81 protein-coding genes, 1 tRNA gene and 1 pseudogene (2 of these 83 cut by a window edge) are annotated in these 115,343 nt (G+C 55.8%); 38 read left to right on the plus strand and 45 right to left on the minus strand.

From position 1 onward, the window contains the following. The 6 genes from mglA to FY046_RS03195 form a co-directional block, all read right to left on the minus strand. Nucleotides 1–990, minus strand: partial view of a galactose/methyl galactoside ABC transporter ATP-binding protein MglA gene (mglA, locus tag FY046_RS03170; RefSeq protein ID WP_133841482.1) — the 5' portion only. It extends 531 nt beyond the left edge of the window; the window shows 990 of its 1,521 coding nt (coding positions 1–990); its start codon is at nt 988–990; the stop codon falls past the left edge of the window. 77 nt (nt 991–1,067) lie between these two features. Continuing rightward, complete coding sequence (gene mglB / locus FY046_RS03175) at nt 1,068–2,063, minus strand: galactose/glucose ABC transporter substrate-binding protein MglB (RefSeq protein ID WP_133841481.1); 996 nt, start codon at nt 2,061–2,063, stop codon at nt 1,068–1,070. A gap of 319 nt (nt 2,064–2,382) precedes the next feature. Continuing rightward, a complete protein-coding gene (gene galS / locus FY046_RS03180; protein ID WP_133841480.1) occupies nt 2,383–3,423 on the minus strand; it encodes an HTH-type transcriptional regulator GalS in 1,041 nt (346 codons plus the stop codon). A 135-nt stretch (nt 3,424–3,558) separates the two neighbouring features. Further along, nucleotides 3,559–4,728, minus strand: a complete 1,170-nt coding sequence (gene yeiB, locus FY046_RS03185) for a DUF418 domain-containing protein YeiB (RefSeq protein WP_133841479.1) — start codon at nt 4,726–4,728, stop codon at nt 3,559–3,561. Nucleotides 4,729–4,770: 42 nt separating this feature from the next. Then, on the minus strand, nt 4,771–5,436 hold the full coding sequence (gene folE, locus FY046_RS03190; RefSeq protein WP_133841478.1) for a GTP cyclohydrolase I FolE: 666 nt from the start codon (nt 5,434–5,436) through the stop codon (nt 4,771–4,773). Between the two features lie 233 nt (nt 5,437–5,669). Next, nucleotides 5,670–6,803 (minus strand): YbfB/YjiJ family MFS transporter, encoded by a 1,134-nt coding sequence (locus FY046_RS03195; RefSeq protein WP_133841477.1) that lies wholly within the window; start codon nt 6,801–6,803, stop codon nt 5,670–5,672. Between the two features lie 102 nt (nt 6,804–6,905). On the opposite strand from FY046_RS03195, the gene ptrR reads away from it, so the two are divergent. The 3 genes from ptrR (at nt 6,906) to fghA (ending at nt 9,831) form a co-directional block, all read left to right on the plus strand. Next, nucleotides 6,906–7,784, plus strand: a complete 879-nt coding sequence (ptrR, locus tag FY046_RS03200; RefSeq protein ID WP_446185743.1) for a putrescine utilization regulator PtrR — start codon at nt 6,906–6,908, stop codon at nt 7,782–7,784. A 65-nt stretch (nt 7,785–7,849) separates the two neighbouring features. Then, on the plus strand, nt 7,850–8,977 hold the full coding sequence (locus FY046_RS03205; protein ID WP_446185744.1) for an S-(hydroxymethyl)glutathione dehydrogenase/class III alcohol dehydrogenase: 1,128 nt from the start codon (nt 7,850–7,852) through the stop codon (nt 8,975–8,977). Nucleotides 8,978–8,988: 11 nt separating this feature from the next. Next, the gene (gene fghA / locus FY046_RS03210; RefSeq protein WP_133841474.1) at nt 8,989–9,831 is read left to right on the plus strand and encodes an S-formylglutathione hydrolase; all 843 of its coding nucleotides are present in this window, start codon (nt 8,989–8,991) and stop codon (nt 9,829–9,831) included. 211 nt (nt 9,832–10,042) lie between these two features. On the opposite strand, the gene FY046_RS03215 is transcribed toward fghA, so the two are convergent. The 4 genes from FY046_RS03215 to yieE all read right to left on the minus strand — a co-directional run bounded on the left by FY046_RS03215 (nt 10,043) and on the right by yieE (nt 14,586). Beyond that, the gene (locus tag FY046_RS03215) at nt 10,043–10,828 is read right to left on the minus strand and encodes an ABC transporter ATP-binding protein (RefSeq protein ID WP_166653681.1); all 786 of its coding nucleotides are present in this window, start codon (nt 10,826–10,828) and stop codon (nt 10,043–10,045) included. Beyond that, complete coding sequence (locus tag FY046_RS03220) at nt 10,828–11,910, minus strand: FecCD family ABC transporter permease (RefSeq protein WP_133841472.1); 1,083 nt, start codon at nt 11,908–11,910, stop codon at nt 10,828–10,830. The genes FY046_RS03215 and FY046_RS03220 overlap by 1 nt, the downstream gene beginning before the upstream one ends. Nucleotides 11,911–12,062: 152 nt before the next feature. Continuing rightward, nucleotides 12,063–13,529 carry an amino acid permease gene (locus tag FY046_RS03225; RefSeq protein ID WP_133841471.1) on the minus strand — a complete coding sequence of 489 codons (1,467 nt, stop codon included), beginning with the start codon at nt 13,527–13,529 and terminating at the stop codon, nt 12,063–12,065. 190 nt (nt 13,530–13,719) lie between these two features. Next, the gene (gene yieE, locus FY046_RS03230; RefSeq protein WP_133841470.1) at nt 13,720–14,586 is read right to left on the minus strand and encodes a DNA-binding transcriptional regulator YeiE; all 867 of its coding nucleotides are present in this window, start codon (nt 14,584–14,586) and stop codon (nt 13,720–13,722) included. A 139-nt stretch (nt 14,587–14,725) separates the two neighbouring features. Between yieE and FY046_RS03235 the strand changes: the two genes are divergently transcribed. Beyond that, nucleotides 14,726–15,787, plus strand: a complete 1,062-nt coding sequence (locus FY046_RS03235; RefSeq protein WP_446185745.1) for a YeiH family putative sulfate export transporter — start codon at nt 14,726–14,728, stop codon at nt 15,785–15,787. A gap of 65 nt (nt 15,788–15,852) precedes the next feature. Continuing rightward, nucleotides 15,853–16,695, plus strand: coding sequence for a deoxyribonuclease IV (nfo, locus tag FY046_RS03240; RefSeq protein ID WP_133841468.1), 843 nt, complete (start codon nt 15,853–15,855; stop codon nt 16,693–16,695). Between the two features lie 71 nt (nt 16,696–16,766). Here nfo and fruA read toward each other — a convergent pair whose 3' ends face one another. From fruA to fruB, 3 genes are read right to left on the minus strand one after another with little or no spacing between them, the layout of a single operon-like run. Further along, a complete protein-coding gene (gene fruA / locus FY046_RS03245) occupies nt 16,767–18,455 on the minus strand; it encodes a PTS fructose transporter subunit IIBC (RefSeq protein WP_133841467.1) in 1,689 nt (562 codons plus the stop codon). Nucleotides 18,456–18,471: 16 nt separating this feature from the next. Next, nucleotides 18,472–19,413 (minus strand): 1-phosphofructokinase, encoded by a 942-nt coding sequence (gene fruK / locus FY046_RS03250; protein ID WP_133841466.1) that lies wholly within the window; start codon nt 19,411–19,413, stop codon nt 18,472–18,474. After that, nucleotides 19,410–20,543: a fused PTS fructose transporter subunit IIA/HPr protein gene (gene fruB, locus FY046_RS03255; protein ID WP_133841465.1), complete on the minus strand. Its 1,134-nt coding sequence runs from the start codon at nt 20,541–20,543 to the stop codon at nt 19,410–19,412. The genes fruK and fruB overlap by 4 nt, the downstream gene beginning before the upstream one ends. Nucleotides 20,544–20,915: 372 nt before the next feature. Here fruB and FY046_RS03260 point away from each other — a divergent pair, with 372 nt between their 5' ends. After that, the gene (locus tag FY046_RS03260; protein ID WP_446185746.1) at nt 20,916–22,130 is read left to right on the plus strand and encodes a sugar efflux transporter; all 1,215 of its coding nucleotides are present in this window, start codon (nt 20,916–20,918) and stop codon (nt 22,128–22,130) included. A gap of 1 nt (nt 22,131) precedes the next feature. On the opposite strand, the gene FY046_RS03265 is transcribed toward FY046_RS03260, so the two are convergent. Next, the gene (locus tag FY046_RS03265) at nt 22,132–22,386 is read right to left on the minus strand and encodes a YkgJ family cysteine cluster protein (protein ID WP_133841463.1); all 255 of its coding nucleotides are present in this window, start codon (nt 22,384–22,386) and stop codon (nt 22,132–22,134) included. A 215-nt stretch (nt 22,387–22,601) separates the two neighbouring features. On the opposite strand from FY046_RS03265, the gene yeiP reads away from it, so the two are divergent. Beyond that, the gene (gene yeiP / locus FY046_RS03270) at nt 22,602–23,174 is read left to right on the plus strand and encodes an elongation factor P-like protein YeiP (RefSeq protein WP_133841462.1); all 573 of its coding nucleotides are present in this window, start codon (nt 22,602–22,604) and stop codon (nt 23,172–23,174) included. A gap of 64 nt (nt 23,175–23,238) precedes the next feature. Here the strand turns inward: yeiP and FY046_RS03275 are convergent, their stop codons facing one another. Next, entirely contained in the window at nt 23,239–23,598 is a 360-nt protein-coding gene (locus FY046_RS03275) for a hypothetical protein (protein ID WP_159336304.1), read from the minus strand. A 77-nt stretch (nt 23,599–23,675) separates the two neighbouring features. Here FY046_RS03275 and FY046_RS03280 point away from each other — a divergent pair, with 77 nt between their 5' ends. From FY046_RS03280 to yejF, 8 genes are all read left to right on the plus strand, one after another. Next, nucleotides 23,676–24,650, plus strand: a complete 975-nt coding sequence (locus FY046_RS03280) for a CobW family GTP-binding protein (protein ID WP_446185747.1) — start codon at nt 23,676–23,678, stop codon at nt 24,648–24,650. Nucleotides 24,651–24,702: 52 nt separating this feature from the next. Then, on the plus strand, nt 24,703–25,410 hold the full coding sequence (locus FY046_RS03285) for a phosphatase PAP2 family protein (protein ID WP_133841459.1): 708 nt from the start codon (nt 24,703–24,705) through the stop codon (nt 25,408–25,410). 507 nt (nt 25,411–25,917) lie between these two features. Continuing rightward, entirely contained in the window at nt 25,918–26,490 is a 573-nt protein-coding gene (gene mepS / locus FY046_RS03290) for a bifunctional murein DD-endopeptidase/murein LD-carboxypeptidase (RefSeq protein WP_133841458.1), read from the plus strand. A gap of 310 nt (nt 26,491–26,800) precedes the next feature. Beyond that, nucleotides 26,801–28,393: a cyclic di-GMP phosphodiesterase gene (locus FY046_RS03295; RefSeq protein WP_446185748.1), complete on the plus strand. Its 1,593-nt coding sequence runs from the start codon at nt 26,801–26,803 to the stop codon at nt 28,391–28,393. A 109-nt stretch (nt 28,394–28,502) separates the two neighbouring features. Then, nucleotides 28,503–30,311, plus strand: a complete 1,809-nt coding sequence (locus tag FY046_RS03300) for an extracellular solute-binding protein (protein ID WP_446185749.1) — start codon at nt 28,503–28,505, stop codon at nt 30,309–30,311. A gap of 11 nt (nt 30,312–30,322) precedes the next feature. Next, on the plus strand, nt 30,323–31,414 hold the full coding sequence (locus tag FY046_RS03305; protein WP_133841455.1) for a microcin C ABC transporter permease YejB: 1,092 nt from the start codon (nt 30,323–30,325) through the stop codon (nt 31,412–31,414). Further along, entirely contained in the window at nt 31,414–32,439 is a 1,026-nt protein-coding gene (locus tag FY046_RS03310) for a microcin C ABC transporter permease (protein WP_446185750.1), read from the plus strand. The genes FY046_RS03305 and FY046_RS03310 overlap by 1 nt, the downstream gene beginning before the upstream one ends. Nucleotide 32,440: 1 nt before the next feature. Beyond that, the gene (gene yejF, locus FY046_RS03315) at nt 32,441–34,024 is read left to right on the plus strand and encodes a microcin C ABC transporter ATP-binding protein YejF (protein ID WP_446185751.1); all 1,584 of its coding nucleotides are present in this window, start codon (nt 32,441–32,443) and stop codon (nt 34,022–34,024) included. Between the two features lie 13 nt (nt 34,025–34,037). Here yejF and FY046_RS03320 read toward each other — a convergent pair whose 3' ends face one another. The 3 genes from FY046_RS03320 to rsuA all read right to left on the minus strand — a co-directional run bounded on the left by FY046_RS03320 (nt 34,038) and on the right by rsuA (nt 36,723). Further along, entirely contained in the window at nt 34,038–34,382 is a 345-nt protein-coding gene (locus tag FY046_RS03320; protein WP_374760141.1) for a YejG family protein, read from the minus strand. Nucleotides 34,383–34,785: 403 nt separating this feature from the next. Beyond that, nucleotides 34,786–35,988: a Bcr/CflA family multidrug efflux MFS transporter gene (locus FY046_RS03325; protein ID WP_133841451.1), complete on the minus strand. Its 1,203-nt coding sequence runs from the start codon at nt 35,986–35,988 to the stop codon at nt 34,786–34,788. 30 nt (nt 35,989–36,018) lie between these two features. Next, the gene (rsuA, locus tag FY046_RS03330; RefSeq protein WP_133841450.1) at nt 36,019–36,723 is read right to left on the minus strand and encodes a 16S rRNA pseudouridine(516) synthase RsuA; all 705 of its coding nucleotides are present in this window, start codon (nt 36,721–36,723) and stop codon (nt 36,019–36,021) included. A gap of 189 nt (nt 36,724–36,912) precedes the next feature. On the opposite strand from rsuA, the gene FY046_RS03335 reads away from it, so the two are divergent. Beyond that, a complete protein-coding gene (locus FY046_RS03335) occupies nt 36,913–38,667 on the plus strand; it encodes a DEAD/DEAH box helicase (protein WP_446185752.1) in 1,755 nt (584 codons plus the stop codon). Between the two features lie 170 nt (nt 38,668–38,837). Next, on the plus strand, nt 38,838–39,122 hold the full coding sequence (rplY, locus tag FY046_RS03340) for a 50S ribosomal protein L25 (protein WP_133841448.1): 285 nt from the start codon (nt 38,838–38,840) through the stop codon (nt 39,120–39,122). A gap of 57 nt (nt 39,123–39,179) precedes the next feature. On the opposite strand, the gene yejK is transcribed toward rplY, so the two are convergent. Continuing rightward, complete coding sequence (gene yejK, locus FY046_RS03345) at nt 39,180–40,184, minus strand: nucleoid-associated protein YejK (protein ID WP_133841447.1); 1,005 nt, start codon at nt 40,182–40,184, stop codon at nt 39,180–39,182. A 169-nt stretch (nt 40,185–40,353) separates the two neighbouring features. Between yejK and FY046_RS03350 the strand changes: the two genes are divergently transcribed. The 5 genes from FY046_RS03350 (at nt 40,354) to FY046_RS03370 (ending at nt 43,909) form a co-directional block, all read left to right on the plus strand. Then, complete coding sequence (locus FY046_RS03350; protein WP_133841446.1) at nt 40,354–40,581, plus strand: YejL family protein; 228 nt, start codon at nt 40,354–40,356, stop codon at nt 40,579–40,581. A 21-nt stretch (nt 40,582–40,602) separates the two neighbouring features. Beyond that, nucleotides 40,603–42,354 (plus strand): LPS biosynthesis-modulating metalloenzyme YejM, encoded by a 1,752-nt coding sequence (yejM, locus tag FY046_RS03355; RefSeq protein ID WP_446185753.1) that lies wholly within the window; start codon nt 40,603–40,605, stop codon nt 42,352–42,354. A gap of 75 nt (nt 42,355–42,429) precedes the next feature. After that, nucleotides 42,430–42,506: transfer RNA gene (locus tag FY046_RS03360), tRNA-Pro, on the plus strand. A 388-nt stretch (nt 42,507–42,894) separates the two neighbouring features. Beyond that, nucleotides 42,895–43,101, plus strand: coding sequence for a hypothetical protein (locus FY046_RS03365; protein WP_133841443.1), 207 nt, complete (start codon nt 42,895–42,897; stop codon nt 43,099–43,101). 73 nt (nt 43,102–43,174) lie between these two features. After that, nucleotides 43,175–43,909: a 4'-phosphopantetheinyl transferase family protein gene (locus FY046_RS03370; RefSeq protein ID WP_212813071.1), complete on the plus strand. Its 735-nt coding sequence runs from the start codon at nt 43,175–43,177 to the stop codon at nt 43,907–43,909. On the opposite strand, the gene FY046_RS03375 is transcribed toward FY046_RS03370, so the two are convergent. Continuing rightward, entirely contained in the window at nt 43,906–44,079 is a 174-nt protein-coding gene (locus FY046_RS03375; protein WP_159336299.1) for a hypothetical protein, read from the minus strand. The genes FY046_RS03370 and FY046_RS03375 overlap by 4 nt on opposite strands. A gap of 222 nt (nt 44,080–44,301) precedes the next feature. On the opposite strand from FY046_RS03375, the gene FY046_RS03380 reads away from it, so the two are divergent. The 6 genes and pseudogenes from FY046_RS03380 to FY046_RS03405 all read left to right on the plus strand — a co-directional run bounded on the left by FY046_RS03380 (nt 44,302) and on the right by FY046_RS03405 (nt 49,659). Then, nucleotides 44,302–45,300, plus strand: coding sequence for an LLM class flavin-dependent oxidoreductase (locus FY046_RS03380; RefSeq protein WP_159336298.1), 999 nt, complete (start codon nt 44,302–44,304; stop codon nt 45,298–45,300). An 11-nt stretch (nt 45,301–45,311) separates the two neighbouring features. Continuing rightward, nucleotides 45,312–46,442: a M20 peptidase aminoacylase family protein gene (locus FY046_RS03385; RefSeq protein WP_159336297.1), complete on the plus strand. Its 1,131-nt coding sequence runs from the start codon at nt 45,312–45,314 to the stop codon at nt 46,440–46,442. Between the two features lie 44 nt (nt 46,443–46,486). Beyond that, nucleotides 46,487–47,440: pseudogene (locus FY046_RS03390) on the plus strand (ABC transporter substrate-binding protein); the annotation flags it as partial. Nucleotides 47,441–47,451: 11 nt separating this feature from the next. Next, nucleotides 47,452–47,976 (plus strand): GNAT family N-acetyltransferase, encoded by a 525-nt coding sequence (locus FY046_RS03395; protein ID WP_171149107.1) that lies wholly within the window; start codon nt 47,452–47,454, stop codon nt 47,974–47,976. Continuing rightward, a complete protein-coding gene (locus FY046_RS03400) occupies nt 47,963–48,862 on the plus strand; it encodes an amino acid ABC transporter permease (RefSeq protein ID WP_133841437.1) in 900 nt (299 codons plus the stop codon). The genes FY046_RS03395 and FY046_RS03400 overlap by 14 nt, the downstream gene beginning before the upstream one ends. A gap of 2 nt (nt 48,863–48,864) precedes the next feature. Continuing rightward, complete coding sequence (locus FY046_RS03405) at nt 48,865–49,659, plus strand: amino acid ABC transporter ATP-binding protein (RefSeq protein WP_133841436.1); 795 nt, start codon at nt 48,865–48,867, stop codon at nt 49,657–49,659. A gap of 178 nt (nt 49,660–49,837) precedes the next feature. Here FY046_RS03405 and FY046_RS03410 read toward each other — a convergent pair whose 3' ends face one another. The 3 genes from FY046_RS03410 to apbE form a co-directional block, all read right to left on the minus strand. Next, nucleotides 49,838–51,490: a multidrug ABC transporter permease/ATP-binding protein gene (locus FY046_RS03410; protein WP_133841435.1), complete on the minus strand. Its 1,653-nt coding sequence runs from the start codon at nt 51,488–51,490 to the stop codon at nt 49,838–49,840. 94 nt (nt 51,491–51,584) lie between these two features. Beyond that, complete coding sequence (gene alkB / locus FY046_RS03415; protein WP_133841434.1) at nt 51,585–52,226, minus strand: DNA oxidative demethylase AlkB; 642 nt, start codon at nt 52,224–52,226, stop codon at nt 51,585–51,587. 17 nt (nt 52,227–52,243) lie between these two features. Continuing rightward, on the minus strand, nt 52,244–53,293 hold the full coding sequence (gene apbE / locus FY046_RS03420) for an FAD:protein FMN transferase ApbE (protein ID WP_446185754.1): 1,050 nt from the start codon (nt 53,291–53,293) through the stop codon (nt 52,244–52,246). Between the two features lie 452 nt (nt 53,294–53,745). On the opposite strand from apbE, the gene FY046_RS03425 reads away from it, so the two are divergent. Continuing rightward, on the plus strand, nt 53,746–53,910 hold the full coding sequence (locus tag FY046_RS03425) for a hypothetical protein (protein ID WP_159336293.1): 165 nt from the start codon (nt 53,746–53,748) through the stop codon (nt 53,908–53,910). A gap of 107 nt (nt 53,911–54,017) precedes the next feature. On the opposite strand, the gene ompC is transcribed toward FY046_RS03425, so the two are convergent. The 6 genes from ompC to FY046_RS03455 all read right to left on the minus strand — a co-directional run bounded on the left by ompC (nt 54,018) and on the right by FY046_RS03455 (nt 81,491). Continuing rightward, a complete protein-coding gene (ompC, locus tag FY046_RS03430; RefSeq protein ID WP_133841432.1) occupies nt 54,018–55,124 on the minus strand; it encodes a porin OmpC in 1,107 nt (368 codons plus the stop codon). Between the two features lie 473 nt (nt 55,125–55,597). Continuing rightward, entirely contained in the window at nt 55,598–56,767 is a 1,170-nt protein-coding gene (locus FY046_RS03435; RefSeq protein WP_133841431.1) for an HlyD family efflux transporter periplasmic adaptor subunit, read from the minus strand. Then, nucleotides 56,764–58,929 (minus strand): type I secretion system permease/ATPase, encoded by a 2,166-nt coding sequence (locus tag FY046_RS03440; RefSeq protein ID WP_446185755.1) that lies wholly within the window; start codon nt 58,927–58,929, stop codon nt 56,764–56,766. Before FY046_RS03440 ends, FY046_RS03435 begins: the two co-directional genes overlap by 4 nt. A gap of 38 nt (nt 58,930–58,967) precedes the next feature. Next, a complete protein-coding gene (locus FY046_RS03445; protein WP_200642972.1) occupies nt 58,968–60,317 on the minus strand; it encodes a TolC family outer membrane protein in 1,350 nt (449 codons plus the stop codon). 66 nt (nt 60,318–60,383) lie between these two features. Next, the gene (locus FY046_RS03450; protein ID WP_446185756.1) at nt 60,384–62,771 is read right to left on the minus strand and encodes a BapA prefix-like domain-containing protein; all 2,388 of its coding nucleotides are present in this window, start codon (nt 62,769–62,771) and stop codon (nt 60,384–60,386) included. A gap of 447 nt (nt 62,772–63,218) precedes the next feature. Beyond that, nucleotides 63,219–81,491 (minus strand): Ig-like domain-containing protein, encoded by an 18,273-nt coding sequence (locus FY046_RS03455; protein WP_446185757.1) that lies wholly within the window; start codon nt 81,489–81,491, stop codon nt 63,219–63,221. A gap of 798 nt (nt 81,492–82,289) precedes the next feature. Between FY046_RS03455 and FY046_RS03460 the strand changes: the two genes are divergently transcribed. From FY046_RS03460 to rcsB, 3 genes are read left to right on the plus strand one after another with little or no spacing between them, the layout of a single operon-like run. Next, nucleotides 82,290–83,444 (plus strand): MFS transporter, encoded by a 1,155-nt coding sequence (locus FY046_RS03460; RefSeq protein ID WP_133841426.1) that lies wholly within the window; start codon nt 82,290–82,292, stop codon nt 83,442–83,444. A gap of 15 nt (nt 83,445–83,459) precedes the next feature. Next, nucleotides 83,460–86,120, plus strand: a complete 2,661-nt coding sequence (gene rcsD, locus FY046_RS03465; RefSeq protein ID WP_446185758.1) for a phosphotransferase RcsD — start codon at nt 83,460–83,462, stop codon at nt 86,118–86,120. Between the two features lies 1 nt (nt 86,121). Further along, nucleotides 86,122–86,769, plus strand: a complete 648-nt coding sequence (gene rcsB, locus FY046_RS03470) for a response regulator transcription factor RcsB (RefSeq protein WP_062742930.1) — start codon at nt 86,122–86,124, stop codon at nt 86,767–86,769. A gap of 84 nt (nt 86,770–86,853) precedes the next feature. Here rcsB and rcsC read toward each other — a convergent pair whose 3' ends face one another. Next, nucleotides 86,854–89,706 (minus strand): two-component system sensor histidine kinase RcsC, encoded by a 2,853-nt coding sequence (gene rcsC / locus FY046_RS03475; protein ID WP_133841424.1) that lies wholly within the window; start codon nt 89,704–89,706, stop codon nt 86,854–86,856. Between the two features lie 105 nt (nt 89,707–89,811). After that, a complete protein-coding gene (locus FY046_RS03480) occupies nt 89,812–90,795 on the minus strand; it encodes a helix-turn-helix domain-containing protein (RefSeq protein WP_133841423.1) in 984 nt (327 codons plus the stop codon). Nucleotides 90,796–90,871: 76 nt separating this feature from the next. Between FY046_RS03480 and FY046_RS03485 the strand changes: the two genes are divergently transcribed. Further along, nucleotides 90,872–91,888 (plus strand): alpha/beta hydrolase family protein, encoded by a 1,017-nt coding sequence (locus FY046_RS03485; protein ID WP_242462118.1) that lies wholly within the window; start codon nt 90,872–90,874, stop codon nt 91,886–91,888. A gap of 67 nt (nt 91,889–91,955) precedes the next feature. Here FY046_RS03485 and gyrA read toward each other — a convergent pair whose 3' ends face one another. After that, nucleotides 91,956–94,592, minus strand: coding sequence for a DNA topoisomerase (ATP-hydrolyzing) subunit A (gene gyrA, locus FY046_RS03490; RefSeq protein WP_133841422.1), 2,637 nt, complete (start codon nt 94,590–94,592; stop codon nt 91,956–91,958). A gap of 191 nt (nt 94,593–94,783) precedes the next feature. On the opposite strand from gyrA, the gene ubiG reads away from it, so the two are divergent. The 4 genes from ubiG (at nt 94,784) to yfaE (ending at nt 99,773) form a co-directional block, all read left to right on the plus strand. Then, nucleotides 94,784–95,518 carry a bifunctional 2-polyprenyl-6-hydroxyphenol methylase/3-demethylubiquinol 3-O-methyltransferase UbiG gene (gene ubiG / locus FY046_RS03495; protein WP_446185759.1) on the plus strand — a complete coding sequence of 245 codons (735 nt, stop codon included), beginning with the start codon at nt 94,784–94,786 and terminating at the stop codon, nt 95,516–95,518. A 492-nt stretch (nt 95,519–96,010) separates the two neighbouring features. Next, nucleotides 96,011–98,296, plus strand: a complete 2,286-nt coding sequence (nrdA, locus tag FY046_RS03500) for a class 1a ribonucleoside-diphosphate reductase subunit alpha (protein ID WP_446185760.1) — start codon at nt 96,011–96,013, stop codon at nt 98,294–98,296. Between the two features lie 90 nt (nt 98,297–98,386). Next, nucleotides 98,387–99,517, plus strand: a complete 1,131-nt coding sequence (gene nrdB / locus FY046_RS03505) for a class Ia ribonucleoside-diphosphate reductase subunit beta (protein WP_200642952.1) — start codon at nt 98,387–98,389, stop codon at nt 99,515–99,517. A gap of 1 nt (nt 99,518) precedes the next feature. Then, complete coding sequence (yfaE, locus tag FY046_RS03510; RefSeq protein WP_133841418.1) at nt 99,519–99,773, plus strand: class I ribonucleotide reductase maintenance protein YfaE; 255 nt, start codon at nt 99,519–99,521, stop codon at nt 99,771–99,773. A 240-nt stretch (nt 99,774–100,013) separates the two neighbouring features. Here yfaE and FY046_RS03515 read toward each other — a convergent pair whose 3' ends face one another. From FY046_RS03515 to elaB, 9 genes are all read right to left on the minus strand, one after another. Beyond that, nucleotides 100,014–100,136, minus strand: a complete 123-nt coding sequence (locus tag FY046_RS03515; RefSeq protein WP_277395215.1) for a hypothetical protein — start codon at nt 100,134–100,136, stop codon at nt 100,014–100,016. Between the two features lie 366 nt (nt 100,137–100,502). Then, a complete protein-coding gene (locus tag FY046_RS03520; RefSeq protein WP_133841417.1) occupies nt 100,503–101,693 on the minus strand; it encodes a nicotinamide mononucleotide deamidase-related protein YfaY in 1,191 nt (396 codons plus the stop codon). Between the two features lie 85 nt (nt 101,694–101,778). Beyond that, a complete protein-coding gene (menE, locus tag FY046_RS03525) occupies nt 101,779–103,164 on the minus strand; it encodes an o-succinylbenzoate--CoA ligase (protein WP_212813088.1) in 1,386 nt (461 codons plus the stop codon). Next, entirely contained in the window at nt 103,146–104,114 is a 969-nt protein-coding gene (menC, locus tag FY046_RS03530; protein ID WP_159336286.1) for an o-succinylbenzoate synthase, read from the minus strand. Before menC ends, menE begins: the two co-directional genes overlap by 19 nt. Then, complete coding sequence (gene menB / locus FY046_RS03535) at nt 104,114–104,971, minus strand: 1,4-dihydroxy-2-naphthoyl-CoA synthase (protein WP_133841414.1); 858 nt, start codon at nt 104,969–104,971, stop codon at nt 104,114–104,116. Before menB ends, menC begins: the two co-directional genes overlap by 1 nt. A gap of 9 nt (nt 104,972–104,980) precedes the next feature. Beyond that, nucleotides 104,981–105,748, minus strand: a complete 768-nt coding sequence (gene menH, locus FY046_RS03540; protein ID WP_166653679.1) for a 2-succinyl-6-hydroxy-2,4-cyclohexadiene-1-carboxylate synthase — start codon at nt 105,746–105,748, stop codon at nt 104,981–104,983. Continuing rightward, nucleotides 105,745–107,412, minus strand: a complete 1,668-nt coding sequence (menD, locus tag FY046_RS03545; protein WP_133842110.1) for a 2-succinyl-5-enolpyruvyl-6-hydroxy-3-cyclohexene-1-carboxylic-acid synthase — start codon at nt 107,410–107,412, stop codon at nt 105,745–105,747. The genes menH and menD overlap by 4 nt, the downstream gene beginning before the upstream one ends. A gap of 85 nt (nt 107,413–107,497) precedes the next feature. Next, nucleotides 107,498–108,754 (minus strand): isochorismate synthase, encoded by a 1,257-nt coding sequence (locus tag FY046_RS03550; RefSeq protein WP_167863596.1) that lies wholly within the window; start codon nt 108,752–108,754, stop codon nt 107,498–107,500. Nucleotides 108,755–108,899: 145 nt separating this feature from the next. Further along, nucleotides 108,900–109,211 (minus strand): stress response protein ElaB, encoded by a 312-nt coding sequence (elaB, locus tag FY046_RS03555; protein ID WP_133841412.1) that lies wholly within the window; start codon nt 109,209–109,211, stop codon nt 108,900–108,902. A gap of 334 nt (nt 109,212–109,545) precedes the next feature. Here elaB and FY046_RS03560 point away from each other — a divergent pair, with 334 nt between their 5' ends. Continuing rightward, nucleotides 109,546–111,204, plus strand: a complete 1,659-nt coding sequence (locus FY046_RS03560; RefSeq protein ID WP_133841411.1) for a glucan biosynthesis protein D — start codon at nt 109,546–109,548, stop codon at nt 111,202–111,204. 111 nt (nt 111,205–111,315) lie between these two features. Here FY046_RS03560 and FY046_RS03565 read toward each other — a convergent pair whose 3' ends face one another. The 4 genes from FY046_RS03565 to nuoL form a co-directional block, all read right to left on the minus strand. After that, the gene (locus tag FY046_RS03565; RefSeq protein WP_133841410.1) at nt 111,316–111,774 is read right to left on the minus strand and encodes a GNAT family N-acetyltransferase; all 459 of its coding nucleotides are present in this window, start codon (nt 111,772–111,774) and stop codon (nt 111,316–111,318) included. Nucleotides 111,775–111,848: 74 nt separating this feature from the next. Next, nucleotides 111,849–113,306: an NADH-quinone oxidoreductase subunit NuoN gene (gene nuoN, locus FY046_RS03570; protein WP_133841409.1), complete on the minus strand. Its 1,458-nt coding sequence runs from the start codon at nt 113,304–113,306 to the stop codon at nt 111,849–111,851. 6 nt (nt 113,307–113,312) lie between these two features. After that, nucleotides 113,313–114,833, minus strand: coding sequence for an NADH-quinone oxidoreductase subunit M (gene nuoM / locus FY046_RS03575; RefSeq protein ID WP_167863594.1), 1,521 nt, complete (start codon nt 114,831–114,833; stop codon nt 113,313–113,315). Nucleotides 114,834–114,904: 71 nt separating this feature from the next. Beyond that, nucleotides 114,905–115,343, minus strand: the 3' portion of a protein-coding gene (nuoL, locus tag FY046_RS03580) for an NADH-quinone oxidoreductase subunit L (protein WP_167863593.1). It continues 1,400 nt past the right edge of the window; only the last 439 of its 1,839 coding nucleotides appear in the window; its start codon lies beyond the right edge, outside the window; the stop codon is at nt 114,905–114,907.

The following is a 115,343-nucleotide window of genomic DNA, read 5'->3' on the forward strand; positions in this document are numbered from 1 at the left end:
GTTGTTATTAATGGCCTTACCATGCAGCTTAATCGTACCGCCTGATTTTTCGCGAATACCAAACAGTGTTTCAACAATGTCAGTACGTTTCGCGCCGACCAGACCGGCAATCCCGAGGATCTCCCCTTTACGCAAATCAAAGGAGATGTCGCGAATCGACGGCTGACGCAGTGAGGTCAGATTACGCACTTCCAGGATGGTTTCACCCGGCACGTTGGTCTTATCCGGGAAGCGCTGATTCAGCGACCGCCCAACCATCATGGCAATAATCTTATCCATATCCAGCCCTTCCAGCGGCTGAGTGGCAATCCACTGTCCGTCGCGCAGGATGGTAATTTCATCACACAGCTGGAAGATCTCTTCCATCTTGTGAGAGATATAGATAATGCCGCAGCCACGATCTTTCAGCTTACGAATAATCGTAAACAGGTGATTAACTTCTTTTTCCGTCAACGATGAGGTGGGCTCATCCATAATGACGATTTTTGCGTTATAGGAAAATGCTTTCGCAATCTCAATCATCTGCATTTGAGAAACAGACAGTGAAACCACTTTGTCACGCGGGTCAATATCAATATCCAGCTCGTCGAAAATCGCTTTGGTATCGCGATACATTTTATCCTGATCGACGAAAAAGCCTTTTTTTGGATAACGACCCAGCCACATGTTATCCATAACCGTACGTTGCAGAACCAGGTTTAATTCCTGATGCACCATCGACACGCCATTTTCCAGCGCCTCTTTGGAGCTTTTGTAATTAATTTCCTCGCCCTGAAAAAGAATGCTCCCCGTATCTTTACTGTAAATACCAAAAAGGCATTTTAAGAGTGTTGACTTACCGGCACCATTCTCCCCCATCAAGGCGTGAATCGAATGTGGACGGACTTTTAAATTAACATTATCGAGCGCTTTAACACCGGGGAATGACTTACTGACGTCAGTCATCTCCAGTAAAAACTCGCGCTGTGTTTGCACGTTATCGCTGCCCATATTTCTACCCGGCTGAAGGTTTTTTATTCAACGCCTGAAAAACGGATGCTGGAACCAGCATCCGTATCAGATTGTACTTATTTAGGCAGGTCGGCCAGGTTGTCTTTGTCGACCGGGACATAGGCAACACGAACCACTTTGCCATCCAGTTTGTAATCAGTACCTTCGGTGGCAGGTTTACCCGCCGCCAGGTTAATCGCCATATCAATGGTCGCTTTCGCCTGGTTTTTCGCATCATTCAGCACGGTGCCGGCCATTGCGCCAGATTTCACCATCGCCAGAGCTTCTGGCAGCGCATCCACACCAAAGACCGGTACAGAGGACTTGTTGTGCGCTTTCAGTGCTTCTACTGCACCCATTGCCATCGCATCGTTATTGGCGATAACCACTTCAATTTTGTTGCCGTTCGGGCCAGACAACCACGCATCCATCTTATCTTTCGCCTGTGCGGTATCCCACATCGCGGTGTCCAGATGCAGCTGCTGCGTTTTCACGCCATCTTTGTTCAGCGTATCGATCACGTATTTGGTACGGGCTTCCGCATCCGGGTGACCTGGCTCGCCTTTTAACAGCACGAACTGAATCTGACCATCTTTGTTCAGATCCCAGTTGGCATTCGCTTTCCAGTGTTTCTCAATCAGCTCACCCTGCTTCACGCCAGACTCTTTAGAGTCAGTACCGACGTAGTAAGCTTTGTCATAGCTGGCCAGTGCTTTCGCGGTCGGTTCTTTATTGAAGAACACAACCGGGATATCGTTAGCTTTTGCTTTGCTGATCACAACGGCAGCAGCAGCCGGGTCAACCAGGTTAATGGCCAGCGCTTTTACGCCCTTAGCAACCAGTACGTCAACCTGATCGTTCTGAGTAGACTGGCTGTTCTGCGAGTCATTCATCAGCAGCTGCACGCCCGGGTTGAGCTTGGCTTCTTTCTCAATATCCTTGCGCACGACGGACATAAAGTTGTCGTCGTATTTATAAATGGTGACGCCAATACGGGTATCTGCTGCCTGAGCAGTTGCGCCAAACAGCATGGTGGCCACCAGGGCGCTGAGAGTGAAAACCTTCTTATTCATGGTATCTCCGGTTTTTGTAGGGTAGTACTCAACGCCACGTGCCAGTCAATGATGAGGCACGGGGCGATCAGTTTGTTGGCGGCGGCGCGAAATGTTACATCTACGATCTGCGGCACCGACATATTGCTAACATCAAACCCGACTTCCCTGTACGGAATGCTTCCTGAATGCTGTGTGTGAAACTGTTTCGCAGGGAGGGCAAATGAGCGTCACAAGGGGACGTTCTGCCGTTACATAATGTTTCAAACCCTGCAGGACGCTGCCATCATAGAGAAGGCCTTGTTAATTAACTGTGAATTTACTCACAGATTGGAAACGGTTACATCGTAGATTCGCCTGAGTTAGTGACGGCCGCCACATTTTGTCGTGTTGCCACTGAATGGCGTCGCACCAGGGTCGGCATAAAGCAGTGCTGGGCGCTGCTGTCCAGCTCCCCGGCGGCGCCTTTGAGCGCCAGCTCAGTGGCCAGTTTTGCCATAGAAACAATCGGGTAGCGCACGGTACTGAGCTGCGGATCGGTGTAACGCGAGATGGGAATATCATCGAACCCGACGACAGAAAGCTGCTGCGGCACCGCAATACCGTTATCTTTCAGGGCGGCCAGCGCCCCGGCAGCCATACTGTCGTTGTAGGCAAACACTGCCGTCAGCTGCAGGTTACGCCCCAGCAGCTCCACCATCGCCGCCTCACCGCCCTGTAAATCAGGCTCACCGCTGGCACACCAGCTTTCAACGGGCGTCACGCCCTGCTCGCTCAGCGCCTGAGACCAGCCCTCACGGCGCTGATCGTTGTCTTCAATCGGATGTACGGAACCTAAGTAGCCAATGCGCTGGTGACCGTGCTGTTGCAGCATACGCATCGCCATCAGCGCCCCGCTGACGTTGTCGAGGCAAACGCAGCGATGGGCAAAACCGGGGACAATGCGGTTGACCAGAACCATGCCCGGCACCTGCTGCATCAGAGAGGCAAGCTCGGCGTCTGGTAAGGCTTTCGCATGGACGATCAAGGCGTTACAGCGCTGGCGAATCAATACTTCAATCGCGTGACGCTCTTTATCTGCCTGATGATAGGAGTTGTTGATTAACACATGTTTGTGCAGACGCTGGGCAACGGTATCAACCGCTTTCACCAGCGCGCCAAAGAAAGGATCGGACACGTCCATCACCACCACACCAATGGTGTCGCTGACCTGCGTGGCCAGCGCCTGGGCGTTCGCATTGGGACGATAACCGAGGCGTGCAACCGTTTTCAGCACCACCTCGCGGGTGTCTCCGGTCACCGCCGCACTGTTATTCAGCACCCGGGAGACCGTAGCGACCGAAACGCCCGCCTCGCGGGCAACATCACGTATGGTAATCATGAGCGATTACCACTGAAGCCTGTTATTTGCATAGCTCTTCCTGACCCAGACGCATTCTGACGTCTATTCTGTCAGGTGAAAGACCCGGGCTACGTGAAATCCGTCACAGGCTTGAAAACGGTTACATACAATTTTTTAACCTTTGTGATGAACATCATCTTCCAACGGTTTTTTCTCTAGCCCCACCCCGGTCAGCTGGCGCCATAACCACTCGACGGGGCCCTGACGGAATATCCGCAGCCAAAAGTGGGAAAACAACAGGTTAACGACCCAGACCAGCGGAACAATCAGCAGCAACTGCAGGCGGTCGAAGTGATTGAACAATGCAAAGTGGTTAAACAGCGTGGTACAAATCAGCGTCTGTAACAGATAATTGGAGAGTGCCATTCTGCCCACCGCACTCACCATCAGCGTCAGGCGAAAACGCTGGAGCTGCGGCCACCAGCCAAAGCACAGCGCGGCGTAGCCCAGCGACTGCAAGGGGGCACTGATTTCACGCGGCACCTGCAGGAAGAAGCCCGCCCAGCGAAACTCCCATTTGACGTGCCATTGTAACGCAATCGACAGTGCTTCAATCAGCATGCCGGCCAGCACCAGCATCGCGCCCGTACGGCGATAATGTTTCAGGCTCCAGGTGCCGCGCAGCCAGCCGCTGCGCATCAATGCGGCACCCACCATCATCAGGCCCGCCAGCTGCCAGCCATACTGCGCCGCCAGCGCCATCAGCGCCGACCCCAGCATATCCAGGCGATTGACCATCGCCTCCCAGCCACCCTGCGTACGCCAGAAGGTTTCATACTGCACGTCGGCCGCGCCTGCCAGCCATGAACTGTTCGGATTTGGCCCGGATGCCATGCCGAGCACCACCAGCACCGCACTGCCAATCAGATAAAGCATTAACCCGGTATTGAACAGCTGCTTTGTACCGGGGACATCGCGGATCATGCGCCAGGTCACCAGCCCGGTCAGCCCGTAAGCCAGCAGGATATCGCCCTCCCACAGCAGTAAGGCGTGCAGGAAACCGAAGATCACCAGCCAGGAGAGGCGTGACTGTATCCAGCGCTTACCGCGCGGCAACAGCAGTTGTAGACCGGCACCGAACAGGATGGCAAATAGCGTGAGGAATTTTGCCTGGGCAAACAGATCCATCGCCGCCCATACCAGAAAATCGCGGGTCGATGGCAATCCTTGCCAGGCTGGATTCAGATAAGCCGCCTTCGGCAAACCAAAGGCGGTGATATTCAGCAGAAGAATGCCAAGAATGGCCAGTCCACGAATAAAATCGAGAGGAAGAATACGGGACATGGAGGCAATCCTGTAGGGGCCAGGCATGCCTGGCCCTGAACATTAGCGATGGCGTACCGAGCGCAGGAACTCCTGGCGCGTGTTCTGGCTGGACTTGAACAGCCCACCCAACGAGGTCGTTGTGGTGGCGCTGGTGGCATCGCGAATACCGCGCGCTTTCACACAATAGTGCACGGCATCAATGGACACCGCGACGTTGCTGGTGCCCAGCAGTGTTTGCAGTGCGACCAGAATCTGCTGCGTCAACCGTTCCTGCACCTGCGGCCGCGAGGAGAAGAACTGCACGATACGGTTGATTTTCGACAGACCAATCACCTTCTCTTTCGGGATATAGGCCACGGTCGCCTGACCATCGATAATCACAAAGTGATGTTCACAGGTGCTGGTCAGCGTAATATCACGCACGGTCACCATTTCATCCACTTTCATCTTGTTTTCGATAACGGTGATTTTCGGGAAGTTGGCATAGTCCAGGCCGGAGAACACTTCATTAACGTACATTTTGGCAATACGCTGCGGTGTTTCAGCCAGGCTGTCATCTTCCAGATCAAGATTGAGCAACTGCATAATTTCGGTCATATGACCGGCGATCAGCTGCTTACGCGTATCGTCATCCATTTCACGCACAGGTGAACGCAGCGGGGTTTCCAGGCCGCGGGCAACCAGCGCCTCATGAACCAGTGTGGCTTCCTGACTTAACGTCGCCATTTGTCTCTTTTCTCCAGCAGGTCTGACAAAATCCAATCCTCAATAGATTTCATGATGCAGGAAGGCAGCAACCGAACGAATCCCCGGGAGCTTACAACAAGTAAGTGACCGGGGTGAGTAAGGGCAGACAACGCACCTGCAGCGTGAAAGATGAAGAGGATTTCTGAGGCGCTATTTTGGAACACATTTGGAGTCTGATCCAGTGAATCAATTTAATTGTCGATGAAACAGTTTCATTCAGCTGCCGCCTCGCGATGCCACACCAGCACTCCCGCCACCAGCAGCGCCGCCCCGGCCACATACAACGCGGGTTCAAGACGGTGCGTCAGCGCCGTAGAGATGGCCGATAACATCGGCCCCACCAGTTGCCCGACTGCGTAACCGGTGGTCAGTAATCCGGCGAGATAGCGCGTGTGCAGCGGGGCCAGTTCACGGGCATATTGCAGAGAAAGCTGTACTACACAGAGAAAGCCGCCACCAATCAGCGCCGATCCCAGCGCCAATCCGCCCAATCCGGGGATCAGATCCGCTGCAAAAACCCCCAGCGCCTGCACCCACAGCACCAGCGCCAGGCGACGGTTACTGTCACCCAGGTGACGGGTCAGAATACCGATAGCGATCCCCACCACGGCAGCCCCACCAAACACCGGCCAGACAAACTGGCTGATCAGGCCGGGAAAACGTGTGGTCGCCATCTGTGACAGAAAGGTTGCGGGCAGAATATAGCCAAATCCGGCCAGGCTGTAGCTCCATACCAGCCGCTTCAGCCCAGGTGTCAGGCGCAGCGGCTCCGGGGCGGTTTCCGGGCGATGCAACTGACCGGTACGCGGTAAGGTGCGGGCAATCAGCGCCACCAGGGCCAGCGCCAGCACGCCATAAGCGCCCCAGGCCCAGGCCGCGCTGACCTGCTGGCTGTGCAGCCACACCGCCAGCAGTCCGCTGATCAAAATCCCGGTTCCCGGCCCGGCGAACACGGCGGCACTCAGCCCCGGACGCTGATAACGGTGCAACTGCTCATTGCTCCAGGCTGCAATCAGCACCATGGCCCAGCCGCTGGCCCAGCCAATCAGGAAGCGCACCACGCCGTGCTGCCACGGGCCGGAAACCAGGGCGGAAATCAGCGTCAGCACGACGGCTCCCCAGACCCCCGCCTGTAAGCGCCATTCCACGCGCCGCGTAGCACGCATGGCATCAAACGAACCGCACAGATACCCCAGATAGTTCAGCGCCGCCACCACCGCCGCACTCGTCAGCGATAGCTGATTTTCGCCTATCATTAAAGGCACCTGTGGGGTAAAGGCAAAGCGCCCTATCCCCATCGCCACCACCAACGTCAGAAAAGCACATAGCGCAACACGTACTGCCATTTTTGACTCCCGAGCCGATTTTCAGTTGCCATCAGCATGAGTGATGGTTAAAATCACGAAAAGTGAATAATACTAACTAAGTTGCTGACGATAAGAGAACGAATGGACCTGACCCAACTTAAAATGTTCTGCGCGGTGGCTGACAGCGGTTCCGTCGTGCGGGCAGCGGAGCAGTTACATCGGGTGCCGTCAAACCTCACTACGCGCCTGCGCCAGCTGGAAGAAGAGCTGGGCACCGACCTGTTTATCCGCGAGAAGCAGCGCCTGCGCCTGTCGCCGATGGGCCATAACTTCCTCTGTTATGCTCAGCGTATCCTTGCGCTGAGCGAAGAGGCGCTGAACATGGCTCACGGTGGCAAACCGGCGGGCAATTTTGCCCTCGGATCGATGGAGAGCACGGCCGCGACGCGGCTGCCCTCACTGCTGGCAGAGTTTCATCAGCGTTATCCCGCCGTAAACCTGGCGCTGAGTACCGGTACCTCTTCTGAGATTATCGAAAAAGTGCGCGTTGGCACTCTGGCCGCCGCGCTGGCGGATAGCCCGGTCAATGCGGATGAACTCAACAGCTGTGTGGCATTTCCCGAGCAGATGGTGCTGATTTCCAGTCTGGATCATGCCGGGATCATAACGCCCGCCGATGCCGCAGGCAGCACGCTGTTTGCCTTTCGTCCGGGCTGCTCCTATCGCATTCGCTTAGAGAACTGGTTCCGCGATGCTGGCGTCCAGCCGGGCAATGTGATGGAGATTCAGTCGTATCACGCGATGCTGGCCTGCGTTGCCAGCGGCGGCGGGCTGGCATTGCTGCCTGCCGCCGTGCTGGCGCAGATGCCGGGCCACGAACGCGTGCGCCAGCACCCGCTGCCACCTGAAATGCGCGAAACCGAGACCCGACTGGTGTGGCGCCGTGATGCCTTCACGCCCAACGTTGAGGCGCTGAAGTATCTGATTATTGAACAATTTGATGAGAAGTCCAGCGATTAACCGCTGTTTCCTTCAACTCTGGTTACGCTTATTACACCCCTTTGAAAGAAAGACAGGAGCAACATATGCAGATGATTAAAACGCGTGCCGCCGTAGCATGGGCCGCCGGTGAACCACTGAAAATTGAAGAACTGGATCTGATGCCACCGCAAAAAGGCGAAGTGCTGGTCCGTATCGTTGCCACTGGCGTCTGCCACACCGATGCTTACACGCTGTCCGGTAAAGATCCGGAGGGTGTGTTCCCGGCGGTGCTGGGCCATGAGGGCGGCGGCGTGGTGGAAGCCGTGGGTGAAGGCGTTACCAGCGTGGCCGTGGGCGACCATGTGATCCCGCTGTACACCCCGGAGTGTGGCAAATGTAAATTCTGTCTGTCCGGTAAAACCAACCTGTGTCAGGCGATCCGCTCCACCCAGGGCAAAGGCCTGATGCCAGACGGCACCACTCGCTTCTTCAAAGACGGTCAGCCGATTTTCCATTATATGGGCACCTCAACGTTCTCTGAATACACCGTGATTCCGGAAATCTCCCTGGCGAAAATCAGTAAAGAAGCGCCGCTGGAAGAAGTGTGCCTGCTGGGCTGCGGCGTCACCACCGGCATGGGTGCCGTGACCAATACCGCGAAAGTGAAAGAAGGCGATACCGTGGCGATTTTCGGCCTCGGCGGCATTGGCCTGTCGGCGATTATTGGCGCGAAAATGGCGAAGGCCGGACGCATCATCGGGATTGATATCAATACCAGCAAATACGATCTGGCACGCAAACTGGGCGCGACCGATCTGATCAACCCGAAAGATTTCGACAAGCCGATTCAGGATGTGATCGTTGAAATGACCGACGGCGGGGTTGACTACTCCTTCGAGTGTATTGGTAACGTCAACGTGATGCGTTCAGCTCTTGAGTGTTGTCATAAAGGCTGGGGCGAGTCCGTGATCATCGGTGTAGCCGGTGCCGGTGAAGAGATTTCTACCCGTCCCTTCCAGCTGGTGACCGGGCGCGTTTGGCGCGGTTCTGCCTTCGGTGGCGTAAAAGGCCGCTCGCAGCTGCCGGGCATCGTGGATCGTTATATGGCGGGTGACTTCCAGCTGAATGACTTTATTACCCACACCATGCAGCTGGAAGAGATCAACGACGCATTCGACCTGATGCACGAAGGGAAATCGATTCGTTCTGTGGTGCATTTCGCCAAAAAATAAGAGAGGAAAGGATGCCATCGACTCTGGAACTTCTGGAAGAACATCGCCTGTTTGGCGGCTGGCAGCAGCGCTACCAGCATCAGTCTGAGACGCTGAACTGCGCGATGACCTTCAGCGTCTTTTTACCGGGACCGAAAAGCAGTTCACCGCCACCCGTGGTCTACTTTCTGGCGGGACTGACCTGTAGCGACGAGAACTTTAGCGTGAAATCCGGTGCGCAGCGCGTGGCGGCCGAACTGGGCCTGGTGCTGGTGATGCCGGATACCAGCCCGCGCGGCGAAGGCGTTGCCAACGACGACGGTTACGACCTCGGTCAGGGTGCCGGTTTCTACCTCAATGCCACCGAAGCGCCCTGGGCAGACCATTTTCACATGTACGATTACATCAACACTGAATTACCTGCATTGATTGCCGGTAATTTCAATGTCAGCGATCGTCAGGCGATTATGGGGCATTCGATGGGCGGCCACGGTGCACTGATGATTGCACTGCGTAACCCGGGTAAATTCAGTTCGGCGTCGGCGTTCGCACCGATTGTGAACCCGCTGGAAGTGGCATGGGGGCAGAAGGCCTTCCGCACCTATCTGGGGGATGATATCAACACGTGGAAGCAGTACGACAGCTGCTGGCTGATGCGTAACGGTGGTGCCGTGCTGCCGATGCTGGTCGATCAGGGCGATAACGATCAGTTCCTCGCCGATCAGCTGAGGCCGCAACGGCTGGAGGCCATCGCGCTGGAACTGAACTATCCGTTAACCGTGCGGGAACAGCCCGGTTACGATCACAGCTACTTCTTTATCGCCAGCTTTGTGGAAGATCACCTGCGCTTCCATGCGCAGCATCTGCTGGTGTAAATCGCGCACGACTCAGGGCGAGGCATGCCTCGCCCCTACCCAAGATCACCGCACCCTCCTGAACGTAGGGGTCGGGCATGCCCGACCCTGCCCAATATCACCGTACCCTCCCTGAACGTAGGGGGCGGCCATGCCCGACCCTACCAATATCACCGTACCCACCCTGAACGTAGGGGTCGGGCATGCCCGACCCTTCTGAGGCAGGCCCGCGCTAGCTGATGGCCTCTGCCACTAAACCATCAATCAACACCTGCGGCACACCCTGCGAGCAGCGCTCAATGCGCCCTTTTACACCATACACCCGCGCCAGACTTTCCGGCGTAATCACCGCTTCCGGTAAACCATCGGCAATCAACTCACCGTTTTGCAGCATCAATACGTGCTCGCTGTGACGCAGCGCGATATTAATATCATGCACCACCACGACGGTAACGATGTTGCGCAGGCGGGTTTCCCGCCGCACTAAATCCATCACGTGGAACTGGTAATTGAGGTCGAGTGCACTTAACGGTTCGTCCAGCAGCAACAGCTCCGGGCGGCGGATTAGCGACTGCGCCAGCCCGACTAACTGTTTCTGACCGCCGGACAGCTGGTCAAGATAACTCAGCGCCAGATGCGCGATACCCAGTTGCTCCAGCAGCGCCATCACTTCGGCTTCGCTGCTGGCATTACTGCGCCCGCCGCTGGCTCGCTGCGCCACAATAATCGACTCCAGCACATGCAGATGCACCCCAGCCGGCAGCGACTGCGGCAGATACACCACGCGTGAGGCACGGCGGGCAAACGGCAACGCCATCAGGTCTTCACCGTTCAGCCACAGTTCACCTTTGGCGCGGTTCAGCCCGGCCAGCGAGCGCAGCAGCGTTGACTTGCCGCAGCCGTTAGGCCCCAACAGCACGGTAATTTTGCCACGTGGCAGCAGCGGAACATTGAGATTGCTGATCACCTGACGTTTTGGATAACCGGCATGGAAACCGCTAATTTTCAGCCCCTGCATCAGACACTCCCCCGATGGCGCAGAATAATACTCAGAAAGAACGGCACGCCCACCAGTGAGGTGACAATCCCTACAGGAATGATGACGCCAGAGATCAGGTTCTTCGATACTACCGATGCCATCGACAGCACCAGTGCCCCCGTCAGCGCACTGGCGGGCAAATAGAAGCGGTGATCCTCACCAAAAATCATGCGGGCAATATGCGGTGCTACCAGGCCGATAAAGCCAATCGGGCCGACAAACGCCACCGCCAGTGCCGAGATCACGCTGATGCGCAGCAGCGTAACCAGACGCAGGCGGCGCACATCAATACCGAAACTCACGGCCCTATCTTCACCCAGACGCAGCGCCGTCAGTTTCCACGCGCTTAACATCGAGAACGGCACCAGGATCAGCAGAGCCACGCAGAGCACCGCCAGCTTTTCCCACGAGGCGCGCGCCAGGCTGCCCATCGTCCAGAATACCAGCCCCTGCAAAGTATCTTCGCTGGCAATAAACTGCATCATCGAGACCAGTGCATTGAAGGTAAACACCAGCGCGATACCAAACAGCACCACACCGGAGGTGGACACCTGCGTCCAGCGCGTAACCGCGTCCAGCATCAGTGCAGCCAGCAGCGCAAAGACAAATGCATTGGCGGAGATAAACCACTGGTCCGGGATGCCCGGGATACCAATGCCCAGCACAATGGCCAGTGCAGCACCAAAGGCGGCGGCAGACGACACCCCAAGGGTAAACGGGCTGGCCAGCGGGTTATTCAGGATGGTCTGCATCTCAGCCCCGGCAAGGCCCAGTCCTAAGCCCACCACCACAGCCATCAACGCATACGGCAGGCGTATGTCCCAGACGATCACCCGGGTACCGGCATCAACCGTCTCCGGTGACAGCAGCGTTTGCCATAATACCTGTAACGACAGGCCGGACGGGCCAAGCGTGAAGTCCAGCACCAGCGAAGCGGCGATCGCCAGCACCAGTACGGCCATAATTAACAGTCGGTGGCGCAGCAGCTGGTGGTAACGCCCCATGACACCTTCAGGCGGGATGTTGCCCGCGTGCTGCACGGGTTCCTGGGTCAGACTCATTCTCAATACCTGCTAGAAATGTATTTAATGCCGCTTAAAATAAAGCAAATGCGAATACTAATCAGTAATATTTTTAGTCTGTTTTATTGACATAAATGATTCAGATAAAAAAAGGCGCGGGATCCGCGCCTTCTTCTGTTATCCCATCGCCATTACTTTTCGAACTTAGGGAATTCCATCTCACTGTACTTCACAAAACGCGTTTTGCGCGTCAGCTTGAAGCCAAACCAGATAATCAGGAACAGCGGGATGCCAATATAGGTGGCCGCTACGCCGCCCCAGTCAATGGTATCCGACAGGAACGCCTGATAGTTCTGGCCCAGGGTAATAATCAGACACAGCACAAACGCAAAGATCGGCCCCAGCGGGAAGAAACCAGAACGGTACGGCAGATCGGCCAGATCCCGGCCCTGAGCCACATACCCTTTACGGAAACGATAATGACTGATAGCAATACCCAGCCAGGCAATAAAGCCCGTCATCCCGGAGGTGTTCAGCAGCCACAGGTACACCGTCTGATTGCCAAACATCGAGGTCAGGAAGCACAACCCCGCCACCACTGTTGTGGCATACAGCGCATTACGCGGCACACCGCCTTTGGACAGTTTGGCGAAGATACGCGGTGCTTTACCCTCTGAAGCCAGGGTATAGAGCATACGCGTGGAGGCATACATCCCGGAGTTCCCCGCTGACAGCACCGCCGTCAGGATCACCGCATTCATGACTGCCGCTGCCGACAGCAGGCCGGCATGCTGGAATACCAGCGTGAACGGGCTGACGCTGATATCGGTCACATTGTTACGCAGCAGGCTGGGGTCGGTGTAAGGGATAATCAGGCTGATCACCAGAATCGCAAACACATAGAACAGCAGGATGCGCCAGAATACCTGACGAACGGCACGCGGAATGTTCTTCGCCGGGTCTTCCGACTCACCGGCGGCAATACCAATTAATTCGGTGCCCTGGAACGAGAAGCCAACGATCATCGCCACGCCAATCATCGCGGCAAAGCCACCAGAAAACGGCGCATCACCAATCTGCCAGTTATGCCAGCCTGCACTTTCACCGCCGCGCAGAATGCCCACGATCATCGCTACACCCACGATAATAAAGATGATGACGGTGACCACTTTGATCAATGAGAACCAGTATTCCGCTTCACCAAAGCCTTTTACGGAGATGTAGTTCAGCAGGAAGATCAGGCAGAGGAACAGTGCGCTCCAGATCCAGCCCGGGGTGTCCGGGAACCACCAGGTCATCACCAGCTGTGAAGCAACGAGGTCAACGGCGATGGTGACCGCCCAGTTGTACCAATAGTTCCAGCCCAGCGCGAAACCGAAGCCTTCTTCGACGTATTTGGCGCCGTAGGTAGAAAATGAGCCTGAAACCGGCATAAAGGCCGCCAGCTCACCGAGGCTGGTCATCAGGAAGTAAACCATCAGGCCAATCAGCATATAGGACAGTAATGCCCCGCCTGGACCCGCCTGAGAAATAGTGGCACCTGAGGCGACAAATAAGCCTGTGCCAATCGAACCGCCAATGGCGATCATGGTTAAGTGACGTGCTTTCAGTTCACGTCTTAATCCAGTGGGTTGTGTTGTTGTTGTGTCATGATCCATGTTTTAACGCTGCGCCTTGCAAAAAATAAGGCGCGATTATAGCAACCTGGCGGGGGTCGTATAGCGATTACGCCACGTTATAAGTTAGCTTCATGATCGGCGGGAAATTATTAGCGTGACACGGGCGAGGCGTGCTCTCCCCTGTCAGAGCGCATGATTTCGCAGGGGTCGGGCATGCCCGACCCGGGTTTTATTCCGTGCAATAGCTCAGAAAACGGTTCAGCGCCTTCGAGAGGTGTTTCTGCCGATGATGAATCCGGTACAGCGTGCGTTTGAGTTTTGGCAACGGAATGGTCACTTCGACCAGCGTCCCCATCTCCAGTTGTTCGGCAATCACCCTCCGCGACAGGCAGCTGATCCCCATGCCGTGACGCACCGCATTTTTAATCGCCTCAGAGTTACCCAGCTCCAGCGCCAGATCGAACTGCGGCAGATGTGACAACAGCAGATAGTCGACGATTTCACGCGTGCCGGAGCCATGTTCGCGCAGGATCCAGGGCGCGGCGGCCAGGCTCTGTAACGTCACCGGCTGGTTGAGAATATCGGCATTCGGGGCCGCAAAAACCACCAGCTCATCTTCCAGCCAGGGCTCCGTGATCAATTCAGCCATATGGCATGGCCCTTCAATCAGGCCAATATCCACCCGAAAATCAGCGACATCCGTAATCACATCCTGGCTGTTACCGACGCTCAGCTCTAAAGGCAGCATCGGGAAATCGCGGCGGTAGTGGGCGATCATGCCGGGTAACAGATAGTTACCGATGGTGCTGCTGGCCGATACGCGCAATGCCCCGTTGTCTTCACGGAATAACTGCTCAATATCCTGCGCCTGCTCAAGCAGCCCAACGGCACGTGGATATAACAGGCGGCCATGTTCGTTAATGACCAGGCGTTTGCCGACCCGGTCAAACAACTGGACACTCAGTTGGCCTTCAAGATCGGCCAATGCGGCACTGACCGCTGACTGGGAAAGTGCCAGCACCTGAGAGGCCTGAGTGGTTGAACCGCTTTTCAGGACTTCGGTGAAGACTTCCAGTTGGCGCAGGGTGATATGCATCGTCATTCCTTTCACAAAAAAAGTGGCTTACAAGTAGACTGCTTAACACTTAGAGTGGTTGATTATAAGTATATAATCAATTTCTCTTTTAAGTAAGTTGCCATCATCATATCGCCATCATCTTATGGAGGAAGATATTTTGGCTGACATCGCTCTCAAAAATCATCATCACTCGATACAGCACTTTATTCCAGGCCTCGCGCTGGCAGGCGGGATTGCCGCGCTGGCTATCTGGGCGGGCAATATCCCCTGGGTTGCCGGACTGGGGCTGGGTGCACTGACCCTGGCGATTGTATTTGGCATCGTCGCTGGCAATACGCTGTATCCCCTCATTTATCCGTCTTGCGATAGCGGTATTCTGCTGGCAAAGCAGAAGCTGCTACGGCTGGGCATTATTCTCTATGGCTTTCGGTTAACCTTCCAGCAAATAGCCAACGTCGGCATCAGTGGCGTGATCATCGATATCATGACCCTGAGCTCCACGTTCTTTATTGCCTGCTGGCTGGGGCGTAAAGTCTTCGGGCTGGATCGCGACACGGCCTGGTTGATTGGCGCCGGTAGCAGTATCTGTGGTGCCGCAGCCGTGCTGGCAACAGAACCCGTGCTGAAAGCCGAAGCCTCAAAAGTCGCGGTGGCCGTGGCTACGGTTGTGATCTTTGGCACTATCGCTATTTTCCTTTATCCGCTGTTATATCCGCATGTCTTACAGATGTTTCCGTCGGTGACACCTGAAAGCTATGGTATTTACACGGGCTCTACGATGCATGAAGTCGCGCAAGTGGTCGCGGCAGGACATGCTATCGCCCCGGAAACAGAGAACGCGGCGGTGATCAGTAAAATGCTGCGCGTGATGATGCTGGCCCCCTTTCTGGTGATCCTCAACTGGCAGATGAAGCGTATGCAGCCAGCCACTGAAACCCAGAGCAAAAGCGCACTCTCTTTCCCATGGTTCGCTCTGCTGTTTATTGTTGTCGCGCTGTTTAACTCTCTCCATCTGGTCCCACAGTCCGTCGTCAACGCCATTAATCAGCTGGATAATGTCTTGCTGGCGATGGCCATGGCAGCGCTCGGCGTCACGACGCAGGTCAGCCAACTGAAGCGCGCCGGGATGCGCCCGATTCTTCTGGGCCTGACGCTGTTTATCTGGCTGATCGTGGGCGGTGGTGCTATCAACCTGTTGGTTCAACATTTGATGGCATAGTTTCCGCTCTTTTCCGGTTATGATGACCTGACTGCCATTAAGCAGGCCATTAACAGGAGAACGGCATGAAATATATCGGTGCCCACGTCAGCGCAGCTGGCGGTGTGGATAAAGCGGTTGAACGCGCATACGAACTGGAAGCCACTGCTTTCGCGCTCTTTACGAAAAATCAGCGTCAGTGGCGCGCGGCTCCGCTGACTGATGAAGTGATTTCGGCCTTTCGCACTGCCTGTGAAAAGTATCACTACACTCCCGGGCAAATCCTGCCCCACGACAGCTATCTGATCAACCTCGGCCACCCGGTAGAGGAGGCCCTGGAAAAATCACGCGAAGCTTTCCTCGATGAAGTGACACGCTGCCAGCAATTGGGGCTGACGTTGTTGAATTTCCACCCCGGTAGCCACCTGCATCAAATCAGCGAAGACGACTGCCTTCAGCGCATTGCTGAGTCGATCAACATCGTGCTGGATAAAACGGAAGGCGTGACGGCGGTGATCGAGAATACCGCCGGTCAGGGCAGTAACCTGGGGTTCCGCTTTGAACATCTGGCGGCGATCATTGATGGCGTGGAAGATAAATCCCGCGTCGGTGTCTGCATTGATACCTGCCACGCCTTTGCCGGGGGTTACGACCTGCGCAGTGAAGAAGAGTGCGTGAAGACGTTTGCCGATTTCGAACGCATCGTGGGCTTTCAGTATCTGCGCGGTATGCACCTCAATGATGCGAAAAGCGAGTTTAACAGCCGTGTCGATCGTCACCACAGCCTGGGTGAGGGGAATATCGGTAAGACGGTATTTAGCTGGTTGATGAAGGATAAACGCTTTGATGGGATCCCGATGATTCTTGAAACGGTCAATCCGGATATCTGGAAAGATGAAATTGCGTGGTTGAAGTCAGAGCAGAAATAAAACCCGTAGGGGTCAGGCATGCCTGACCCTGTGAAACGGGCGAGGCGTGCCTCGCCCCTACGGGGATAAGATTATACTTTCAGCGCTTCTGCTTCCGGGCGTTTCAACACCGCGTAAGAGAGACCTGCCACCAGCGTACCCACGATAATCGCCGCCAGGTAACCGACGACCGGAGTGATTGCGCCAGGGATTAACAGGACAAACAGACCGCCGTGTGGCGCCATCAGTTTGGCACCAATCGCCATCGACATTGCGCCGGTTACGGCACCGCCGATGATGCAGCAAGGCAGAACGCGCATCGGGTCACGGGCAGCAAACGGAATCGCACCTTCAGAGATAAAGCACAGACCCAGTACCAGCGCCGCTTTGCCCCCTTCCTGCTGACCTTTGTTGAACTTCCTGCGTGCAACCAGCGTTGCCAGACCCATCGCCAGCGGTGGCACCATACCGGCTGCCATAATCGCCGCCATCGGCGCATAGGTTTGCGAACTGAGCAGTCCGACACCAAAGGCATAAGCCACTTTGTTCACCGGGCCACCCATATCGGTACACATCATGCCACCGAGGATGGCGCCCAGAACCACCGCGTTAGCCGTACCCAGGTTTGCCAGCCAGGCCGTCAGACCTGCCATGATACCGGCCACCGGTTTGCCCACCACGTAGATCATCAGCAGACCTGTAATCAAACTCGCGACCAGCGGAATGATCAGAATCGGCTTTAATGCTTCCATGCTGGTCGGTAGTTTGACCTTCTGGCTAAGGAACTTCGCGGCATAACCGGCAATGAAACCGGCGATGATACCGCCAAGGAAGCCGGCGTTAATGCTGGTCGCCAGCATCCCGCCAATCAGGCCAGGCGTCAGACCCGGACGGTCTGCAATCGAGAAGGCGATAAAGCCTGCCAGCACCGGCACCATCAGGGCAAACGCACTGCTGCCACCAATCTGCATCAGCGCTGCTGCCAGCGTACCCTGCTCTTTAAACGCAGTGATACCAAAGGCGAAGGACAGGGCAATGCTCAGCCCCCCTGCGACCACCATCGGCAGCATGTAGGACACACCGGTCAACAAGTGACGATAGGCCCCTGCTTTCTCTTTTTTCTCATCCTGTGCAGCAGACTGTCCACCCTGAGGCTGGTAAACACGGGCTTCTGCCACGGCTTTATCCAGTTCCTGAGCGGTTTTCTTCAGCGCCAGGCTGGTAGAGGTGCGGTACATCGGCTTACCGGCAAATTTTGCCAGGTCCACTTCGATGTCTGCCGCAACAATCACCAGATCGGCTGCCGCCACTTCTTCAGCGGTAATGGCATTGCCAGCACCCACTGAACCACGGGTTTCCACCTTCACCCACCAGCCGCGTTTTTTCGCTTCGGTGTCAATGGCTTCGGCGGCCATAAACGTATGTGCCACACCAGTCGGACACGCGGTAATCGCGACAACACGTTTAGGCCCGGTGCTGACCGCAGCAGGCGCAGCCGCTGATGCCGCCGGTGCCTGATAAGGTTGTGCGTGAGTTTGCGCCTTTGCCAGCACCTCGGCTGGCTGACGCAGCAGCTGTTCGATGTCAGCCAGATAAATGGCTTTGCCGTTCAGCGTGCTGTCTGCCGGAATATTTTTGCCTGCCACAATGACTTGATCCGCTTCTGCCGGATTATCCGTCAGAGTCAGACCGGCGCTTGCCGCAGCCGCTGTGGTGATATTTTTTGCCAGATAGCCCGTTGCCAGCCCCAGCGAAGAATCGATTATCAGCAGCGTTTTCATTATGCGTCTCCTGCTGTTAGTTAATGAAAGGTTGTAGGTCGACACGCGCCATCATTGCGGCCAACTGGGTACGATCGGTAACGCCCACGTTGCTCTGGCTGACGGCCATAGCCGCCACTGCCGTTGCAAGACGCAGTGTGTGCTCGCTCGATTCACGCATCAGCAGGCCATATATCAGCCCGCCAACCATAGAATCGCCCGCACCCACGGTGCTCACAACTTCACAGGCAGGTGGTTTTGCAATCCATTCGCCTGAAGCATTCACCCACAGCGCCCCTTCGGCACCGAGAGAGATAACCACGTGAGCGATCCCCTGCTCACGCAGCGCATGTGCTGCTTCAATCACATCTTGTAATGTCGGTAATTTGCGGCCTGCCCAGATTTCGAGCTCACGGCGGTTGGGTTTGACCAGCCACGGTGCGGCTTTCAGGCCCGCAACCAGCGCCTCACGGCTGCTGTCAAAAATAATGCATGGGCAGTGGGTACGCAGTTGCGTCATCCACTCGGTGAAGGCATCCGGGTCAACGCCTGCTGGCAGGCTGCCGCTGACGCAGACCATGTCGAACTGCCCCAGCCAGGTCAGTGAATCCGCCGTAAAGCGCTCCCAGTCCTGTGCCGTTACGTCAAAACCCGAGAAGTTCAGGTCAGTGACATCGCCATCTTTCTCGGTCAGTTTGACGTTGATACGGGTGCGGCCTTCAACCACCTGGAAGCGGTTAGCAATCCCCAGCTCGCTGAAGAGGTGCTGGAAGCCGTCCTGATTCTCTTTACCCAGGAAGCCGCCCACGGTGACATCAATGCCCAGGTCTTTGAGAACCTTGGCCACGTTGATACCTTTACCCGCTGCGTGCAGCCCGGTGGTTTTCACCAGGTTGACTTCGCCGCGCTCAACTTCCGGAACGTACCCCACCAAATCGTAGGCAGGGTTCAGAGTAATAGTGGCGACACGTCTGCTCATGATGCACCCTCGCCCAGACCGGCAGCGATGGCTTCACCAATGGCATCCAGTGCTGCGCGGGCATCTTCACCGCTGGCGCTGAAGCGCAGGCGATGGCCTTTTTTCACGCCAAGCGCCACGACTTTCATCAGGCTGCGACCGTTAGCCGGTTTACCGCTACCATCAAGGTTTGTGACAGTCACATCACAGTTAAACTGTTTGATCACACTGACCAGTGCTGTACCCGGACGCGCATGCAGGCCATGTTCGTTACGAATGGTGAACTCTTCGGTCAATACGTCAGCCTGTTCGGAGACGTCGCTGGTCAGCAAGGCGAGAATTCCGGCTGCGTCCGCACTCAGCAGACGATCCGCTTTCTGCTTAATCAGCAGATCGCTTAAGTAGTTCAGCACATTCAGCGGCTGGTCGTCGGTGACGGAAACGGTGATCAACAGTGACGCGCTTTCACCGTTAACGCTGAACGGGGCAGCAGCACGGCTGATGGCAACCGCACTGGCCAGGTTACCGTTGGTGCTGTCACTAAGCCAGATACCCTGCCCCAGATTCAGCGGCTTACCGGCAATCACGCAGCTCACGAAGGAAGCATCCACTGCGCCTGCCTGTTGCAGACGACCGGCGTTCAGTGCCTGTAAGGTCATCAGGTCACTGGCGGCCACATCGATCGTGATCAGCGAGGTATCGAATTTGAATTCTGCCGCCAGTTTTTCACCCATCAAAATACTGCGCAGGGTTTCTGCGGAGTCGGTGGTGCGCAGCTGTTCTGCCACACTGTCATCACTCAGCACATGCGTCAGCTGGCGCAGCAGCGCGAGGTGTTCGTCAGACTTCGCGGCGATACCAATCACCACGTAGGCCGTTTGATCTTCGCCCCAGGCAATGCCCTGCGGGAACTGGAACACCTGCACACCGGTTTTTAACACCAGATCGCGGGTATCGGTGGTGCCATGCGGGATAGCAATACCGTTACCGAGGTAAGTGGAGGTCTGCTGCTCGCGTGCCAGCATGCCGTCGACATAACCTTCGCCGACATTACCGGCGGCGGTCAGCGCGGCGGCGACCTGACGGATAGCATCTTGTTTGTCACCTGCCTGGGCTCCAGGCTTAATGGCGTTGAGTTCTAACTGGAACATGGTTCTCCTCGCTGCTGATTTGAATCGTTTCAGCTAATTTGAGAAAAAAAGCGCTATCTCTGCACTAACAACCTGAGGAGACAACGCTGAAACGTTTCAATGAGTTTGGTCCCGATAGCGGATCTGTTGCAAGTTTTACTGTGAATCGCGTAGCAGATTTTTGACGCTCCGCACATTTCATCAATCATTTTCAGAAAAACGCACCTCAAAAGAGTGAAAAGCTGAAGGCATGCTGACGAGCATTCTCACCGTTGAATTGTGCAAAAAGTGCCTAAAATGAAAACGCTTTCGCCCCCGATTGAAAAAGGTTTCCCGACTTTCATATTAGGGCGTAAAATCTCGCCGTTTTTCCTCACCAGGCTTATCGAACCCATGTCATTACCTGCTGCACCCGCCCGTACCTTGCCTGACAGCAAATCCCTTGCATTTCTGATCGTGGCATTTATTTCCGGGATGGCCGGTGCGCTGCAAACGCCAACCCTCAGCCTGTTCCTGAGCACTGAAGTTCATGTTCGCCCCTTTATGGTTGGCCTGTTCTTCACGCTCAGCGCCGTGATTGGCATTGTCGTCAGCCAGCTTCTGGCGCGCTATTCAGACCGCAAAGGCGATCGTAAAACACTGATCCTCTATTGCTGTTTGCTGGGCGCAATGGCATCGCTGCTGTTTGCCTGGAACCGCAACTACTTTATTTTACTGTTCGTAGGCGTTTTGCTTTCCAGTTTCGGCACCAGCGCCACCTCGCAGATGTTTGCGCTGGCGCGTGAGCATTCAGATAAAACCGGGCGTGAAAACGTGATGTTCAGTTCGGTCATGCGTGCGCAGATCTCTCTGGCCTGGATGGTGGGTCCGCCGCTGGCCTTTGCTCTGGCGCTGGGCTACGGCTTTCGCACCATGTATCTGACAGCCGCCGTGGCCTTTGTACTTTGCGCGGTGATTGTGCGCTATCTGCTGCCCTCAATGCGCAAAACCACCCTGGTGATGCGTCAGCCCATTCAGGCTCCGCGCCGTCATCGCCGTGCCACGATGATGTTGTTTATTGCCTGCACGCTGATGTGGTCGAGCAATGGTCTGTATCTCATTACCATGCCGTTATATGTGGTGAATGAGCTGCATCTGCCGGAAAAACTGGCCGGGCTGATGATGGGTCTGGCTGCCGGGCTGGAGATCCCGGTGATGCTGCTGGCGGGGTATTATGCCAAACGCTGCGGTAAGCGCCGCCTGATGCGTGGCGCCGCGTTTTCAGGATTGCTGTTTTACAGCGGCACGCTGATGTTTGATGGCGAAGTATCGATGCTGCTGTTGCAGGGGCTGAATGCGATGTTTATTGGGGTGGTGGCAGCCATCGGGATGATTTACTTTCAGGACATGATGCCAGGCCAGGCCGGTGCAGCGACAACGCTGTTCACCAATTCAACCCGTATGGGCTGGATTGTTGGCGGCTCGCTGGCTGGGATGGTGGCTGAGGTCTGGAGTTTCCACGCGGTATTCTGGTTTGCCGTTGTCATGATGGCCGCCTCGCTGCTTTGCCTGCTGCGCGTGCCGGAACCTCAGTCAGGGGAAACCAGCACAGAACAGCCCGCAGGCTGATTCAGGGGGCGGTCTGTGCTTCCAGGTCCAGCAAATACACCATCGATTGCTCGCGGCTTGTGCCACACATCTCAAGCTGCGGCTGCAATCCTGAGCACACTTTAGGCCGCAGTGGCGAACCAAAGATTTTGCAGCGCATCTGAGCATCGAGCTGAATACAGGGTGTATTCGCCGGTTTTCCGTGCGGATGGCCTGGGATAGGCGATGAAATTGACGGTGCTGTACAGCAGGCACCACAGGCGGCGCGACACTCCATCACTGACCTCCAATACGAAAGCGCGACAATAGCAGGTCGCCCTCGCGAATACTATTCTTGTCCTGTAACCGGTTCGGTCCGATCGAACCCCCTGTCCGGCCCGTGCGTATTCCTTCAGGCGCATATTTTTCTCCGGGCCATCTTGCCTGGCGACGCGGGCGCGAGTAACGTGTCGCGATAAATTTCCCCCTCATCTTTCATACGAGACCTGTTTTATGCCAAGAGCCAATGAAATCAAAAAAGGCATGGCCGTCAGCTTTAACGGCAAACTGCTGTTAGTTAAAGATATTGACGTACAAAGCCCGAGCGCACGCGGCGCGTCCACGCTGTACAAAATGCGTTTCACGGATATCCGCACCGGGATGAAAGTGGAAGAACGTTTCAAAGGTGACGACATCATCGACACCATTTCACTCAGCCGTCGCCAGGTGACCTTCTCGTACATTGATGGCGATGAATACGTCTTTATGGATGATGAGGATTACACGCCGTACAACTTCAAGCAGGAGCAGATCGAAGATGAACTGCTGTTCCTGCCGGAAGGCGGTATTCCGGGTATTCAGGTACTGACGATGGACGGTATGATTTTGGCGCTGGAGCTGCCTCAGACGGTAGATATGGAAATTGTCGAAACCACCCCGGGAATTAAAGGTGCTTCCGCCAGCGCCCGCACAAAACCCGCAAAAATGGCCACAGGTCTGGTCGTTCAGGTGCCGGAGTACCTCAGCAATGGTGATAAGATTCGCATTCATATCCCTGAGCGTCGTTATATGAGCCGCGCGGACTAGTCAGCGTGAAAAATGGCGCGGTCAGGTGACGGCGTCATTTATAATATGTTATAACATAGCAATATCACCGATAATCAACCAAGAGAATGCCCGTCTTGTGTTGTTGGTCGAGCCAGCGAATCTGGCTGGTGCCGAGATTGTAGGGTAAAGACTGTGGGGCCGTGCTTTTCAACGACATATGACTGAATCTTGCCTGGCCATTACGCTCGCATGAGACTTGCACCTGTTTTTGCTGAATCTTATGGGTGCATTCAGACTCCACAATCCTCCCGCTGAACTGGATGACTCCCGAACTGCCTGGTAACTGACGCTGGTCTGCCACTACATTGCTCGTCCATGAGGCGAAAAACATAACGACGGCTGTCGTTGCAATAATGTTCATATCAACCTCACTGTTCATCTTCTTCTCGATGACTTTAGCCAATTACATACATTGATGTGATGAAAACAAATACGGGCCAAGAACGATAAATATCATTAAAGTTTTCCTGAGGAGCGAATATGACCCGAGTCAATCTGATTACCGGCTTTCTTGGCAGCGGAAAAACCACCACTCTGCGCCATTTACTGGCCAGTAAACCCGAAGGTGAGCAGTGGGCCGTTCTGGTGAATGAGTTTGGTGAAATTGGCATCGACGGTGCCCTGCTGGCAGAAACGGGGGCGGTACTGAAAGAGATCCCCGGTGGCTGCATGTGTTGTGTCAACGGGCTGCCCATGCAGGTAGGGCTAAATATGCTGCTGAAGCAGGCTAAGCCTGACCGCCTGCTGATTGAACCTACCGGGCTTGGTCATCCAAAGCAGATCCTTGATATGCTGTCAGCCACCGTTTATCAGCCCTGGATCGACCTGCGCGCCACCCTGTGTCTGCTCGACCCACGTCAGCTTGACGATAAACGCGTGGTAGAAAATGAAAACTTCCGCGACCAGCTTGCCGCCGCAGATATTATTATCGCCAACAAGCAAGATCGCTGGGAAGAGGCCGACCGGGAAAGGCTTGATCAGTGGCAGCAGCTCACAGCAACGCCTCGTCAGCTGGTTGCCACCTCTCACGGCCAGATCGATGCTGCACTACTCGATCAACCGCGCGCCAACCTGCAAGCGCTGCCAACACCCTCGCACCATCATCATCATCGCCCGTCGCAGTCCGGGCTGGCCGCGCTGAAGCTGGACGACAACGCGCGCTGGCGGCGGGCAGTGAATCAGGGACAGGGTTACTTTGCGGCGGGTTGGATTTTCGACAGTGAAACTGTATTTGATACCATCGGCCTGCTTGAATGGGCCAGACTGGCACCGGTTTCGCGTGTTAAGGGTGTATTACGCATTCCGGAAGGGTTAGTGAGTATTAATCGTCAGGGTGCGGACTTTCATATTGAAACCCGTCAGACGACACCGCCTGATAGCCGTATCGAGTTAATTCATGAGGAAATAGCAGAATGGAATCTTTTGCAAAATGCTTTGTTGAATCTTCGTTTATAGTTGTAGATATATTATACGCCGCGACTTTTCTATAAAAAGCCCCTATACGGATATGACTATTAAACGTTTTTTACTGATTTTGCTGCTGAACGTTCTCGGCCTGGCGCTGTTTTTCTCATGGTATATTCCGGCCAACCATGGCCTGTGGTTTACCCTCGATAAAACCATTTTTTACGGGTTCAATCAGCGACTGGCGACCAATCCGATCCTGTTATGGCTGGTGGCTATTACCAACTTCCGCGCTTTTGACGGTGTGTCACTGCTGGCGATGGGCGGGTTGTACCTGCATTTCTGGCGTCGTGAAACACCTGAAGGGCGCCGCCGCATGTTTGCCATCGGCATCACCATGTTAATCACGGCAGTGGGCCTTAACCAACTCGGCCATCAAATTCCGGTTTCGCATCCCAGCCCAACGAAATTCTTCCCGGACGTTAATCACGTGACCAAACTCACCGGGATCCCGACAAAAGATTCCTCAGCAGACAGTTTCCCCGGTGACCACGGCATGATGCTGATGATTTTTGCCTGCTTTATGCTGCGCTATTTCACCCGCCGCGCATTTGGCCTGGCCGTGATTATTGTGCTGATTTTTGCCCTGCCGCGCGTGATGATTGGCGCACACTGGTTTACCGATATTGCCGTGGGTTCCCTGTCAATCGTACTGGTTGGTATGAGTTGGTGGTTGCTGACACCGGCGAGTGATTATCTGGTGAACTGGCTGTATCGCAATTTGCCGGGCAAATATAAACCCGCACAATAATCCCAGCCGCATGGATGTAAAGACTCTTTTTTACGTCCACTATATTGCCGTTCAGGCAAATAATCTGCAGGCGAAAAAGGGGCTATAAGACGTATTTATTATGCCCCGGATAACAGCCGAAACCGCTACATCTCAAGCTTGTCCATCCAGATTGTTCTGATTTTGACTTGACCCGTAGTTGTTAGCAGCAAAATTGCGCTTAAGAACATTCAGTTAAGCTGCTAATTGGCGATAATGTGACCAATTCGTTACGTAATGGTTTTACATCGTAAAATCCTCTAAAAAAGTGCTTAAAAGCCCTCGCTATGGGGCTTGTTATCGGGTAATCTCGTTTTCGATTAGGCTAAATGGCTAAAGTATTTCGGTAAGTTACATTTTAATTTGTGCTCAATGACACATTTTAAGGTTTTCCGATTTGTCTTAACCTCCTGCACTAATTAATCTCGTTTCGTTTCGCAATTTTGCTAACGACTTAGTCGTTAAGGACTTCAAGGGATCACAAACATAATGGTCAAGTCTCAACCTATTCTGAGATATATCTTGCGGGCGCTCCCCGCCGTTGCATTAGCAACACTGTTGTCAGCATGTAGTTCGAACAGCGGACACAACGTACAAACTGATACTCATGCAGTTAAAGATCAAAACGGTTTTTTACTGCAAGCGTCTCAGGATGAATTCGAACAGATGGTCCAGAATGTGGATATCAAATCCCGCCTGATGGACCAGTATGCGGACTGGAAAGGTGTACGTTATCGTCTTGGCGGCACCAGCAAACGTGGCATTGATTGCTCTGCGTTTGTCCAGACCACATTCCGTGAACAGTTTGGCCTGGATTTACCGCGCTCAACGTATGAGCAGGAAGATTCCGGAAAAAGTATTCAGCGCGCAAAACTGCGTGCAGGTGATCTAGTGCTGTTCCGTGCAGGCTCCACGGGTCGTCATGTAGGTATTTATATCGGTAATGACAACTTTGTTCATGCCTCCACCAGCAGCGGTGTGATGATTTCGAACCTGAATGATTCTTACTGGAAAAACCGTTACCGCGATGCCCGCAGGGTATTGAGCCGAACGCAAAGCTGATTTCACTCCCTTGAAATCTGCGAACACGAGATATGAAAACGCTGCCATGGCAGCGTTTTTTTTTGCCTTTTATACCGTCCTTCCTGCTCGTCATTTCGCGGAGTGAACCCTGTTTTTTGCCGCAAAAAGGATTACGTCGTCCTGGAACAATTTTTCAGTTGTTTTACCTGGCAGGCCGCCCGAAAAGGAATTGATTACCATCAATAAGATAGAGACAGAATTTCCCCTCCGTTATATCCTCACTGGCTGACACCAGAAGCAGTTCGCGACCAATAATAATAAAATCGGCGAAAACGGGAGAGATCACCGAATGCCACTATCTACCACCGTCAGGCGGCAGGTGACTCAGCCGCGCAAGATAGTTTGTCTCAGTGCGTCCATAGGTTTTTTCTTTTTTCTACTGTTTCTTATCATTATGCTGACCGTCACCTGGAGCCGGCGATCCGCAGCGCACGATCGCCTCGCGAGCTATACGCAACGTTACGTTGTTAACGCCTTCGACGAGTTGCAGACCACACTCCAACCACTTCAGGTTGCCACCAACGCGAGCTGTGAAACCATACGCAACGATCTTACGCAACGCTCAGCCTTTGCAGCCAATGTTCGCGCTATTCTCCTGGTCAAAGATCACAGTGCCTTTTGCTCATCCGCTACCGGTCCGATGCAAATGGATATCCGCGAAATCTCTCCCTATACCGATGTCAGAAACCCCACCGACATTCGGCTGATCTCCGGTACGCCGATGATGCCCCATACACCCGCCATCGTGCTGTGGCTAAAAAACCCTGCCCTGCCCAACAGCGGTGTTTTCACTACCCTCAATATTAATCTCACCCCTTATTTACTGCTGGCCTCACGCGAGCAACAGATTAGCGGTATGGCAATCGTCGCCGGAGACAGTGCGATGACCACCTGGGATGAACAACGCGTAGTGAAACGCAACGCGCTGCCAAAGGCGCCACTGCGCAGTATTGCCATTCCAGGTTATCCCCTCACGCTCTATCTGTACGGCGAAGCGCTGCCACGCCGCGATATCCATATTATCCTGCTGGCCGGGCTATTGATGGGCGTACTGATCACCTGCGGCTGTTTCCTGATGTTTACGCTGCGGCTGCGCCCGGGTAAAGAAATCATGCTTGGCATTAAACGCGGAGAATTTCATGTTGAATACCAACCCGTCATCGAAACCCGCAGCGGAAAATGCTACGGGCTGGAAGCGTTGCTGCGCTGGACGCATCCGACTGATGGCCGTATCCCGCCAGATTCGTTTATCAGTTATGCCGAAGGACAGAATCTGATTGTGCCGCTGACCCGCCATCTTTTTACGCTGGTGGCACAGGACGCGCATCGCCTCTGTAAAGTGGTGCCCGTCGGCACTCAAATGGGGGTTAATCTGTCGCCCAATCACCTTGTTCACCCGAGCTTTCGCCAGGATGTGCTGGACTGGCTGGCCATGATGCCTGCGGGCCATTATGAGTACGTGTTTGAAATCACCGAACGGGCGATGGTCAGCGAACAGGGGACCGAGGAAATATTCGACTGGATCCGCCAGCAGAACATCAGAATAGCCATTGATGATTTCGGCACCGGTCACAGCGCATTAATCTATCTGGAAAAATTCCAGTTTGATTATCTGAAGATCGACCGGGGGTTTGTACAAAGCATCGGTATGGAGACGGTCAATTCTCCCGTATTGGACGCGGTGCTGACGCTGGCGAACAAACTCAACCTTAATACGGTGGCCGAAGGTGTCGAAACGGGCGAACAGGCATTGTGGCTGATCAACCGCGGCGTAACCTATTTGCAGGGCTATCTGTTCAGTCGCCCACGTACCGTGCCACAGCTTATTGAGTACTACCTTGAGCAACAAACGCCTGTTCCCAGTACAATTTTAAAGGAATAACGGGCTGTTAAATCAGATAAAAACCTTTACTATCATTGTCTCATCGTGGTTTGACTGCCACGGCTTGCAAATATAACCGATTTGTCGCTGGTGGGAGCCTGTTGAAACCATGATTGTGCGTATTGTTGCCCTTGCATTACTTAGCCTGTCTGCGGCCAGCGTGCAGGCAGAAAAAATTAATGAGAGCTACAGTTTCGCTCAACTGGGCACGGCGAAGTACGCTGCCGGGTTCACACACTTCGATTATGCTAACCCGGCCGCACCGAAGGGCGGCAGCGCAACACTTTCTTCTATTGGTACCTTTGATAATTTCAACCGCTTCGCCCTGCGTGGCAGCCCCGGGGTGGGTACGGACACGTTGTATGACCGCTTATTTACCTCATCTGATGACGAAGTCGGCAGCCTGTATCCATTGATTGCGGAATTTGCCCGTTATCCGGATGATTATCGTTGGGTAGAAGTGACCCTCAATCCACGGGCGCGTTTTCAGGATGGTTCACCGATTACCGCTGCGGATGTGGCCTTTACCTTCAATATGTTTATGACGCAGGGCGTGCCGCAGTATCGGGTGTTTTACAAAGGGGTGACAGTGAAAGCGCTTTCACGCCTCACCGTACGCTTCGATCTGCCGAAGGGAGACCGCGATAAGATGATGTCGCTGATCTCTTCTCCCGTGTTTCCGGAAAAATTCTGGAAAAATCGCAATCTCGGGGAACCCCTGCCCTCCCCTCCTCTTTCCAGCGGACCTTATCGTATTTCTGCGTATAAAGTGGGCCAGTCGATAACCTATTCGCGGGTGAAAGACTACTGGGCGGCAGATTTACCGGTGAATAAAGGCCGCTATAATTTCGATACGATCCGCTACGACTATTATCTTGACGACAACGTCGCCTTTGAGGCCTTTAAAGCCGGCGCATTTGATTTTCGTACCGAAGGGTCGGCCAAGAAATGGGCTACGCAGTACAGTGGTTCGAATTTCGAACGCGGATATATCATTAAAGAACAGGTGCCGAATACCGTTGCCACAAACACCCAGTGGCTGGCATTTAATACCCAGAAGCCCCAGTTTGCCGACCGTAAGGTACGCGAAGCCATGTCGCTGCTGTTTGATTTTGAATGGATGAACAAGGCTCTGTTTTATAATGCTTATAAACGCGTCGACAGCTATTTTCAGAATACCGAGTATGCCGCGCGCCACTTTCCTGATGCCAAAGAGCGTGAGATCCTTGGCCCCTTTAAGGGCCAGTATCCACAGGAGGTGATCGATAAGATCTATCAACCTGCGAAATCTGACGGCACGGGTTACGACCGGGAAAAACTGTTGCAGGCGCTGGCGCTACTGAACCAGGCAGGCTGGGAGCTGAAAAACCAGCGCCTGGTCAACAGTAAGACCGGCAAACCCTTTACGTTTGAGCTGCTGCTGCGCAGCGGCGGCAACGACCAATGGGTTCTCCCCTTCCAGCACAACCTGGCGCGGGTCGGCATTACTATGAAGGTGCGTCAGGTTGACAGTTCGCAATATCTGGCACGCCTGCGGAAACGTGACTTTGATATGCTGCCGACCGTTTATTCGGCCTTCCCCACGCCCGATACTGGCCTGCAGTTTTACTGGGCTACGTCCTATATGGATTCCACTTACAATACGCCTGGCGTGAGCAGTCCGCTGCTTGACGACCTGATCACCCGCATTAATCAGAATCAGGGCAATGCCGAGGCCCTGTTACCGCTGGGCCGCGTTCTGGATCGCGTACTGCTGTGGAACTATTACATGATCCCGATGTGGTATAGCGCTAACGATCGATATGCCTGGTGGAACAAGTTCTCAATGCCCACAACGCGCCCAACCTATGCGCAGGGTTTTGATAACTGGTGGTACGATGTCAACAAAGCCGCACAGTTGCCGGCGCAGCGTCGCTAAGGAGTCTGACTGTGGGTGCATATTTACTTCGTCGTTTACTGCTGATTATCCCGACATTGTGGGCGATCATCACTATCAACTTTTTCATTGTGCAAATCGCACCGGGCGGCCCGGTAGATCAGGCGATTGCTAATATTGAGTTTGGTCAGACGACCGGCCTCCCCGGCGCCGGGGCGGAAGGTTCGGCTCACGGGCGTAGCTCGCTTAACGCCGCGCCGGGCGACGGTCAGTATCGGGGTTCACGCGGCCTGGACCCGGAAGTGATTGCCGAGATAACCAAACGTTACGGCTTCGACAAACCGTTGCATGAGCGCTACTTCACCATGTTGTGGAACTACGTGCGCTTTGACTTTGGCGACAGCCTGTTTCGTAGCAGCTCAGTAATCCAGCTGATCAAAGAGAGCCTGCCCGTGTCGGTGACGCTCGGGCTCTGGAGCACGTTGATTATTTATCTGGTCTCGATACCGCTGGGCATAAAAAAGGCGGTGCGCAACGGGAGTGCCTTTGATATCTGGAGCAGCACGCTGATCATCGTGGGTTACGCCATTCCGTCTTTCCTGTTCGGTATCATGCTGATTGTGCTGTTTGCCGGGGGCAGTTATCTCGACTGGTTCCCACTACGCGGGCTGGTTTCCCCGCAGTTTGATTCCCTGCCGTGGTATGGCAAAGTCACCGATTATCTCTGGCATATCTGCCTGCCGGTACTGGCAACGGTGATTGGCGGTTTTGCTACGCTCACCATGCTGACCAAAAACTCATTTATGGATGAGATCCGCAAGCAGTATGTTGTTACCGCCCGTGCTAAAGGGCTGGATGAGAAAAAAATTCTTTATCGCCACGTGTTCCGTAACGCCATGCTGTTGGTGATTGCCGGGTTCCCGGCCACCTTCATCAGTATGTTTTTCACTGGTTCACTGTTAATCGAAGTGATGTTCTCACTCAACGGGCTGGGATTGCTGGGCTACGATGCCACGATCCAGCGCGATTACCCGGTGATGTTCGGCACGCTGTATATTTTCACCCTGATTGGCCTGCTACTGAATATCCTGAGCGATATCACCTATACGCTGGTCGACCCGCGCATTGATTTTGAGGGCCGCTAATGAGCCGTTTAAACCCGATTAATCAGGCGCGCTGGGCGCGATTCCGCCATAACCACCGGGGTTACTGGTCGCTGTGGATCTTTGCCGTGCTGTTTATTCTGTGTCTTGGTGCAGAGCTGTTAGCCAATGATAAACCGCTGGTGGTGCATTATCAGGATCGAACTTACTTCCCGCTGCTGGTCAACTATCAGGAGAGTGATTTTGGTGGCCCGCTGGCAACCCCGGCTGACTACCAGGATCCGTGGCTGAAATCGCGTCTGGACCAGAATGGTTGGGCCATCTGGGCACCGATCCGCTTTGGTGATGATACGATTAACTTTGCCAGTACCGTGCCCTTCCCTTCCCCCCCCTCCACGCAGAACTGGCTCGGGACCGATGCTAACGGTGGCGATGTGCTGGCGCGCATTCTTTACGGCACACGTATCTCCCTGCTGTTTGGTCTGATGCTGACGATTGCCTCCAGCGTGATGGGTATTTTCGCCGGAGCGGTGCAAGGCTATTTTGGCGGGCGGGTCGATCTCTGGGGGCAGCGTTTTATTGAAGTCTGGTCCGGTATGCCAACGCTGTTTCTGATTATCCTGCTCTCTAGCGTGATTCAGCCCGGCTTCTGGTGGCTGCTGGGGATCACCGTGCTGTTTGGCTGGATGGGACTGGTCGGCGTGGTGCGTGCAGAGTTCCTGCGTACCCGTAACTTTGACTACATCCGTGCCGCGCAGGCAATGGGTGTGAGCGACTGGCGCATTATGTCTCGCCATATGCTGCCAAATGCGATGGTTGCCACACTGACCTATCTGCCTTTTATTCTCTGCGGATCAATCACCACGCTGACCTCGCTGGACTTCCTCGGCTTTGGTCTGCCGCTCGGCTCTCCTTCGCTGGGCGAACTGCTGCTACAGGGTAAAAATAACCTGCAAGCCCCATGGCTCGGCCTGACCGCCTTCTTCTCACTGGCGATCCTGCTGTCGCTGTTAATCTTTATTGGTGAAGCCGTACGCGACGCCTTTGACCCCAGCAAGGTGTATTGATATGGCGCTGCTCACGATTCAGGATCTCAGTATCGCGTTCCGCCAGGGTGGCGAAGAGCGTCGTGTTGTGGATGGGCTGTCATTATCCGTGGATGCCGGTGAAACGCTGGCACTGGTGGGTGAGTCGGGTTCAGGGAAAAGTGTCACTGCCCTGTCGGTGATGCGTCTGCTGCCCACACCGCCGGTGGTCTATCCGCAGGGCGATATTCTGTTTGATGGAAAAAGCGTGCTACACGCTGAGGAAAGTACGCTAAGGGGCCTGCGAGGCAACCGCATCGCGATGATCTTCCAGGAACCGATGGTATCGCTGAACCCCCTGCACAACATCGAAAAACAGCTGTATGAGGTGCTGTCACTGCATCGTGGTATGCGCCGTGAAGCCGCACGCGCTGAGATGCTGACCTGCCTCGATCGGGTGGGCATCCGCCAGGCCGCCAGCCGTCTGAATGATTTCCCGCACCAGCTTTCCGGCGGTGAACGCCAGCGCGTGATGATTGCCATGGCGCTGCTGACGCAGCCTGAACTGCTGATCGCCGATGAGCCGACCACCGCACTGGATGTCACGGTGCAGGCACAGATCCTCACCCTGCTGAAAGAGCTCAAGCAGGAGCTGAATATGGGCCTGCTGTTTATCACCCACAACCTGAATATTGTGCGACAGCTGGCGGATAGTGTGACCGTGATGCGTAACGGTCAGGGCGTGGAACATAACAGCACCCATCAGCTTTTCAGCGCCCCTCAGCACGCTTACACACAGCAGTTACTGAACGCGGAACCCGAAGGCCAGCCGGATCCGGCTGACGAGCAGGCCGAGCCGTTGCTGCGCGTGGAAAATCTGGCCGTCGCGTTCCCGATCAAACAAGGTTTGATGAGGCGCACCGTGGGTTATCATCATGCGCTGAAGTCACTGAGTTTCACGCTGCGGCCAGGAGAGAGCCTGGGCCTGGTGGGAGAATCCGGCTCCGGTAAAAGCACCACCGGGCTGGCGTTGCTGCGTCTGCTGCATTCGCAGGGGGAAATCTGGTTTAAGAACCAGCCTCTGCACCTGTTGAACCGCAAAAAAATGCTGCCCGTCAGGCGCCAGATTCAGGTGGTGTTCCAGGATCCTAACTCCTCACTCAACCCGCGCCTGAACGTTTTGCAGATTATCGCCGAAGGTTTGCAGGTACATCATCCTGAACTGAGTCACGCTGAACGCGAAGCACGGGTCATCACCGCAATGCAGGAAGTGGGGCTGGACCCTGAGACGCGTCAGCGTTATCCCTCTGAGTTTTCCGGCGGGCAGCGCCAGCGCGTGGCTATCGCCAGGGCATTGATCTTACAACCGCAGCTGATCATCCTTGATGAACCGACCTCATCGCTTGATCGTTCGGTGCAAAAACAGATCCTGACATTGCTGAAAAAGCTTCAGCAACAGCACCGTCTGGCCTATATCTTTATCAGCCATGATTTACGCGTTGTGCGATCACTGTGTCATCAGGTAGTGGTACTGCGTCAGGGGGAAGTGGTTGAACAGGGTGAGTGTGAGCAGGTATTTAGCGCACCGCAGCAGAGCTATACACAACAGTTACTCACGCTGGCCTGACGCTGAATGGCGATCAGGCACTGCGGTCGCTAAGAAAAGGTTCGGCAATACCCACGCCGAAACTTTTCAGTCGGCAGGTTGCTGCGCATTCATCATCACGATGAACAAAGAGACAAGGTTCCCCTTCCCACTCGACCACCGAACATACCAACTGAATTTCCGCGAGCGCCGACTCAATCTTCTGCATGGTTTCCCATGCCGACTCGCCGCTATGGCTCAGCAGGCGCAACCCGATAAGATCGTCATCGCCGTTCAGACCGTTAAGGGTCTGTGCTTCAATGACCTGTCCGACCGGGCCGGCACACCAGTGATAGCGTTGCGGCAGTCGATGTACCACTGAATGTTGTAACGTATTCACCAGAGCTCCCCAGAGCGATTTTTAAACAATATTTTCACAAATAATTCACAAGGTAAATCATCAATTCTCGCTAACAGATTAACCTGTTAATTACTGGAACTATTTACCCTGTGTCAGAGCATCGGCTGACATGAAAAATCACGTATCCGGCCCCATTTTTGAGAGATGTCTCTCATTTATTCGTTATATTTACCGCGTTCGCCGGGTGATAACAACCGTTTTCGCTGCAATGTTGTTACTTTTTTATGGAAATTTTTTTACAAAAAATCAACATCCTGAGCAGGGTTTTTAGGCCGGGAGGCGAGATTTGGGGAGCCAGTGGGGTGAGAGAGGGTTGTCATTACGCCGGGAGACATTTTTCGCACGGGCCGATCGCAACACATGATCGGCCCTACACGACTCGTCAGCCCGCAGGGACAGATTTGCGCGGTCGCGAAGCGTAGATAAACAACAAGATGGACGTGGTGGCGCAGATAAAGATGGCGCTGACCATGGGCCACGCGCTGGTGAACGTAATCGTGGAGAGCAGTGCGCCTGCCAGCGCGCCCACGCCGAAGCGTAGCGTACCCGCCAGCGAGGAGGCGGTTCCTGCCATATGCGGAAATTCTTCCAGAATCACCGCCATCGCATTAGACGAGACCATTGCCACGCAGCCGATAAACATCGCCACGCCGAACACCAGTGGTATAAAACCAAGATTCAGCGCACTCACCACCACCAGCCAGACGCCCATCGAGAACTGGATTAACAGCCCAAAACGGAACATCACCAGCGGACCAAAGCGGCGCACGCAACGGCTGTTTAGCAGCGTCATCAGGAACAGAAACACCACGTTCAGCGCAAAATAATAACCAAAATCCTGCGGCGAAATATGGTTCAGCTCGATATAGACAAACGGCCCGACGTTCAGAAATGAGAACAACCCGGCGAACGAGAATCCACTGGCCAGCATATAGCTGAACACCCGCTTGTGACGAAACAGAGAGAGGAAGTTACGCAACGTGGTACGCAGGCTGAACGGTTGCCGTTTGTCCTTCGGCAACGTCTCTTTGATTTGGGTCACCACCAGCAGCGTGGTGACCACCGCTGCCGCCGAGATGGTCCAGAAAATGGCATGCCAGCTCCAGATCAGCAGCATCCAGCCCCCAACAATCGGTGCCAGCAGGGGTGCAATGGTGGTGACCAGCATGACAAAGGACATCATGCGGGAAAACTCCTCTTTCGAGTAGCTGTCACGCATCAGTGCACTGATCACCACGCTGCCCGCCGCCGCCGACAGGCCGTGCAGAAAACGCAGTGTGATCAACTGATCGATAGTCTGCGCCAGAGCACAGGCGGCAGCCGCAATAGCAAAAATCAGCGTTCCTGCCGCAATCACCGGTTTGCGGCCAAAGCTGTCAGCCAGCGGCCCGTAGACCAGCTGACCCAGGGCAAAACCGAGAATATACGCGTTCAGCGTCATCTGTACGCTGCCCGCTGACACCGCGAATTCGCGGGCAATCTGCGGTAAGGCAGGAAGATACATATCGATCGACAGCGGCATAAGCATCGCCAGCAGCCCGAGGATCACCACCAGTCCCATGGAGGAATTCTTATCTTTTGCCACTCACCTGCCCCTCTGCTGGACAAAAATTCACTAACGCGTCAGTCCGACGCTGGCAATTTCTTCTGCGGTTAAAGGACGATACTCACCGGGTTCCATCTCTGTATCGAGCGCAATCGCACCAATACGTTCACGATGCAGCCCCACGACGTGGTTCCCCACCGCGGCAAACATACGTTTTACCTGGTGATAGCGCCCTTCGCTGATGGTCAGACGTACCTGATGCGGATCAATCACTTCCAGCGTAGCAGGTTTGGTCAGCGTCTTCTCATTGTGCAGCTGAACGCCGTCAGCAAACTGCTGTGCGGTATCGTCACTGAGCGGAGATTCCAGCGTCACCAGATAGGTTTTTTCACAGTGATGGCGCGGAGACGTGATGCGGTGGGACCACTGACCATCATCGGTCATCAGCACCAGACCGGTAGTATCAATATCCAGACGCCCGGCGGCATGCAGCTTCCAGGCGGAAGGTTCTTCAAGGAAGAACAGCACCGTCGGGTGATCGGGATCCTCAGTGGAACAGACATAACCGACCGGCTTATTCAGCATAAAGTAGCGCGGGCCATGCTGCTGTTGCAGCGGATTGCCATCATATTCAACCGCGCTGTCCGGGCTCAGTTTAAATGCACTATCGCGTACAACGTCACCGTCTACGGTCACTTTCTTTGCACGAATCTCACGCCCGGCGATGACACGGCTGACTTCCAGTTGCTGGGATATAAATTTATCAAGTCGCATTAACTCTGCACTGCCTGTAATTAGTTTGGAGTGGAAACTGACGATAATCGTCTTGTGATGTGGCGCAGAACGCTCATCCGGAATGGAACAGGGAGTATAGCGGCAGAAGGGGCTGAGGCACAGAGGGGATCGTATTCTTATGGCGCTTTCATGGCATAATGTCCCTTTATTGCTGCTTTACAGGTCTTCATGTCGTTCACCCTACGTCCCTATCAGCAGGAAGCCGTGGATGCCACCATCCGCTATTTCCGCCACACGTCGCAACCTGCGGTCATTGTACTGCCTACCGGAGCCGGTAAAAGCCTGGTGATTGCAGAACTGGCACGTGTCGCACGCGGGCGCGTGCTGGTGCTGGCCCACGTGAAAGAGCTGGTGGCGCAGAACCACAGTAAATATCAGGCATATGGGCTGGAGGCCGATATCTTTGCCGCCGGGCTGCAACGTAAAGAGAGCCATGCCAAGGTGGTGTTTGGTAGCGTGCAGTCAGTAGCACGAAATCTGGCGCAGTTCAGTGCCGAATTTTCGCTGCTGATTATCGACGAATGCCACCGCATCAGCGATGCCGACGACAGCCAGTACCAGCAAATTATCAATCAGCTGCGCCAGCATAATCCGCAGCTCCGGCTGCTGGGCCTGACGGCCACGCCGTATCGCCTGGGCAAAGGCTGGATTTATCAGTTCCATTATCACGGCATGGTCAGAGGCGACGAACGCGCCTTCTTTCGCGACTGCATCTATGAGCTACCGCTGCGCTATATGATCAAACACGGCTTTCTGGTGCCGCCTGAGCGGCTGGATATGCCCGTGGTGCAGTATGATTTCAGTCGTTTACAGGCGCAAGAAAACGGCCTGTTCAGCGAGGAGGATCTCAACCGTGAACTGAAACAGCAGCAGCGTATTACGCCGCACATTATCCAGCAGATTGTTGAATTTGCCCAACAGCGGGAAGGTGTGATGATTTTCGCCGCCACGGTCGACCATGCGCGTGAAGTGCTCGGATTGCTGCCGGGCAGTAAAGCGCTGATCAGCGCGGGCACGCCGGCTGCCGAGCGTGACGCGCTGATCGCCGCATTTAAAGCACGTGAACTGCGGTATATGGTCAATGTGTCGGTGCTGACGACAGGGTTTGATGCCCCGCATGTTGATCTTATCGCTATTCTGCGCCCCACCGAGTCAGTCAGCCTGTATCAACAAATTGTCGGACGCGGGCTGCGGCTCAGCCCTGGTAAAACAGACTGTCTGATCCTCGACTATGCCGGTAACCCCCACGATATTTTTACCCCGGAAGTCGGTGCGCCCAAGGGTAAAAGTGATAATCAGCCGGTGCAGGTTTTCTGCCCTGGCTGTGGTTTTGCCAATACCTTCTGGGGTAAAACCACTCAGGATGGCACCCTTATCGAACATTTTGGCCGTCGCTGCCAGGGCGTGCTGGAGGATGATGACGGGCTGCGTGAACAGTGTGATTACCGTTTTCGCTTTAAAAACTGCCCACACTGTCATGCTGAAAATGATATTGCCGCACGCCGCTGCCGGGAGTGTGATGCAATCCTTGTTGACCCTGACGATATGCTGAAAGCCGCACTGAAACTGAAAGATGCGCTGGTGCTGCGCTGTGCGGCGATGGTGCTGGAGAGCGGGAGCGACGACCAGGGCGAATGGCTGAAGGTGCGTTACTTCGATGAAGAAGCGACCGAAGTCAGCGAGCGCTTTCGTTTAAAAACCCCGGCGCAGCGCACCGCCTTTGAGCAGCTATTTCTGCGCCCGCATCAACGTGCACCCGGCGTACCGCTGGGCTGGAAGAGCGCTGCCGATATCATTGCGCTTCAGCCGCTGCTGCGTCATCCCGATTTCGTCGTCGCGCGTAAACAGCGCCATTACTGGCAAGTGCGCGAGAAAGTGTTTGATTACCAGGGACGTTTCCGCCGGGCCAACGAATTACGTTAAAACAGACGGATTGCCGCTCCTGCTCTGCTTTCCGACTTAATACATTGCCTGAAAAGGCAAACCCGGGTATAATTCCGCCCGCTTTTAACTGGCTTTGCCGGATAAAAGCTGAACAATCCACCTGTTGCTGGGTCGCCTGTAGCAGGAATAAAACTTGAAGAGACTTAAAAATGTTCACTATTAATGTTGAAGCTCGTAAAGAGCAGGGCAAGGGTGCGAGCCGCCGCCTGCGTTTAGCTAACAAATTCCCAGCCATCATCTATGGCGGAAATGAAGCAGCTGTTGCTATCGAACTGGACCACGACTCTGTTATGAACCTGCAGGCGAAGCCTGGTTTCTACGACGAAGTTCTGACCCTGGTTGTTGATGGCAAAGAAACTAAAGTAAAAGTGCAGGCTGTTCAGCGTCACCCGTTCAAGCCAAAACTGCACCACATCGACTTCGTTCGCGCTTAATCGCCCGTTCGTTTTAGATGTGAAAAAAACGCCGCTTAATGCGGCGTTTTTTTTCGTCTATTTTCCGCTGGTACGGCGCTGCAACTGGTCGCGCAGGTTAGGCGGTGTCCCTTTAATGGTCAGCGTGTCAGTGGTCGGATCCCAGAAGATACGTTCACCTAACAGCATTGCGTCAAAGTTGATCGTCAGCCCGCCGCCGCTGCCGGCAAATTTGGTCAACTGGCGCAGCGTACTGCGGTCTGCCGGGAAGCTCTCTTCCAGCTCGTAACCCTGTTCCTGAGTAAAGGCCTGGAAGGTTTTGTCTCCCAGCGGGGCCAGCTCATTCGACAGGCCTTCCAGTTCAATCTCTTCACCGGATTTAAGCTGCTCGTTGCAATAAGTGGAAACCTGCTGGCGGTAGTTTTGCCGCTCATTTTTATCGAGGCTGGCTTCGGCACAGTAGTCATCCACCGCCTGTAGCAGGCCACGGTTCTGCGCTTTTGTATCCAGGCCCACGCTGGCACCGAGGAAGTCCATAAAGAAATCAGCCACTTTACGCCCCACCCGCCCACGCAGGAAGGTCAGGTAACGAGTCGATTCCGGGTTGGTTTCCCACTCGGTCAGATCGATGCGAGCCACGATATCGGCATGATTGATGTCCAGATAGTGGGTCGTGCTGATATCCAGCTCTTCGTTAACACGCATGCTGTTCTGGCTGTTCAGTACCGCAATCAGCAAATACTCAACCGCCAGATAGCGATAGTGACCGAATAACACCACGCCACCCTCTGCGAACGGATACTTGCTCAGCTCATCGCGCAGGCGTGCACTGGCGGCGCGGCTAAACGCCAGGAAATCATTCTCGCCCTTACGACAGTTGCGTAATGCATCGGCGAGTTCGCTCTCTTCATTAAACAGGCCATAGGCTTTGCTCTTGGCACTGTAAACGCGATGCAGCTCTTCCATCATTGCCGTCACGGGCGCGTTGGACGGTAACAGTGAATCTCGCAGCACCAGCTCCAGCGTCTGTTCGTCACGCTTGATCATCTGGTGAAGGGCAATCTGGGTGATATCCAGACTCATGGTAAACTCTCCTTTAAGCACAGGCGCGTATTCAATCACTGTGCGACTTTACGATCAACTGTCAGAACGATGCACAGTCCATTCGCGCGTCATTACGATAAAAATGCAGAAAAAAGCACGTTCTTACGGTAAGATAGCGCCCTTTAAACCTCAGTATAAAATTGACGTTATGGCACAATCATCCCGCTACAGCAACGAGCGCGTGGAGAAGATCCTCGCAGAAATGGTCCAGGTTCTGGAATCAAACCAGACCCCAACCGATCTTTCCCTGATGGTATTGGGGAATATGGTGACCAACTTACTTAACACCAGCGTGTCACCGGCACAGCGCCAGGCAATGGCACGTTCGTTTGCCGATGCCCTGCAGGCGTCGGTACGCGATGACCAAGCCCACTGATGAGATGATCCTGATTCCGATATGGTAACAAATCGACAGCGCTACCGTGAAAAAGTGTCCCAGATGATTAGCTGGGGGCATTGGTTCGCCCTGTTTAACATCATCTTTGCGCTTATTCTGGGTAGCCGTTACCTGTTTGTCTCCGACTGGCCAGCCTCGCTGGCCGGTCGCATCTACTCATTCAGCAGCTGGATTGGCCATTTCAGCTTTATTGTTTTCGCTGCCTATCTGCTGATTATATTTCCACTGACCTTTGTGGTGATGTCGCAGCGCCTGCTGCGCTTTCTCTCTGCGATTATCGCGACTGCCGGGCTGACGCTGGTTCTGGTGGATAGCGCGGTGTTTTCCCGCTTCCACCTGCACCTGAACCCGGTCGTCTGGGAGCTGGTGGTCAACCCCGACCAAAGTGAGATGGCCCGTGACTGGCAACTGATGTTTATCAGCGTACCGGTCATCTTCCTGGTGGAGATGCTGTTTGCCACCTGGAGCTGGCAGAAACTGCGCAGTCTGAACCGTCGCAGCTTTGGTAAACCCCTGGCCGGGCTGTTTATCAGCGCCTTCTTTGCCAGCCACCTGATGTACATCTGGGCGGATGCCAATTTCTACCGTCCAATCACTATGCAGCGCTCGAACCTGCCGCTCTCTTATCCGATGACCGCGCGACGCTTCCTTGAGAAGCACGGCCTGCTGGATGCTCAGGAATATCAACGCCGCCTGGTACAACAGGGTAACCCTGAAGCCGTGTCAGTCGCTTATCCGCTCAGCGATATCACCTTCAGTGATAAAGGCACGCGTAACAACCTGCTGGTGATTACCGTTGATGGGCTGAATGAAGCATCGATGGCGAAATCATTGCCCAACCTGACACGTTTTGCCGAAAGTAACGTGCGCTTCAGCCAGCATTTCAGCTCAGGCGCTACGGAAGTCAGTGGATTATTTGGCCTGTTCTACGGCATCTCACCAAGCTATATGGATGGCGTGCTGTCATCGCGTATTCCCTCAACGCTGATCACGGCGTTGGGGCAACAGGGTTACCAACTGGGTCTGTTTGCCAGCGACGGTTTCAACTCGCCGCTGTATCGCCAGGCCCTGCTCACCGACTTCTCTTTACCGACATCGCAGAGCCAGTCGAATGCGGATACCACCCGTCAGTGGCAGCGCTGGCTGGACGGACATAAAAACGAAGGGACGCCGTGGTTCTCCTACCTGTCGTTGTCGACGTCTGACAGCAGTGATAGCGCCGATAAGCAGAGCGCTCGTCACTACAATCGCGCCGCGGCCAGTGTAGACCAGCAGATCCAGACGGTGCTGACGACCCTGGAACAAAAAGGATTACTGGCGAACACCGTGGTGGTGATCACCGCCCAACACGGCGTGGTGCTGGAAGGCGATACCACGCCGGGAAATCGTGAAATGTTGCAGGTACCTCTGGTAGTTCACTGGCCGCAAACCCCTGCGCAAACCGTCAATAAGTTGACAGATCATCAGGATATAATGACCACCCTGATGCAGCGCCTGCTGCACGTCAACACGCCAGCGGTTGATTACTCGCAGGGCGAGGATCTGTTTGCTGCCCAGCGACGTCACAACTGGGTTGCCAGCAGCACCCATCATCAACTGCTGATCACCACCCCGCAGGAGACGCTGGCGCTGGATAACAATGGGGGCTATGCTGCCTGGGATTTGCAGGGCCAGCCGTTGAAAGATCACAAGCCGCAGCTGGCATTGTTGTTACAGGTTCTCACTGACGAAAAACGATTTATCGCAAATTAGCTGTATAAATCTAGAGCAGTCAACGCGTTAGCGGGTTGCAATCAGGATGCAGTTGGGTAATATAGATGACTCTGTCGGCGCGTAGCGCAGCCTGGTAGCGCATCGTCATGGGGTGGCGAGGGTCGAGAGTTCAAATCTCTCCGTGCCGACCAAATTACTCCGATAGTCTAAGGGGCTAACCGCAAGGTTAGCCCCTTTGCTTTATGCAACATCCCTGAAAAACAAGACAGGCACTGACCCGTAGTGCTGAGGGATCTCCACAAATATTCATAGCTGATTATTCGGCTTCAAGTCTGACGCCAGGAAGATAACTAAATCACCGCCAGATGAACAGACGCCTGAGAGCCATTCGTAAAACTGTCAGCAAGATGGTTACCGCCTTCACACTGTTTTTACGCTCTTTTTTTCGTCGATTCTCTGCATTTTTCCGTCAAAAAACGTGGCGAAACTCTCAATCTTCATCACTGAAACAAAACTGTCACAGTAATATCATACGCTGTCGCTAGACTTTCATCGCACTGTCAGACAGGGATAACTCAAATGGCCATTATCAAAGCAAAAAACTTCAAAGACGCAGAAGAACTGCTTCATTCAGGTATCAGTAAAGTGGAACTGGCTTATGACATCGGTAGTGACGACTTCTTTCGTCTTGCCAGCCAGTGGTGCGATCGTGGCGCCAAGATCTCCAAAGGCCACGATCACTTCGTTGTCTCACTGAAAAGTTTCGCGATCCCCCCTAATCACTGATTAACGCCTTTATTTTGATATCCAGCCACTAACCTGTTTAAATAAATCATCTTATTTGAACAGGTTAGCGGCTATGACTGCACTGCACCTCCCGTCTTACCCGCCTTTTATTTCACACTGCACCCTGCAACCGCTGGCCGAGCATCCCGATATCTATCTGCTGGATGCGCTCTACGATGCCGCGCATTTCACGGAATCCCTGTTTACCACGCTGACTATCCCTGCGCCTGAACACTTACAGCGGGCAGTCAAAAAGCGCCGTGCTGAATATCTGGCCAGCCGCTACTGCCTGCAACAGGCGCTGACAAGCTGGGGTATTCCCTCGTTTTTGCTGCGTAATACCCCCGATCGCGCCCCCATCTGGCCACAAGGTATCAACGGGTCACTGTCGCACACCCACCAGCAGGTCTGCGCACTGTTGACGCGTCGTCAGGATTGGCTGCTGGGCGTTGACTGTGAACGTATTATGACGGCGCAGGTCGCCCATGAGACGCACTCTATGCTGATCACCGCAGCAGAGAAAGCACGCCTGGAACTGAGTGAAGTTCCCTTTACGACGGCGCTGACCGTGGCTTTTTCGCTAAAGGAGAGTCTGTATAAGGCGCTTTACCCGCGGGTGTTGCAGTTTATGGATTTCAGTGCAGCGGAAGTGATTCAGTGCAGTGCCGACTTACAGCACATCAGCCTGCGTCTGACGCAGACAATTTCCGGGGAGATGGTGGTCGGGAGAATTTTTGAGGGAAGAGCCATACTGCAACCCGATCAGGTGATCACCTGGATTATCGGGCCGCAGCAGCGCAGAGATTAACGGGATGCATCGTGATGACGCTGTTGCAGCGACGGCAGATCGTGTAGATCCACACCGTACAGCTCAACCATCGGCATCATTGCCTCAATCACCCGACAGCTGTCTAATGTTGCCATGCCAGAGGGTGCCTGAAAAAATCGCGTGAAGTGCAGCCAGATACCTTTCATCATTTATTCCTCTGTTAACCGCCTGTCGCATCAGGCTTCAAGTGAAGCTTTATTAAACCCGACTCCCCCCGCCAGACAAAATACCCATTTCGCACAGCCTTTGCCGATTCCCGGCAAACGTGGGTTAATCCCATTTCCCGACTGATATAAGCCAGATTTGTTGTTTTACAGCAGCGGACCCTCCTTCAATAATTGCCAGCAACTGATACCGTTCAAGGATGCATTATGGCTTACCGACTGAGCTTACTGGATAAAAGCCCCCTGGCTGAAGGCGAAACCGCGGCGGTTGCGCTGGCACGAACCCTGACCCTGGCGCAACGGGCGGAAGAACTGGGTTATCACCGCATCTGGCTGGCAGAACACCACAACACGGCCGCGCTGGCCAGCCCGTCACCGGAAGTGCTGATCGCCTGGATACTCGCCCACACGCGCCACATCCGCGTCGGTTCCGGTGGCGTGATGTTGCAGCACTACAGCCCGTATAAAGTCGCGGAAAACTTCAATCTCCTGGCTTCGCTGGCCCCTGGCCGCGTCGATTTGGGCGTGGGTAAAGCGCCGGGCGGTTTGCCGCTGTCCACGAAAGCATTACAGCAGGGTGTAAACGCGGAAGAGAAAGGGGATTTTGCCAGCCAGCTGCGCGCGCTGGATCAGTGGCTGAGCGCCTCCCCTGCCCCTGAAGGTGAAGACCAGCTGCTGGCCACGCCGGTACCACCGCGCCCGGCAACTCGTTTTCTGCTGGGTGCCAGCGAAGCCAGCGCTCAGCTGGCCGCAGAGCTGAACTGGCAGTTCGTGTTTGCCGCCCACCTGAATGGCGACAAGCAGGAACTGGACCGCGCCCTGACGGCTTACCGCACACACAGCAAAGGACAATCCGCGCTGCTGGCCGTGCAGGCCATTGTTGCCGATAGCGAAGCCGAAGCCGATCTGCTGGCGGCGGATTTACAGCACTTCCGCGTGCATGTGGATAACGGCCAAAGCGTCACGGTCGGCAATCTGGCCCAGGCCGAGGCCTTTATTCGCCAGTCCGGCGCGAAACAGTACCGGATTGAACCACGTGAATCCGCCGTACTGAAAGGCACCGCCGCACAGGTTCACGCCCATCTGGACGCGCTGCATCAGCGTTTCGGGGTGGAAGAATTCATTATTGATACCCCGATCAGTGCAGGTGTTCCACGCCTGAAATCCCTGCAACTGCTGGCCACCCACCAGCTGGTTGCCGCATAAGGAGCCTGACCATGAGCCACTCTCTTGCACAGCAGCTCGTCGCCTGGCGCCGTGAACTGCACCAGTATCCTGAGCTGTCGAACGAGGAGTTTGCCACCACGGAACGCATCACCGGCTGGCTGAAAGAAGCTGACATTACCCTCCTGCCTTTTGATCTGGCGACAGGCGTCGTGGCCGAAGTCGGTCAGGGTGAGCCGTTGATCGCCCTGCGTGCTGATATCGATGCCCTGCCGATTGAAGAGATCGTCCCGGTCGAATTCCGCTCGCAGCATCAGGGCGTGATGCACGCCTGCGGTCACGATGTGCACACCTCTGTGATTCTGGGTGCCGCAAAACTGCTTAAGGCCCGTGAAAAGAGCCTGCCCGGCCGCGTTCGCCTGCTGTTTCAACCGGCAGAAGAACGCTTTGGTGGCGCGAAAACGCTAATCAAAGCGGGTGCTTTACAGGACGTGGCAGCGATTTTCGGTATGCATAACGCCCCGGAACTGCCGGTCGGTACGTTTGAGACGCGTGGTGGCCCGTTCTACGCCAACGTGGATCGTTTTGACATCGACATTCACGGCAAAGGTGCCCATGCAGCCCGGCCGCAGGAAGGGGTGGATGCGATTGTGATCGCCAGCCAGATCGTCAGCGCCTTACAGACCCTGGTCAGCCGCAGTTACAGCCCGCTGGAATCCGTGGTGGTCAGCGTCACACGCATTGAGGGCGGCAATACCTGGAATGTGTTACCGCAGAAAGTGGTGCTGGAAGGCACAGTACGGACCCATAACGCGGCGATCCGCAGCGAGCTGCCGCAGCGCCTGCGCACGCTTATTGCAGGCATCGCCAGTGGCTTTGGTGCACGTGCCGACCTCAACTGGCATGCCGGCCCGCCGGCATTGATTAATACCGAGTACTGGGCCGAGTTCAGCAAACAGGTGGCTGCCCGTCAGGGTTACGCAGTGCAACATGCCGAACTGCAAATGGGGGGCGAAGATTTTGCCTTCTACCTGCATAACACGCCGGGCACCTTTGTCAGCATCGGCAGCAACAGTGAATTTGGTCTGCATCACCCTGGTTTTAACCCGGATGAAGCCCTGCTGTATCCCGCCGCAGAATACTTTAGCCAGCTGGCTGAAGCGGCGCTGAAGGACATCGCTTAACGGGCTGAGAACGGCCCGATTCATCTGCATTTTCACCATAATAAGAGTCATTCATCATGAAAAAATCATCCGTATTACTGGGCCTGCTCAGCGCGTCTTTGTGGCTTGGCACCACAGCAAATGCAGAAACCGTCAAGATTAACGGGACCGGGATCAGCGTCGAGGCCAATGCCACGCCGGTGCACGCGCCGCTGAATCCGGACGCCGTCAAACTGCTGCCGAGAGATCTTAAGCTGGCCGTACCGGGCAAGTTTACCGTCGCCGTTGCGGCACTGAACTCACCGCCACTGACGCTGTTCTCCGATGACAATAAAACCCTGCAAGGCAGTGAAGTGGATATCGCCCGCCTGGTGGCTGACAGCCTGGGGCTGGAGCTGAACGTGGTACCGACCTCATGGGAGGACTGGCCGCTGGGCGTCAGTTCCGGTAAGTATGACGCCGCCATCACCAACGTGACGGTGACCAAAGCGCGTAAAGAGAAGTTCGATTTCGCCACCTACCGTAAAGACTCCCTCGGTTTCTACGTGAAGTCTGACAGTAAAATCACCTCACTGACCAAAGCCGAAGATATCGCCGGGTTGCGCATTATTGTCGGCTCCGGCACCAACCAGGAAGCGATCCTGCTGGCGTGGGATGCCGAAAATCAGAAGAAAGGTCTGAAACCGTTCACGCCTAACTATGTGAAGGATGATGCTGCGCAAACGCTGGCACTGCAGTCCGGACGCGCCGATGCCTTCTTCGGCCCGAACGTGATCGGTGCATGGAAAGCCGCACTGACCGGAAAAACCAGGCTGGTGGGCAGCGTGGATGGCGGCTGGCCGAAAGCGGCCCATATCGCCGTAACGCTGAAGAAAGGTAACGGGCTGGTGACTGCCGTTAACGCCGCGCTAAATGGCGTGATCAAAGGGGGCGAGTACGACAAGGTGCTGAACCGCTGGGGCGAAGGCATTGAGCGTCTTGACCATTCTGAAATCAACCCGGAAGGCCTGGGCGACTAACGGAGGTCAGCATGAGCCATGAACAGTTCCGCCAGCTGTCGCCGGAGGCGCCTGAACTGGCGCCGATTATCGACGGGTTATTTGGTGAGTACAGCGCACGTTACGGTGACTTCTTTGCACGCGATGCCGAAGTCGAACTGACCGAATGGTATTTGTCGCCCCGGGGGATGTTTGTGGTGCTGGAGCGCGACGGGGACATTATTGCGATGGGCGCTTACAAGGCACTCGATGCCGAAACAGCAGAATTGAAACGCATCTGGACGCGCAGTGACCTGCGCCGCCAGGGCCTGGCCCTGAAGGTGCTGGTGGAGCTGGAACGCCGCGCCCTGCTGGCGGGTTATCGTCAGGTGTATCTGACCACCGGTTTCCGTCAGCCGGAGGCCGTGCGACTGTATCTGTCCCACGGTTATCAGCCGCAGTTTGATACCCGCCGTGATCCGGAAGAGTACAGCCTGCCACCGCATGATGGCCGCCTGCGCTTTACCAAGCCGTTGCACCAGAATGTCGATGCAGGAGCCGCCAATGAAACCCAGTGAAACCCTGCGCGTCGTGCCCGCACGCTACCCGCTGCGATTGGTGGGGGCGGTGATCGCGCTGTTTATTCTGGCCGTGGTGATCCAGTCCGTGGCGTTTAACCCACGCTGGGAGTGGTCAGTATTCGCTCAGTGGTTCTTTGCCCCGGCGATCCTCAGTGGTCTGGGCCAGACGCTGCTGCTGACGCTGATCGCCAGCCTGCTGAGTATCCTGCTCGGAGTGGGCCTTGCGCTGGCACGTCTCTCCCCTTCCTGGCTGCTCTCCGGGCTGGCGTTCGGTTATATCTGGCTGTTCCGTTCGCTACCGCTGATTGTGGTGCTGATTATTCTCTACAACTTCTCCTATCTTTACGACACGCTCTCACTGGGGATTCCGTTTACCCCGCTGACGCTGGTTGAGTATAAAACCATTGATGTGCTCGGGCAGTTCAGCACTGCGGTGATTGGGCTGACGCTGGTGCAGGCCGCCTATACCGCTGAGATTATTCGTGGCGGGATTTTAGGCGTGGATCAGGGGCAGTTTGAAGCCGCAGCCGCTCTTGGTTTACCGTCATCGCGCCGCACGCTGCGCATTATCCTGCCGCAGGCGCTGCGCTCCATTATTCCTACCGGCTTTAACGAAATCATCAGCCTCGCCAAAGGCACCGCGATGGTTTATGTGCTGGCGATGCCGGAGCTGTTTTACACCATCCAGATGGTTTACAACCGCACGCAGCAGGTGATCCCGCTGCTGATGGTGGCAGCCGTCTGGTATCTGCTGATCACCACGGTGTTATCGGTGTTCCAGCACTATGTGGAACGCTGGCTGGCCCGGGGTGCCACGCGTGAACCCGTTAGCCGCCTCGCCTCTGCGCGTCTGCGCGCCGCCGTTACCCCTGTCAGGAGCTAATCATGTCTGAAGCTATCGATCTGCACAGCGATGCCACTCTCGGTCATATTTCGATTGCCGGGGTGAGTAAAAGTTATGGCCGTTTCAAGGCGCTGGACGATGTGTCGCTGGAGCTACCGCCGGGTTCCGTTACGGTGATCCTCGGCCCTTCCGGATCGGGAAAGTCCACCCTGCTGCGGGCAATCAATCATCTTGAGCGCGTGGATGAAGGTTTTATTCGTATTGATGGCGACTATATTGGCTATCAGCGTAAAGGCAATAAGCTGTATGAGCTGAAGGAAAAAGCGATCCTCAAACAGCGTATCGGCGTGGGCTATGTGTTCCAGAATTTCAATCTGTTCCCCCACCTCACGGTGCTGGAAAACATTATTGAAGCGCCGCTGGCCCATAAGCAACTGTCACGCGCCGATGCCGAAGAACGGGCTTTGCAGCTGCTCGACACGGTCGGTCTGCGCCATAAAGCCGATGCCTGGCCGCGCCATCTTTCTGGCGGGCAGCAACAGCGAGTGGCGATTGCCCGCGCGCTGGCGCTGAATCCGAAGGTGATTCTGTTTGATGAACCCACGTCGGCGCTGGACCCGGAGCTGGTCGGCGAGGTACTCGATACCATTAAGCAGCTGGCGCGTTCCGGCACAACGCTGGTCGTGGTCACGCACGAGATCGGTTTCGCCCGCGAGGTGGCGGATAATGTGGTGTTTATGGTGGAAGGGAAAATTGTGGAGCAAGGCAGCGCCGGGCAGGTGTTGAACCAGCCGCAGCATCCGAGGACCCGTCGTTTTCTGGCGAAGGTGCTGTGATAAGTCAGTATCACCATAGGGTCGGGGTACGCCTCGACCTCATCGGCAACGGGCGAGGCATGCCTCACCCCTACGAAAACCTTTATCTGTCACGGGCGAGGCGTGCCTCGCCCCTACGAAAACCTTTACCTGCCACGGGCGAGGCGTGCCTCGCCCCTACGAAAACCTTACCTCGCCCCTAGACTAATGTATCCGTCCTTTTCACGGCATCCAGCGTAGCCTGATCGCGTTCATCCCCTGTCAATTCACTCAGTGTGCCGTCACGCATCTCCAGCAGGCGATCCGCATGCAGGAAATAATGGTCATCATGGCTGATGGCAAACACCGTTTTCCCCAGTGACTGCAACCACGGCAACAGCTCGCGATAGAAGATGCGGCGGAAGTGCGGGTCCTGATCGGCGGCCCACTCGTCAAGCAACAGGATATCGCGCTGCTCTGCCGTCGCCAGCAGCAGCGCAAGGCGCTTGGTCTGCCCCTTCGACAGCTTCAGGTTCAGCACGCGGTTGCCTTCCAGCTTGATTTTATCCTGCATTTTCAGGCGTTCCAGCCAGTTCTGTACCAGCGCCGGGTCAATCGCCTGCCCCTGATCATCAATCAGGCGGTCAAACAGATGCACATCGGTAAACACCGCCGAAAACAGGCGACGATAGCTCTCCATTGAGGACGCTTCCACCACCTGGCCATCCAGCAGAATGTCGCCAGACACCGGCTGATATAACCCGGTCAGCAGCATCGCCAGCGTGGATTTCCCACTGCCGTTACCGCCAATCAGGAACACCAGTTCGCCACGCTTAAGCGTCATGTTCACCGGGCCAACGTGGAAACCGTTATCGCCGTAATGGAACATCAGATTACGCAGTTCCAGCGTCTGCCAGTTTTTCGCCGCCGGAAGCTGCGGGAACTCAGCTTCATAAGGCGCCAGATTAAAGGTGTTCAGCTTGTCGAAGGCTACCTGTGCAGTCAGCAGCGTGGGCAGTGCTCCCACCGCTGAAAGCATCGGCGTGCGCAGGAACAGCAGGGTCAGCGAGTAGGTCGCCGCCACCGCGGTATCGGCCCAGCCAAGGCTGTTCGCCAGGTAAAATGCCAGCCCGATGGCGCCCAGCATCATGATATTCGACCAGTTCACCGCGCTCAGATGGTAAGTATCGGCCCGCACAATATGGTGACGATAGGTCTTTGCATCTTCGCTGTAGACGTTTTCAAAGATCTGCTGCGCGCGCTGACGGTTCAGCGCCAGCTCTTTACGCCCTTCAATAATAATCTGGAAGTCGTGATACAGACGGTCTTCCGTGTCGCGCAGCACCGCCATATGTTGATAAACGCGTGCCACCAGCAGCCAGCCGCCGATAATCGTCACCGCCACCCACACGGAGGTCACCACCATCATTTTCGGTGACAGCCAGGCCAGATAGGCCGCAGAGCCGATCGTCAGGATGATCCCCTGAATCAGCTCCGGCAGACGCACAAAAGCAATGGTGATATTGCGCACATCACTGGTCAGGCTGGCCAGCAGCTGAGCGTTACCAATCTGCTCAATGCGCTCAACCCGCGTGTCGAGAATACGTTTGATAAATTCGCCGCGCAGACGATAGACGAAATGGTGGCCCAGCATGGTCAGCGCCAGCTGTGAACCCAGCGTAACCGCCATCAACAGCAGCAGCAGTCCGAGAAACTGCGGTAACACCATCACAGAGGAATTAAGGGTGACGATCAGTTCGCGGTTAATGAAAGCAATCAGTCCAATCCCCAGCGCGGCGCTAAGAAGGCTAAGCACGATCACCAGAATAAACGGCCAGCGATACTGCTTATAAACAACGTGAAGCAACTCCATGAATACGTCCCGGCAGGTAAAAAGCAGCTTGCAGTTTAATGAGAAGCAAGACGAGATCAATAACAATTCTCATTCGGGAACGTTTACACGCGGGCTAGCGGGCGCGGCGAAAGGTCAGATTGAAGCGAAAAGGCCCGGTGAGCGGATGGATGCCGGGTTTGAGCGGCAGAATACCGTGGTAACGCAGACGTGATGGCCCGCCCCAGACCACCACATCCCCCTGCTCCAGCAGCACGCGCTGGCAGGCGTCAGCGCGCTCAAAACCACCAAATAAAAAGACCGCTGGCAGCCCCAGCGATACGGACACAATAGGCTGACGCAGATCGCGTTCATCTTTGTCCTGATGCAGGGTAAGCTTTGCCCCCGGTTCGTAGCGGTTGATCAGACAGGCATCGGGGGAAAAACCACTAAACCCGGCTTCAGCGGCGCAGGTCACGGCCAGCTCCCGGAAGGAAGCGGGCATCGCGGGCCAGCGCTTGCCGCTGACGTCGTCCTGGGCGCTGTACTGGTAACCGCGTGAGTCCGTAGACCAGCCAAGATCGCCGCAGTTGGTCATCGCCACTGACATCTTATGGCCGCCGGGCGTGATGCGATGTTCAAAAGGATTCTGCGCAGCAATCTGGTTCACCTGTGCCATCAGCTCTGCGGCGCTGTCACGAACGCGGCGGCGCAGGATCACCGCGCCGTCCATCAGCGGTTCTTGCCACGGGGCATCATCGGCAAACAGATCGAGCATTGGAACTCCTTCGCGTATCAGTGTGGAGAGGATGGCGGGATAAAGGCCGCAAACTGTGGCGACATCCAGTGGCTGAAATGATCACCCTCTTTGAAAATCAGATAGACCGCCAGCTTATCACGCAATGCCAGTGCTTTGGCCTTCTCGGTACCCAGCACCATCAGCCCGGTGTCCCAGCCATCGGCTTCCAGCGCCGTGGTGGCAATCACCGTGACAGAGACCAGCTTATGCTGAATGGTGCGACCCGTTGACGGGTCAATCACGTGTGAGATGCGTTTTCCTTCCAGCTCATAATAGTTGCGATAGCTACCGGAGGTGCTGATACCGTGCCCCTGAAGGTCGACAATCGCCTGAACGGCGTTCTCCTGATCGGTCGGTTTCTGGATCGCCACCTGCCACGCATTGCCCTGGGCATTTTTGCCGCGCGTCAGCACCGCGCCGCCCACCGACACCAGATAATGGTTAATCCCCTGCTGCTCCATCAGCCGCGCCAGATGGTCGGTGGCAAAACCTTCACCGACGGTCGAGAGATCAACATACAGCTCAGGCAGGTCTTTCTGCAGCCAGGATTGCCCGGCACGGTTGATCACCTGTAAATGTTCCAGCCCGGTTAAGGCGCGGGCAGCATCAATCTGAGGTTGTGTCGGCGTCTTCAGCGGCTGTTTATCCGGCCCAAACCCCCACAGGTTAACCAACGGACCCAGCGTGATATCCATCGCGCCTGAGGTCTGCTGCCCGATGCGTAACGACAGCGTGATGATATCGGCCATGTTGTTACTGATGGGCTGCGGCGCGCTGCCGCGATACTGGTTAAAACGTGACAAAACCGAATCACTTTTCCAGGTGGAAAGTTCGTGGTCATCGTTATCCAGCTGCTGCTGTATCGCTTTTTGCAGGGCGTCACGACGCTCAGGCGCGACGCCCGCCAGGCTCACCCTCCAGAATGTTCCCATTGTTTTACCTTCGAGCACCATCCCTTCAGATCCCGCTGATGGCTTAGGATTGTCACAGGACGTCAGCAAGTAAACCACCATCAAACCTAAAAAAAACCGCCATTTACTCTTCATATCAACCTGTAACCTTGATTAAAAACTGGTCCGAACCGTGCTTTACCGCAGGGAAAACTCGGACTCGATGCCTTGATCTTACCGCCATTGCTCACCAGGATGGTAGCTGTACAGGGCACTCGTGACGCCCATCATTCACTCTTAAAGGAGAGCCATAATGATCTATTACGTGCTTCTCATGGCTTCAATCGCCCTGATTATCTTTGCAGGCTTTAAGCATTACAAGCAGACACACGTCCGACAGTTACCGCGTCCGCGTCACCGCTAACACGGTATGCCAGACTCCCCCGGCCGCACCGGGGTGAGTTCACCGGCACCATCCTGGTGCATCATGCCTCTCTCTGAGCCGCGCACAGTATCACAAGCCACCTGAACCGCCCCTCAATCCGCTCTCCCCCAACCTGGCACGTTTTCTGCTTGATAACCCTTATTGTTCAGAATGAGGAAAGGTCATGCGCAACAAAAATGCGGTCAAAGAAAACCAGGCCCGACGTCGTCTGTTGAGATTTTCACTGCTGACGCTCGGAGGAGCAGGACTGGAAGGCAGTACGCAGCATTTCGCCGGGAAAGAAGAAGGAGAAGAGAGCGATAAAAAAGTGGCCGTGATGGCCGCCTGAACCTGGCATGATCAAAAAAGCCGCCTCTGCGTCATATCACGCAGAGGCGGCTTTTTATTGTGCCTCAGGCTTATCGCGGCCAGGAAAATGGCCGTATCAGGTGAGGATTAGAACTGGTAAACCAGGCCTACAGCCACCACGTTGTCGGTATTGATACCGGCAGCCTGGGTGAAGTTGTTGTCATCCAGCAGATTGATCTGGTAATCCGCATAGGTCGACATGTTTTTGTTGAAGTAGTAAGTCGCGCCGACATCGATGTACTGTTTCAGGTTCTGGGTGCCCCAGTTCTGAATATCGGTTCCGCGTGAAGTCACGTAAGCCAGTGACGGACGCAGACCAAAGTCGAACTGATACTGTGCAACCAGTTCCCAGTTTTCTGCTTTATCGGCAAAGCCGTAGGCGGCCGGATTATCCGTGCTGCCGAAGCGAGTCGCGTTGTACGATTTGGTGTACATGGCTGCCAGGTAAACGTTGTTCGCGTCATATTTCAGACCTCCGGTGTAAGCTTCTGCTTTGTCACCGTTGCCCAGCAGCGCATTGCTGTTCTGGGTATTGGTGCGGTCAGAAGAGAACATGGCAGCACCAGCGCTGAAGCCCGCACCGATGTCGTAGGTGGCAGAAAGGCCATATCCATCGCCGTTCTGTGCGGTAGCGCTACGGTTGCCCGCCACTTCAGCATCGCTGTCATTTTTACCCTGGTACTGTACGGCGAAGTTCAGGCCTTCGACCAGACCAAAGAAGTTGTTGTTACGGTAGGTCGCCATGCCCGAGCCGCGCTGGAACATGAAGTTATCTGCACCGTAGGTATCGCCACCGAACTCTGGCAGTACGTCGGTCCATGCGCCGATGTCGTATGCCACGCCGTAGTTACGACCATAATCGAATGAGCCAGCGTCACCGAATTTCAGACCGGCAAAACCAACGCGGGTATAGCTGTTCGCTGTTCCCTGGGCTTCAGCGGTGTTCAGGGCTGCCTGATATTCCCACTGACCGTAGCCGGTCAGCTGGTCGGAAATCTGGGTTTCACCTTTGAAGCCGAAACGCAGATAAGACTGGTCGCCATCTGAACCGGAGTCGTCTGAGAAGTAGTGCAGACCATCAACTTTACCGAACAGATCCAGTTTGTTGCCGTCTTTGTTATAGATTTCTGCCGCACCCGCTGAACCTGCTACCAGCAACGCCGGGACCATCAGAGAAAGAACGCGAAGTTTCATTTTTTAATACCCTCTCGATTATAAGTCTTATATTGCCACTGCGTGCTGTAGGTAAAAATTAAGCACTTAGTGTCATGTTAAGCTTGGGAGAGTAATAATCCATCAAGAAAATGATACTAAATCACATAAAATGTTTCTTAAGGGGGTAAACACATTTCTTAATGTAAATAAAGCGGAACTTTTACGCAGCACAAATAGATAACTAATTGCGTACTTAAAGACAAAAAATAAGATTCGTCTTATAATTCATTGCATTACACCTACATGTAACAATGCGCACTGATTGATAAAATTATTCTGCCATGAAGCAGTATTATTAGCGCGCTATCATCATTTATTGAATTATTATCTTCATTCACCCCGAATGAGTTGCACCACCTATTAATATTGCCAGGCTTTGTGCCTGGCATTTTTTTACGTATTTTATTCCTCTGAGAAATTATTCTTTCCTGGTATTATCTGGCGACGAAAATCTAGCGTTCGCGCATCGACTCTTTAACTTTATTCAGCGGTTTAATCAGATAATCCATGACGGATTTCTGGCCGGTTTTAATCTCTACGTTCGCGACCATCCCCGGCACGATCGGGAATTTTCGTCCGGCTTTGTTGGTCAGTTCGGCCTTGTCGGTACGCACATAAACCCGGTAATAGTACTGGTCACGTTTGACCTCATCCTGCAAGGTATCGGGTGATACCGTCTCCACTTCACCGCGCAGATCGCCATAGATTGACGAATCATACGCCGTCACTTTGACCGTGGCGGGCAGCCCCGGACGGATATAGGCGATATCACGCGGGTTAATGCGTGTTTCGATCAGTAGCTGGTCCTCAAGGGGGACAATCTCCATCAGCTTACCGCCGGGTTGCAACACGCCGCCCACGGTGGTGACCTGAATATCTTTAACGATGCCGCGTACCGGTGAGTAAATAGTGGCGCGGGTCAGTTGATCCTCTTTCCCGGTCATCACCTGTAATTGTGCATCCAGGTCCGCGTTGTTCTTCACCTGCTCTTCGCGTGCGCGTACCGCGTAGTCATTACGTGCCTCATCGATTTTCCCCTGAAGCTCAGCGACCTGACGGCGCAGGCGGATCACTTCCACCTCACCCGCCGCCCCTTTCGCCACCAGCGGCTGGGTCATGCGCAGCTCATCCTGAACCAGTTTTTTTGACTGCTCCAGATTGCTGACGGTCTCTTGCAAATTACGCCGCCGCGACTGGTAAAGTTGCGTTTCACGCGCCACCAGATCCGGCTCTTTCAGCGTTTCGGCACTGAATTTCAGCGGCGCGCCCGTCAGTTCAGCGGTTAAGCGTTCGGCCGATCCGCGCAGCGTTCGCGCGCGTGATGCCGCCTCACCAAAGTTGGACTGAAAACGCGTCGGGTCAAGTTTTGCCAGCACCTGCCCTTTCTCGACGATATTGCCTTCATGGACGTTGAGCTGGTCGACGATGCCGCCATCCAGACTTTCAATCACCTGCGCACGACTGAGCGGCGTGACCTTGCCCGTTCCCACCGTCACTTCATCAAGAATGGCGAAATGTGCCCAGACAAAAAACAGCACCAGCGCGACAGTACAGACCCAGATGATGGCCGAGGTGCGCCGTTCATTCTGTTTCAGACTGCGATCCATCAATACAAGGCTCATGCGGCATCTCCTCTTGCACTGGCCGCCGGCGGTTGGGCCTGTGCCGTCTGCGCGGTAGCACGTTTCAGGATGTCATCTTTCGGGCCATCAGCAATCACGCGGCCGTTATCCATGACAATAATGCGATCGACCATTTTCAGCAGCGCCGGGCGATGCGTCACCAGTATCAGGGTGCGCCCACTCAGCCAGCCTTTCATCTGACTGATCACATGTTCTTCCAGCTGTTCATCCATCGACGCGGTGGGTTCGTCCATCAGCACCACCTGCGGCTGGCGCAGGATCATACGGCTGAGCATCACCATCTGGCGCTGCCCGCCGGAGAGTCCGCGTCCGCCCTCATTAATAATGCGGTCCAGGCTGGCCGCATCCTGCTGCACCAGGCTCAGTGCACCGCTGACGCGTAGCGCCTGTAACATATCCTGCTCGCTGGCGTGGGGGTTGCCCAGCATCAGGTTCTGGCGCAGGGTGCCGAAGAACAGACGAGAATCCTGTGACAGCCAGCCCAGCTGTCGCCGCAGGTCAACCGGATCAATGCGGCGTAAGTCCACGCCGTCGACGATCACTTTGCCCTGGGTCGCCATCGCCTGCCCGGCCAGCAGTTTCAGCAGCGTCGACTTCCCGGCCCCCACTCGTCCCAGGATAGCGATGCGTTCGCCGGGTTTAATTTGCAGCTGGTTAATGGTGATCACGTTTTTCACGTTTTCTTCATCGTAGCTGTACTGCACGCCACGCAGATCGTAGTGACCGGTCAGCGTTGGGCAGTGGGCCATTTCTCCCTCTTCCGGCTGGTCGAGCGGTTTCTTCAGCAATTCATCCAGCCCGTTCATCGCACTTTTCGCATGTTGCCAGCGCGAGAACACCATCGTCAGCTGCATCAGCGGCGCAATGGTGCGCGAAGAGAGCATACTGCTCGCCACCAGCGTACCGGTGGTGATCTGACCGTCGAGCACCAGATAGACCCCAAACACCAGCATGCTGGCGTAGGTCAGTTGCTGCACGCTCGACGCCCAGCCCGTGAGGCGCGCCCCCCACAGACGCTGCTGCATGCCAATCGCGGCGCTCACTTCGTGCGTCTGCTCCCACTGACGCTGGAAATAGGGTTCAGCCTGCAGTGATTTAATATCTTCAATACCTTCAATGGTTTCCACCAGGATGGCGTTACGCAATGCTCCTTCGCGTAATCCCTCTTTGGCCAGTTTCGCCATAGGAATCTGGATCAGCAGGCCGGGAATGACGATCAGTGGGATCGCCAGCAGCGGCACGATCACCAGCGGGCCGCCAATAAACGCCATAATAAACAGGAACAGGATGACAAACGGCATATCCGCCGCCGCCCCCACGGTGGTGGAGGTCAGCAGCTCACGCACCTGATCAATTTCACGCAGTTGGGAGATAAACGATCCGGTGGATTTCGGCCGCGCCTCGTTACGGATATTCATTGCACGCGCAAACAGCATGGAAGAGACTTTCAGGTCGATGCGTTTTCCCATCATGTCAGACACCTGCGTACGCATCAGACGGATGAGATATTCGATAACGGCGGCAATCAGTACGCCGCCAAACAGCACCCACAGCGTCGCTTCTGACTGCGCGGGGATGACCCGGTCATAGATCTGCATGGAGAACAGAATCCCCGCCAGCGCCAGCACGTTACCGACAATCGAGGCCAGGGAAATCTCGCCGATTTTGCGCCCCATCCCCTGGAAGTTCTGCCAGAACCAGTGCTTTTTATACGGCTGGACGAACTCATCAATACGCGCATCACGCCCGCGTGCCGCTACGCCGATAATCCCCACCTCCTGCTGACTTTGTGCCAGCAGCAGCGCCAGTTCGGTTTCACGCACCACGTCACCGCCGTCACTGAGCCAGTAGCGGGCATTGCCTTCGCCATCAATGGCTTCAATCACCACCACACTGCCGCTCTCCATAATCAGCACCACGGGCGTCACTTCCTGACGCCAGCGGATTTTGTCACGCGCCGTCATGGTGAGATGCAGCCCGAGCAGCCCCGCCAACCGCTCCAGCTGCTGCGGCGGCGTGAGGTGCTCAAACCAGCGCATCTGCTGTCGCAGTGTTTTACCATCAGCCGGTTTACCGAAGCGGGCGGCCACACGCAGCATGGCATCGATCCAGTTTTCCGTGGTTGCGGTTTGTTTAGTCATAAAAAACGGCCTTATCTGGTTGTCTTACGTGCGCCGCATCACAGCGACGGCAGCGTTTGTCCACTGTTCTTTTCGCGGTCAATGCCTAAAATATCCAGCAGATTATCCACCGCTGCGGCATAACGAACCGTGGCATCCCAGCCATCGTACAGCGCCGTCAGACGGCTGCTGTCAGCCTGAAAAACGTCCTGCTCCACACTCAGCAAATCGTTCAGGCTACGCTTATTCAGTTTGTATTCATCGGCATACACTTCACGCGTATGGTCTGCGCTGCTCAACTGCTGCTCCCCGGCCTCTTTACGCTGCTGCGCGCCGATCATGTCGGCATAGGCCGTAGAGGCATTCTGGTTGATTTGCAGTTTTGACTGCTGGATGGCGGCCTCAGCCGCTTCACGATCGCCCTCAGCCGCACGGGTTTTTGCATTCACCAGCCCGCCCTGATACAGCGGCGCTTCTACCTGCAATTGCAGTTCGTCATCCCAGTAGGATCGGCTGTCATTTTCATAGCGGGTACGGCCAGCCTGGACTTTAATGGTCGGCCAGTGGTTGGACGAGGCCTGGCGCACACGCTCCAGCGCCGCCTCTTGTTTCGCCTGCGCACTGCGTACGGCAGCGCTTTTCTCATAGGCGATTTTGTCCAGTGTCACCTGCTGGTTCAGCAACGCCTGCGGCAGTTCTGGCAGGTTTTCAGACGTCACGCCCGTCAGCACGGTCAGTTGCGCACGCGCCGATCGCGCCTGTGCGCGGTACTGCTCCATGCTGGCGTTCATACCGGCAATGCGGGTTTGTGCCTGCAGGACATCAGACTGAGAACTTAGCCCGGCATCTGCACGCAGCTTTGCCATGTCCCTGACGCGCTGCAAAGACGCGATGTTCAGACGCGCGGCATCCACCAGCGCCTGGTAGCGTTTCACCGCCAGATATGCCTGAAGGGTGTCCTGTGCCACGGTGGTCATGGTGTCATAAAGCGCATAGCGGTAGGCATCGGACAGCTTGTGCTGCTCGTCGATTGCCCCTCCGGTACGGCCAAAGTCATACAGCAACTGGCTGAGGGTGATGCCACCCGAGCCACTGTTATTCAGGCTCCCTGAGGAGTCGGTCTGGTGCGATCGCCCACCGCTGGCTGCCAGCGACACCTGGGGATACCAGGCGCTTTTTGCCGCATCCAGTTCGGCCTCACCGACGCGGATCTGCGCAGCGGCTTCAGAAATTTTGGGATTACGTGCAAATGCTCGCAGGATAGCGTCACGCAGTGTCAGGCTGGCGATCTGCTCTTCCGTGGGTGCTGCGCGCCAGTTAAATGCCGCAACAGGTTCGTCTTTCGCCGCCTGTGCGCTCTGCCCCACCAGGCAGGTTGTGAAACACAGCAATATCACCCTATTTTTCATCCAGACACCTGTGATCATGATGTTCCGGGCCAGAGGCGGGAAATGCCCCGCCTCTTCTGCCCCCAATTAAGCGGTTTGTAACTGCAATTGATGTTGCGTCAGCACGTCTGCCAGCGTGCTTTCCTGAAGGGGAGCGTGATACACATCCGGCATCGGTTCGCTGCTGTTCCCCGGTAACACCTGTGACCAGACACCACTGTCGGTGGTACTGAGCGCCACCGGGCTGTCCCCGGTCAGGAGCAGTGACTGAACGGCGGTGAGGTCGTCCTGCGTTGTCGCGGCCACCAGCACATCGCTCTGCGTTGCCAGACCCAGACTGGCGAGTTGCAGCGATCCGCTGTCCGTCGCACTCCCCAGATCAACGTGGATCTGGTCAGACTGTTCAACCCAGTTACCGGCACCGTCCGAGGTACCAAAATAGATAGAGTTCAGCCCGTCATGCACATTGGAACCGGACAGCGGCACGGTGATGCTCCAGTGGTGATCCTCCGTCAGGGTCGCGCTGTAATACGGATAGTCATCCACCCGGATGCTGATCAGGTTAATGGGGAAGGTATCAGCGAAGGTGCCGCCAATAGTGACGTACTCCTGGCCGTCAACCACGCTGACGTCCGCCGGGGTAACGTCATCGACGGTGAAACCAATTTTGCTGGTGTAATGACTGATTAGCAGGACATCGCGGGTGGCGCTGGTGCTGTTGCCATTGGGGTCGGTGGCGCTGAAGGTAAAGGTATATTTACCGTCGGTGATCGCCGCCAGTTCGCTGTCATTGATCGACACGCGCCAGATATTGTCACTGGCGACGTTGCCATAATAGGTTTTACCCGCAAGATCCAGTGTAACCACCGTGCCGGAAGGCAGGTTGCTGGAGGTGCCCCACATTTCAAGCCCATAGATCCCTTCACGGTAGTTGACGGCATCATCGGTGGAGATGGGGTCAATGCTCAGTGACGGCAGGGTATCAACAGAGGTTGCGAGGGTGATGTTGTGCGCCGTAGATGTGCTGTTACCCGCGGCATCACTCAGGCTGGCCTGCACGCGATAGACGCCATCGTCCAGCCCCTGAAGCGCGCTGGCCGGGATAGCCAGATTCCATGTGCCACTGCTGCTCACCACCGCGTGCCAGGTCTGCTCATTGAACAGCACATCCACGGTCCGTCCCGCTTCGCCCCAGGCCGAACCGCTAATCAGCAAATCGTCACCCTTTTCACTGGCATCAATCACGTCATCGCCCGAAATCTCATTCATGGTGATTTGTGGGTCGCTGGTGTCGATAACAATCGGCGTGCTGCTGCTGCCCTGCTGGCCCCAGCCATCGGTGGCGGTGACCACAATGGTGCTTTCCCCCTGGCCCATCAAATACAGGGCATACGAATCAGGACTCAGTGACCAGTTACCGTCGTTGTCCACCGTGGCGTTGTAGTTTTCTTCACCCATCGTCACCACCACCTTCTGCCCACTGCCGGTCGATCCCGTGCTGCCGGTCAGGGTCTGCTGCGTTGCCAGCTCGGCACTGTTCAGGATGCCATCGCCAAACGGCAGGTCGAGGGTGGGATGCGGCGGCTCACCGATGGGCGTCAGCGGCTCAACGGTAATCACTTTATTTGCGGTCGACGTGCCGCCGCTGGCGTTAACGAAGCTGATACTGATGGTGTTGCTGCCGTCGGGCAGCGACTGGAGATCTGCGGCAGGCAGGATAACGCTCCAGCTACCATCGCTGGCAATCTGCGTGCTGTAAGTGTGCGCATTCAGGCTGACGGTCAGCGTGCTGCCTGCGGCAATATTGGTGGAGGTCCCGCTGAAGGTTTGATCGCTCTGGCGCTCGTCAGCACTGATCACCGCATCGCCCGTCAGCGGGGTCACGGTGAGTGACGGGCTGCCGCCCGTGCCTGTGCCGCTCTCCGGTGGCACAACCACCGGGGTGCCACCGCCGCTGGCAGACGTACTCTGACTGCTGCTGTCATCGCTGCTGCTGTGATGGCTGGCCAGCGCCACGCCACCGCCGACCCCGGCCAGCCCGAGTAGCCCCAGACCAACGGCCGTCATGGTTCCACTGCTCTCCGCTGCGGCGGGCGCACCGAGCAGCGCATCGACGCTGGCCAGCGCCTGATAGGTTGGTGTCAGGGCCGTTGCGGCATCGGGGGTATTCAGCCCGCTGCTGAACAGCGCATGCTGCGGCGGGTTCACTCCGTCATCAAACAGCAGTTCGCTTTGTTCGCCGTCGATGGCCGTGAAGAAATGCTGATAGCGCACCGTGCTGCCATCGCGCATGTGAAGGATCAGATCGTCGCCCTGCTGTTGATACTCAACAACGGAGGTGGTCGGTGCATGAATTTTCACCAGCGAAGGCTGATCAAGCCGCACGGTTTGAGACGTATGAGGCTGGCTCTGAGACAGCAGTTTTCCGCTATCGCGAGAGAGTATATCGACGAAGCCAGATGCAGGCTGAGTCATGGTGTTTCCCCTTGTGTACCCGGTAAAGTGAGTAAGCGTTTGCGAAGAAAAGCCCAGCCAGAGGCCGTTTTTTTCACGCAAAACATCAGCCAGCGCTACAAAAATAGCGCCGAGCGTCACCCGGTGTACAACGGATCACAATGTAATCCATAACAAGGAAAATGATTAAAATAGCTATTATAGTAGCGCTGGCGCGGCCTACGTTAGCCTTGTCATCAGCACATTACTACTGGCCAAAATCTGGAATTACACTTCGCCAGCGGCCTTATATCTTATTGTAATTTCTGCCTTACTCACTTTAAAAAAACCTTTCTTAGTTTATTTAGGTCCACAACGAACAACAGCGGCCGAAGCCGCTGTTGGATTGTTTCGCTACCAATCTATCACTTCTTCTTAACTTTAGACGTCCTGCGCGGGAATGCGACCCGCGCAGGGGTTATTTTTTCGTTATACGACATGGACCTGGAGATTATGCTGGATCAGCACATCGCCCAGGGTGTTGTCTGACGACAGCGCCGAGTTGTGATAAACGTCAAAGGTCTGCCCTTCTACCGTCCGTTGCCCGGTGGTGGCCCAGACGCCACCATCGGTATTGGCCAGCGTCACCTGGTCACCCAGCGTTCCTTTGATCAGCAGGTCATCGCTCTGTTTATCGGTAATATTCAGCGCTTCGTTCAAGTCCAGCTTAATGCTGTTATTGCCCGAGGTGCCAAGGTCGATAATCTCCACATGCTCGACTTTCAGACCGAGCGAGGTGAGATCCAGCGCAATATGTTCACCGTTCAGTACCAGGGTATCCGTCCCTGCGCCGCCATCGATATGCGTAAAGTCGAGCGAATTCACCGTGATGGTGTCATTACCTACGCTACCCGTCACCGATTCGCCGTGCACGGTCTGACCATCTGCCAGCGTAATGGTGACCCCGCCAATGGTATAGCTGCCGTCATCCGTTGCCGTCGATGCCACTGTTTCACTGCTGGCCGTGGTGCTGGCCGCCGCCGTGGAGGTGGCATGGTCGGTGCTGCTGGTATCGCTGTCGGTCACCAGCGTTGAGGCCACACGCGCTGCCGTATGCACGGTAGTGGTGGTGCTCTCTTCACTGGTGCTGGCCGCACTGATTGAAGACGTATCCGTCGACGCCAGAGATTCATCGGAGGCCACCGCCATCATCACCGAGGCGGTAGTGGCTAGCGGCAACACTGAACCCAACAGCAGCGTGGTGACGGTGGTCGCCGGGTTACCTGCGGCATCAACCGCCGTCACTGTGACCACCGAGCTGAGATCCAACGTGCTGAGTAATCCCCCGACGAACTTCGCACTGTACCGTCCATTAGCACCTACCGTCGTGGTCATTGTCTGGGTTTGCCCGCTTTGCGACAGCGTGATCGTCACCGCGGTCCCTGTCGCCAGACGCTGGCTTCCTCCTGAAATGGTCAGCCCGGTCAGCAAGACACTCAACAGACTAGCAACCGCATCAACGCTCACCGCCGGCAGGTTTTGCGTCACGGCGTTGAAGCTGGCGCTGGTGCTGCTGGTGTTACCTGCGCGGTCAGCAACAGTGATTGCCGCTGTATGCTGCCCATCGGCCAGAGAGGTCAGCCCTCCTGCCGGGATGGTCACACTCCAGGTCCCATTAGCTGCCACCGTGCCGGTGTATGACATCCCTTCAATATTGACAGTGACCCGGCCCCCCGCTGCACTGGTGGACGTCCCGGTAATGACTTGTGCGGTACCCGATTCGGCAAGGTTGAAGTAACCATCGCTGAAGCCCGCGGTATTGCCTAACGTCACCGTCGGCGTGCTGTGGGTACCGACAATCACCGGAACCGTAATCGTGCCGCTGCTGGTGCCGGCCCCGTTGATTACACTGGCGCTGATTGACGCCGTGTTATCCGGCAATGCTTTCAGATCCACCGACGGCACCGAAACGCTCCAGCTACCGTTGGCGGCGACCACCGTGCTGTAGGTCTTCGACCCGACGTTAACCAGAATGGTCGAACCTTCGGCATTAAATGCCGTACCGGAGATGGTTTGCGCCGTCTGCGCTTCCACCGCATTCAGTGCCCCATCGCCAAACAGCGTGCCAAAGGTGATGGTCGGCGTATTGTGCGCAATCACGCTGGCGCTGTTGCTGCCGGACGCAGTATTGCCATACGGATCAGCCAGGTTGGCGGTGATGGTCAACGGACCGTCTGGTATGGCAGCCAGCGCGGTTTTCGGAATGCTGATACTCCAGTTGCCGTTACTGCCCACCGTCGTACTGTAAGCAATACCGTTGAGGGTAAAGCTCACCGTTGAACCCGCCACCGCATTGGTGGAGGTGCCGCTGATGGTTTGCGCTGTCGCCAGCTCGGCTGCATTAAGAATGCCATCACCAAACAGCGTGCCTACGGTGACCGTCGGTGCCACATGCACCCCGATAGTGACGCCGACGCTGCTGCTGCCCACATTGCCTACCGCATCGGTGACGGTTGCTGACACCGTCAGCCCGCCCGTCGCCAGCCCCAGCAACTGCGCCGACGTGAGTGTCACACCGAAGTTACCGTTGGAGTCAGTGCTCCCCTGTAAAGTCAGGCCACCGACTTTAATACTGACCAGGGTACCGGTTGGGACATTATTGACATGACCACTTAACAGCTGCCCTAACGAAGAGAGGGCCTCTGTCACACTTAATACCCCATCGCCAAACAGCGGGTTAAGGGTGACCGATGGCAGAGCATGAATGCCCACCGTCCCCGCCAGTGTGCTGCTGCTGCTGTTACCCGCCGTATCGGTGACGGTCACTTTAAGGGTGACACCGCCGTCTAACAGGGTCGCCAGCGCCGATGGTGTCAGCGCCAGGTTAAAGGCCCCGTCAGTCCCTGCCGTACCGGAGAGCAGTGGCGTGGTGCTGTTACCAACAGTGACCACGACACGCGCCCCCGCCGAGGTGGTGCCGCTGATCAGCTGATTAACCAGTGCATCCGCCGCATTCAGCAGGCCATCCCCGAACAGCTGCGTCTGGTTCAACGACAGGCTTGGCGGAGTCAGACTGACCTGCAGCCCGCCCACAACATTAAGGGTGGACTCATTACCGGACAGGCTGTCTTTCACCGAGGCACTGATATCCAGCAGCCCGGACTGCAGCCCCTGCAACTGACCCAGAGTCAGGCCCGCGCTAAACTTACCATTGGCATCAACCGTCGCGTCAACCTCAGTTGTCCCGATCATCACTTTGATGATGGTACCGGCCGCCACATTTTTCACCGTACCGCTGACCAGCTGACTGGCGACATTGCTCAAATCGGCAATATTCAGTAAGCCGTCACCCAGGATTGGGTTGAGGATAATCTCTGGCTTGATCGTCGCAACGGTGATGCTGGCGCTATTACTGGCAACGTTACCTGCCGGGTCGACCACTTTTACCCCCAGCGACACATTGCCATTCCCGAGCGCCAGCAGATCGGTGGCGGAGAGATTCACGTTCCAGCCGCCGCCCGCCTGCACGGTGGTGGTATACGCTTTGGCGCCCAGCGTCACCGTGACAACCGAGCCGGCCACCGCATTTAATGTGCCGCCGATGGTCTGACCGGCCTGCGCTTCCAGCAGGTTAAGCACATTGTTATCACCAAACAATCCGGTCAGTGCACCCACCACCGGCAGGTTAGTGATAATCGTGGTGACCGGTGCTGTCGTCGTGACAATGTTACCTACCACATCCGTGACGGAAAGATTCAGCGTATTGGCCCCTTCCTGCAAGGTCGCCAGCGCCGCCGGCGGCACCGCCAGAGACCATTTTCCATCCTGACCGACAGTGGCGGTCAGGATCTGACCACTAAGCAGCTTGAGTGACACTAATCCTCCCGCTGCGGACACCGCAGTACCGGTGATCAGCTGACTGAGGCCAGCCTCAATCGCATTCAGATAACCCCCGGTGCCCGCAGGATCGCCAAACACGGTATCAACCGTCAGCCCCAGCAGGCTGTTGAACACTTTGTTAATGGTGATGGCGGCACTGGTCTGGTTGCCATGGTCATCTGCCACTTTCACTGTCAGCACGTTACCGCCCTGCAACAGGGCGCCGATCGCCGTCGGGCTCAGCTCAAGGTTAAAAGCACCGTTGAGGACGGTTCCCTGCGCCAGAGGAACAGTGCTGTTACCGAGGTAAACATAAATATTTTGACCATCGGCTCCCGACACTGTCCCCGTCAGCGTCTGCGTCAGCAGTGATTCAGTCGCATTGATGACGTTATCACCCAGCAATGCGTCTACGTTAAGCAGCGATGGCGCGACAGTATCCACAATCACATTGTCAAGTACCGCAGACCCGGTATTACCCGCTGCATCCTTCACGCTGGCGCTGATGATGATGTTGGTACCCTGGTCCAAGCCTTGCAGATCGGCAGACGGCACGTTCACCGTCCAGGAGCCGCCAGCCTGCACCACGGCGGTGTAGGTTTTGGTTCCGAGCGTCACAGAAACCGTGCTGCCAATTTCCGATGAGGTACCGGTAATGGTCTGCGAGGTGGCCGCTTCCGCCACGGTGAGAATGTTATCTCCGGCAAATTGCGTGATCGTCACAGTAGGCGCAGTGATATCAATCAGAACCGTCGTGTTAGTGACAACAGGGTCGCCAGCGGTCGGCGTAAAGGTCACCACCACCAGCTGTGAACCCGCCGGAAGGTCCGCATTCACCAGCGTCTGTGAAGTAAAGTCGTTGTTCAGCCGCAGCGCATCGACTGAAATCGTGTCGACCAGAGTGCCACCCACCGTGATGGTGATCTGCCCGCCCAGCGACAGAGGGACGTTGTTGAGCGTTCCGCTGATGAGGGTGTTAGGGCCATCAGCCACATTGATAATATTATCGCCGCCGATCGGTGCCAGCGTAATGTAACCGTCAAGCGTTGGGCTGAGGTTTAACCCGACAGCGCCATTAACACTGGTGGTATTACCCGCAACGTCAGTAATGGACACCGTGTAATTACCGCCTGCAGTCACCAGTGCCGCGAGATCCGTCACCCCGACATTAATCGTCCATGCTCCGTTGGCACCCACCTGGCCGGTTAAGGTCTGAGTACCAATGCTCAGCGTAACGGTGGCCCCCGCATCAGCAGGATTGGAAATCCCGGTCAGCGTCTGCGTATTCAGGCTTTCGACGTAGTTGAGGACATTATCGCCAGCGAAGGTCAGTCCGTTAATTACTGGAGCAGCCGTATCGATGATAAAGCCTTCGGTGAGGGTATTGGTGTTGCCCCCCGGATCGGTCACGCTGACCTGAAGGGTGTGAGGGCCTTGAGTTGTCACGATATCGGCGAGTTCGCCCGGAGTGAGCGTGGCCGTCCAGTTACCGTTGGCATCAACAATGGCTGGAATAGGGATATTACCATTGAAGATCACGGTGACGGTTTGCCCTGCGCCAACCGCGCCGGTGGTGCCGCTCAAGACTGTACCCGCCAGGTCCGCCACGTTGAGGTAGCCATTATCAAATGGCACTTCCAGCGTAGGCTGCGGCAATGTCAGATAGGCATTGAAGTCGAGCGTTTTCGTCGCCGCATTGCCTGCCGCATCAATCACCGTCACACTAATCTGATGAGGGTCGTTATTCAGGCCATTCAGCGCCCCGGCAGGCAGAGTGACTGACCAGTCACCGTTTGGCTGTACCACGCCGTCGTAAACGACGCCATTGACATCCACTTTCAACTTGACCGTCTGATCCTGCCCAGCCACGACCGGAATGCCAGTGGTGCCGGTCACGACGATGGTACCCGCCGCTTCCGTGATACCCAGCCCATCGCCGAACGGATTAACAATGGTCGGCACAGGCAGGGTCAGCAGCGCATCAAAGCTTCCCTCAACCTCTGCCTCATTGCCGTAGGCGTCTGTCGCCACCACGGTAATCGTATGTTCACCGTTGGCCAGACCAGACAACAGGCCGGTGCTGAGATCCAACGACCAGCTACCATTGGCATTGACGATGGCAGGCACAGCTGCCGCGCCGTCAATACTGACGGTAACCGTCTGACCCGCACCTAATACCCCCGTCGATCCCCTCAACACCTGATCGACCGCGGCTTCCGCAATATTGAGCAGGCCATCAACGAACGGGGTGGTAATGGTCGGAACGGGCACATCGTTAATCGCCACGGTCAGCGATGCATCTGCCGGGATCCCCACGTTGCCCACGCCATCCGTCACCGTCACCGTAATTGGCCAGTTGCCGTCCGGCAGCGTGGCTAATACGCCACCCGACAGCGGCAGACTCCAGGTGCCATCACCGTTGATGGTGGCCTCAATCGGCGTACCGTTCACATTGACAATGACATGGGTGTTAGCCGCATCACCATTAAAGGTCACATTCCCCCCCAACGTGATCCCGCCAGCGACTTCATTCAGCGTTAGAATACCGTTACCCGCCAGCGACAGCGGATCGAGGGTGACCGTCGGTAATCCGGTGACAATCGCGGGGAAGTCCAGCGAGGTTGATGCCGTATTGCCCGCCGCATCGCCGACCACAATCACAATCTCATGGCCTGCCCCCGTGCTGTTGCCCAAAGCAAGCAGCTGTGTCGGGGTTAAGTTGGCCGTCCAGACACCGTTGGCATCAACACTGGCGGCATAGACGTTGCCGTTAATCGTCAGCACGATAGTCTGCCCTGCACCAATCACACCAGTCGTGCCCGTCAGCGTCTGCGACACTGCGGCTTCGGCCACATCCAGCAGACCATCAACAAACGGCTGGTTGATCACCGGGTTCAGCGTATTGGTCAGTATCAGCTCGACATCGGCCGATACGCTCACCGGGTTCACCGCATCCACTGTTGATACACTGACCTGAATAACCCCATTGCCCATCGCGGCCAGATCGGCGGCCGGGATAGTCACCGACCATCCCCCCAGACCATCCAGAACCACAGGGGAGTAAGTCTGTGTCCCGACAGTCACCACCAGGCTGGCACCGTTCGGCAGATTATCCACCGTGCCCCGGATCGTCTGATCAACTAAAACTTCGGTACTGTTAAGGAAGCCATCAACGAATGGCGTCTCCAGGGTCAGTTCCGTGAGGGCGTTCACCGCCACGTTGACGTCGAGAATTTGCTCCGTGGTGTTACCGTACGCATCCTTGACGGAGACACTGAGCCCCAGATCACCGTCGACCAATGCCAGCAAATCAGCACTTGGAATGGTGGTACTCCAGTTGCCCAGGTTATCGGAGAGCACGCTGTAGACATTGGTCCCAAGGGTGATCTCAACGTTGAGATTCGGCGCTGTATTGCCTGACAACACCAGCCCCGTCAGAGCATCCGCCAGGCTGAGCACACCGTCCGTCACCAGGTTGGCGTCGATTTCCAGCAGTGGCGGTTGAGTATGAACGGTAAAGCTCTCATTGGCCGTCGCGGTATTGCCTGCAACGTCGTTACCGCTGGCAGTAATGGCATTGCTGTTCTGCGGCAGATTTTGCGCATCAGTCTGCGGGATCGTCGCTGTCCAGTTACCGTCGCTGTCCACGGTTGCCGGATAGTCTTTACCATTAACGCGCACGGTAATGGTGTCACCTTCCGGAATATGCTGGCTGCTACCGGTGATGATGACGCCATTCGGGTCGCGTGACTCGTTGTAGTTCACCATGTCATCACTGGTGACCGGGTTGATGGTAATGGAAGGCAGATCGTCACCACGCGCAATCACGGTAAAGTCACGGGTATCATCGCCCACGTTACCGTAGATATCGTTGACCGAGACACTCACCTGCTGCGGACCATCCGCAATGCTTCCCACTGCCGTATCCGGTACCAGGTAACTCCATACTCCGCCGTTAACCTCAGCGTAAAACGTCTGCCCGTTAAAGGTAATCTCCACCATCTGGCCATCGGTCACATTGGTGGTGGTACCGCTTAACTGCAGTGCCTGACCCACTTCACTGGTGTTGAGATAGTCATCACCGGTGATCGCATCAATGGTAATCAGCGGCAGATCGCCGGCTTCTGCCCTCACTTCGACGGTTTCCGTGGCCACCAATGAGGTGTTACCCGCTTTGTCGGTCAGCGTGGCGGTCACAGTATAACTATTGTCGGCCAGGTTCTGCGTCGCACTCCCCGGCAGATCAAAGCGCCAGCTACCATCCTCCTGCACAATCGCAATATAAGCAGGCTGGTTACCGTTAAAGGTGATGCTCACCTGCTGACCTGCTTCATCCGGCGATGCCGTGCCGCTGATGGTCACGGTTTGCAGAATTTCAGTGCCGTTGATCACGTTATCACCGGCAACCGGATCCAGACTCAGCGTTGGCGCAGTCCGATCAACGATGACGGAACTGCTGATGCTGCCCGTATTGCCCTGCGCATTGGTCACGTCCACGCTGATGGGCAGGCTACCCTCGCCGAGGGCCTGCAACTGTGTGGTACTCAGCGGTAGCGTCCAGTTACCGTTAATGTCTGCCGTAACAGGGAACGCCTGGCTGCCGATGGTAACAATCACCGTCTGACCGGCACCGATCGCGCCGGTGGTGCCCGTGAGGGACTGCCCGGCAGGATCAGTCGCTTCGTTATTGTTGAGATAACCATCGCCAAACGGGAGGTTAATCGTTGGCTGCAGTGCGCCGGTAGCAAGCGTCACGTTGGTGCTGACAGGGCTGCTGTTACCTGCGGCATCCGTCACGGTGGCCGTCAGCGTATAGCTGCCGTTGGTCACACCGGTCAGGGCATCGGCAGAAATAGTCAGGTTCCAGTTCCCCTGATCATCAACGGTCGTAGTGTAAGTCTGTCCGTTGAACACCACGTTCACTGCCTGACCTTCCTGCGCACCGGTACTGCCCCCGCTGATGGTGACACCCTGCGCGGCTTCAGTAGCGTTGATCACACCGTCAGTGGCGATCGGATCCAGCGTAATCGTTGGTGCGACCGTATCCACACCGACCGTCACCGTCTGGCTACTGCTGTTGCCTGCCACATCCGTGACCGTAACGGCCAGATCTGCCCCTGTCTGCGGCAGACCTTGCAAGACTGCTGACGGCAAAGGAATGCTCCAGTTACCGTTAGTATCCACCGTGCCGGTATAGGTGGTGGTGCCGATAAGCACGGAGACCGTTTGTCCTGCCCCCGCCACACCCGTGGTGCCATACAGCGTCTGCCCCAGTGCCGCTTCGCTGGCGTTCAATACACCATCGCCAAACGGGATATCGACGCTGATTTGCGGCAGATTATGGACAACCACGTTCAGCGTGGCGTTACTGGCAACCGGATTACCGTTGGCATCCAGCGTACTGGCAGAAACAATGGTTTGGCCGTCAGCCAGGCCCGCCAGCGCACTTGCCGGTACCAGCGCACTCCACACACCACCGGCACCCACGTTCACGGTAAAGGTCTGACCATTAATCAATACTGACACCGGGGTGCCCGTCGCCACGTTGGCGGTATGACCGGTAACGATCAGCGACTGCTGAGCCTCATCGGCGCTGAGATAACCGTCGCTGATCGGATCGATACTGATCCCCGAGGCAAGGGTGTTCACCGTGATAGTGAGAGTGTTGCTGGCTGGGTTGCCCGCAGCATCACTCACCGCGGCAGTAATGGTTGGTGTGCCGTTCTGCAAGGTACCGGACGGAATGCTGATGCTCCAGCTGCCATCTGACTGTACAACCGGGTTATAGACCTGCGAACCCAGGGTGACGGTCACCGTCTGTCCCTGCTCGACATTTGTCGTTGTACCGGACAACAACTGACTGCTCTGCTGTTCAGCACCATCAACGATATTGTTGCCGGCAAAGGTATTAATCGTAATCGTGGGGAGATCCGCCACATCCGCTTTCACCACCAGCGTGCTGGTGACAGGGGCACTGCTGTTCTGCGCCGCATCCGTCGCCGTCACACTCACCGCGTAGCTGCCGTCCGGAATAGCCTGTAAATCTTCCGCCGGAACGTTTACCGTCCAGATTCCGCCGCTCACCACCACCGGCGGATAGGTGACGCCGTTCAGCGTCACGACGATGCTGCTGCCATTTTCACCCGTTCCTGAAACCGCCAGGTCGGCGCCACGCTCTGCGGCATTCAGCACCCCGTCACCCGCTATCACATCAACGGTGACCGCCGGCGCCAGGGTATCAACGTTAAACGGTACGGTGAGTTCTGACGGATTACCCGCAGCATCGTTGACCAGCACCGTGATGTTGTTGGTATCCTGCGGTAATCCCGCCAGTACCGTTCCCGGGATTGCCACGCTCCAGTTGCCGTTACCGTCAACCGTGCCGGTATAAGTGATACCTGCCAGTGTGATGGTGACCGTCTGACCGTCGCCAGAGATACCGGTTGAGCCGGTCAGGGTTTGCGTACTGCCTGCCTCTGTCGCATTCAGGACGCTATCACCGAACGGTGCATCAACCACCACGTTGGGGAGATTCGTCACGTGAACATCCAGCGAGCTGCTGCTGGTCACTGCCGAACCTGCCGCATCAGTACCGCTCACGGTTACCGTCAGCGGCCCATCCACTAAGGGGATAGCCCCCGGTTGCAAGGTTAATGTCCACTGACCATTTGCGCCAACGGTGACCGGGAAGTCGCTGCCACCCACGCTGACCGTCAGCAGAGTACCGACCGTGAAGTTAGCTGAAGTACCGCTGATTTCCAGCGGCTGAGCCGCCTCCTGCGCATTGAGGAAACCATCACCGCTGATCGGATTGATTGCCAGGCCCGAAAGCAGGTTGTTCACCTCAAAGCTTCCGGTTTGTTCAATCGCTGTATTGGCACTGTTGCTGACAGAAACCACATAGGTTTGCTGTCCGTTGCTTAAGGCTTCCAGCGCCGTCGCGGGAAGCGTAATGCTCCATGCGCCGCTCGCCTGTACCACGCCACTGTAAGTGACGCCGTTCAGCGCGAGGGTAACGAGTTGACCTTCTTCCACGTTGGTAGTGGTCCCGGTCAGTTTCTGGCTGACATGCTGCTCTGCCCCATCAACAATATCGTTGCCGGTAAACGGATCAACCGTAATCGTCGGTTGCGAGGTATTGATCTGCACCGTGGTCGTCTGGGTAGTTTTGTTGCCGGCCAGATCGGTTTCCGTAACGCTGACCGGGTAGCTGCTGCCCGTGAGAGCGCCGAGGTCAGTTGCATTCACCTCTACCGACCACAGCCCGTTAACCCCAACGGTGGTCTCGTAAGTTTTGCCATTCAGCGTCACCACAATGGCTGCGCCATTTTCACCCGTACCGCTGATGGCGATACCATTTTGCTGCTCGCTGGCGTTGATAATATTGTCGCCGGTGACAGGATCCAGCGCCAACGACGGTGCAATAGTGTCAACAGTGAAATTGCTGCTGCTGGTTGAGGTGTTGCCTGCCGGATCTTTCACTACCACGCTGACGGTGTTGGTACCGCTGTTCAGGCCCGCCAGATCGCCGGTCGGCACGCTCACCGCCCAGCTGTTGTCATTGCCCACGGTGGTCAGATAAACCTTGCCGTTCAACGTGACGCGCACGCTGTCGCCAGGCGTACCGGTCCCCGTGATCGCCAGAGGTTGCCCCAGCTCAGTGCCATTCAGATAGCCATCAGATACCGGAGTGATCACAAAATCAGGTGGCGTGGTGTCCAGCACAATCGGACGTGTGACCGTCACGCTGTCACCGACCGATGGTGTTGCAACCACCGTCACGGTATAACCCGTGTCGGCCAGCCCGGCGAGGGCCGTGGACGGAATGGTGGCGCTCCACAGACCATCAGGCCCGACGGTGGCGTTATAAGACTGGTTATTAAAGGTGACCACCACGCTGGTGGTGCCGTCCGGTACGCTACCGGTAACGGTCAGACCTGCGGCCGCTTCCAGTGCATTAACCACATCGTCACCCGCGACCGGATTCACCAGCAGCGCGTTGGAAACAGCGGTATCCAGAATCACCGAGGTGTTCTGCGTCACGCTGTTGCCTTCCGGATTGGTGACCACAATGGTGACCGGGTTCTGCCCCTGATCGAGATTATCGAGCGTGGTCACCGGGAAGGTGACCGACCACTTGCCGTCACTGCCTACCGTGGTATCCAGCGTGGTGCCGCCAAGGGTGACGCTGACGCTGTCCCCAATGGTGCCACTACCGGTGATATCCAGTGGCTGCGTCACTTCAACACGATCGATGATGCCGTCACCGCCGATCGGATCGAGGGTGTACGTTGGCGCGGCGGTATCAACAATCACCACCTCAGTATCCACCGTTTTGTTGCCTGCCGGATCGGTGACGGTAACAGTGACATCGTAGCCACCGTCTTGCAGCAGGGCCAGGTCAGCAGGTGGGATGGTTACCGTCCAGCTGCCATTGTTGCCGAATACCGCGTTATAGGTTTTACCCTCCAGCGTGATCACCACGGTATTACCCGCAGCGGTGGTGCCTTCAATCACCAGCGGCGCCTGTTGTTCGGTGGCATTGATAATGCCATCTTCGGCGATAGTACCCAGCGTCAGAGAAGGCAGATCGGTGGCAATCGTGACGGATGACGGCCCGGCTTCGGCGCTGTTCCCGGCCACATCAATCGCCGTAACCAGAATGGAAGACGCCCCCTTCGGATCCAAATCCAGTAACTGCTGCGTGGTCAGCACCAGAGTCCAGACGCCGGAGCTGTTAACGGTGGCCTCAAACGCACTGTTGCCGATGTTAATGATCACTCTTTGACCGTCGCCCAGTTCCCCGGTGGTACCCGTCAGGGTCTGCCCGATAAGTGCTTCAGCATTGGTGAGCGTATTATCGCCAAACGGCGTATCCAGCGTTGGGTTCGGCAGGTTGGTGACGTGCACAATCAGCGAGGCGTTGCTGGTGGCCAGTGGGTTATCACTGCTGTCATAAACGGTCGCGACACCCGTCACGGTGCCATTGGTCAACGCTCCCACGTCAGCACGCGGAATGTTGACCAGCCAGGTTCCGTTCGGCTGCAATAAACCATCATAAGGGAGGCCATTAAAGCTAAAGGTCACTCTGCTGTCAGCAGGAACATTCAGCGTGGTCAGAATGATATCCAGTCCCTCTGCCGCCTGAGACTCAGCGAAGTTGAGGTAGCCATCGTCACTGATCGGGCTGACGGCAATCGCGGGCTGCGTGTCATCGACGTTGAAGGTTTTATCCGTGGTGCCGTTATTACCCGCTTTGTCGGTGACACTGGCGGTCAGGGTGTACGATCCGTTCGCCAGCCCCTCCAGCACCTCTGTCGGCAGATTGGCCTGCCAGCCGCCGCCGGACTGAATGAGGGCGGTGGTGGTGTACGTCGCGCCATTGCCACTCAGCGTTAGCGTCAGGGTCTGACCGGCTTCCACATTCGAAGCCGTACCGGTGATAATCTGGTCCACCTGCTGTTCAGCGCCATCAATACTGTTATTCGGCGTGACATTGTTGACAACAATGGACGGTACACCGGTATCCACGACCAGCGGGGTGCTGGTGATAGTCGTGTTGCCCGCCGGATCAACGGCCGTTACCGAGAGCGTATAGTCACCATCAGTCACCCCGGCCACCACGTTGCCCGGGATCAGGGCAGACCAGGACCCGTCTGCACCGACCACGGTAGTAACCGTGGTTCCCGCCAGTTCCACGCGGATAACATTGCCGGCTTCCCCGGTGCCGGTCACCGTCAGCGGCTGAATAGACTCTGCCGCATTGATATAGCCCCCGGAAACCGCATTGACGGTCACTGGCGGCGGAGTGATATCCACCTCAATGGTACGGACCACGGTGGTCACGTTGCCGGCTTCATCGGTGCTGGTGACCTGCAGTTCATAGCTGCTCGCGGTCAGCGCTTTCAGCGCGTTAACCGGCAGCTCGATCTCCCAGTGCCCGGTGCCATCCACGACAACGTCATACGTCTGGTTGTTCAGTGTGACACTGATACGGTCACCCTGCGTACCTGACCCACCGATGGTCTGTATATCGTTCTGTTCTTCAAGGTTAATGCGGTTATCGGCCGCTACCGGATCCAGCGTGACCACCGGTGCCACAGTATCCACGGTAAAGTCGGTATTCACTTTAACGCTGTTGCCCGCATTATCACCCAGCGTCACGGAGACAGTATTTGGGCCCTGCGGCAGGTTTTGCAGCGTGGCAGACGGTACCGATACGCTCCAGTTACCCAGCGCATCCACTGTACCGGTATAGGTGATGCCGCCAATCAGCACGTTCACCGTCTGACCTGCGCCCTCAACGCCCGACGACCCACTGATGGTCTGTGCGCTACTCGCCTCGGCAGCATTGAGATAATCATCACCAAACAACGGATTGATCTCCGGCAGGAAGCCCGGAAGCACTTCACTGTTGAGTGAATGCTCAACGGTGATGGTATTGCCATTGACATCAACGGTACTGGCGGTGACTAACAGCGTGGTATTGGTCAGGTTCGCCAGATCGGCAGGTGGAACCGTGACCGTCCAGCTGCCATCACTGTTGGTGGTGGTGAGATAGGATTTTCCGCGGAATGACACCGATACCGAACTGCCTGAGGCCACAAAGCGGCTGAAACCATGGATGGACAGCGGCAACAGTGCCTCACTGGCGTTCAGCGTATTGTCGTCGCTGATCACCCCGATGGCGATGGCGCTGAAGGTATTATCAACAGTGAAGCTGCCATTGGTGCTGGCCGGGTTACCGGCCACATCGCTGACGCTGACGGTATAATTATCGGTGCCGTTCGCCAGATTATGCAACGCCGAGGCCGGAACCAGCACACTCCAGCTGCCATCTGACAGTACCTGACCGGTGTAGCTTGCACCATTGAGGCTGACGGTGACCGTCTGGCCTGCCTGAACATTCGTGGTGGTCCCGGTGACAAACTGAGACAGCCCTTTTTCCGCGCCGTCGAGGATATTATCGCCCGCAAACGCACCGACGGTGACGGTCGGCAGTGAACCGCCGCCAGCAATCACCGTCAGCGGCTGGCTGCTGCTGCCGCTGTTGCCCAGGGGGTCGGTGGCCGTCGCAGTCACGGTGTAGGTATTGTCGGCCAGGCCGGTAACGACGTTCGCGGGAAGGGTTGCGGTCCAGTTACCGCCAGCATCCACCGTGGCGGGGTAATCAACGCCATTGACACTCACCACCACCGTCGCACCCGGCTCAGTGGTACCGGTAATGGCCAGCGCTGCATTGTGTTCCAGCGCATTGAGATAGCCGTCGCCAGAAACCGGTGCAACCGTCACAGACGGTGAAGCCGTATCGAGGGTGACCGGGGTCAGCGTCGTCGTTTCATTGCCGCCGCTGTCGCGAGCCGTGACGCTGATATCATATTTACCATCGGCAAGCGTTTGCAGCGTCGATGGCGCAATATTGACGCTCCAGTTGCCATCTGCATCGGCGGCAGTGCGGTAAGTCACGCCGTTGAGTACCACCGTAATGGTACTTAACGGGTCTGCTGTCCCGGAAAGCGGCAGCGGCTGACCCTGTTCGGTGCGGTTGATCACCCCGTCCCCCGCTACCGCGCCGACATTCAGGTCTGGCGCGAGTGTGTCCACGCTGACGCTGGCATTATGGATAACTTCATTTCCTGCGGCATCGCGCACCGTCACGATCACATTGTTGCTGCCCTGCTGCAGCAACGCTAGATCAGCAGGGAGTAAGTTAACACTCCAGGCGCCCGTAGCAGGATTCACCGTGGCGTTATAGGAGGTGCCGTTTATCTCAACGGTCACCGTCTGATCCGGCAGTGTCAATCCGGTGTTACCGGTGATCGTCTGCGGTGTGGCTGATTCGGTTAGATTAAGGATATTGTCGCCACCAAAGGCAGCGTTGACAGTGACATTGTCCGGGAAGTTGGCCTGCACTCCAATGTTCAGCGTGGCGCTGATGCCAGGATCGGTGGCAACTTCGACCTTAATGTCATAAGTATTGTTAGCGACCCCAACGAAGTCAGCAGGCGGAATTTCAGTGGTCCATTTACCGTCTGCACCCACGGTGGCAGTGTAGGATTTATCGTTAAACGTCACGGTGAGCAGGGTGCCCTGCGGCACGCCCTGACTACTGCCGGTGACGGTCACCGGTGACCCGGCTTCCGACGCGTTGATCCAGTTATCGCCACCAACCGGCGCAATCGCCAGCGTCACGGCTAACGGATCGTTAATCACGGGATAATTGCCGCCAAACAGGGCGGTGACGCCGGCAGCATTGGACACGGACACACCGTAATTCACAAATTGGCCGTTAGTCAGGCCTGCCAGTGCATCGGCAGGAATGGTGACATGCCATAATCCCCCCGCCAGCACGGTCGTCGGGTATGGCTCGCCGTTGAACGTGACAATCAGGGGCTGGCCCTGCTCAACATTGAGAACCCGGCCACTCAATTCCTGATCCACACCCAGTTCGGCATTTTGCAGAACGTTGTCTCCGGCAAAGGTATTCACCTCGATCAACGGCTGGCTGCCCGGTTCAACGGCCAGAGTGACATTCCCGTATGCCGTCGTCACGTTGCCTGCCGCATCGGACGCTTCCACTCTTATTGGGTAACTGCCGTCGGCCAGAGCGGCCTTGTCGGCGTCAGAAACCACGATGCTCCATTCGTTATTGCCATTCGCATTGCCGGTCAGGCTCAGCTCCCGGTCACCGATGAAGACGCGAATGATACTGCCCGATTCCGCCGTCCCGCTGATAGTCAGGGTGCCCAGTTCATCAGCGGAAACGTAGTTATCGCCATTATCAGTGACAGGCGTCAGCGTAACGCCCGTAGGTGCCACGGTATCCACACTCAGCGGGAGGGTGGTTTCAGCCGAGGTATTACCGTATTTGTCGGTAGAGGTGACAACCAGGTCGCTACTCCCCTGATCGAGCTGTTGTAACGCCGAAGCCGGAATGTTCACACTCCAGCTACCGTCGGGATTCACTGAAGCGGTATACGTCTGACCATCCAGAGAGACGGTCACCGATTGACCGCCAACGCTGCTGCCAGTGATTGTCAGCGGTTGCGTGATGTCAGTGGCATTCAGCGCACTGTCAAACGGCGCGACAGTGACAACCGGAGGCGTATTATCCACCGTCACCTCAACTGTGCTGCTGCCCGTGTTACCCGCCGGATCGGTGATATTCACCACCAGAGGTAATGTCCCTTGCGTTGGATCGGTCACTGAACCCGCCGGAATAGTGACACTCCAGCTCCCGTCGTTATTGACCGTACCGGGGTATTTCTCACCGTTAAAATCGATGGAAACCGTCTGATTAGGGCCCGTCACGCCGGTCGTCCCGGTCACAGTCTGCGGCTGACCGATTTCCGTGCCGCTTAACACACCATCGACAAACGGCAGATCGACCTGCACGACTGGCGCAGTGGTGATCACATCCACCGAGACAGTGGTGCTGTTTTCAATGAGGGTGCCATTAGGCAGCGTAATGCTGGCAACAATCAGATTCGAGCCCTGCGGAAGCTGTTGCAGGTCGGCTGACGGCACCGTTACCGTCCAGCTGCCGCCTGCCTGAGTGACAGCGGGATAACTTACCCCCCCCAGGGTTACAGACACGGCAGTGCCCACCGGTACGCCACTCGCGGACCCGCTCAGGGTGAGCGTGCCCTGTGCTTCAGTCGCACTGAGATAGCCATCGTCACTGACTGGCGAGGTAATGCTGACGCTTGGGGTGGTGCTTTCCTGCACGTTGAAATTGTGAGTGGCGCTGGCAGACGTGCCGCCCGTATTGCTCACGCTGGCAGAAATAGTCGCACTGCCGGTGGACAACAGCGCAAGATCGGCCGCCGGCACCGACACGCTCCATACGCCGTCAGCATCAACCGTTCCGGTGTAGGTTTTTCCGTTCAGCGTAACGGTAACGGTTTGCCCCTGTTGCACGTTAACGGTCGTACCGCTCAGGGTTTGTGAGGTCAGTTTTTCCGCACCATCGAGCACATCGTTACCGGCAAAAATAGCAATGGCAATCTGAGGCACGTTTGCCGCCGGAGAGACTTCAACAGTAAAGTTATGCGTATCGTTGGCAGACTGGCCGGCGATGTTAGTCACCGAGGCTGAAATGGTCGCCGAACCGTTCGACAGAGCTTCTAAGGCCGAAACCGGAACCGCCACACTCCAGCTACCATTCGCCTGCACCGTCGCATTATAGGTGACGCCGTTCAGCACGATCACCACCGTTTGTCCGGCTTGTACGTTGGTGGTAGTACCGCTTAACAGCTGAGTGGTCTCTTTTTCTGCGGCGCTCAATACGTTATCGCCCGCGAAGGTGCCAATGGTCAGTGTCGGTCCGTTAGCAGGAGGGTTAGGAGGATTGGGAGGGTTGGTCCCACCGCCATTACCGCCATCATCACCACCGCCGCCGCCGCCACCACCCAGTGCGGCAGCACCCAGCCCCACCAGGCCAAGCGCACCCAGACCTGCAGCGGTGACAAGGCCCGGACCCGCCCCGGTATCAGCCAGCAGCAGAGGTTCAATACTTCCCAGGGATTCATACTGCGGCGTGATGACCATCGCGGTCTGCGCATCGGCAAACTGGCTGGTCACCGGGAACAGAGCGTGTTCCGGCGGATTAACTCCGTCATCGAACACCAGTTCGCTGTGATCGCCATCCACGTCATCCAAGAAGAACTGCTGATAGCGCACAGTGGTGCCATCTTTCATGTGCAGAATGAGGTCGTTACCCTGGCGCTCGTATTCGGCCACCATTTCGCGCGTGCCATGCACTTTTACGATGCTGGGTTGATTAAGGAGAACGTTCCTGGACGAGCCCGCATTGGCCTGGGAGAGAATAGAGCCGTCGTCGCGTGAGAGAATGTCTACGCGGCCATCATTGAGCTGTGCCATTTTAGTAACCTCATGTACATCAGATAACAGGATTTAGAAGTTCAACGCGAGAAAAGTGAAAAAAAACTTCACTTTTAGCTCACCTTAAACAAAATATTTTCACACCGTGTTGGGCGTTACTTTTCACCTGATGCACAGTCAGAGAGTGACTCTCCCTGAAAAAAATGGCTTAAATTTGCTGAAACTGACTTATTTTTTGTTTAATTCCTCATTCACATATAATTAATAAAATGAATGTGTGATTTGATTAAAATTTATCGATGCGATTAATTATTTTAATTTAATGGTTTAGTACAGTAGCCGATTAATTGCCAAAAAATGCTGAAAAATAGTGCAACCACTGATTAATGATTTGATTTAGTTAACAGAAAAATTAGTTTGATGATGGCCGTTTAGACACTTTCAGGCATAAAAGCGACTTAACCGTGGTAATAACGCGGGGTTAATGACGCGAAAATTTCATGTTGATTCGTGACCGTAAGCACAAGCAGGCAATAGCTTAAAAAGCCACCAACCCCGCTCCGGGTTCAACAGTAAAAATCGGCATTTTATGTTCCCTCACAATAATTTGAGTTAAGTAAAAGAGGCTCAGCCTTAGCCAGGAACCTTCTTAAAAGCTGGCGTTAAGGGACAATTCTGATTCACCGCCCTATTTATCCAGGTTATTAACTTTGCCCATCCTGTCTTTCTGTGTTGCACCCTGCCCGGCATCGCCTTCGCAGGCAGGGTTTAGCTTCTTAACTGGCAACAATTGTGGTAAAAAATGGGGTTGATTACGCGACAGGCAAAATGGATACAATGACGATACTGGAAGGCTCTGCCTCAGAGGAAAAAGCGCTGGCAACACAGCGTGCCACGCGTGCGGTATTTTTAATCGCCGGTATCGGCATGGCCTCCTGGGCCCCCCTGGTTCCTTATGCGAAAGATCGTGCCCTGCTGAGCGATGGCTCACTCGGCACCCTGTTATTGTTTCTTGGATTAGGCTCGCTGATTGCGATGCCACTGACCGGGATGCTGGTGGGTCGTCTGGGATGCAAACGCGTTATTGCAGCGGGCAGTCTGTTGCTGTTGCTGCTCTTACCCCTACTGGCAACGCTCTCCAGCCCTTCTACACTGGCGCTGGCGCTGATGATCTTCGGTGCCGCCATAGGTCTGATCGACGTTGCCATGAATATCCAGGCCGTCGAGGTCGAAAAAACGGCTAAAAAAGCGATGATGTCAGGGTTTCATGGTTTCTTCAGCGCGGGCGGGATTGTGGGTGCCGGACTGGTCAGCGCTGCGCTCGCGCTCGGTGCCTCTCCGTTAATGTCGATACTGATGATCAATGTTTTGTTGGTGTTGCTGTGGCTTTACTGCCAGCAGCACCTGCTGAGCCAGCGTCTGCACCAGCCCGATATGCCGCTGTTTGTGATGCCGCGCGGCTGGGTACTGTTCCTTGGCGTGCTCTGTTTTATTCTGTTTTTAACCGAGGGTGCCATTCTTGACTGGGGCGCACTGTTTCTGACCCATAACCGTGACCTGCCCGCCTCACAAGCCGGGTTGGGTTACGCGGTATTTTCCATCGCCATGACCATTGGCCGCCTGTTTGGCGACCGCATCGTCAACGTGTTCGGGCGCACGGCAACGTTATTCTGCGGTTCATTATGCGCGGCGGGTGGCCTGGTGCTGGCAGTGGCGATACCGGATGCCACCTGGACGCTGGCCGGTTTTCTGCTGGTGGGGTTTGGTGCTTCAAACGCCGTGCCAATAATGTTCAGCGCAGCGGGAAAGCAGCAGGTGATGCCCGCCAATCTGGCCATCGCAGCGATGACCACTATCGGTTACGCCGGCATTCTTGCAGGGCCCGCGTTGGTCGGTTTTATTTCTCAATTATCCAGCCTGTCCGTCGCGTTCAGCGGCATTGCGGCGCTGCTGTTGGTCGTTGCTGCCAGCGCCCGACAGATTACTCGTTAACCGGGGTTTCACTGCATGTTGCCATATAAATTTCCACTGACTTCCGGCAATGTTACGCGCTTCTTTGCACTGTTTATTCTGGTGCTGGTACTGGCATCAGGATTTATGATCCACAATGCAGTTAACGCCTGGCTGACAGAAAAGCGCTACGCGATGGCGGATATCACTCACGCGATGCAAAAGCGTATTGATACCTATCGCTTCGCCACCTGGCAGATTTATGAAAACCTGGCGGCCAATGCGGCGGGCACGGCGGGCAACAGTTTGCAGGAAACCCGTCTACGTCAGGATGTCTATTATCTGGAGAAAACCCGGCGTAAAACCGAAGCATTGATTTTTGGTTCACACGACAGTGGCACGCTGGATATGACCCTGCGTATGTCCAACTATCTCGACACCTTATGGGGTGCCGAGAACAGCACCTGGTCGATGTATTTCCTCAACGGGCAGGACAACAGCCTGATCCTGGTCTCTACCCTGCCATTAAAAGATATGGCCTCACGCTATAAAGAAAGCGCGATCAGCAACATCGTTGAGGCACGTCGCGCCGAGATGCTGCAACAGGCTAATGCGCTGGACGAGCGTGAGAGCTTCTCGCCGTTGCGCCGTTTTACCTGGCAGAATGACCACTACTTCACCGTGCGCACCACCTTCAATCAGCCGGGGCATCTGGCGACCGTGGTGGCTTTCGATCTGCCGGTGAACGACATTATTCCGCTGAATATGCCGCTGGAGAATTTCCAGCTAAAGCAGGATACCACCCCGGTTGCCGAAGGGGATGATAATCAGGACAGCAGCAGCACCACCCGCATCAATTGGGTTAACCCTAATATCGAAATTGCCGGTTCACTGGCCAGCACGCCCTTACAGCTGATCTATCGTGTACCGATCACCGGGCTGGTGGTAGATACCTTACATAATCTGCTGTGGCCGCTGCTGGCTAATCTCGCGTTGCTGCTGATGTCACTGGCGGGTCTTTTCCTGCTGCGCCAGCAGTCGTTGCGCCCCAGTGAAAACCAGAGTGCCGAGCTGGAGTCGCTGCGCCTGTTGAATGAAGAGATCGTCGGTACGCTCCCGGTGGGGCTGCTGGTGTATGATTTTGCCAATAACCGCACCCTTATCAGCAATAAAATTGCTGAGCACCTGCTGCCGCATCTCAATCTGCAAAAAATCATCAATATGTCCGATCAACATCAGGGTGTTTTGCAGGCCACGGTGAACAACGAGGTGTATGAGATCCGTCATGCCCGCAGCATGATTTCACCGCATACGCAGGTGTTTATGATGCGCGATCAGGATCGTGAGTTGTTGGTGAACAAAAAGCTGCAAAAAGCACAGCAGGTGCTGGATAAAAACCATCAGTCACGCCAACAGCTCTTGCAGAATCTCGGTCACGCGTTGCAGCGTCCACTGAACGAGGTGATCACCAGCCTGCAAGCGCTGGCTGCCGCACATCCGGACGAACAGGTGGATAACTCGCTGGAAGCCTCTCAGGCTCTCAGTCGTCTGGTTGACGATATTGTGTTACTGAACCAGCTGGAAACCCTCGACTGGACCCCGGACGCAGGCAGTTTCAATCTGCAAACCCTGCTGGATGAGCTGGTGGCTGAGCTGCTACCGGTTATGCGCCGCAAAGGTCTGACGCTGATGATCGCCAATCACCGCAGCAGCGATGAGACGCGTTTTGGCGATCGTCGGGCAATCAGTAAAATCTTGTCCACGCTGCTGCACTATGCCGTGACCACCACAACCTGGGGCCGGGTCAGCGTCACCGTAAGCGCCCCCGACGATCGCCCGGATCGCCTGTCGATTGAGATTGTTGATACTGGTGCTGGTCTTTCGGCTGACGAAATGTCGAACACGGATTTCCCGTACCTGGGTGAGACTCATCAGGACCGTTATGGTCAAGCCTCAGGCATGGCCTTTTTCCTGTGTAAGCAACTGTGCAAACAGTTAGGTGGCCATCTGGATATCAGCGCCAGCCCGGATATCGGCTCGCGCTACAGCATCCAGCTCCATACGCCGCTGGAACCCCAGCTGGTACAGGAAGAGAAGCTCCTGGAGGGCGTCAACGCCCTGATTGATATTACCGTTGATGACGTGCGTAAAATCGTCGTACATCAGCTTGAAGACTGGGGAGCGAACTGCATTACGCCAGACGAACGTTTCTCCGGTCAGGAACACGATGTACTGGTAACGGATGAACCTGAGCATTTGACGCCCTGGTCATTACTGCTCTCCGGTGATGAACCGGGTTTCTGCCAGATTTCATCCAATCAGTACCGGGTCAATTTCAATATCAGCAGTGCGATGCAGGATGCGCTGCTGACGTTGATTGAACAGCAACTGGCTCAGGACGAGCTGGGTGACGAAAATGCGGAACAACAGACCACGGCTCAACTTTTCGCCAGTGGTTACTTCCAGCTTTTCGTCGATACAGTACCCGATGATGTCAAGAGACTGTATAATGAGGCCGCAAACAGGGACTTTACTGCGCTTGCTCAGACTGCGCATCGGCTGAAAGGCGTGTTTGCCATGTTAAATTTATTACCCGGCAAGCAGCTTTGTGAAACGTTAGAACATCACATTGAACAGTGTGACGATTCAAACATCAAAAATACCACCAGTGAAATTGACAATTACGTCAATGACCTGCTGCAGCAAGGTAACCAATAATATGAATAACCTGAATGTCATTATTGCCGACGATCACCCCATTGTTCTGTTCGGCATTCGTAAGTCGCTCGAACAAATTGAATGGGTCAATGTTGTCGGTGAGTTTGAAGACTCCACTGCATTAATTAACAGCTTGTCTAAGCTTGATGCCAACGTTCTGGTGACAGATTTGTCTATGCCAGGCGAAAAATATGGCGATGGCATTACACTGATCAAATATATCAAGCGTCACTATCCTGATCTGTCGATCATTGTTCTCACCATGAACAATAACCCAGCCATTCTCAGCGCTGTGCTGGATCTGGATATCGAAGGCATCGTACTGAAGCAGGGTGCACCAACCGACCTGCCTAAGGCTCTGGCCGCATTGCAGAAAGGCAAAAAGTATACGCCGGATAGCGTGGCGAAACTGCTGGAGAAAATCAGCGCGGGCGGTTACGGCGACAAGCGTCTGTCACCGAAAGAGAGCGAAGTGCTGCGTCTGTTTGCTGAAGGCTTCCTGGTAACCGAAATTGCCAAGAAACTGAACCGCAGTATTAAGACGATCAGTAGCCAGAAGAAATCAGCCATGATGAAACTGGGTGTGGATAACGATATTGCGCTGCTGAACTATCTGTCATCAGTCAGCATGTCACCGGTTAAAGATTAAGTTTAAGACTGACGGGGCGACAGGAAAAATGGTCGCCCCTACATCTGCAGGGGCTGACCTTCTGTTTTGGTCAGCCTTTATGATTTAAACGTTCGCCCTGCTCTCTCTTGCCCGCTGCGCATATAACGTTAACGCCTGCTGTAATGTATCCATCGTCACCGGCTTAGACAGACAGTTATCCATTCCCGCATCAATACAGCGCTGTTTCTCTTCCGCTAACGCATTCGCCGTCACGCCCACCACCGGGAACGTTTTCCCCAGTTCGCGCAGACGTCGTGTCAGGCCATAACCATCCATATTCGGCATATTGACATCGGTCAACACGATATCAATCTCGTTACGGCCGATCACGTTAAGTGCATCAAGACCGTCGCGCGCCGTTTTCACGCGGTAACCCAGCGATCCGAGCTGATCGGAAAGCAACATACGGTTGATCGGATGATCGTCGACCACGAGGATCAGGATGTCATCATGCGCGGCGGTTTGCGCTTCTTTCGCCAGTACGGCAAGCCCGCCTTCAGGCTGATCCGCCTCCACCCGGTAGATCCGCGCCAGCAATGAAGGTAATTCGTGCGGCGTGGTTGTCGCACAAACCCAGTGCCCCGCGCCCAGATGCTGTGGTGCATCATTGTGGCGACTGTCAAAGCGGATAGTGGCACGTACGGCCTGCTCAGGCAGGAAATCATGATCGGTAATCATCACGTCATCTGCCGCCGCCTCGCCTTCGTAGCGCTGCACCTGAATACCGTGTTCGCCCAGCAAGCGCGTCAGGAACGTGGCCAACTGCTCATTACGCAGTGCCAGCCAGCACTGCTTATCGTGCAGACCGTCCTGCAACTCTGGCGCTATCACCCGGCTGTTATAGAGCGGAATACGGATAATAAACTGGCTGCCCATGCCCGGCTCAGAGTCGACCTCAATATCACCGTCCATCATATTGATCAGCTTCTCACAGATAGCCAGCCCCAACCCGGTTCCCTGGAAGTTACGCTGTACCCCACTTCCGACCTGGAAGAACGGGTCAAACAGACGCGTCAACTCCTTTGCCGGGATCCCCACGCCGCTGTCGCGCACGCGGAAAGCCAGATACCCATCTTTGACGTAAACCTGCAGGATGATCCCGCCAGTATGAGTGAACTTAATAGCATTATTCAGCAGGTTGGAGATGACCTGCTGCAAACGCATCGGGTCACCATCCAGCGTGGCTGGAACATCGCTGTCGACAAAGCACCACAGCGTCAGACGCTTTTTCACCACCATTGCCAGATAGTTGGAAGTGATATGTGCCACCACTTCACGCGGAGAGAACTCAGCGGGTTCTATTTTCAGCTGCTCAGACTCAATTTTGGAGAAATCGAGAATATCACTGATGATTTTCAGCAACAGGCTGGAGGAGTTGTTCATGGCCGTCACCAGCGACTCAACGCCCGGCGGCAGAGATTTTGTTTGCAGCAGGTCAAGGTTACCGATAATGCCATACAGCGGCGTACGCAACTCATGGCTGACGGTCGCCAGGAACATGGATTTGGACTGGCTGGCCTGCTCTGCGGCCTGAGCCATCTCCTGTAATGACTCTTCCATTTTGACGCGGGCACTGACGTCAACCAGCACGCAGATCGCCACATTCTCATTGCGGTAGCGCGAATGGACAAAGCTGATTTGCAGATTGGTATTACTGCCTGTCAGCACATCGACAAAGTTAACCTGCTGTCCACAGATAATCTCGGTTAAGCGCAGCCGATCTTCCTGAGTCAGCATGGTGAGATAATTATGAGCCAGCTCGTTACTGAGGATGTTGGTGCCATCACTGGTGCGCAAAATGCAGATCCCGACCGGCGCCGAGGCCACAATTTTACGGTTAAACTGCTCGTGCTCCTCCAGCCGGTGGGCATTATCTTCTGCGGGCAAAAACATTCTGCGTTCAAACAGCCATGCCAGCGTAAACAGCACTACCGCACTGATCAGGTTCAGCAACAGGGCGTTGATAATCAAAATTTTCAGCCGTTCAATCATCACATTGGTCGGCACCGAGTAGACGATACTGAGCGAAGACGGTGACAGACTTTTCTTCATGATCAGTTGATTGTAGCCGGAAATATAGCCAAACCAGGCGGCGTCATCAGGCAGGTCATCCGCTGAGAAATCCGGGCCATTGCGCGCAGAAGAGAGCAGACGCTGATTATTCTGATCCACCAGCGTGGCCGTTACCGGCATGCTACCCGGCAGGATCAGGTCTTCCATACGGATGCTCTGCTCAATGCCCAGCAGAGCCGTGACCTTATTGGCCACATACACCGGGGTGATCATGTAGTAATAGCCAACGCCGGGCTGTGCCGCCGGAGAGATCCAGAACAGGCTGTTTTTACGCTCGTCGTCGTTACCATTACGGTACTTAAGGATGCGCTCGCGCAGCGATTTCATCGCGCGTTCACGATCGACGGATGCCGTGCCCAGGCCGAAATCCGCCAGGCAGGTGCTGTCGCCACCGATAAAGAACACCCGGTTCAGTTCATAGGCGGAAGCGAAATTTTCTTTCCAGTAACTCAGGAAATAACTGAGAGGCTCCAGTGAGTTGCGCCAGGTATTGCTCATTGCATTGCAGTCGGAATCCGCATACAGAGGGTAGAACTGTGGCGGCGATGCTTTGCCTGCAGAGACACCGCTCAGTCCATCAAGGCTGCTGGTCGCAGTATTCAGGCGGTTTTCCGCAATAAACTTCAGCTCACGCATGACGTCCGCTGAGTGGCGCACATACCACTGAGCCTGATCATAGCTGGTATTGAATTCCTGGCGTACCTGCGATTCTCTTTCGTGTATGACGTTAATGATATAAAACGTGGTCAGCAGTGCGCCCAGCGTCCACAGCATCAACGCCAGGGCGCGGAACAGATAGCGGGAGATCTTTAACGTCGTTCGGAAAGAGACAAGATATTTCAAGCGTAACCCACTGGCAGCCATAACGGACAAAAGAAAATGATTGCCGATACAGTAGCGTCAGCATGGTAAAAAAGCCAGTTATCAGCACGCCCGCAGGCCGCTATTTCAGTGATTTTCAGCCTGTTCCCAGGCATCTTTGCGCCACTCAGATGGGGTTTTACCCGTGATGCGGCGAAACTCGCGATTAAAGTTGGATTTGGTCTGGAAACCGACGCTCTCCATCACTTCAATCACCGTCTGCTGGCTGCCCGCCAGACGCTCCCCCGCCTCGCGGATACGCCAGCCATTCACATACTGAGACACGCTTTGCTGATAGAGGGCATTCACCGCCGCGGATACCTGCCGCGTCGGGATCCCGGCTTTGCGCGCCAGTCGCGCAAGGTTCAGCTGAGGTTCCCGGTACAGCCCGGCCTGCATCAGTGCATCAATACGGGCCACAATATCCGGGTCCTCTGCACTGGCCTCCCGCGTCACCTTGATCACAGGCGGTGCAACAGGTACACGGCTTAACAACAGCAACAGCGACATCACCGCCGCGATGGTCAGATTTCCGGCTAATAACAGTCCCGGGGTTCCCTCCGCCGCCGCAAATATCATTAACCAGGACACGGTGATATCCAGTAAGGCTACCGCAACCAGCAATAGCGCCAGCAGCCGCCAGCCGCGCAGCGTCAGATCACTCTCGCTCAGTACCGCCTCCGGCAACACATCGCTGCCCGATTTCAGCCGCAGCAACATCAGGCCGGCACAGCCCAGCCAGATGGCAGGCAGCAGCCAGTCAATCCCCTGCGGCAGCCACAGCACGCAGGCGACCATCAACATGACCACCAGCGCACTGCGCCAGGCGTGTACGCTCTGCCCGGTTGCCTGTGCCAGCGCCAGACGGCACATCAGCGGCAGTGCCGCCGCCGTGATGGGCTGCAATCCGCGCCAGACCTTTTCCCCGGGCAGCATAATAGCCAGCCCGGCAATCAGACTGTGCATCAGACACAACCACAGCAGCAGTTGAAACAAGTGTCCGGTGTATCGGCGCTGCACCAACAGCAACACGCACACCAGACTGAGCAAAAAATTAACCGGTATCAGCATAGGACTCTATCGCGATCGAGGACGCCAGGCGCCTGTAATGTCCTGATAATAGGCTTTTTCCACACGACGAGTGAATATGATGCGTTTAATTATTTCCACAATGCTATGGATACTGAGTCTCCCCGCGTGGTGCTATTCGGTTGGCAGCCAGCAGGAAACGATCGTTGATAGCCAGCGCGCACGCACGCTGAATGTGCGTATTTTTTATCCCAGCCATAGCGAGCAAGTCCCTCAGCGACAGGCAGAGAATGGCGTTTTTTCGGGGTTCTCGGCTATCGTGAATGCGCCGCTGGCAACAGGCCGTTTCCCGCTGATTGTGTTGAGCCACGGCAGCGGCGGTAATAACGCCAGTCTCGCCTGGCTGGCCGTTCCTCTGGCAGCGCGCGGTGCCATCGTTATTGCCGCCAGCCACCCCGGCAGTACCACCGGAGATTCCAGTCCAAAAACCGATCTGACCCTTCAGATAACCGATCTCTCTTTTATGCTCACCCACTATCTTCAGGCTCCACGCTGGCAGCAGACGATCGATGCAGAAAAAATCGGCGCGATAGGTCATTCTAAAGGCGGATACAGCGTGCTGGCGCTGGCCGGTGCCCGCACCAACCGCCAGCAGATGAGCCACTACTGCCAGAGAATGCCACAGATGCCAGACTGTCAGTTTTACTATCGTGATGGCGTCAGACTGGAAAACACGGACGACCAGCGCCTGGCGGCCAGCTATCGCGATCCGAGGGTGAAGTGGGTCATAGCCCTCGACCCCGGCATGAGCTACGTACTGACCCGCAGCAGTCTGGATACCATCAAGATCCCGTTGCTGACCATCGCCGCAGACTATTTTATTCGTGCCACCGGAAAGATGAATCTCGGTGTGGATCGTCTTAAATTACCGCTGATAACCGTGCCTGATGCCGGGCACTTTGACTTTCTACCGCTCTGCCAGCCCAATGCCGCCGCGATTCTGGCAGAGGAAGGGGAGGCATTTATTTGTGAAACCCCAACGGCGCAACGGGAAGTGATCCACCAGAAAACCCTGGCCGACGTCGGCCAGTTTATGCAACACCACGGTTTTCTCGCGCCCCGGCCCGCTAAGTAAGTTCTGTTTTTCAGGTAAAAAAAAGCCGGTTCAGAGTGAACCGGCTTTTTTATCAGACCCTTAACGATTACTCGTCATCGGCCTCAGGTGCATCGTCGTCGCTTTCCACTTCCGGGGCAATATCGTCATCCCCTTCCGCGACGCTGCCGTCGATAGCATCAAGTTCATCTTCTGCTACCGGTTCGGCCACACGTTGCAGACCCACCACGTTTTCATCTTCAGCGGTACGAATAAGGATAACACCCTGGGTGTTACGCCCTACTACGCTCACTTCAGACACGCGGGTACGCACCAGCGTACCGGCATCGGTGATCATCATAATCTGATCGCTGTCGACAACCTGTACCGCACCAATAACCGGTCCATTACGTTCGGTCACTTTAATCGAGATCACACCCTGCGTCGCACGCGACTTGGTTGGATACTCGGTGTTCGCCGTACGCTTACCATAACCGTTCTGTGTCACGGTCAGGATGGCACCATCGTCACGCGGTACAATCAGTGACACCACGCGATCGCCTTCTGCCAGTTTGATACCGCGCACGCCAGAGGCAGTACGACCCATCGCACGAACAGCGCTTTCTGCGAAGCGCACCACTTTACCGGCGGCAGAGAACAGCATCGCTTCATCGCTACCGTTGGTCAGTGACACACCAATCAGTTCGTCGTCGTCACGCAGGTTGACGGCAATGATACCGGCGCTGCGTGGGCGGCTGAACTCTTTCAGGGCCGTTTTCTTCACGGTACCGCTGGCGGTCGCCATAAAGATGTTAAAGCCTTCTGCATACTCACGCACCGGCAGGATTGCGGTGATACGTTCGTTGGCTTCCAGCGGTAACAGGTTGACGATTGGACGTCCACGCGCACCACGGCTGGCTTCCGGCAGCTGATAAACCTTCATCCAGTACAGACGACCACGGCTTGAGAAGCAGAGGATGGTGTCATGGGTGTTGGCCACCAGCAGGCGGTCGATAAAGTCTTCTTCTTTAATGCGTGCAGCCGATTTACCTTTACCACCACGGCGCTGCGCTTCGTAATCAGTCAATGGCTGATACTTCACGTAGCCCTGATGCGACAGGGTCACCACAACATCTTCCTGGTTGATCAGGTCTTCGATGTTGATGTCGGCGCTGTTAGCGGTGATTTCGGTACGACGCTCATCGCCGAACTGATCGCGGATCAGCTCCAGCTCTTCGCGAATCACTTCCATCAGACGCTCGGAACTGCCCAGAATGCGCAACAGCTCTGCGATCTGCTCCAGCAGCTCTTTGTACTCGTCGAGCAGTTTTTCATGCTCAAGTCCGGTCAGTTTCTGCAGGCGTAAATCAAGGATCGCCTGAGCCTGCTGCTCAGTCAGATAGTACTGACCATCGCGGATACCGAACTCATCTTCCAGCCACTCAGGGCGCGCCGCATTATCACCGGCACGTTCCAGCATCGCGGAGACGTTACCCAGCGCCCATGGACGCGCAATCAGGCCCGCTTTCGCTTCAGAAGGAGAAGCAGCGCGGCGGATCAGCTCAATAATCGGATCGATGTTCGCCAGCGCTACAGCCAGAGCTTCAAGGATATGAGCACGGTCACGCGCTTTGCGCAGTTCGAAAATGGTACGGCGGGTAATCACTTCACGACGGTGACGCACGAAGGCTTCAAGAATATCCTTCAGCGGCATAATCTTTGGCTGGCCCTGGTGCAGTGCCACCATGTTGATGCCGAAAGAGGTCTGAAGCTGAGTCAGTGAATACAGATTGTTCAGAACCACTTCGCCAACGGCATCGCGCTTCACTTCGATCACGATGCGCATACCGTCTTTGTCAGACTCATCGCGCAGGGCGCTGATGCCTTCCAGACGTTTTTCTTTTACCAGCTCGGCAATTTTCTCAATCAGGCGCGCTTTGTTCACCTGATACGGAATTTCATGCACGATGATGGTTTCACGGCCGGTCTTCGCATCCACTTCCACTTCGCCACGGGCGCGGATGTAAATTTTTCCACGGCCAGTGCGATAAGCTTCTTCAATGCCACGGCGGCCATTGATGATAGCGGCGGTCGGGAAGTCCGGGCCTGGGATGTGTTCCATCAGCCCTTCGACGGTAATGTTTTCGTCGTCGATATAGGCCAGGCAGCCGTTGATCACTTCGGTCAGGTTATGTGGAGGAATGTTCGTGGCCATCCCGACGGCAATCCCTGAGGAACCGTTAACCAGCAGGTTGGGAACGCGGGTCGGCATCACTTCCGGGATCTGCTCGGTGCCATCGTAGTTAGGCACAAAGTCAACGGTGTCTTTTTCCAGATCCGCCAACAGTTCGTGAGCGATTTTGGACATGCGAACTTCGGTATAACGCATCGCAGCAGCGGAGTCGCCGTCTACGGAGCCGAAGTTGCCCTGACCGTCCACCAGCATGTAACGCAGCGAGAACGGCTGCGCCATACGCACGATGGTGTCATACACGGCAGTGTCGCCATGAGGGTGATATTTACCGATGACGTCACCGACGACACGGGCGGATTTTTTATAAGCTTTGTTCCAGTCGTTACCGAGGACGTTCATAGCGTAAAGCACGCGGCGGTGAACCGGCTTCAGGCCATCACGGACATCTGGCAGCGCACGGCCAACGATGACCGACATTGCATAATCCAGATAGGAGTTCTTTAACTCTTCTTCGATATTGACCGGTGTAATTTCGCGGGCCAGGTCGCTCATGGAGGCGCTTTCCTTCTGTATTATTCCCGGATTCAAAGGTGCGAAAGTATATCACAAAGCAGCCATGTGTTGAATGGAAAGCGTTGCTTTGGCCGCTTTATTGCATTCTGTCCCTCTCCGGCCCGCGCCCCTGCCCATCGCAACGCGTAAACATGTATAATGGGGCAAACTTTGGCTGGAGTAATAACCCAATGAAATCAGAACAAAACGCGGGTACGCAGAACGTTGATCACGGTGAAATCGCTAAATTTGAAGCAGTTGCTTCACGCTGGTGGGATTTAGAAGGCGAATTTAAGCCTTTGCACCGGATTAATCCGCTGCGCCTTGGCTGGATTGCCCAACACGCTGACGGCCTGTTTGGCAAGAAGGTGCTGGATGTTGGCTGCGGCGGCGGTATTCTCGCCGAGAGCATGGCGCGTGAAGGTGCGAACGTCACCGGGCTGGATATGGGAGCGGAACCGTTGCAGGTTGCCCGTCTACATGCACTGGAAAGCGGCGTAGCCATTGATTACGTCCAGCAGACCGTGGAAAAGCACGCTGAGCAGTTCGCCGGACAGTACGATGTGGTGACCTGCATGGAGATGCTGGAGCACGTGCCCGATCCACGTTCCGTGGTCCATGCCTGCGCCCGGCTGGTGAAACCGGGTGGCGAAGTGTTCTTCTCAACCCTTAACCGCAATAGCAAATCCTGGCTGATGGCGATCATCGGCGCAGAATACGTATTACGTATGGTGCCGCGCGGCACACACGACATCAAAAAGTTTATCCGTCCGGCTGAACTGCTGAACTGGGTCGATGAAACCCCCCTGCGCGAACGCCATATTATTGGCCTGCACTACAACCCGATCACCAACCACTTCAAACTGGCTCCGGGCGTTGACGTGAACTATATGGTGCATACGCACAGCGCCATCGACGCGTCGTGACGCTATACGGGCGGATGCCGATCCGCCCGTGCGATATACGTGCGATATATAAGTCCATCTTAGTGCCTGACGCGAGATAAGATCGTTTTCGTCTTATCCCTGTCATCAAGATCAGGTTAATCTCACCGCATCACGCCATTTGTGCCCGTGAGGCGTCTTATTGTGCGTACTTTTTCAGCGCCCCAAAGCTCGAATTTTTTAACCTGAACAAGAAACCCGCGCTCGATCAAGATTCTAAAAAAAATCTCAACCCATTGACATTGACCCAGGGCCTTGAGAAACGTGGACTTAGGAAAAATACCAGCCCTAGAACCGGAGTTTGCCGCGAAAATCAAGCCTTGTTAAGCACGCGGAAATTACTAGAATACTCACCATATTGTTATCAAGGTTTCTTCCACCCCCTATATGTAGTGTTTATCCACAGAGTTACTCACAATGAGAAATCTGTGTATAAACGTGGGGACTATTTGTTAAGGACAGGTAAAACGCGACATGAATCAGAGTCTGCTTGTAACCAAACGCGATGGCCGCACCGAGCGTATCGATCTCGATAAAATCCACCGTGTTCTCGACTGGGCTGCCGAAGGACTGCAAAACGTCTCCGTCTCTCAGGTTGAACTGCGATCTCACATCCAGTTCTACGAAGGTATCCGCACTTCTGATATCCATGAAACTGTCATTAAGTCTGCTGCTGATCTGATTTCTAAAGATGCCCCTGACTATCAGTACATGGCTGCCCGTCTGGCCATCTTCCATCTGCGCAAAAAAGCCTACGGCCAGTTCGAGCCGCCAAAGCTGATTGACCAGGTCACCCGCATGGTAGAGATGGGCAAATATGACCATCATCTGCTGGAAGATTACAGTGCGGAAGAGTTTGAGCTGATGGACGGCTTTATTGACCACTGGCGTGATATGAACTTCTCCTACGCGGCCGTGAAGCAGCTGGAAGGCAAGTATCTGGTGCAAAACCGCGTGAGTGGTGAGATCTATGAAAGCGCCCAGTTCCTGTACATTCTGGTCGCGGCCTGCCTGTTCTCCGGCTACCCGCGCGAGACGCGTCTGGACTACGTGAAGCGTTTTTATGATGCGATCTCCACCTTTAAGATCTCACTGCCAACGCCAATCATGTCCGGCGTGCGTACGCCTACGCGCCAGTTCAGCTCTTGCGTGCTGATCGAATGTGGTGACAGCCTGGACTCTATCAACGCCACTTCCAGCGCCATTGTGAAATATGTTTCTCAGCGCGCCGGGATTGGTATCAATGCGGGCCGCATTCGTGCGCTGGGTAGCCCGATCCGTGGCGGTGAAGCCTTCCACACCGGCTGTATCCCGTTCTATAAGCATTTCCAGACTGCAGTGAAGTCCTGCTCTCAGGGCGGCGTTCGCGGCGGAGCAGCCACGCTGTTCTACCCGATGTGGCATCTGGAAGTCGAAAGCCTGCTGGTACTGAAAAACAACCGTGGTGTTGAAGGCAACCGCGTGCGCCATATGGACTACGGTGTTCAGATCAACAAACTGATGTATCAGCGCCTGCTGAAGGGCGAAGATATCACCCTGTTCAGCCCGTCTGACGTGCCGGGCCTGTACGATGCTTTCTTTGCGAATCAGGACGAGTTCGAGCGCCTGTACACCAAATACGAGCAAGACGACAGCATCCGCAAACAGCGCATCAAAGCGGTAGAGTTGTTCTCACTGATGATGCAGGAACGTGCTTCTACCGGCCGTATCTACATCCAGAACGTCGACCACTGTAATACTCACAGCCCGTTCGATCCGGCTATCGCACCTGTTCGCCAGTCCAACCTGTGCCTGGAAATTGCGTTACCAACCAAACCGCTGCTGGATGTGAACGACGAAAACGGCGAAATTGCGCTGTGTACGCTCTCCGCATTCAACCTGGGCGCGATTGAAAGTCTGGATGACCTGCAAGAGCTGGCCACGCTGGCAGTTCGCGCGCTGGACGCCCTGCTCGATTATCAGGATTACCCCATCCCGGCCGCCAAACGCGGTGCAATGGGGCGTCGTACGCTGGGTATTGGTGTGATCAACTACGCCTACTATCTGGCTAAAAATGGCGTACGCTACTCCGATGGCAGCGCCAACGTCCTGACGCACCAGACCTTTGAAGCTATCCAGTACTGGCTGTTGAAAGCCTCCAACGACCTGGCTATCGAACAGGGTGCCTGCCCGTGGTTCAATGAAACCACGTATTCTCAGGGTATTTTGCCAATCGACACCTATAAGAAAGATTTGGATGCGATTTGTAACACACCGCTGCTGCTCGACTGGGAAGCACTGCGTGAATCCGTGAAAACGCACGGCCTGCGTAACTCCACGCTGTCTGCGCTGATGCCGTCAGAAACCTCTTCGCAGATTTCTAACGCCACCAACGGGATTGAACCACCGCGCGGCCATATCAGTATTAAAGCATCAAAAGACGGTATCCTGCGCCAGGTGGTCCCGGAGTATGAACGTCTAAAAGACAGCTACGAGCTGCTGTGGGATATGCCAAACAATGACGGCTACCTGCAACTGGTCGGCCTGATGCAGAAATTCATCGACCAGGCGATTTCATCGAACACCAACTACGATCCAACGCGCTTTGCCAACGGTAAGGTGCCAATGAAGCAGTTGCTGAAAGACCTGCTGACTGCCTATAAGTTTGGCGTGAAAACGCTTTACTATCAGAACACGCGTGACGGTGCAGAAGATACTCAGGAAGACCTGGTACCCTCGATTCAGGATGACGGCTGTGAAAGCGGTGCCTGCAAGATCTAATCTCCGTGGGCCAGGTTTGCCTGGCCCCTTCGCGAAACATTGACTCTGAGGGTCGGGCATGCCCGACCCTGAACGCATCTGGAATACATCATGGCTTACACCACATTTTCGCAGAATAAAAATAATCAGCTGCTGGAACCGATGTTCTTCGGCCAGCCGGTGAACGTGGCGCGTTTCGACCAGCAGAAGTATGACATCTTTGAAAAACTGATCGAAAAGCAGCTCTCTTTCTTCTGGCGCCCGGAAGAAGTGGACGTCTCACGCGATCGTATCGACTATCAGGCACTGCCGGATCACGAAAAACACATCTTTATCAGCAACCTGAAATATCAGACGCTGCTGGACTCCATTCAGGGACGTAGCCCGAACGTTGCGCTGCTGCCGTTGATCTCGATTCCTGAACTGGAAACCTGGATTGAAACCTGGGCATTCTCAGAAACCATCCACTCACGTTCTTACACCCATATCATTCGTAATATCGTTAACGATCCCTCGCTGGTGTTTGACGACATCGTCACTAACGAGCAGATTCTGTCGCGGGCCAAAGATATCTCCGGCTATTACGACGACCTGATCGAAATGACCAGCTACTGGCATCTGCTGGGTGAAGGTACGCATGAAGTGAATGGCAAAACCGTCACCGTCAGCCTGCGTGCACTGAAAAAGCAGCTCTATATCTGTCTGATGAGCGTGAATGCGCTGGAAGCTATCCGCTTCTACGTCAGCTTTGCCTGCTCGTTCGCCTTTGCCGAACGTGAACTGATGGAAGGCAACGCCAAAATCATCAAACTGATCGCCCGTGATGAAGCCCTGCACCTGACCGGTACTCAGCATATGCTGAACCTGCTGCGCAGCGGTGAAGATGATCCGGAAATGGCAGAGATTGCCCAAGAGTGCCGCCAGGAGTGCTACGACCTGTTTGTGCTGGCAGCCGAGCAGGAGAAAGAGTGGGCAGAATATCTGTTCAGCGGCGGTTCGATGATCGGCCTGAATAAAGACATTCTGTGGCAGTACATTGAGTACATCACCAATATCCGTATGAATGCCGTCGGCCTGGATCTGCCGTTTAAAACACGCTCGAACCCGATTCCGTGGATTAACTCCTGGCTGGTTTCCGATAACGTGCAGGTCGCGCCGCAGGAAGTGGAAGTAAGTTCTTACCTGGTCGGCCAGATTGACTCTGAAGTAAACGCTGACGACCTCAGCGACTTCGAGCTGTAAGATGGCGAGCATTACACTGCGTACCACCGGTACGCAGCTTGAATGTCATGATGAACACCCTTCCCTGCTTGCCGCACTGGAGTCGCACCGGGTGTGCGTGGAGTATCAGTGCCGTGAGGGCTACTGCGGTTCGTGCCGCACACGTCTGCTGAAGGGTGAAGTCAGCTACAGCGCAACGCCGTTGGCCTTTGTGCAACCGGGTGAGATTTTGCCCTGCTGCTGCAAGGCCGAAGGGGATATTGAGATCGCGCTGTAAGGGGTTAAGCGCGGCTATCTCATCGACATCGGGTCGGGCATGCCCGACCCCTACGCATTCCCGATAATCGATACCATCACCGCACCACATCGGGTCGGGCATGACCGACCCCTGCGCATTACTGATAATCGATACTGTCACCGCATCACATCGGGTCGGGCGTGCCCGACCCCTGCGCATTACTGATAATCGATACTGTCACCGCATCACATAGGGTCGGGCGTGCCCGACCCCTGCGCATTACTGATAATCGATATCGTCACCGTGCCACGTCGGGTCGGGCGTGCCCGACCCCTGCGCATTACTGATAATCGATATCGTCACCGTGCCACGTCGGGTCGGGCGTGCCCGACCCCTGCGCATTACTGATAATCGATACTGTCACCGCATCACATCGGGTCGGGCGTGCCCGACCCCTGCGCATTACTGATAATCGATATCGTCACCGTGCCACGTCGGGTCGGGCGTGCCCGACCCCTGCGCATTACTGATAATCGATACCATCACCGCACCACATCGGGTCGGGCATGACCGACCCCTACACGTTCCCGATAATCGATACCGTCACCGCATCACATCGGGCCGGGCATGACCGCCCCCTACACGTTCCCGATAATCGATACCGTCACCGCATCACATCGGGCCGGGCATGACCGACCCCTACACGTTCCCGATAATCGATACCGTCACCGCATCACGTAGGGGCGAGGCATGCCTCGCCCGGAGCGTTTACAGCGTTTCCACCACATCAATCCAGCCGTGTCCGGTGGTCACTGACTGACCATTCAACCAGCGGCGCAGCATATTCATCGCCAGCATGGCCACCATCTCCTGCCGTGCTTTCAGACCATGTCGGCTGACGTTAAACTTCACTTTTTGCGCAAAAGTGCCGTCCGGCGTGTGCAGAGCAAAGCCCAGACGATCGTCCTCCAGACTTCCCACGACCAGCGATAACCGGGCATGGTTCTGTTTCGCCAGCTGCTGACTGCGTGCCGCCAGCAAGCCCAGTGACTCACTCTGATGAGGCAACACGTTGCCCGCCGCCAGAGAAGCACCGGCGGAAATAAGCTGCCATTGCAACAGCCCGGCGCTGAACTGCTCGCTAACGGCAAGCGTAAGCTTATGTTCTTTCAGACGGCGTGCCAGCTGCTCGGGTAAGGTTTCAAACCCTTCAAAGATCACACTGTCACCGGCAATCTCACGTACCTGCTGCCAGAACTGCTCCATCTCGGCACGCTTTGACGCCGGACCGTTCAGCTTCAGTTCGATAATCGGCATCGATGCGCGGTAACCCATCACCACCCCTTCCGGCAGCGCTAAAGGCTCAATATCAGAGGCGAGGTCACTTTCCCCGCGACCAAAAGTGGTCATCCGCAGGCAGACGGGCGGCTCGGGCAACTGGAAACGGGCTTTCAGGCGCGGCAGGATTTGATCCATGACCATCACCTTGTATTCGGAAGGCACACCCGGCGTGAAGAAGATCCAGCAGCGATTAAGCTGCATGGCGAAACCGCAGGCGGTGCCGACCGGGTTATCGATCATCTCCGCACCCTGCGGGATTTCAGCCTGCTTACGATTACTGGCGGCCATCACTTTGCCACGGCTGGCAAAGAAGGCTTCCATTTTCGCCAGCCACTCAGGATGAATTTGCAGTTCCACTCCGGCTGCGGTGGCGGCGGCCAGCGCACTCAGATCATCACTGGTCGGCCCCAGGCCACCATTCACGATCAAGACATCAGCCACTTTGCTGCGCTCGGTCAGTACCGTCACCAAATCCTGCAAGCTGTCCCCTACCGTCTGACGGCTGGTCATCGGTAAGCCCTGCTCAAACAGTACGCCAGCCAGCCAGGCCGCGTTGGTATCGACGATTTGTCCGTGCAGCACTTCGTCGCCGGTCGCGAGCATTTCCACTCTTATCATGTTGTTCTCCGGGTACACTCAAGCTTTACACTGTAAGAAGCACCCGGCAGAAATACAACGTCAATTTCCACTTCTTTAGCCGTCATTAGACCCGCGATGTCAAACAGGCCTGCGTCTGATTTGCCACCCATGCCTTCAGCTGCACGCGTGAGCGCTTGATCGCCCCGCCGTTATCAGCCGGTAGCGGATACCACGCCACCGGGCGCTGATACCCGGCCAGCTTTGGCGCGGCCCAGTCGGCCAACACCTCCAGCCCAATATTGCCTTCCACCAGTGCGACCGCGCGATGACCGTACTCCGCATCGACTTTTGGCACAATAAACACCTGTGTCACCGCCGGATGGGCGAGCAAAATGCGTTCAATATGCTCCGGCTGTACCGACTCACCGCCTGAAAAGAACAGGTTATCGCGCCGTCCGTCGACCCGCAGCTCGCCCCGATGCCAGTGCCCACAATCGCCGGTACGTAACCAGCCGTCGTGATCCGTCAACGGCATCAGTGCGCCCTGCAACCAGTAGCCGGAGGCCAGAGCGGGCGAACGCACCCAGATCTCACCGTCGACCACCCTGACCTGATGGCCAGCCAGTGGCGCACCCACGCCTGGATGTTCGTCTGCCCGTCGGGCGCAAAGAGTCGATGCAGTTTCCGTCATACCGTAGCCACAATAACAGTGCAGCCCGGCGGCCTCCGCCTGACGCGTCAGCTCAGCGGGGATTTGCGCACCGCCCAGCAGTACCGCGCGCAATCTGGCGGGTAAAACAGGTTGATTGAGCAGGCGCCAGAGCTGCGTGGGCACCAGAGACGCGATGCTGCTGCGCGCCAGTGCAGTATGCAATCCTTTGTCATCGGGGATCACCAGCGTGCCTCCGGCCAGCAGCCAGCGCCAAAGGATGCCCTGCCCGGAGACATGAAACAGCGGCAGCGACAATAACCAGCGATCATCAGCCGTCAACGCCATCAGTTCAATGACCGCTGCGGCGCTGTGCAGATGGGCGCTGAAAGTGTGGGCCGCTGCTTTAGGCAGCCCGGTAGAGCCAGAGGTTAACGTCAGGGTGGCGATCCGATCCGGCTGCCACGGCTGGCTGCCATCACCGGCAATCGGACGCAGCGCCAGCATGGGTCTTTCAATACTGGTTTCCCCGGCCAGATTGAGTACAAAGTCCAGCCCCAGCCCCGGCAACAGCTGGCGTAGCTGGGCATCCGGCAACTGAGGGTTAAGCCCCAGCACTCGTGCCCCGCAGGCCATCAGTCCGAGCCACGCCAGCAGCGCCGCCAGACTGTTCGCGCTTCGCAGCGCCACGACATCTCCGGCGGCCACGCCTTGCTGCTGAAAGCCCTGAGCATGTTCTGCCACCGCCTGTGACAGCTGCTGCCAACTGAGCGTGACCTCGCCACTATCAATCGCCAGCGACGCCGGACAACACTTCTGCCAGTCACGCCACGGCCAGTCGGCTATCGTTGCCAGAGACATTGCAGCACCTCTCTGTTCTGCACAGGTAACATACTGCCGGGCCACGCCCGCAGCACCTGCTGCTGCATCAGTTGCAGCGTATCCAGGCCTGGCCGCACGCCCGGCGTCAGCTCATGTGCGAGCCGTGCCAGTTGGGTCAGCCCAAGGCTGGACTCCAGCGCACTACTGATCACCGGGGTTAACCCCTGCGCTTTCGCCTGTAACACCTGATGCTGTACGCGCTGAATACTGCCCGTGAGCATCGGTTTGATGACCACGGCCACCACGCCGGGTGCGGCGGTCAGTGCGTCATCATGGTCACGCAGGGTTTCATCCCAGGCGATGTTAATACCTGTCTCAGCGGCAAAGGCGAGGCTCTGCTGTCTGTCACGGCAAGGCTCTTCGATAAACGCAATGCGTGAACGCAGCTCCGGCGACACATAGCGGGCAAAGCTCAATGCCTTTTCCAGCGTCCAGCTTTGGTTGGCATCCAGCCGCAAGGTGAGGTGCGGTAACGCCTCCAGCAGCAGGTTGACCTGCATGCCGTCGCGTATCGCCTCGTACAGGCCCACTTTCATTTTTGCCAGCGGCTCTGGCTGACGCAGCAGTTGCTGAAATAACGCGTCCGGATCGCCACTGCACAGCTGCGCCAGACGATACTCCCCTTCTGCGGGCAGGGTGTTCGTCAGCTCGGCCTGCGCACAGCTGATGCCGAAGGCCACAGAAGGCCGTTCACTCTCTGCGGGCGTTTCACCCTCACACCACTGCGCCAGCCAGCTCATCGCCTGCTGCTGTGCTTGTTCAAGTGTCTCATGGCTGAACTCAGGGAGGGGGGCAATCTCACCCCAGCCTTGCGCTGCTCCCTCCATCAGGTTCACCAGCAGTCCCTGGCGGGTTTTTAACCGCTGGTTTCGTAACACCACCCCGGCGTCCATGGCGACCTGATAACCGTATAACGTGGCGTGACGCATCAGGGATTACGCCGGAAGTTGCTGAAGTCAGGCTGACGCTTTTCGTTGAATGCATTGCGCCCTTCCTGCCCCTCTTCCGTCATATAGAACAGCATGGTGGCATTGCCCGCCAGCTCTTGCAGCCCGGCCTGGCCATCACAATCCGCATTGAGAGCGGCTTTCAGGCAGCGCAGCGCCATCGGGCTGTTTTGCAACATCTCACGGCACCAGCGAACGGTCTCTTTTTCCAGCTCGGCCAGCGGTACAACGGTATTAACCAGCCCCATATCCAGTGCCTGCTGTGCGTTATACATCCTGCACAGGAACCAGATTTCACGCGCCTTTTTCTGGCCGACAATACGCGCCATGTAGGCCGCGCCCCAGCCGCCATCAAAGGAGCCCACTTTCGGCCCGGTCTGACCAAACTGTGCATTATCTGCCGCAATCGTAAGGTCGCACATCATATGCAGAACGTGGCCGCCACCCACCGCATAGCCCGCCACCATCGCCACGACCGGTTTCGGACAGGTACGAATCTGGCGTTGCAGGTCGAGGACGTTAAGATGATGAACGCCCGCGTCATCTTGATAACCGCCGTAGTCGCCGCGAACTTTCTGGTCCCCACCGGAGCAAAATGCCCGTTCGCCTTCGCCGGTCAGCACAATCACGCCCACCGCCGGGTCACGGCGCGCATTATCCAGCGCCTGCTGGATTTCACTGACCGTTAACGGGCGAAAGGCATTACGTACTTCAGGGCGGTTGATGGTGATTCTGGCAATACCATCGTCCGTTTTGTGATAGCGAATATCGCTGAACTCAGCGCCGCAATCCCGCCACTGCGCCGGGGCATACAGCAGGCTTTCATCTGGATACAACATCAAAGCTCCTTAATGGTGATTAAGCACGCGGGCAAGTTGATGGGCAAATGCCAGGGGATTCGCCAGGTGCGAGTTATGGCCCGCTGCGGGGATAACCGCAGGAGGAAGTGCGGCCTGCTGAGCAAGCTGCAAAAATTTTTGATCCCACTCACCGCAGAGATAGCGGAACGGAAAGGTTTTTTCTCGCAGTTCCGGCAGCAGGTCGGGCTGCTCTGAGAGTGAGGTGGCCTGTAACATCGCCGCCAGATCTTCACCGCGATTGTTGAGCCGCCGGGCGACCAGGCGCTGGCGTTGGATTGCGGTCAGTTCGGCAAAAACCGGCTGCTGATACCACTGGTCCAACGCCTCTTCCAGCGGTTGCTGGCGGAAACACTGTACCCAGCCCTGGTCATGCGCCCGGCGGCGGGTACGCTCACTGGGGCAACTGAGGCCAAAATGCCCGGCTTCCACCAGCAATCCTGCCAGACCGTTACCGGCGTGACGGCAGGCGTGATAGAGCGCCAGCCGTCCGCCGAGGGAGTAACCGATCAGCCAATAGCGATCGACCTGGTGATAGTGCAGCGTGGCGTTAAGTCGCTGGCATACATCATCAAAACCGCTCACGGTCTGCGCACGTGAACCACCGTGACCGGGCAGATCAATACTGAGCAGCGGCCAGTGACTGAAATAGCGCTGAACCGGCTGCCAGTCCGTTGCACTCCCGAGAAAACCGTGCAGCCATACCAGTACCGGACGCGTACTGTGATGGTGCCCCTGCCAGTGCGCATGTAGCATCATAAATGGACCACCTCGCTGGCGCAGCGCGCCAGGGTTTGTGCACCCTCATCACCGTCGACCACCACCTCAATCAGGGTGATGCCCGAACTGAAACCCTGTTCAACCGCCCGCTGAAGTGCCTGCCAGCTGGCTGGCTGTGCAAAATGCAAACCAAACAGTGCCGCAGCATGGCGAAAATCAACGCTGGGCGGCATAGTGAAGAAGCGTTCACGTTCAGATAAGGGCGTTGGCAGCATAGAGAAGATCTGGCCGCCCTGGTTGTTTACCACGATGACCACCACCGGCGCAGAAGCCTGCTGCAACAGCGCCAGGCTATTCAGATCGTAGAGCGCGGAGAGATCGCCCAGCAGGATCAGTAGCGGCTGGCCCGTGCCGCGCTGTACGCCCGCCGCCGTTGCCAGTAACCCGTCGATGCCGCTGGCACCGCGATTACAGTACAGCGGATAACCCGCAGGAAGCTGTGCAAAAGCATCAACCAGGCGAATGGCGAGGCTGTTGCCGATAAACAGCGCGCCGTTTTCCGGCAGCAGTGCGGGCAGACGGTGCGCCAGCTGTGCCTCGCCAAACTGCTGCAAATGCTGTTGCAGATAGTCCCGGGTACGTTCAGCCAGCGGCACCAGCTGTGGACACCAGGGATGACGAGGCGCCGCAGGATGGTGCTGCAACCAGTCAGAAATATTGGCCTGAATGCGCCGCCCGCCAGGGTTCCCCGGATGGCGCTGCCCCGGTAATGCATCGATCAGCCAGTACATCTCAGTGCCGCTGTCGTTCTGATAGTTGAGCAGGTTTTTTCCCGTCAGGCTGCTGCCGAACTGCACCACGATCTGCGCCTCACTCAAGGCCCGCTGTGCCGATGGATGCCCCAGCCACAAGGCCGCGCCAGGCAGTGGTTGCCCGGTTTGTGACACCACGTCACCGAGCAGCGGCCACCCCAGCATTTCCGCCCACTCGGCCAGCTGCTGGCCTTGCTGAGCACTGACGCGCCCGACAATCACCACCCCCCGTTTCTGGCGCCAGAAAAACCAGTCTTCTTCAATGGGGGTATGGCTGCGCTGTGGATATTTCAGCCAGGGTTCGTTGCTGTCCCACCAGTTTCCCAGTTCATCCTGCCAGGCGAGGTAATCGTTGCTGTCAGCGCCATACAGAGGTTCAGCAAACGGGCAGTTGATATGCACGCCGCCATGCTGCTGCTGTGCCAGCAAGGTATCGATGGCCGAGACCAGCCAGCGTGCGGGGATCGACGGTGAAGGCCGGGGAAGGTTGAGTACAGCGGAAACGTGGGACGCAAAGAGACCAGGCTGTTCAATGGCCTGATTCGCGCCACAGTGAATCAATTCGGGTGGGCGGTCGGCGCTGATGGCGACCAGTTTTTCGCCGGTCAGATGTGCTTCAACCAGCGCGGGATAAAGGTTGGCTACCGCCGTCCCGGAAGTGACAACGATCGCCACCGGTTGATGGGTGGTTTTGGCCAGGCCGAGCGCGAGAAAACCGAGGCCACGCTCGTCAAAATGGGTATGACACACCCATTTATCACTGGCTGCTACTGCCAGAGCCAGCGGCGCAGAACGGGACCCGGGAGCAATGCAGATATGCCGTATACCGTGGCGCGTCAGCGTTTCCAGCAGTACGGTAGCCCAGCGGCGATTAAACGTTGCGTGCGACATCTCTTGCTGCATAGCCACTCCAGATCAAAAATCCTCGCGCTATTATAATCAGCTGAATTGAGGTCCTTTTTGATTTGGGCCAGTTTTACCCCTGGTTTTCCGCCGTGAGTAACGTGCCCAGCGTCGCGGCTTTGCGTTCAATTTCCTCCCACTCCCGCTCCGGTTCGGAGCCGCTGACAATACCGGCCCCAGCGTAGAGGCGAACCTGTGCCCCCGACACCTGCGCGCAACGGAGCACCACGGCAAACTCGCTGTGTGACTGCGACAGATACCCCACCGACCCGCTGTACCAGCCGCGACTAAAGGGTTCCTGCTGACGAATAAAAGCCTGTGCAGCGGCACGCGGCACCCCGGCAACGGCCGCTGTGGGTTGAAGGCGATCCACGCATTGCGCATCGTCCGCTCGCATTAACCGCGCGCGGATCCGCCGCCGGATATGTTGCAGATGACGCAGCGGCAGTAATTCTGCGGGCATGACTTCCAGTTCAGTAACAATATCCGCCAGCCGCTGACGGATATCCTCCACCACCAGGGTGTTTTCCCACTGGTTTTTTTTATCCATCAGCAACCCTGGCTGATGCACGTCAGCCGTTCCGGCCAGGGCTTCACTCGAAAGCTGGCTGCCCTCGCGCGCATACAGCCGTTCAGGGCTGGATCCCACCAACGCCTGATGTTCCTCTGTGGCCAGCATAAAATGGTAGCTATGGGGGTTAATGCGCTGGCTGGCGGCCAGCAAGGCGGCGGCAGACAAGGGGCCAGACAGGCTGAAATCGCTGACCCGTGCCAGCACGACTTTCTCCAGTTCGCCAGCGGCTATAGCCGTCAGCGCATGGTTAACCCGTTGGACCCAGCCCGTTTTGTCCGGGGCATGATGCACGCAATGATAATGCGGCAAGGATGTAGCCGGCTGCACCGGGCGCAAGCCTGCCAGCCAGTGCAACAAACGCCGGGCTTGCTGCTGTAACGAACCGTCGCTGACCAGATTGAGCGTCAAGTGGTGCCCTGCACTGTCCTGCTGCCACAGCAGGACAGGCAGAAACAGGTCACTGGCACCAAAGATGCTGTTTGCGCCAAACATCCGCCAGCCCGGCGGCAATGCCTGCAAGCGCAGGGTAGCCTCTGCAACGGAGTGAAACCGCTCAAGCGCACCACAGGCTGCCACGATCTCTTCACCACTGCGCGACTGCCAGTAAAACTGGGGCCAGCAGGACTGGGAGGCTAGCCAGTTCAGCGCATCAGTTTCGGGGGAAAAGCGCACGCTGATTTGCCGCACGCCGGGCACCGATTCGCTCACCTGTGCGAGCCGATCGCGTAGCTGTTCTACCGCCTGAGCAAGTTGCACGCTGACCTCAATAGAAAGTAAAACACGGATGGGCAGTTATGTTAGCGGGATTAGCAAGGCAGGATATTGATCTGAAAACAGCGGAGAGAAATGAACAGACGCCCGGGAGGGCGTCTGTTGTGCTACTGCCTGTTGTTCTACTGAATTAGCGACGCGCCAGCAGCAGGCCGATGACCAGGCCCAACGTGGCACCGACACCAATCCCCTGCCAGGGTTTATCGTGGACATAATCATCAGCACGCGTAACGGCCTGACGGGCTCGCACATAGTAGGTATCAGAGGCATCGCTGATGCGGGACTTCACCTGGTTCAGTGATTTTTCCGCTTTCGCTTTCAGCTCAATGTATTTCTGATCGGCCGGATCGCCCGACGACTTCAGCACTTCTTCCAGGGTTTCAGTGAGCAGCGCCAGATCGTCATCCAGGCGAGTTTCATGTGGTTCAGTCGTTGTTGCCATTTCCATTCTCCTTGGGCGAAAAATCTTCGTCAGGTAACTATAGACAGTTTTTGCCGCTCTGCTTGATTAAAACCGCCAGGAATCGACTGAGAATGGTGTGTTCAGGGACAGTAAAACGGGTCAAAGGGTGCTTATTTTCCCGATATTTACGTTAATTCACATGCGAAACCACTGCGGTAGTTAGATTTATCTGATAAATTTTGCGTGAACTGAATCATTACCCAGGCAAGCTGTCGTAACTCCCTGTAACCGGACCTTTATCCGGCGAAGCGAATGCGTGCAAACGCACGACAGTCACTACAAACTCCGTTCACCTGAGGAAATTATTTCCGGCATGAATCGAAGAATGTTTATGAAAGCGTCAATGGCATTCGCAACCCTCAGTGGGATGTCGGGTTTATCCACGTTGTTCTCCCAGGCTGCCTGGGCGGAAGACGGGATTGCCGATGGTTCCGCAAAGCGATTTGATTTTGATGTGCTTAAAAAAATGGCCGCCGATATGGCAAAACAGGCCTATGGTGGTGCTCCGGCGCCGTTGCCTGAAACACTGGCAACGCTGACGCCGCAGGCCTATAACGAAATCCAGTACGATGCCAACCATTCGCTGTGGAACGGCATCGACAACCGTCAGCTTGACGTTCAGTTCTTCCATGTGGGGATGGGCTTTAAGCGCCGTATCCGCATGTTCTCCGTTGATGGTGCCAGTCGTGAGGCGCGTGAAATTCACTTCCGCCCTGAGTTGTTTAACTACAACAATGCTCACGTCGACACCAAACAGCTGGAAGGCAAAACCGACCTTGGCTTCGCCGGTTTCCGCGCATTTAAAAAACCCGAGCTGGCAAAACGCGACATCGTCTCGTTCCTCGGCGCCAGCTACTTCCGTGCTGTCGATGAAACCTTCCAGTACGGTCTGTCCGCGCGTGGCGTGGCCATCGACACCTTCAGTAACGGTAAAGAAGAGTTCCCGGACTTCACCGCCTTCTGGTTCGAAACCCCGAAAGCCGATGACACCACCTTTGTGGTGTATACCCTGCTGGATGGCCCGAGCTGCACCGGCGCGTTTAAATTCACCATTCACTGCGAAGATAAACGCGTAGTGATGGAAGTGGAAAACCACATTTATGCGCGCAAGGATATCCAGCAGTTGGGTATCTCGCCGATGACCACCATGTTCAGCTGCGGCAATAACGAGCGCCGCATGTGCGATACCATCCATCCGCAGATCCACGACTCCGATCGTCTGGCCATGTGGACAGGGAGCGGTGAGTGGATTTGCCGTCCGCTGAACAACCCACAGCGTCTGACGTTTAACGCCTATCAGGATGAAAACCCGCGTGGTTTTGGCATGTTACAGCTTAATCATGACTTCGACAGTTATCAGGATGTGATTGGCTGGTACAACAAGCGCCCAAGCCTGTGGGTGGAACCGGTCGGTAAGTGGGGTAAAGGTGCGATTAACCTGATGGAGATCCCGACCACGGGTGAAACGCTGGATAATATTGTCTGCTTCTGGCAGCCAGCCGATGCCATCAAAGCCGGGAGCGAGCACAGCTTCTCCTACAAGCTTTACTGGAGCGGCCTGCCACCGGTACGTAGCGGTCTGGCACGTGTTAATGCCACCCGCACCGGCATGGGCGGTTTCCCGGAAGGCTGGGCACCGGGCGAGCATTACCCGAACGTCTGGTCACGCCGTTTCGCCGTTGACTTTGTTGGCGGCGATCTGAAAGCAGCAGCACCGAAAGGCATTGAGCCGGTGATTAACGTCACCTCCGGTACGCTGAAGCAGGTTGAAATCCTCTACGTTGAACCGATTGATGGTTACCGTATTCTCTTCGACTGGTATCCAAACAGCGATTCCACCGAACCGGTAAATATGCGTCTGTTCCTGCGGACTAAAGATGAAACGTTAAGCGAAACCTGGCTGTATCAGTATGTTCCACCGCCGCCGGATAAGCGTAAATACGTGGATGACCGGATTATGACCGCGGGTTAATCGCGTTTGGACCTGGCCGGTCAAGGGCCAGGTCAACGTCTCAAGGTCCAGGGCGTTGACGTTGACGTTGACGTTGACCTTAAAATAAACGATTAACGCCAAACGCTATCGCTAACCAGACGTCCGCTGCATATCAATATGCGGAATATTATCCTCCAGATACTCCCCGCTGACTGCCACAAACCCCAGACGAGCATAGAAACGATGCAAATGCGCCTGTGCAGAAAGAAAAATAGGCTGCCCTGGCCAATGGTGTTCGCAGCTATTCATGGCCTGCTCCATTAGCCGACTCCCCAGGTTCAGCCCGCGCGCCTCTCCGGACACAATCACCCGACCAATTTTGACCGGCTGGCCCTCCCCTTCAGGCATCAGAATGCGTGCACAGGCAACCAGCTGATTGTCGAGGATACCCAGCAGATGGCGGTTTTCACCCACCAGATCCGCACCATCAATATCGAGATAAGGGCACTGCTGCTCAACAATAAACACCGCGTTGCGCAATGCCAGCAGCCGATAAAGCTGGGCGGCACTGAGTTCGCTGTGGTGCAGGTCCTGCCAGATGATGTCCATCAACTTAACTCCTCAGACTGAAGCAAAAAAAATCGGGCCACTGTGGGCCCGATTATTACCTGTCTTGCATCAAATTACATCAGTGGCTGCGCCAGTTTCACCAGCGAAATCAGCGGCTGCGGGAAGATACCCAGTATCAGCACCAGAATCGCGGAAATCAGCACCACCACACCACCGGCAGTAAATGCCCAGTTAGCAGGCGCATCACGCTGGGACAGTTCCGGTGGTGAAAGATACAGACTGACGGTCATACGCAGATAGTAGTACAGGCCAATGGCACTGCCCAGCACCACAGCTCCGGTCAGCCACCACAGGTGCGCACTGACACCGACAGCAATCACATAGAACTTACCGATAAAGCCCAGCGTCATCGGGATACCCGCCAGCGACAGCATCATCACGGTCATGACTGAGGCGAGGATCGGACGGTGCCAGAACAGGCCACGGTAAGAGTACATAGAGTCTGCATCCGGGCCACGGTACGGGCTGGACATCAGGCTGACCACACCGAAGGCGCCGAGGCTGCTGAACAGATAACCGGCCAGATAAACGCCAACGGTTTCCATCGACAGCTGATGGGTCTGTACCGCAATCAGGGCGACCAGCAGGTAACCAAGGTGAGCGATAGAAGAGTAACCCAGCAGACGCTTGATATTGCTCTGCGAGATTGCCATCAGGTTACCAAACAGCATGGATGCCACGGCGATCAGGCTGAGTACGGTACGCACACCTTCGTTATCCGCCATTGGCGCATACATAAACAGACGCATCAGCACGCCAAAAATGGCGATCTTGCTGGCGGTTGCCAGGAAGGTGGATACCGGTGCAGGTGCGCCCTGGTAAACATCCGGCGTCCAGAGATGGAACGGCACCAGTGACAGTTTAAAGCCAAAGCCGACAATCATCAGACCCAGGCCCGCTAACAACAGCGGCTGGTTGATCACACCGTCATTCAGGCTTGCACCCAGTGATGCGAAAGCAAGGTTACCGGAATCGGCATACACCAGCGCCATACCAAACAGCAGGAACGATGAGGCCGCTGCCGACAGAATGGCGTACTTGATGGCGGCTTCCAGCGAGCGTTTTTGCTGGAAGGCATAGCCCACCAGACCAAACAGCGGCAGCGAAATCAGCTCAATACCAATGAACAACGATGCCAAATGGTTCGCACTGGCCAGCACCACGCCACCGAGGGCAGCAATCAGCACCAACAGATAGAACTCTTCACGGTTGTCCGGGTACGTTGCCAGCCACGGATAGGCAAAGGTGCAGGTCGCCAGGCTGGCAAGGATCACCAGCCCGGTATACAGCATCGAATAACCATCCACCCGCATCAGCGGGGTGACATCCATGGGGCCTGCCTGACCGACAAAGTACAGTGAAAACAGCGCCAGGTTGAGACCGACAACTGCCAGCGTCGCATTGACGAAGTGATTGCGTCGCCACGCAATGGACAGCATCACAACTACCACCGTCAATCCGACGATCAGCAGCGGCAGAAGCGCGATCAATTGTTGAGGAGTTATTGTCATGGCGAATTACAGCCTTGTAGTTGAAATTGAAGCAGTAAACCACTGCTGAATATTGCTCATCGCAGCATGAGAGGTATCCAGAATCGGCTGCGGATAAACACCCAGCAACACCAGCAGGACCACCAGCACCATGATCATCAGGAACTCACGTGCAGACATCCCCCGCAGCGGCGTTTCTGACTTCGGCGCACCGTAGTAAGCGCGTTGCATCATAATCAGCGAGTACACCGACGCGAACACCAGACCAAAGGTGGCGATGACAATAATCACCGGCACAGTCTGGAAGCTGCCCGTCAGGATCATAAACTCACCGACGAAGTTACCGGTGCCCGGCATCCCCAGGTTAGCAACGGCGAAGAACAGCGACAGGCCCGGCAACCACTTGATACGTGACCACAGGCCGCCCATCTGACGCATATCGCGGGTATGCAGGCGCTCATACAGCTGGCCACACAGAATAAACAGCGCAGAAGCGGAAAGACCATGCGCGATCATCTGGATGACGGCACCCTGGAACGCCAGCTGGCTGCCCGTGTAGATAGCAATCAGCACGAAGCCCATATGGGAAATCGAGGTGTAGGCAATCAGACGTTTGATGTCGTACTGCGAGAACGCCATCCATGCGCCGTAGAAGATCCCGATAATCCCCAGCCACATGGCAATCGGTGCAAACTCGGCAGAGGCATTCGGGAACAGCGGCAGGGCAAAACGCAGCAGGCCATAGGCCGCGGTCTTCAGCAAGATCCCCGCCAGGTCAACAGAACCTGCCGTAGGGGCCTGACTGTGCGCATCCGGTAACCAGCCGTGCAGCGGTACCACCGGCATTTTCACCGCGAACGCAATGAAGAAGCCCAGCATCAGCATGTATTCCACGCCGTGCGTCATTGGGGTTTTCAGCAGCAGTTCGTAGTTAAACGTCCATACGCCCGTTGCGTTGTAGTGCACAAACACCAGCGCCAGAATGGCGATCAGCATCACCAGACCACTGGCCTGGGTGTAGATGAAGAACTTGGTGGCAGCAGAAATACGCGTCTTCCCGTCAGAGGCTTTGTGGCCCCAGAGTGCGATCAGGAAGTACATCGGCACCAGCATCATCTCCCAGAAGAAGAAGAACAGGAACATGTCCATTGCCAGGAACACGCCGATTACGCCACCGAGGATCCACAGCAGGTTCAGATGGAAGAAACCCTGCCATTTCTCGATTTCATTCCACGAACAGAGAATAGCCATCAGGCCTAACAGGCCGGTCAGTACCACCATCAGCAGCGACAGACCATCCAGGGCCAGATGGAACTCAATACCGAAGCGTGGGATCCACGGCACGGAGAACTCAGATTGCCACTGCGGCAAGCCCGCCGCCTGAGTCAGTGAGTAATCTCCCTGCAGCCACAGTTGCAGCGAGAGCACAAACGTCAGCCCCATTGCGATCAGTGCAATCCAGCGTGGCAGCTTAGGCCCGAAGCGCTCCAGCTGCCAGCATAGTAACCCACCGACAAACGGGATGAATATTAGCCAAGGTAATAACATGGCGGTTTTCCCTTTATTGCGATTTTTATTCTTTATAGGGTGTGGCTCTGCCCCACCCCACTCACAAACCTTTAAATCACCAGCAGCAGCGCCAGTACCACAACGGCACCAATGCTCATGGAGGCGAGATACCAGCGCAGATAGCCATTCTCACTGACGACCAGGCCTTTGTTAGCGCCGCGCGCCAGCAAAGCAGGAATATTCATCAGTGAATTGAGCGGATCACGCGACAGCAGCCAGGCAACGCCGAGATAAGGCTTAACAAAGACTTTGTCATACAGCCAGTCGAAGCCCCAGGCAGCAAACCACCAGGTACTGAAGAAACGGCCTACTGCGCTGTTGGCAATTGCCGTCACCAGAGTGCGTTTACCCAGCCAAAGAGCAGCTGCCAGCAGGATGCCCACAATCGCCACTACGCCAGACGCAATCTCCAGCGTCAGAACGCTACCGTGCGCCAGCTCACTGGTCTCAGGCAACACGCCTTTCAGCGGTGGAACAATCATCGCACCA

Source organism: Erwinia sp. 1181_3 (assembly GCF_052824965.1).

Excerpts from the sequence above, each read along its gene's own strand:
- mglB (WP_133841481.1), bottom strand. The coding sequence starts at position 2,063 with ATGAATAAGAAGGTTTTCACTCTCAGCGCCCTGGTGGCCACCATGCTG.
- galS (WP_133841480.1), bottom strand. The coding sequence starts at position 3,423 with ATGATTACCATACGTGATGTTGCCCGCGAGGCGGGCGTTTCGGTCGCT.
- yeiB (WP_133841479.1), bottom strand. The coding sequence starts at position 4,728 with ATGTCCCGTATTCTTCCTCTCGATTTTATTCGTGGACTGGCCATTCTT.
- folE (WP_133841478.1), bottom strand. The coding sequence starts at position 5,436 with ATGGCGACGTTAAGTCAGGAAGCCACACTGGTTCATGAGGCGCTGGTT.
- FY046_RS03195 (WP_133841477.1), bottom strand. The coding sequence starts at position 6,803 with ATGGCAGTACGTGTTGCGCTATGTGCTTTTCTGACGTTGGTGGTGGCG.
- ptrR (WP_446185743.1), top strand. The coding sequence starts at position 6,906 with ATGGACCTGACCCAACTTAAAATGTTCTGCGCGGTGGCTGACAGCGGT.
- FY046_RS03205 (WP_446185744.1), top strand. The coding sequence starts at position 7,850 with ATGCAGATGATTAAAACGCGTGCCGCCGTAGCATGGGCCGCCGGTGAA.
- fghA (WP_133841474.1), top strand. The coding sequence starts at position 8,989 with ATGCCATCGACTCTGGAACTTCTGGAAGAACATCGCCTGTTTGGCGGC.
- FY046_RS03215 (WP_166653681.1), bottom strand. The coding sequence starts at position 10,828 with ATGCAGGGGCTGAAAATTAGCGGTTTCCATGCCGGTTATCCAAAACGT.
- FY046_RS03220 (WP_133841472.1), bottom strand. The coding sequence starts at position 11,910 with ATGAGTCTGACCCAGGAACCCGTGCAGCACGCGGGCAACATCCCGCCT.
- FY046_RS03225 (WP_133841471.1), bottom strand. The coding sequence starts at position 13,529 with ATGGATCATGACACAACAACAACACAACCCACTGGATTAAGACGTGAA.
- yieE (WP_133841470.1), bottom strand. The coding sequence starts at position 14,586 with ATGCATATCACCCTGCGCCAACTGGAAGTCTTCACCGAAGTCCTGAAA.
- nfo (WP_133841468.1), top strand. The coding sequence starts at position 15,853 with ATGAAATATATCGGTGCCCACGTCAGCGCAGCTGGCGGTGTGGATAAA.
- fruA (WP_133841467.1), bottom strand. The coding sequence starts at position 18,455 with ATGAAAACGCTGCTGATAATCGATTCTTCGCTGGGGCTGGCAACGGGC.
- fruK (WP_133841466.1), bottom strand. The coding sequence starts at position 19,413 with ATGAGCAGACGTGTCGCCACTATTACTCTGAACCCTGCCTACGATTTG.
- fruB (WP_133841465.1), bottom strand. The coding sequence starts at position 20,543 with ATGTTCCAGTTAGAACTCAACGCCATTAAGCCTGGAGCCCAGGCAGGT.
- FY046_RS03260 (WP_446185746.1), top strand. The coding sequence starts at position 20,916 with ATGTCATTACCTGCTGCACCCGCCCGTACCTTGCCTGACAGCAAATCC.
- FY046_RS03265 (WP_133841463.1), bottom strand. The coding sequence starts at position 22,386 with ATGGAGTGTCGCGCCGCCTGTGGTGCCTGCTGTACAGCACCGTCAATT.
- yeiP (WP_133841462.1), top strand. The coding sequence starts at position 22,602 with ATGCCAAGAGCCAATGAAATCAAAAAAGGCATGGCCGTCAGCTTTAAC.
- FY046_RS03280 (WP_446185747.1), top strand. The coding sequence starts at position 23,676 with ATGACCCGAGTCAATCTGATTACCGGCTTTCTTGGCAGCGGAAAAACC.
- FY046_RS03285 (WP_133841459.1), top strand. The coding sequence starts at position 24,703 with ATGACTATTAAACGTTTTTTACTGATTTTGCTGCTGAACGTTCTCGGC.
- mepS (WP_133841458.1), top strand. The coding sequence starts at position 25,918 with ATGGTCAAGTCTCAACCTATTCTGAGATATATCTTGCGGGCGCTCCCC.
- FY046_RS03295 (WP_446185748.1), top strand. The coding sequence starts at position 26,801 with ATGCCACTATCTACCACCGTCAGGCGGCAGGTGACTCAGCCGCGCAAG.
- FY046_RS03300 (WP_446185749.1), top strand. The coding sequence starts at position 28,503 with ATGATTGTGCGTATTGTTGCCCTTGCATTACTTAGCCTGTCTGCGGCC.
- FY046_RS03310 (WP_446185750.1), top strand. The coding sequence starts at position 31,414 with ATGAGCCGTTTAAACCCGATTAATCAGGCGCGCTGGGCGCGATTCCGC.
- yejF (WP_446185751.1), top strand. The coding sequence starts at position 32,441 with ATGGCGCTGCTCACGATTCAGGATCTCAGTATCGCGTTCCGCCAGGGT.
- rsuA (WP_133841450.1), bottom strand. The coding sequence starts at position 36,723 with ATGCGACTTGATAAATTTATATCCCAGCAACTGGAAGTCAGCCGTGTC.
- FY046_RS03335 (WP_446185752.1), top strand. The coding sequence starts at position 36,913 with ATGTCGTTCACCCTACGTCCCTATCAGCAGGAAGCCGTGGATGCCACC.
- rplY (WP_133841448.1), top strand. The coding sequence starts at position 38,838 with ATGTTCACTATTAATGTTGAAGCTCGTAAAGAGCAGGGCAAGGGTGCG.
- yejK (WP_133841447.1), bottom strand. The coding sequence starts at position 40,184 with ATGAGTCTGGATATCACCCAGATTGCCCTTCACCAGATGATCAAGCGT.
- FY046_RS03350 (WP_133841446.1), top strand. The coding sequence starts at position 40,354 with ATGGCACAATCATCCCGCTACAGCAACGAGCGCGTGGAGAAGATCCTC.
- yejM (WP_446185753.1), top strand. The coding sequence starts at position 40,603 with ATGGTAACAAATCGACAGCGCTACCGTGAAAAAGTGTCCCAGATGATT.
- FY046_RS03365 (WP_133841443.1), top strand. The coding sequence starts at position 42,895 with ATGGCCATTATCAAAGCAAAAAACTTCAAAGACGCAGAAGAACTGCTT.
- FY046_RS03370 (WP_212813071.1), top strand. The coding sequence starts at position 43,175 with ATGACTGCACTGCACCTCCCGTCTTACCCGCCTTTTATTTCACACTGC.
- FY046_RS03375 (WP_159336299.1), bottom strand. The coding sequence starts at position 44,079 with ATGATGAAAGGTATCTGGCTGCACTTCACGCGATTTTTTCAGGCACCC.
- FY046_RS03380 (WP_159336298.1), top strand. The coding sequence starts at position 44,302 with ATGGCTTACCGACTGAGCTTACTGGATAAAAGCCCCCTGGCTGAAGGC.
- FY046_RS03385 (WP_159336297.1), top strand. The coding sequence starts at position 45,312 with ATGAGCCACTCTCTTGCACAGCAGCTCGTCGCCTGGCGCCGTGAACTG.
- FY046_RS03395 (WP_171149107.1), top strand. The coding sequence starts at position 47,452 with ATGAGCCATGAACAGTTCCGCCAGCTGTCGCCGGAGGCGCCTGAACTG.
- FY046_RS03400 (WP_133841437.1), top strand. The coding sequence starts at position 47,963 with ATGAAACCCAGTGAAACCCTGCGCGTCGTGCCCGCACGCTACCCGCTG.
- FY046_RS03405 (WP_133841436.1), top strand. The coding sequence starts at position 48,865 with ATGTCTGAAGCTATCGATCTGCACAGCGATGCCACTCTCGGTCATATT.
- FY046_RS03410 (WP_133841435.1), bottom strand. The coding sequence starts at position 51,490 with ATGGAGTTGCTTCACGTTGTTTATAAGCAGTATCGCTGGCCGTTTATT.
- alkB (WP_133841434.1), bottom strand. The coding sequence starts at position 52,226 with ATGCTCGATCTGTTTGCCGATGATGCCCCGTGGCAAGAACCGCTGATG.
- apbE (WP_446185754.1), bottom strand. The coding sequence starts at position 53,293 with ATGAAGAGTAAATGGCGGTTTTTTTTAGGTTTGATGGTGGTTTACTTG.
- FY046_RS03425 (WP_159336293.1), top strand. The coding sequence starts at position 53,746 with ATGCGCAACAAAAATGCGGTCAAAGAAAACCAGGCCCGACGTCGTCTG.
- ompC (WP_133841432.1), bottom strand. The coding sequence starts at position 55,124 with ATGAAACTTCGCGTTCTTTCTCTGATGGTCCCGGCGTTGCTGGTAGCA.
- FY046_RS03435 (WP_133841431.1), bottom strand. The coding sequence starts at position 56,767 with ATGAGCCTTGTATTGATGGATCGCAGTCTGAAACAGAATGAACGGCGC.
- FY046_RS03440 (WP_446185755.1), bottom strand. The coding sequence starts at position 58,929 with ATGACTAAACAAACCGCAACCACGGAAAACTGGATCGATGCCATGCTG.
- FY046_RS03445 (WP_200642972.1), bottom strand. The coding sequence starts at position 60,317 with ATGAAAAATAGGGTGATATTGCTGTGTTTCACAACCTGCCTGGTGGGG.
- FY046_RS03450 (WP_446185756.1), bottom strand. The coding sequence starts at position 62,771 with ATGACTCAGCCTGCATCTGGCTTCGTCGATATACTCTCTCGCGATAGC.
- FY046_RS03455 (WP_446185757.1), bottom strand. The coding sequence starts at position 81,491 with ATGGCACAGCTCAATGATGGCCGCGTAGACATTCTCTCACGCGACGAC.
- FY046_RS03460 (WP_133841426.1), top strand. The coding sequence starts at position 82,290 with ATGACGATACTGGAAGGCTCTGCCTCAGAGGAAAAAGCGCTGGCAACA.
- rcsD (WP_446185758.1), top strand. The coding sequence starts at position 83,460 with ATGTTGCCATATAAATTTCCACTGACTTCCGGCAATGTTACGCGCTTC.
- rcsB (WP_062742930.1), top strand. The coding sequence starts at position 86,122 with ATGAATAACCTGAATGTCATTATTGCCGACGATCACCCCATTGTTCTG.
- FY046_RS03480 (WP_133841423.1), bottom strand. The coding sequence starts at position 90,795 with ATGCTGATACCGGTTAATTTTTTGCTCAGTCTGGTGTGCGTGTTGCTG.
- FY046_RS03485 (WP_242462118.1), top strand. The coding sequence starts at position 90,872 with ATGATGCGTTTAATTATTTCCACAATGCTATGGATACTGAGTCTCCCC.
- gyrA (WP_133841422.1), bottom strand. The coding sequence starts at position 94,592 with ATGAGCGACCTGGCCCGCGAAATTACACCGGTCAATATCGAAGAAGAG.
- ubiG (WP_446185759.1), top strand. The coding sequence starts at position 94,784 with ATGAAATCAGAACAAAACGCGGGTACGCAGAACGTTGATCACGGTGAA.
- nrdA (WP_446185760.1), top strand. The coding sequence starts at position 96,011 with ATGAATCAGAGTCTGCTTGTAACCAAACGCGATGGCCGCACCGAGCGT.
- nrdB (WP_200642952.1), top strand. The coding sequence starts at position 98,387 with ATGGCTTACACCACATTTTCGCAGAATAAAAATAATCAGCTGCTGGAA.
- yfaE (WP_133841418.1), top strand. The coding sequence starts at position 99,519 with ATGGCGAGCATTACACTGCGTACCACCGGTACGCAGCTTGAATGTCAT.
- FY046_RS03515 (WP_277395215.1), bottom strand. The coding sequence starts at position 100,136 with ATGCGCAGGGGTCGGGCACGCCCGACCCGACGTGGCACGGTGACGATA.
- FY046_RS03520 (WP_133841417.1), bottom strand. The coding sequence starts at position 101,693 with ATGATAAGAGTGGAAATGCTCGCGACCGGCGACGAAGTGCTGCACGGA.
- menE (WP_212813088.1), bottom strand. The coding sequence starts at position 103,164 with ATGTCTCTGGCAACGATAGCCGACTGGCCGTGGCGTGACTGGCAGAAG.
- menC (WP_159336286.1), bottom strand. The coding sequence starts at position 104,114 with ATGCGTCACGCCACGTTATACGGTTATCAGGTCGCCATGGACGCCGGG.
- menB (WP_133841414.1), bottom strand. The coding sequence starts at position 104,971 with ATGTTGTATCCAGATGAAAGCCTGCTGTATGCCCCGGCGCAGTGGCGG.
- menH (WP_166653679.1), bottom strand. The coding sequence starts at position 105,748 with ATGATGCTACATGCGCACTGGCAGGGGCACCATCACAGTACGCGTCCG.
- menD (WP_133842110.1), bottom strand. The coding sequence starts at position 107,412 with ATGTCGCACGCAACGTTTAATCGCCGCTGGGCTACCGTACTGCTGGAA.
- elaB (WP_133841412.1), bottom strand. The coding sequence starts at position 109,211 with ATGGCAACAACGACTGAACCACATGAAACTCGCCTGGATGACGATCTG.
- FY046_RS03560 (WP_133841411.1), top strand. The coding sequence starts at position 109,546 with ATGAATCGAAGAATGTTTATGAAAGCGTCAATGGCATTCGCAACCCTC.
- FY046_RS03565 (WP_133841410.1), bottom strand. The coding sequence starts at position 111,774 with ATGGACATCATCTGGCAGGACCTGCACCACAGCGAACTCAGTGCCGCC.
- nuoN (WP_133841409.1), bottom strand. The coding sequence starts at position 113,306 with ATGACAATAACTCCTCAACAATTGATCGCGCTTCTGCCGCTGCTGATC.
- nuoM (WP_167863594.1), bottom strand. The coding sequence starts at position 114,833 with ATGTTATTACCTTGGCTAATATTCATCCCGTTTGTCGGTGGGTTACTA.